Annotated in this window: 82 protein-coding genes, 2 tRNA genes and 2 pseudogenes (1 of these 86 running past the window's edge); 49 read left to right on the plus strand and 37 right to left on the minus strand. The window is 59.5% G+C overall.

The features are described 5' to 3' along the window. From IU397_RS14765 to IU397_RS14775, 3 genes are all read left to right on the plus strand, one after another. Positions 1 to 459 carry the 3' portion of a caspase family protein gene (locus IU397_RS14765; RefSeq protein ID WP_204415161.1) on the plus strand. 1449 nt of this gene lie to the left of the window's left edge, so only the last 459 of its 1908 coding nucleotides appear in the window; the start codon falls outside the window, past its left edge; its stop codon occupies positions 457 to 459. A 70-nt stretch (positions 460 to 529) separates the two neighbouring features. Next, positions 530 to 2863 (plus strand): peptidoglycan DD-metalloendopeptidase family protein, encoded by a 2334-nt coding sequence (locus tag IU397_RS14770; protein WP_204415163.1) that lies wholly within the window; start codon positions 530 to 532, stop codon positions 2861 to 2863. A 71-nt stretch (positions 2864 to 2934) separates the two neighbouring features. Then, positions 2935 to 3873, plus strand: coding sequence for a bifunctional enoyl-CoA hydratase/phosphate acetyltransferase (locus IU397_RS14775; protein ID WP_370541699.1), 939 nt, complete (start codon positions 2935 to 2937; stop codon positions 3871 to 3873). 58 nt (positions 3874 to 3931) lie between these two features. Here the strand turns inward: IU397_RS14775 and IU397_RS14780 are convergent, their stop codons facing one another. The 3 genes from IU397_RS14780 to IU397_RS14790 all read right to left on the minus strand — a co-directional run bounded on the left by IU397_RS14780 (position 3932) and on the right by IU397_RS14790 (position 5612). Continuing rightward, positions 3932 to 4216: a hypothetical protein gene (locus IU397_RS14780; RefSeq protein WP_204415167.1), complete on the minus strand. Its 285-nt coding sequence runs from the start codon at positions 4214 to 4216 to the stop codon at positions 3932 to 3934. A gap of 39 nt (positions 4217 to 4255) precedes the next feature. Then, positions 4256 to 4933 carry a PspA/IM30 family protein gene (locus IU397_RS14785; RefSeq protein ID WP_204415169.1) on the minus strand — a complete coding sequence of 226 codons (678 nt, stop codon included), beginning with the start codon at positions 4931 to 4933 and terminating at the stop codon, positions 4256 to 4258. 82 nt (positions 4934 to 5015) lie between these two features. Further along, positions 5016 to 5612, minus strand: a complete 597-nt coding sequence (locus tag IU397_RS14790; RefSeq protein ID WP_204415171.1) for a TetR/AcrR family transcriptional regulator — start codon at positions 5610 to 5612, stop codon at positions 5016 to 5018. A 162-nt stretch (positions 5613 to 5774) separates the two neighbouring features. Between IU397_RS14790 and IU397_RS14795 the strand changes: the two genes are divergently transcribed. The 3 genes from IU397_RS14795 to IU397_RS14805 are packed head-to-tail and all read left to right on the plus strand — an operon-like array spanning position 5775 to position 8686. Beyond that, a complete protein-coding gene (locus tag IU397_RS14795) occupies positions 5775 to 6872 on the plus strand; it encodes a mandelate racemase/muconate lactonizing enzyme family protein (RefSeq protein ID WP_204415173.1) in 1098 nt (365 codons plus the stop codon). A gap of 12 nt (positions 6873 to 6884) precedes the next feature. After that, entirely contained in the window at positions 6885 to 7916 is a 1032-nt protein-coding gene (locus IU397_RS14800; RefSeq protein WP_204415175.1) for a zinc-binding dehydrogenase, read from the plus strand. After that, positions 7916 to 8686, plus strand: coding sequence for an SDR family NAD(P)-dependent oxidoreductase (locus tag IU397_RS14805; protein ID WP_204415177.1), 771 nt, complete (start codon positions 7916 to 7918; stop codon positions 8684 to 8686). The genes IU397_RS14800 and IU397_RS14805 overlap by 1 nt, the downstream gene beginning before the upstream one ends. Positions 8687 to 8864: 178 nt before the next feature. Here the strand turns inward: IU397_RS14805 and IU397_RS14810 are convergent, their stop codons facing one another. Further along, entirely contained in the window at positions 8865 to 9515 is a 651-nt protein-coding gene (locus IU397_RS14810; protein WP_204415179.1) for a hypothetical protein, read from the minus strand. A gap of 212 nt (positions 9516 to 9727) precedes the next feature. On the opposite strand from IU397_RS14810, the gene IU397_RS14815 reads away from it, so the two are divergent. Next, complete coding sequence (locus IU397_RS14815; RefSeq protein WP_204415181.1) at positions 9728 to 10126, plus strand: hypothetical protein; 399 nt, start codon at positions 9728 to 9730, stop codon at positions 10124 to 10126. Positions 10127 to 10234: 108 nt separating this feature from the next. After that, positions 10235 to 10441 (plus strand): hypothetical protein, encoded by a 207-nt coding sequence (locus IU397_RS14820; RefSeq protein ID WP_204415183.1) that lies wholly within the window; start codon positions 10235 to 10237, stop codon positions 10439 to 10441. A gap of 44 nt (positions 10442 to 10485) precedes the next feature. Here IU397_RS14820 and IU397_RS14825 read toward each other — a convergent pair. Further along, positions 10486 to 10559 (minus strand) — tRNA-Gly (locus IU397_RS14825). Between the two features lie 468 nt (positions 10560 to 11027). On the opposite strand from IU397_RS14825, the gene IU397_RS14830 reads away from it, so the two are divergent. After that, positions 11028 to 11504: a hypothetical protein gene (locus IU397_RS14830; protein ID WP_204415185.1), complete on the plus strand. Its 477-nt coding sequence runs from the start codon at positions 11028 to 11030 to the stop codon at positions 11502 to 11504. A 17-nt stretch (positions 11505 to 11521) separates the two neighbouring features. Here the strand turns inward: IU397_RS14830 and IU397_RS14835 are convergent, their stop codons facing one another. The 3 genes from IU397_RS14835 to IU397_RS14845 all read right to left on the minus strand — a co-directional run bounded on the left by IU397_RS14835 (position 11522) and on the right by IU397_RS14845 (position 14032). Further along, a complete protein-coding gene (locus IU397_RS14835; RefSeq protein ID WP_204415187.1) occupies positions 11522 to 11749 on the minus strand; it encodes a hypothetical protein in 228 nt (75 codons plus the stop codon). A gap of 710 nt (positions 11750 to 12459) precedes the next feature. Continuing rightward, positions 12460 to 12546 (minus strand) — tRNA-Leu (locus IU397_RS14840). A 100-nt stretch (positions 12547 to 12646) separates the two neighbouring features. After that, complete coding sequence (locus tag IU397_RS14845; RefSeq protein WP_204415189.1) at positions 12647 to 14032, minus strand: peptidoglycan-binding domain-containing protein; 1386 nt, start codon at positions 14030 to 14032, stop codon at positions 12647 to 12649. Positions 14033 to 14148: 116 nt separating this feature from the next. Between IU397_RS14845 and lipB the strand changes: the two genes are divergently transcribed. Further along, positions 14149 to 14838 carry a lipoyl(octanoyl) transferase LipB gene (lipB, locus tag IU397_RS14850; protein WP_204415191.1) on the plus strand — a complete coding sequence of 230 codons (690 nt, stop codon included), beginning with the start codon at positions 14149 to 14151 and terminating at the stop codon, positions 14836 to 14838. A gap of 92 nt (positions 14839 to 14930) precedes the next feature. Here lipB and rpiB read toward each other — a convergent pair whose 3' ends face one another. Next, complete coding sequence (gene rpiB / locus IU397_RS14855) at positions 14931 to 15380, minus strand: ribose 5-phosphate isomerase B (RefSeq protein ID WP_204415193.1); 450 nt, start codon at positions 15378 to 15380, stop codon at positions 14931 to 14933. Between the two features lie 149 nt (positions 15381 to 15529). After that, positions 15530 to 16855, minus strand: a complete 1326-nt coding sequence (locus tag IU397_RS14860) for an esterase-like activity of phytase family protein (protein ID WP_204415195.1) — start codon at positions 16853 to 16855, stop codon at positions 15530 to 15532. A 207-nt stretch (positions 16856 to 17062) separates the two neighbouring features. On the opposite strand from IU397_RS14860, the gene IU397_RS14865 reads away from it, so the two are divergent. Genes IU397_RS14865 through IU397_RS14880 form a run of 4 tightly spaced genes read left to right on the plus strand, consistent with a single transcriptional unit; the run spans position 17063 to position 20729 of the window. Then, positions 17063 to 17932 carry a PhnD/SsuA/transferrin family substrate-binding protein gene (locus IU397_RS14865; RefSeq protein ID WP_204415196.1) on the plus strand — a complete coding sequence of 290 codons (870 nt, stop codon included), beginning with the start codon at positions 17063 to 17065 and terminating at the stop codon, positions 17930 to 17932. A gap of 19 nt (positions 17933 to 17951) precedes the next feature. Beyond that, complete coding sequence (locus IU397_RS14870) at positions 17952 to 18719, plus strand: phosphonate ABC transporter ATP-binding protein (RefSeq protein ID WP_204415204.1); 768 nt, start codon at positions 17952 to 17954, stop codon at positions 18717 to 18719. Next, positions 18712 to 19506 (plus strand): phosphonate ABC transporter, permease protein PhnE, encoded by a 795-nt coding sequence (phnE, locus tag IU397_RS14875; RefSeq protein WP_204415206.1) that lies wholly within the window; start codon positions 18712 to 18714, stop codon positions 19504 to 19506. Before IU397_RS14870 ends, phnE begins: the two co-directional genes overlap by 8 nt. Then, the gene (locus IU397_RS14880; protein WP_204415208.1) at positions 19506 to 20729 is read left to right on the plus strand and encodes an alpha-D-ribose 1-methylphosphonate 5-triphosphate diphosphatase; all 1224 of its coding nucleotides are present in this window, start codon (positions 19506 to 19508) and stop codon (positions 20727 to 20729) included. The genes phnE and IU397_RS14880 overlap by 1 nt, the downstream gene beginning before the upstream one ends. A 3-nt stretch (positions 20730 to 20732) precedes the next feature. Here the strand turns inward: IU397_RS14880 and IU397_RS23940 are convergent, their stop codons facing one another. Then, the gene (locus tag IU397_RS23940) at positions 20733 to 21365 is read right to left on the minus strand and encodes a transposase (RefSeq protein ID WP_204415210.1); all 633 of its coding nucleotides are present in this window, start codon (positions 21363 to 21365) and stop codon (positions 20733 to 20735) included. Here IU397_RS23940 and IU397_RS14890 point away from each other — a divergent pair. From IU397_RS14890 to IU397_RS23350, 5 genes are all read left to right on the plus strand, one after another. Next, positions 21364 to 21660, plus strand: coding sequence for a transposase (locus IU397_RS14890; RefSeq protein WP_204415212.1), 297 nt, complete (start codon positions 21364 to 21366; stop codon positions 21658 to 21660). The genes IU397_RS23940 and IU397_RS14890 overlap by 2 nt on opposite strands. A 284-nt stretch (positions 21661 to 21944) precedes the next feature. After that, positions 21945 to 22136: a hypothetical protein gene (locus IU397_RS23340; protein WP_239479824.1), complete on the plus strand. Its 192-nt coding sequence runs from the start codon at positions 21945 to 21947 to the stop codon at positions 22134 to 22136. Continuing rightward, positions 22133 to 22486, plus strand: a complete 354-nt coding sequence (gene tnpB / locus IU397_RS14900; protein ID WP_204415214.1) for an IS66 family insertion sequence element accessory protein TnpB — start codon at positions 22133 to 22135, stop codon at positions 22484 to 22486. The genes IU397_RS23340 and tnpB overlap by 4 nt, the downstream gene beginning before the upstream one ends. Positions 22487 to 22647: 161 nt before the next feature. Beyond that, on the plus strand, positions 22648 to 23046 hold the full coding sequence (locus IU397_RS23345) for an IS66 family transposase zinc-finger binding domain-containing protein (RefSeq protein WP_239479825.1): 399 nt from the start codon (positions 22648 to 22650) through the stop codon (positions 23044 to 23046). A 30-nt stretch (positions 23047 to 23076) separates the two neighbouring features. Next, entirely contained in the window at positions 23077 to 23607 is a 531-nt protein-coding gene (locus IU397_RS23350; RefSeq protein ID WP_239479826.1) for an IS66 family transposase, read from the plus strand. A 97-nt stretch (positions 23608 to 23704) separates the two neighbouring features. On the opposite strand, the gene ugpC is transcribed toward IU397_RS23350, so the two are convergent. The 21 genes from ugpC to IU397_RS15010 all read right to left on the minus strand — a co-directional run bounded on the left by ugpC (position 23705) and on the right by IU397_RS15010 (position 49688). Beyond that, the gene (gene ugpC, locus IU397_RS14910) at positions 23705 to 24757 is read right to left on the minus strand and encodes a sn-glycerol-3-phosphate ABC transporter ATP-binding protein UgpC (protein WP_204415216.1); all 1053 of its coding nucleotides are present in this window, start codon (positions 24755 to 24757) and stop codon (positions 23705 to 23707) included. Next, positions 24754 to 25596: a sn-glycerol-3-phosphate ABC transporter permease UgpE gene (ugpE, locus tag IU397_RS14915; protein ID WP_204415218.1), complete on the minus strand. Its 843-nt coding sequence runs from the start codon at positions 25594 to 25596 to the stop codon at positions 24754 to 24756. Before ugpE ends, ugpC begins: the two co-directional genes overlap by 4 nt. 6 nt (positions 25597 to 25602) lie before the next feature. After that, a complete protein-coding gene (locus IU397_RS14920; protein WP_204415220.1) occupies positions 25603 to 26484 on the minus strand; it encodes an ABC transporter permease subunit in 882 nt (293 codons plus the stop codon). Between the two features lie 140 nt (positions 26485 to 26624). Next, positions 26625 to 27923: an extracellular solute-binding protein gene (locus IU397_RS14925; protein ID WP_204415222.1), complete on the minus strand. Its 1299-nt coding sequence runs from the start codon at positions 27921 to 27923 to the stop codon at positions 26625 to 26627. Positions 27924 to 28139: 216 nt separating this feature from the next. Continuing rightward, positions 28140 to 29519, minus strand: coding sequence for a siroheme synthase CysG (cysG, locus tag IU397_RS14930; protein WP_204415224.1), 1380 nt, complete (start codon positions 29517 to 29519; stop codon positions 28140 to 28142). Between the two features lies 1 nt (position 29520). Then, a complete protein-coding gene (locus IU397_RS14935; protein ID WP_204415226.1) occupies positions 29521 to 30522 on the minus strand; it encodes a glycosyl transferase family protein in 1002 nt (333 codons plus the stop codon). Further along, positions 30519 to 33128: a nitrate reductase gene (locus IU397_RS14940; RefSeq protein ID WP_204415228.1), complete on the minus strand. Its 2610-nt coding sequence runs from the start codon at positions 33126 to 33128 to the stop codon at positions 30519 to 30521. The genes IU397_RS14935 and IU397_RS14940 overlap by 4 nt, the downstream gene beginning before the upstream one ends. Positions 33129 to 33143: 15 nt before the next feature. After that, positions 33144 to 33977 (minus strand): formate/nitrite transporter family protein, encoded by an 834-nt coding sequence (locus IU397_RS14945; protein WP_204415230.1) that lies wholly within the window; start codon positions 33975 to 33977, stop codon positions 33144 to 33146. A gap of 118 nt (positions 33978 to 34095) precedes the next feature. Continuing rightward, entirely contained in the window at positions 34096 to 34428 is a 333-nt protein-coding gene (nirD, locus tag IU397_RS14950; protein ID WP_204415232.1) for a nitrite reductase small subunit NirD, read from the minus strand. Beyond that, entirely contained in the window at positions 34425 to 36860 is a 2436-nt protein-coding gene (gene nirB, locus IU397_RS14955; RefSeq protein ID WP_204415234.1) for a nitrite reductase large subunit NirB, read from the minus strand. Before nirB ends, nirD begins: the two co-directional genes overlap by 4 nt. Beyond that, the gene (locus IU397_RS14960; protein ID WP_204415236.1) at positions 36857 to 37276 is read right to left on the minus strand and encodes a globin family protein; all 420 of its coding nucleotides are present in this window, start codon (positions 37274 to 37276) and stop codon (positions 36857 to 36859) included. The genes nirB and IU397_RS14960 overlap by 4 nt, the downstream gene beginning before the upstream one ends. Positions 37277 to 37279: 3 nt before the next feature. Then, positions 37280 to 38956 (minus strand): ABC transporter ATP-binding protein, encoded by a 1677-nt coding sequence (locus tag IU397_RS14965; RefSeq protein WP_204415244.1) that lies wholly within the window; start codon positions 38954 to 38956, stop codon positions 37280 to 37282. Positions 38957 to 38961: 5 nt separating this feature from the next. Next, positions 38962 to 40047, minus strand: coding sequence for an ABC transporter permease (locus tag IU397_RS14970; protein ID WP_204415246.1), 1086 nt, complete (start codon positions 40045 to 40047; stop codon positions 38962 to 38964). Positions 40048 to 40193: 146 nt separating this feature from the next. Further along, a complete protein-coding gene (locus tag IU397_RS14975; RefSeq protein ID WP_204415248.1) occupies positions 40194 to 41564 on the minus strand; it encodes a CmpA/NrtA family ABC transporter substrate-binding protein in 1371 nt (456 codons plus the stop codon). Positions 41565 to 41842: 278 nt separating this feature from the next. Then, the gene (locus tag IU397_RS14980; RefSeq protein WP_204415250.1) at positions 41843 to 43018 is read right to left on the minus strand and encodes a CmpA/NrtA family ABC transporter substrate-binding protein; all 1176 of its coding nucleotides are present in this window, start codon (positions 43016 to 43018) and stop codon (positions 41843 to 41845) included. Continuing rightward, a complete protein-coding gene (locus tag IU397_RS14985; protein WP_204415252.1) occupies positions 43015 to 43599 on the minus strand; it encodes an ANTAR domain-containing response regulator in 585 nt (194 codons plus the stop codon). The genes IU397_RS14980 and IU397_RS14985 overlap by 4 nt, the downstream gene beginning before the upstream one ends. Positions 43600 to 43752: 153 nt before the next feature. After that, positions 43753 to 44409, minus strand: a complete 657-nt coding sequence (locus IU397_RS14990) for a DUF3726 domain-containing protein (RefSeq protein ID WP_204415254.1) — start codon at positions 44407 to 44409, stop codon at positions 43753 to 43755. After that, a complete protein-coding gene (locus IU397_RS14995; protein WP_204415256.1) occupies positions 44406 to 46100 on the minus strand; it encodes a hypothetical protein in 1695 nt (564 codons plus the stop codon). Before IU397_RS14995 ends, IU397_RS14990 begins: the two co-directional genes overlap by 4 nt. Positions 46101 to 46109: 9 nt before the next feature. Continuing rightward, the gene (locus tag IU397_RS15000) at positions 46110 to 47084 is read right to left on the minus strand and encodes a membrane dipeptidase (RefSeq protein ID WP_204415258.1); all 975 of its coding nucleotides are present in this window, start codon (positions 47082 to 47084) and stop codon (positions 46110 to 46112) included. Positions 47085 to 47093: 9 nt separating this feature from the next. Further along, a complete protein-coding gene (locus IU397_RS15005) occupies positions 47094 to 47390 on the minus strand; it encodes a PAAR domain-containing protein (RefSeq protein ID WP_204415260.1) in 297 nt (98 codons plus the stop codon). 135 nt (positions 47391 to 47525) lie between these two features. Further along, complete coding sequence (locus IU397_RS15010; protein ID WP_204415262.1) at positions 47526 to 49688, minus strand: Ig-like domain-containing protein; 2163 nt, start codon at positions 49686 to 49688, stop codon at positions 47526 to 47528. A gap of 231 nt (positions 49689 to 49919) precedes the next feature. Here IU397_RS15010 and IU397_RS15015 point away from each other — a divergent pair, with 231 nt between their 5' ends. Together IU397_RS15015 and murD are read left to right on the plus strand one after the other, a co-directional pair. Beyond that, positions 49920 to 50504 (plus strand): AAA family ATPase, encoded by a 585-nt coding sequence (locus tag IU397_RS15015; RefSeq protein ID WP_255569815.1) that lies wholly within the window; start codon positions 49920 to 49922, stop codon positions 50502 to 50504. 28 nt (positions 50505 to 50532) lie between these two features. Next, positions 50533 to 51936, plus strand: coding sequence for a UDP-N-acetylmuramoyl-L-alanine--D-glutamate ligase (gene murD / locus IU397_RS15020; RefSeq protein ID WP_204415265.1), 1404 nt, complete (start codon positions 50533 to 50535; stop codon positions 51934 to 51936). A gap of 80 nt (positions 51937 to 52016) precedes the next feature. Here the strand turns inward: murD and IU397_RS15025 are convergent, their stop codons facing one another. Further along, positions 52017 to 53207, minus strand: coding sequence for an NAD(P)/FAD-dependent oxidoreductase (locus IU397_RS15025; RefSeq protein WP_204415267.1), 1191 nt, complete (start codon positions 53205 to 53207; stop codon positions 52017 to 52019). 154 nt (positions 53208 to 53361) lie between these two features. Between IU397_RS15025 and ftsW the strand changes: the two genes are divergently transcribed. From ftsW to IU397_RS15130, 21 genes are all read left to right on the plus strand, one after another. Continuing rightward, entirely contained in the window at positions 53362 to 54528 is a 1167-nt protein-coding gene (ftsW, locus tag IU397_RS15030) for a putative lipid II flippase FtsW (protein WP_204415269.1), read from the plus strand. A gap of 165 nt (positions 54529 to 54693) precedes the next feature. Then, the gene (locus tag IU397_RS15035) at positions 54694 to 55797 is read left to right on the plus strand and encodes a glycosyltransferase (protein ID WP_204415271.1); all 1104 of its coding nucleotides are present in this window, start codon (positions 54694 to 54696) and stop codon (positions 55795 to 55797) included. 22 nt (positions 55798 to 55819) lie between these two features. Beyond that, positions 55820 to 57217 carry a UDP-N-acetylmuramate--L-alanine ligase gene (gene murC / locus IU397_RS15040; RefSeq protein WP_204415330.1) on the plus strand — a complete coding sequence of 466 codons (1398 nt, stop codon included), beginning with the start codon at positions 55820 to 55822 and terminating at the stop codon, positions 57215 to 57217. Beyond that, the gene (locus IU397_RS15045) at positions 57214 to 57468 is read left to right on the plus strand and encodes a DUF2484 family protein (protein WP_370541700.1); all 255 of its coding nucleotides are present in this window, start codon (positions 57214 to 57216) and stop codon (positions 57466 to 57468) included. Before murC ends, IU397_RS15045 begins: the two co-directional genes overlap by 4 nt. A 422-nt stretch (positions 57469 to 57890) precedes the next feature. Then, positions 57891 to 58178: a DUF2484 family protein gene (locus tag IU397_RS15050; protein ID WP_204415273.1), complete on the plus strand. Its 288-nt coding sequence runs from the start codon at positions 57891 to 57893 to the stop codon at positions 58176 to 58178. A gap of 96 nt (positions 58179 to 58274) precedes the next feature. Further along, a complete protein-coding gene (locus IU397_RS15055; RefSeq protein WP_204415275.1) occupies positions 58275 to 59531 on the plus strand; it encodes a hypothetical protein in 1257 nt (418 codons plus the stop codon). A 195-nt stretch (positions 59532 to 59726) separates the two neighbouring features. After that, the gene (murB, locus tag IU397_RS15060) at positions 59727 to 60650 is read left to right on the plus strand and encodes a UDP-N-acetylmuramate dehydrogenase (protein WP_204415277.1); all 924 of its coding nucleotides are present in this window, start codon (positions 59727 to 59729) and stop codon (positions 60648 to 60650) included. A gap of 106 nt (positions 60651 to 60756) precedes the next feature. Further along, positions 60757 to 61671, plus strand: a complete 915-nt coding sequence (locus tag IU397_RS15065) for a D-alanine--D-alanine ligase (protein ID WP_204415279.1) — start codon at positions 60757 to 60759, stop codon at positions 61669 to 61671. After that, the gene (locus IU397_RS15070) at positions 61659 to 62546 is read left to right on the plus strand and encodes a cell division protein FtsQ/DivIB (RefSeq protein WP_204415281.1); all 888 of its coding nucleotides are present in this window, start codon (positions 61659 to 61661) and stop codon (positions 62544 to 62546) included. The genes IU397_RS15065 and IU397_RS15070 overlap by 13 nt, the downstream gene beginning before the upstream one ends. Next, on the plus strand, positions 62543 to 63877 hold the full coding sequence (gene ftsA / locus IU397_RS15075; RefSeq protein WP_204415283.1) for a cell division protein FtsA: 1335 nt from the start codon (positions 62543 to 62545) through the stop codon (positions 63875 to 63877). Before IU397_RS15070 ends, ftsA begins: the two co-directional genes overlap by 4 nt. A 280-nt stretch (positions 63878 to 64157) precedes the next feature. Then, positions 64158 to 65744, plus strand: coding sequence for a cell division protein FtsZ (gene ftsZ, locus IU397_RS15080; RefSeq protein ID WP_204415285.1), 1587 nt, complete (start codon positions 64158 to 64160; stop codon positions 65742 to 65744). Positions 65745 to 66107: 363 nt separating this feature from the next. Beyond that, positions 66108 to 67028, plus strand: coding sequence for a UDP-3-O-acyl-N-acetylglucosamine deacetylase (lpxC, locus tag IU397_RS15085; protein ID WP_204415287.1), 921 nt, complete (start codon positions 66108 to 66110; stop codon positions 67026 to 67028). Positions 67029 to 67155: 127 nt separating this feature from the next. Beyond that, positions 67156 to 68007: an outer membrane protein assembly factor BamD gene (locus IU397_RS15090; RefSeq protein ID WP_204415289.1), complete on the plus strand. Its 852-nt coding sequence runs from the start codon at positions 67156 to 67158 to the stop codon at positions 68005 to 68007. Positions 68008 to 68052: 45 nt separating this feature from the next. After that, positions 68053 to 69702, plus strand: coding sequence for a DNA repair protein RecN (gene recN, locus IU397_RS15095; protein WP_204415291.1), 1650 nt, complete (start codon positions 68053 to 68055; stop codon positions 69700 to 69702). Between the two features lie 178 nt (positions 69703 to 69880). Then, positions 69881 to 70087, plus strand: coding sequence for a hypothetical protein (locus IU397_RS15100; RefSeq protein WP_204415293.1), 207 nt, complete (start codon positions 69881 to 69883; stop codon positions 70085 to 70087). A gap of 2 nt (positions 70088 to 70089) precedes the next feature. After that, positions 70090 to 70374: a ribbon-helix-helix domain-containing protein gene (locus IU397_RS15105; RefSeq protein ID WP_204415295.1), complete on the plus strand. Its 285-nt coding sequence runs from the start codon at positions 70090 to 70092 to the stop codon at positions 70372 to 70374. 91 nt (positions 70375 to 70465) lie between these two features. Next, on the plus strand, positions 70466 to 70861 hold the full coding sequence (locus tag IU397_RS15110; protein ID WP_204415297.1) for a VOC family protein: 396 nt from the start codon (positions 70466 to 70468) through the stop codon (positions 70859 to 70861). Beyond that, positions 70858 to 71394, plus strand: a complete 537-nt coding sequence (locus IU397_RS15115) for a Twin-arginine translocation pathway signal (protein ID WP_370541701.1) — start codon at positions 70858 to 70860, stop codon at positions 71392 to 71394. The genes IU397_RS15110 and IU397_RS15115 overlap by 4 nt, the downstream gene beginning before the upstream one ends. A gap of 15 nt (positions 71395 to 71409) precedes the next feature. Further along, complete coding sequence (locus tag IU397_RS15120; RefSeq protein ID WP_204415299.1) at positions 71410 to 72978, plus strand: GMC family oxidoreductase; 1569 nt, start codon at positions 71410 to 71412, stop codon at positions 72976 to 72978. A 148-nt stretch (positions 72979 to 73126) separates the two neighbouring features. Next, positions 73127 to 74377 carry a sorbosone dehydrogenase family protein gene (locus IU397_RS15125; protein WP_204415301.1) on the plus strand — a complete coding sequence of 417 codons (1251 nt, stop codon included), beginning with the start codon at positions 73127 to 73129 and terminating at the stop codon, positions 74375 to 74377. A 116-nt stretch (positions 74378 to 74493) separates the two neighbouring features. After that, complete coding sequence (locus IU397_RS15130; protein ID WP_204415303.1) at positions 74494 to 75036, plus strand: c-type cytochrome; 543 nt, start codon at positions 74494 to 74496, stop codon at positions 75034 to 75036. A 706-nt stretch (positions 75037 to 75742) separates the two neighbouring features. Here IU397_RS15130 and IU397_RS15135 read toward each other — a convergent pair. Continuing rightward, positions 75743 to 76519 carry a DeoR/GlpR family DNA-binding transcription regulator gene (locus IU397_RS15135; protein ID WP_204415305.1) on the minus strand — a complete coding sequence of 259 codons (777 nt, stop codon included), beginning with the start codon at positions 76517 to 76519 and terminating at the stop codon, positions 75743 to 75745. 109 nt (positions 76520 to 76628) lie between these two features. On the opposite strand from IU397_RS15135, the gene glpD reads away from it, so the two are divergent. Next, positions 76629 to 78197, plus strand: a complete 1569-nt coding sequence (glpD, locus tag IU397_RS15140; protein ID WP_204415306.1) for a glycerol-3-phosphate dehydrogenase — start codon at positions 76629 to 76631, stop codon at positions 78195 to 78197. A gap of 358 nt (positions 78198 to 78555) precedes the next feature. On the opposite strand, the gene IU397_RS15145 is transcribed toward glpD, so the two are convergent. Both IU397_RS15145 and IU397_RS15150 read right to left on the minus strand, forming a co-directional pair. Continuing rightward, complete coding sequence (locus tag IU397_RS15145) at positions 78556 to 78954, minus strand: hypothetical protein (protein WP_204415308.1); 399 nt, start codon at positions 78952 to 78954, stop codon at positions 78556 to 78558. A 121-nt stretch (positions 78955 to 79075) separates the two neighbouring features. Next, the gene (locus tag IU397_RS15150) at positions 79076 to 79993 is read right to left on the minus strand and encodes a LysR substrate-binding domain-containing protein (RefSeq protein ID WP_204415310.1); all 918 of its coding nucleotides are present in this window, start codon (positions 79991 to 79993) and stop codon (positions 79076 to 79078) included. Positions 79994 to 80124: 131 nt separating this feature from the next. Between IU397_RS15150 and IU397_RS15155 the strand changes: the two genes are divergently transcribed. The 6 genes and pseudogenes from IU397_RS15155 to IU397_RS15180 all read left to right on the plus strand — a co-directional run. Then, on the plus strand, positions 80125 to 80502 hold the full coding sequence (locus IU397_RS15155; RefSeq protein WP_204415312.1) for a DUF2852 domain-containing protein: 378 nt from the start codon (positions 80125 to 80127) through the stop codon (positions 80500 to 80502). Between the two features lie 236 nt (positions 80503 to 80738). Then, positions 80739 to 81374, plus strand: a complete 636-nt coding sequence (locus tag IU397_RS15160; protein ID WP_204415314.1) for an isochorismatase family protein — start codon at positions 80739 to 80741, stop codon at positions 81372 to 81374. Positions 81375 to 81435: 61 nt separating this feature from the next. Continuing rightward, positions 81436 to 81963 carry a hypothetical protein gene (locus tag IU397_RS15165; RefSeq protein ID WP_204415316.1) on the plus strand — a complete coding sequence of 176 codons (528 nt, stop codon included), beginning with the start codon at positions 81436 to 81438 and terminating at the stop codon, positions 81961 to 81963. Positions 81964 to 82076: 113 nt separating this feature from the next. Continuing rightward, complete coding sequence (locus tag IU397_RS15170) at positions 82077 to 82721, plus strand: NAD(P)-dependent oxidoreductase (RefSeq protein ID WP_204415318.1); 645 nt, start codon at positions 82077 to 82079, stop codon at positions 82719 to 82721. Between the two features lie 416 nt (positions 82722 to 83137). Further along, positions 83138 to 83361, plus strand: a pseudogene (locus IU397_RS15175) (transposase); the annotation flags it as partial. Further along, positions 83343 to 83681 (plus strand): annotated as a pseudogene (locus IU397_RS15180) (transposase); the annotation flags it as partial. The pseudogenes IU397_RS15175 and IU397_RS15180, both read left to right, overlap by 19 nt. On the opposite strand, the gene IU397_RS15185 reads toward IU397_RS15180, so the two are convergent. Next, complete coding sequence (locus IU397_RS15185) at positions 83670 to 84092, minus strand: hypothetical protein (protein WP_204415320.1); 423 nt, start codon at positions 84090 to 84092, stop codon at positions 83670 to 83672. The pseudogene IU397_RS15180 and the gene IU397_RS15185 overlap by 12 nt on opposite strands. Between the last annotated feature and the right edge of the window lie 362 nt (positions 84093 to 84454).

An 84454-nucleotide genomic window follows, 5' to 3' on the forward strand; every position in this document is an offset into this window, starting at 1 on the left:
GCCGCGCAACTTGGAATTGTACTGCCGGACGGCCCTGAACTGGTCGGTCGCGACCTGTCCCGTGCCGTACAACAGCAGCTTGCCCGCCTTGGTTGCTACCGCATGCGGGTTGATGGTCAGTTTGGAAAGGGATCAAAACTCGCACTGCTGCGATACTATGGCAACAAGGGCATCGCGCCTGAGGAACTGGACGCGACCAATTCACTGCTCAGCGTGTTGAAAGCGGAACGGCAGGTGATCTGCAAAGGGGCGACGATCCAGAACCAACGCGTGGCCAAGGCGAAACGTACGATCACCAGTAAACGTAAACCTGTGGCGCAACCAGCCGCGGCCAAGCGTGTGACCGCGCCGAAAATAACCAACACGCGCAAGATCACGACAACCCGGACTGTCACCACCTCAACTGGACAGAGCACCGAGAAAAAGATCACGCGCATGAATACCGGGGTTTTTCGGTAGTCTTTGAAGACGGTTGTTGTGACAGCGTTCGCATTTGCGCTGCCGTGGGTTTTCGGACAATCATATAAGCATGATGGACGATTTCGATCCCTGGAAACCGATTGAAAAGCAACCGGCCCAGACGGCGCGGGCCAAGAAAACCCGCGGCGAGGGGAATGGCGTTCCCTGGGGGATAATCCTGGGCATCACTATCCCCGTTTTTGTCATTGCCGGTATCGGGACGTTCATCGCAGCGACCTGGGATCAGTGGTCCTTTGGCAGTGGTACCCCAGTGGTTGAGGTTTCTGAAGAAGAGCTGGATTTCGAACTGGCGGCCATTGAACGCGATGCGCAGGCAGCCAGTTCCGCCTTTGCCGCTGCTTTTGCAGATCTCGCCGGTGATCCCTTGATCATCAGTTTCGGCACCGATGGTGTTGCCACATCCGCAACCAAATTTCCGCGCCCCGCTGCATTGGTTGACCCCACACGGATTGCGCCGACCTTGGTGAAGGTCAGCGATGTCATGGTGTCCCGAGAGGAACGTTTCATCACCACGCTGCCTTCCAGTCAGGAGGATTTTGCGTTCTTCAAAGCGCAGAAAGTGGGGGTGGGGAGCGCGGAGGATGTGCTTGATACGGTTGTCGCCTCTAGCAGTGCCGATGCACAATTGATCGATGATGATGGCGGTTGGGGTGACACGGTCGAAGACAGCGATCAGGATCTGGAGTTCAACAAGACCCGGGTCGAGAACAACACATCGGTCGCCTATGTGCGCGGAGAGAGCCAGCGGACCGATCTGAGCCGCGATATCTTTGTCAAGATTTCCTCCAAGCAATCGCTAGAAATTTTGATGCTTTCAAAGGGCTTTTCCAAGGCGGCGGCCGAAGCTGCCCAGAGGCGCACCGCGGATTTGATGGGGATCGAGGAATTGGCCCTCGGCTCCGTTGTGGCACTTCGCGGCTTGCCCGAGCCAGACGGGCGCATGAACCTTGCACAATTGTCGATTTACAGCGTTGACCAGTTCCACGACAGCATTGCCATTGATCAAGCGGGGGCCCTGGGCATTAGTGCGGATCCATGGCTGGATCAGGATCTTTTCGACTATACCGAAGATCAGGTTGAGGTTGCAGCGCAGGAGCAGAAATACCGGATGCTCGACGCCTTCTATTCGACGGGGATCCGCAATCGCATGCCCGCAACTGTGGTGGGCGAGGCTATCGCGCTTCTGTCCAAGTCCCACGATCTGAATGCCTTTGCCAATCCGGGTGACCGGATGACCGTGATTTATGGAGCTGACCGGATCGAGGAAGAAACGGGTGCAGGCCAGCTGCTTTATATCGCTGTAAAAGGTCCATCAGTAGATATCGAATGCTTTGTCTTTCGGGCCAACGATGGGAATTACGGCTGTTTCGGTGCCACACCTGACAGCGGTGGTGGAGGTGGTGCAGTCAGTGGGATGGTGACCCCCGTGAAAGGTGTGCTGACCTCACGTTTTGGTCCGCGTAACCATCCGATCCTCAAGACAGTCCGCATGCATAGCGGAGTGGATTGGGCCGCGCCGACAGGTACGCCCGTCGCTGCCGCTTTCGACGGCACTGTCAGCTATGCCGGTCCCGGAGGCGGCTATGGTAACTTGATCAAGATAACACATCAGGGCGGGTTCGAAACGCGGTATGCGCATTTGCATAAATTCGTGGCCAAGCAAGGCGACCGCGTGAAGGCCGGTGACATCGTGGGCCAAGTCGGGACCACCGGACGGTCCACGGGGCCGCACCTGCATTTCGAGCTTCACGTCGCGGGCAAAGCCATCGACCCTCTGGCCTCTGCCACGGCATTGGTCGCCCCATCAACCGGTGCGTCGGGCGCCGTTGAGCAACTCGTCAATCAGATCATCAAGGTTGAAAGTGCGGGCAATACCTACGCCAAGAATCCGCTCTCCACTGCGACGGGCCTGGGCCAGTTTATCGAAAGCACCTGGATCCGGATGATGAAAACCTATCGTCCTGATCTGGTGGCCTCCCTCAACCGGGCTGATCTGCTGCGCCTGCGGACTGACCCCACGATCAGTCGCGAGATGGTCAAGAACCTGGCCCGCGAAGGGGAAAGCTATCTGCGGGCCCGTGGACACGCGATCACTGCGGGGCGCCTTTATCTATGTCATTTCCTCGGCGCACAGGGGGCCCATACCGTTTTGTCCAGTCGCGACGAGCAGACATTGCTGGAAGTTCTGGGACCTGGCGTCATACGTGCCAATCCATTCCTGCGCGGCAAGAATGTTGCCTATGTCAAAGCCTGGGCTGAACGAAAGATGGCCGGGCGCAGGGGGGGCGTCGTGGCCGCACTTCCATCCACCCCTATTGTCCGGGAACCTGCGGGCTTGCCCGAGTTTCGCAAGGAGATCCGGGCCCTGCTTACGGCTGGTTGAATGGGCTGGTCCAAGGCATTTGAATAGGGCAGGGTGCCGCCAGTTTCTGACCGGTAAAGGATCCCATGCCCGTGACCTCTTCTCACTCTGACGCGTCTGTTCATGTGCATTTCGACCGTCTTTTGAAACTGGCCAAGATATATCCGCCAATCCCTACCGCCGTCGTTGCGCCTGAAAGCGCCCATGCCCTGGGTGGAGCTTTGTTGGGTGCAGATCATACCCTGATTACTCCGATCCTGATTGGTGACACGACCAAGATCGCCGCTGCGGCAGAGGAGATTGGCCGTTCCATCGACGGCTACGAGATCCTGCACTGCACAGATCACGATGAAGCCGCGGCCTTGGGCGTAGCAACCGTCCGCGAAGGCCGGGCCAAATGCCTGATGAAGGGACAATTGCATACCAGCCAGTTGCTAAGTGCGTGCATGAAACGCGAGATCGGTCTGCGCACCGGGCGGCGCCTGAGCCATGTCTTTGTTCTAGATGTGCCGGGGCAGGATGAGTTGCTCTTGGTGTCGGACGGTGCGATCAACATCCTTCCGGACCTTGAGACCAAGACGGATATCACCCAGAACGCCATCGATCTTGCTCTCGCTGTCGGCATCGAAACACCAAAGGTCGGCATCATGTCCGCGGTCGAAACCGTAAGCGATGCGTTTCCGGCCACCCAGGATGCGGTTGCCTTGGCCCGCATGGCGGATGAGGGCGTGTTGACCGGCGGGCTGGTCGAGGGCCCGTTTGCCATGGACAACGCGGTGAATGTTGAAGCCGCACGGATCAAGGGCAAGCATGGTCCTGTTGCTGGCAATGTTAACGTCTTTATCATGCCGAATATCGAGGCCGGGAACATGGTGGTGAAGTCACTCACATTCCTCGCGGGCGCACAAACTGGCGGGTTGGTCATCGGTGCGGCTTGTCCCATCATTCTAACCAGCCGGGCAGACGACGATCAGGCGCGCCTCGCCTCCTGTATCCTTGCAGCACTGTTCCAGCAAAGCCAGTGCCGCTGATCCAAAGCGACGCGCCCCGACTGCCGGGACGCGCCACCTCTGGAGAGACCGTCGAAGGTTACGCTGCCTTCACGTCGGTCACGAACTCTTCAAGCAGTTTTTCGTTCTTGGCGGCTTCCAGTTGTTGGATGCGATCTTCGGAAATACGCTCATCAAAACGGTATTTGACAAAATTAACCAGCGAGAGCGTCAGAAGCAGGATCCCGATCGCCCAGTAGCCTTTGGTGGACAGATCAATGGGAGCCAGCCAAAGTGACAGGCCAAGCATGCCATAAGAGACGACGATGCCTGCGAAGTTAAATGTGATGATCAGGCCGTTATCGGTGTTGGCTGCGTTTTTCATGGTCTTTTCCTTTGTAATGGGTTGTTTGTGATCAAGGTATTAGGATTTTGACTTCAGGCGCTTGAGTACATCATTGGCCGTGGATCGAGTGGCGCTGCCCATGCCGGCATCGGCCATCCGGTCGGTCAGCGTATCGTGGGACAGGTCGCTGTTGATTTCAGTCAGGATTTGGCTTTTCTCGAACGGGTCGTCGCCGCCAAGCACTTGTTTGATAAGATCATCGGCCTCTTCCATGCTGCCTTGTCCGGCCAGGGTGGTGGACAGATGCATCTGTGACCGCTGTTCGCTGCGCATCGCCCGGGCGGTAATTGCGCCTTGTTTCAGGTCGATGATCCGGCGATGGGCTGCTTCAACCGTTTGGCGCAGGCGCATCACCTTGGCATCGAGGGCGTCAAGCGTGGCGCGGCGTCCGGTTTGCTCATTTTCCATGGTTGCAATCGCCGCTGCCGCCTCGGCCGCCATGTCGTCCCGGTCATCGTCCAGCGCCTGGCGGGCCCGGTCGGTCAGATCGTCGATCCGCGCGGCTAAGTTATCCGCCAGCCGTTGCTCGGATCGCTGGCGTTGGATGAGGGAGGCGAGGGTGCTTTTGGCGGCCCGCAAACCAGTTTCGGATTCACGTATCTTTTGTTCGATCAGCGTAATGGCATTGGCATCGCGCAGGCGCTCTTCGGCTACAGCGGACCGGGCGATGAACAGGGTGCGTAGGGTGGTCAACATAATCTCTCTCCATATTTGAACAGCGTTCAAAATATAGATAGGCGAATTTTGAACGCAGTTCAAGAACTAAATTGAACGACGTTCAATTTCTTGGACTGATCAATTTGAGGACCATCGCGATCATCTCGGAAATTTGTTCCTGGGGCACACCGGCTGTCGCGCGTTCCAGTCCCAAAAGGACGATTCCGTGAACGGAAGAAAATAGCGCTCTTGTGAGCAATTGCACTTGTTCGCCGGAATAGTTGGGGAACAACTCTTGAACCGGGTCTGCAATCACACCGAAAAGCTGTGCCAAGGCCGCGCTGTACCAATCGGGGGCGGTGGCTCCATCGGCGATGTCGATATCGAATAGGGCACGCCACGCATATTCGTTCTCTTGCGCAAAGCGCAGATAGGCATGTGACATCGCGATCAACCGTTCGGTCGGGGTATCACCGCACTGCGCCAACCCTACCTCGATTGTGGCGGCCAATTCCTGGAACGTGCGAATGTTGGCTGCCATGGCAAGGCCCGTCAGATCATCGAATACGTTGTATATGGCGCCAACTGAGCATCCCGCCTGTTTTGCCAGATCCCGGGCTCGCAGGCTTTCAACGCCTGCTGCGCGGATCTGCACTTCGGTCAGGGTGATTAGGGTTTGCCGCAACTCCTCGCGGCGCTCTTCGGTCTTGCGCGCCATATCCGCCTCCATGAACGTGGTTCACCTATCCGAGATGCGATGATTTGAGAAGGTGTAATCCCAATCACCATCTTGCGTATCAGTGCATTCATTGCGACGTTCGATAAAACAGGCAGAGCCAGGGGAGGGGACTGTCATGATCCAGGCCATCTTGTGCCGGCCTTGAGCCGCATCGCGCACATCGATACGTGCCTTTTCCATATACCGCTGGCCGAGGTGCTGGTGGATGCCAAACACGGCGACCACGTTTTCTTTGAATTGATCACCGCAACAGTCCACCTGGAGGATGGCAGCCAAGGAACCGGCTACACCTATACCGGCGGCAAGGGTGGTCATGCGATCAAGGCGATGATCGATCATGATCTCGCCCCGTTTCTGATCGGACAGGAAGGCGGGGCCATTGAAGCGCTCTGTGATGCGATGCAATGGCATGTCCACTACGTCGCGCGGGGTGGAATTGCGTCATTCGCAATATCTGCTGTTGATATCGCACTCTGGGATCTGCGCGGCAAACGCACCAGACAGCCACTTTGGCAGATGGCCGGTGGGGCGGGGCATACCTGCCGCGCCTATTGCGGCGGTATTGATCTGGGTTTTCCGCTGCCCAAATTGCTGGACAGCGTGCGGGGTTACCTTGATCGCGGCTTCAATGGCGTGAAGATCAAAATCGGCCAACCGACCTTGGAGGAGGATCTGGAGCGTATTGCTGCCATCCGCGACCTGATCGGGCCCGACGTCGCCTTCATGGTCGACGCCAACTATTACATGACCGTAGATCAGGCAATCATCGCAGCGCGCGCTTTCAGCCCCTACAATCTGATGTGGTTCGAGGAGCCAACTATCCCCGATGACTATAAAGGATATGGCCGTATTTCCGATGCCACCGGCATGCCGCTGGCCATGGGGGAGAACCTACACACGATCCATGAATTCGAATATGCGTTCGACCAAGCCAAGCTGAGCTTCATCCAACCTGATGCGTCCAATTGTGGGGGCATCACGGGCTTTCTGCAGGTCGCCCATTTGGCCGAACAGCACCGGATCCCGCTCTGCAGTCACGGGATGCAGGAACTGCATGTCAGCCTCGTCTCCAGCCAAACGAATGCTGGTTGGATCGAGGTGCATTCCTTCCCCATTGACACTTATACGACACGTCCGCTGGTTGTTGAAGGTCACCGCGCAGTCGCTCCGGACACGCCTGGCACCGGCGTTACATTCAATTGGCCCAAGCTTGAGGCCGCCAACCTGCTGACTTCCTAAAGGACGATATCCATGACGACCCAAGCCGCCATTTATCGAGGCGATCAGAAATTCTCGGTGGAGCCCGTCACCGTTCCTGCACCTGGCCCGGGTGAGGTGCAGGTTGACGTGGCATATTGCGGAATTTGCGGCACGGATCTGCATATCTATCTTGGCCATATGGATGGTCGTGTCGGTTTTGAGCGCACGATTGGGCATGAAATGTCGGGCCGGGTTGCGGCCTTGGGGGCTGGGGTCGACGGGCTGACGGTCGGCCAGCCTATCGTCGTGCGCCCGCTCGACCATTGTGGCAATTGCCCGGCCTGCCATGCAGGCCACAAACATATCTGCCACAACCTGAAATTCATTGGCATCGACAGCGACGGGGCGTTTCAACAGAAATGGAATGTCCCGGCCCACACGATCCATGCCTTGCCAGATGACCTTGACCTGTCCCACGCCGCTTTGATTGAACCCCTCGCCGTTGCCTGTCATGATGTGCATCGCGGTAAGGTTCGGCCGGGTGAAGATGTTCTGGTCATCGGTGGCGGCCCCATCGGAATGCTGGTTGCCATGGTCGCGCGCGATGCTGGCGCCACTGTGACTGTGGCTGAGATCAATGAGAACCGGCTCGCCTTCGCCCGCGATATTGGGTTCGCGACAATGAATCCCAAGGATACTGACGTCGCCACGGCCATCCATGACGCAACCGGCGGCAAGGGGGCGGATGTCGTCTTTGAAGTGTCGGGCAGCCAACCCGGTGTTGAGTTGATGACCGCCGCCGCGGCCACACGCGGGCGCATTGTCATGGTCGCAATCCATGCCAGCAAACCGCAGATCGACATGTTCCAGTTCTTCTGGCGCGAGCTTGATCTAATCGGTGCGCGGGTCTACGGCCCAGAAGACTACGATCAGGCCATGGCGCTGCTGGCCAAGGGTGTTGTGGATTGCACTGCCTTCATCACCGATATTCAGCCGCTGCGCGATATCCAGGCTGCCTTCAAGACACTGACCGAAAACCCCAATGCAATGAAATCTATGATCAAAATCACGGAGGTTGCATAATGGGCGTTCTCAGCAAGTTTGATCTAACCGGCAAGACGGCTCTTGTAACGGGAGCCAGCCGTGGCATCGGACGTGGCATCGCGGAGGCCTTAGCCGAAGCCGGTGCGGACATCATCGGCGTCAGCGCCACGATGGATCCAGCCTCTGCACCCGTGGGCGAGACCGTTCGCGCCAATGGTCGCTCTTTCGCGGGCTATGCTTGCAATTTTTCGGACCGGTCGGCGGTGAAATCCTTCACTGCTCAGGTCGCCAAGGACCACCCGCAAATCGACATTCTGATCAATAATGCAGGTACCATCCAAAGGACCCCGGCCGCCGATCACCCGGACGAGATGTGGGATACAGTGATCGAGGTGAACCTGAACGCCCAGTTCATTGTTACCCGCGATATCGGGCGCCCGATGGTCGAGCGTGGCTTTGGAAAGGTTATCTTCACGGCGTCCTTGCTGACCTTTCAGGGCGGAATAACCGTGCCGGGCTATGCCGCCTCGAAAGGGGGGATTGGCCAGCTCACCATGGCTTTCGCCAATGAATGGGCAGGCAAGGGCGTGAACGTGAACGCCATCGCTCCGGGTTATATCGATACCGACAATACCGAAGCCCTGCGTGCTGACCCGGTCCGGTCCAAGGCGATTCTCGACCGGATCCCCGCAGGACGTTGGGGAGATCCCGCGGATTTCGGCGGCCCTGCGGTTTTCCTTGCTTCCGAGGCTGCCAGCTACATGCATGGCCATGTCATGTTGGTCGATGGTGGCTGGATGGGCCGCTAGTTCCAGCCCACCATCGGAGACGAGGCGCAAATGCTGCGGATGAGATGACCAAGAGCTGTCTTGGCCGCGCCGACCCCGGTATGATCCTCTCGCTGTTCCATCAGATACCCGCGGAACTAGGAGAGGTCCGTTCCCGCGCTTAAGGCCGAAATCCTCTTTGATTATTCCAACAGCTCTCTTAGGAGCTGAACCGGTCTCCCGTTGATCGGATCGCCAGTAATAACGTGGGCGAGGCTGAGGGGGGGGGGTAGAACCGATTTGAGCAGCTTGAACCCGATTCTGCGGCCATCACGGAGCGGGTCAAAAGGCCAAATCGCCGAATTTCGGCCTGTGTCATTTGGTGCATCCCGTCAAACGGTGCCGCTTGAATTGTGAACCAATAGAATGCGTCACTCCCCAACACGGTTTTGACATAGACGCGGTTTTGTTCATGTTCCGGTGATCCGCGGGGATAATTGATTGCGTCGCGCTCCCCGTCAGACCACGAATGAACGCTCCGTTCCATTGTCCGCCTCGTGCCGGCAAGAAATAAATCCGCGGCACCTGACGTAATATCTGAGGTGCTGGTCAGATAGGTTTCCAGGCCCAGCCTGCGGACCTGATACGCCAAGGCGATCATCGTATCATCGTCAAGCGATCCCGGCATGTCACACTCCACCAGACGTCGGATATTTGGGTTTTGGTCGATGATCGCCCTGAACGCGCCCAATGTGTCGCTGTCGATATCGCCGTTCGTGAAAAGATTTGGACCATCGACCTCAAATTCGGTCGCTGTGTGGCCCGGTCCCTTGCCAGTTGCGCAAACCATCAATCCGGGTAGGGTCAGCAATCATAAGACCTTTCCGGCTATCGGCTGTATCAAGCTGGCATAGGGGTAGGAGTTGATCAATTGGGTTTCTGCCGATCAGCTTCTAGCAGGATGATGCCTCTAAAACGGAGTGCGTCCTTCTTTAAGCGGATCTTGCACGATGCGCGCCTGTCATGTCGTTGGCTGATCAGCAATTTTAAGCTATCCTGCCTGCAAAATAAGGAGGGCGCGGCATGACCCGCATTATTGTCTATCTGATTGTTGCCTTGTCCGTGTGCCTACCTGCCCAGGCCAAAAACCGGCTGGCGCAGAATGGTGCAATCGTCTTGTTCGAGGCGAAGTCCGATGTCGAGTTTCGCGTTTTGGGCCGGGCCGGATTTGGCCCAAGCGATTATTTTTGTGCCGCCGGCGAGTTTGCACGCTTTACTCTCAATGCTCGTCCCGCAGACCGTGTGGTACTGACCAAGCCGCCGACCCGCGATGACCGTACCGTCGGGTTTGAGTTGCGCCGTAACGCAGCGCGTGCAGATGTATTCAACCGCGACGTGTTCCTCACCCTGCGTAAGGCAGGACAAAGCCGCTCTGTCGGACATGCGGATGGTCTGTGCCAGATCAAAAAGTTCCAGTTCTGATCGGCCGAATATTTAAACTGATCCCACGGCGCCAGATGAAGGCACCATCCATGTGGTTCGTTTTTTATGGCGATTTTCGCCATGGTCGGCCCGGCCTAAGCAGACGTGTTGCAGCGCTGTGCGCAGGGTTTGAGCTTTGCGTTGGAGATCATCTCCAAAACCTGCCACGTGAATGAGGTCGAGGCTGCGTTGCGGAGCATTGATCCAAAGATGTGCAACTCAACAAAGGCTCAGTTCCGGATCATCACCGCCCAGGATGATGGGTCATTTACCGACGAAGACACTTGCACCGACCGTGTTTTCAAGAGCGAATGAAAAATGCCCAGCAAGTGGTCAATACATCCTCAAGATTGAGTGGATGGAGCGGGCGGCGGGAATCGAACCCGCGTCATTAGCTTGGAAGGCTAAGGTCTTACCACTACACAACGCCCGCGCAATATCGTGGTGTTATTTGAACAGAACAACTCGGTCAAGGCAGATGTCCGGCGTGGTCTGGCCAAGCGGTTTTCCTCATCCCGGCACACCGGTATATTGACTATTCCGACAATTGAAGTCAGGATTGTATTCAGATCCCAGCCATCCTCAAGGTCAGCCCGGACACGTTCAACGATCTGAAGGCTGACCATGGATTCGCGCAGTCCGACAAAAACATCAGAGCCCAATAGGGACATTACCCGTGACGGGTGCTGGCAAGAACTCCTGACCCATGCCTGGGAGGGATGGTTACCTGAAGATCAGCGCCTTGATGGCTTGCGTCATACGCTTGAGCGACGGTAATGCACGGCTTTGTTCCACCGGGGTACCGGGAGAGACAGGGTTATGTGTGTCATGAGTCCCGCATCTTTACGCTGATCCCCTCGATTGTCGGAAAAATCGGGTCAACATTTGGTGGTACACTTTGATGATGATGGATCCTCATCCCCGTGCCCTCAGCCTTGGGTTGCTTGATCATCTGCCGCCTTGGGAGGCGGCTCTGATCCGGCATCTGCGCCTCTGGTCTGACGGGCCGGAAGGACAACAACGGGTCAGCATGATATATGCCCATGCATTTCCACGCGCAATTGCACAGCAGGAGGTTGCAGCCTTTAATGCGTTGGTCCTGTTGGTTACTGGTCAAGCGCACCGCCCGCTCACCCGCCGCCAAGTCGGATGTTGCAGCATTGGCGCTGATGAGACCGTTTTTGCCCATCTAGTTCGGACAGCTAGCGATGGGCATCTTAACGAAGCCGTTCTGATCGCATCCCTCATGGTGATGCCAGCATGGGCGGAACATGCTGCGCTGCTGGCAGCACAAGTCGGATGCACGACGCGCGATATCGCAAACGGGCGCAAAACGCTGTCAACACACCCGGCCAGCCCGGTTGCAAGGTTGCACTGAGGCAGCTGCCTAACGCGTCAGGATATGGGGCGGAATTGATCAGCCACAGATCGTACAAGCGATGCAAGATTGCGCTGGGCATGGGCTGGGATGCGGGATCGCAGCAGGAACCTGAAGCTGTCATGGTCATCGCGTTGTGCCACTTCCGCCAGGCGGATCAGCCACGCCTCATCAAACGAGATCTGGGCCACGCCCGGACGGTATAGAATTGGTGCGGCACGGAGTATTTGAGACAGGCTCTTCATCAAGATCTCGGCATGGGCCGATTTCGCTATTTGTCTATCGGTTGACAGGGTGGCGCATGCTTCAAACAAATCCGTGCGCGCCGCAGAACGGCAACCTAACCCAACCACGCGCAAGTGATTGAGCAAGTCGCGCAGATGCGGAGCACATTCCTTATCGGGCGTCGCTGCTGGGCAAGGGGCGCTCTGTTCGGGTCTGAGAAGCTGATGTGGCGACATGTCGTGGCCCTGCTATCCGTATATCAGGGAATATCCCTTCAATCCTGAGTATAGTTATTGGGTATCTATCTTTGTCGCAAGAGAGATCACATCAATGTACGCCCAAGGTCGCAATGTCCGGTGGCTGGAGGGGAGCGATCTGTGACAATGACTGACACTCGTGGTGCTGCTCGCCCTTGCTGAAAAGAGCGATTAGAAGCAGCACGCCCGATGGCAATGTTGCGGGGCATAGCCTGTTTGGTTTCTCAGCGTCACGTGATGCGGGTTTGAAGACGGCTGCAGATTTTGCATTCTGAATGTATTTGATGCTCCCCCGAGGACAGTGCTGGGCAATGCCCTGCCGACAACTTCGGCCATCAAAGGCGTAAAAGTGTCTAAACGAACACCTGTTTCCGTCCCCGATCAGATGCTGGCCATCTTATGGCGCCACGCCTGACTATGATGGATCTGGGTCCAATGTCACTAGGTCTTCGCAGTCGGTAAGAACGAGAGTCTGGTGCGGTCGGGGGGACTCGAACCCCCACGAGTGTTACCTCACAGCGACCTCAACGCTGCGCGTCTACCAATTCCGCCACGACCGCCCGTGAAACGTTGGTCCATTTAGACGAGGGTTCCACATATGTGAAGCGCAAAAAAGGGACCGGTCCTGCGACCAGCCTCATTCTTTTCGGACGCGCCGGATCACTCCAGATTGAAGACCGGCAGAACCTGAGCTTGACCTGTAGGCTGACCCGCCGCGGCATTGCCGTTCAGCATGACCGACGCTTTGCGGATCAGCGCGCCGCGCTCTGGCATGCCGGGCAGAACAGCCGGTGTTGCACCACTATCCAGGGCGTTGAGGCCCATGTCATACCATTGAGCCGCCAGATCCACACGTTCGGTCGCGCCAAAACCCTGTGCAAGGTGATGCCCCAGGAATTCGCCATAAACCGGTTCACCCAGTGCTGTCAGCAACAGGGCGGATCCGATCGCCACATCCATATTGTCTGTGCGATAGCCGACCGACAGGCAGATCTGCGCCGTGCCCGACATTTGCGCGGGCGACATTCCAGCCTCCAGAACAAAGCTGGACACGTCGGAAATCACTTCGCTGGCGGGTTTCAGCGACAAGGCGGCCACGAAGGGCTTGAGCGTGGGACCGAATGCATCGCACTGCGCCTCGATCTGCTGAGGGGTGAAGCCCTTGATGCCGCTCGCCAGCTCTTCGCCCTTGGTGATTGCAAAGGTCCGTGCCAGACAGAACTGCTCGTTCAGCGCAAAGTTGGCATCGGTCAGGTTGGCCGCCGTGGTGAAACCCCCATTTGTATTGGTGATTAGGCTGACCTTGTTGCAGTGGGAGGCCAATGAGGCGACCGTCGCGGTCCCCAGGAAGTTTGGAACGGCGGGGGTCGCAGCCTCGACCGGGGCACTTTCGGCCTCCGGCGTTGGTGTGGCCACTTGGGTTGGTGCCACGGTCGTGGGCAGCACGGTCGGGTTCACAACCACCGTCGTGGTGGGGGCTGGGATCGGCGTTACACCAGGGGCTACCGCCAGCGTACCGGCCATTTCGGCGCGATAGGTTTTCAGCAGGCCCCGTACACCTTCGGGATTTTGTGCGATCAACTGGGTCGTCGCATAACCGCCCGCCTGGGCTCTGTTCCAGGAGGTCAGAAGCAGGTTCTGTTCAAATGGGCTTAGCTGACCGGTTACGGGATAGCCGAGATAAGCCTGATACTGCGAAATTGCATTACGTGATTTGCGGCCCAACTGGCCATCGACTGAACCTGCATTGAAGCCAAAATAGTTCAGTGACGACTGGATCTGACGCCCTTCCTGGGTGGACGGGATGGTAGATCGACGCGGGGTCGCTGCGCGACGGCGGCTGCTGGATGACCGGCGCACGGTCGAGGCCCTGCGCTGTTTGTTCTTGTTCGCGGCGTGGTTCGCAACGGCGCCAACGATGGCACCCGCGATGAAGTCACCGGCGTCAGCCTCGGCTTCATCCACGGCGCCAGTAATGGCGACAGTGGCTGAAAGGGCGACAATGCTAAGGCGGAATGGCAATTTTGAGGATAGGGTGCGAGTCATGAAACATCCTTCGCTGTAATTGAACACATTGATCCAGGGGATCGTTTACTCTTGAGAAGATGGCTAGTTTTTCATAATCACTTGACTTGGAGTCAAGAAAGAAAGGTCCCCGTTAGGTGATCGAATGGGTTCAATCGGATCGGCCCATACCGTACCCGGAGGCCGTTGCGGCAATGGACGCGCGGGCGACACAGATCGCGGCTGGAACATCGGCTGAGGCCGTGTGGTTGCTGGAGCATCCGCCGATCTACACTGCCGGAACGTCGGCAAAGGCCGAAGATTTGACGGATCCCAACCGCTTTCCCGTTTTCATGACAAACCGAGGTGGACAATTCACCTATCACGGCCCTGGCCAGCGTGTGGCCTACGTGATGCTTGATTTGTCTCGCCGTGGCAAAGACATACGCGCCTTTGTTCAAGCTTTGGAGGCATGGGTGATCCAAACGCTTGGCACATTCAACGTGGTGGGCGAGGTGAGGCCAAGCCGCGTTGGGGTCTGGGTGCCGCGTCCGGAATTGGCCCCGTTGTCCGATGGGACCCCGCGCGAAGACAAGATCGCCGCGATTGGTATTCGCCTGCGCAGATGGGTCAGCTTCCACGGCATCTCGATCAATGTGGAGCCGGATTTGAGCCATTTTGACGGGATCGTACCGTGCGGCATAACGGGACATGGCGTGACCAGTCTGGTCGATTTGGGTCTGCCGGTGACGCTTGCGGATGTGGATGTCGCCTTGAAACAGACCTTCAACCAACAACCATTGCTGGGGGATATCAGTGGTTCCATCCAGGCATTCGGAACAAACTGAACCGGGGCCGACGGTCCTGCAGCCCCTGGTTGTGAAGCGCTGTGTGGCGACCCGCCAGCCTTACATGTCTGGCGGAGGTTAAAGCCAGGCAGCTAGTCTTGAGACCCGCCGATCATGTCGACGCGGGTCGCATGACGCCCGCCTTCGAACGTGGCAGCCAAGAAAGCCTCCACGATGTCCAGGGCCAGACCGGCCCCCACGACCCGCGCACCGATGGCCAGCATGTTGGCGTCGTTGTGCGCGCGGATCATTCGGGCCGAGAATGTGTCGGAGCAAACACCGCATCGGATGCCGACGACCTTATTTGCCGCCATCATGATGCCCTGTCCGGTGCCGCAAAGGATGATGCCCAACTGACAATCGCCTGAGGCGACGCGCAACGCCGCGGCCTGACCGTGTTTCGGATAATGCGTGCTTTCTGACGTTGTGGGTCCAATGTCGACAACATCCCAGCCCAAATTCGCAACATGATCTGCAATGACCCGCCGAAGCTCAATGGCGGCGTGGTCGCTAGAGAGGACGAGGCGTTTGATCATGGTCATGCAGGTTTTATCCCATTCCTACGGCAATCTATTGATGAACAAATAACATGGGCTGGCTGGACACGTAACCATGCCAGCGCTCGGGAAAAACATGGGTAGAAGACCTTGGGTCCCGCCCGGGAGGCGCGGGACCCAAGGAATGGTCTTTGTTAGTCTGCCAGCAGTTCAGGGACATGCAGGCGGATCATCTCATTATTATCCGCTGCGCCTAGCATGCGCCCGGTGGAGAACGGCAGATTGTTGTCATTGCCGACAATGATGTGCTCTTCCCCGTCACGGATCACGCTTTCGATGGTAACGAAAGGAAAGGTGAACTTGCCCGGCACCGGCTCCGCAATCGACGTTTCGACCCGGGACAGGCCATCTGGGTCATCAATGTCCATCAGATCGATCTGCTTGAGCCGCGCGACAAAGCCATCGTCATCGATCTGGGATGTGTCGATCAGCGTGATGCGCTTGACCTGCGCGGGCTTTTCGAAGCAATTCTCGGCTCCTTCGGTTTCGCATTGAAGGCTCGGGTCGCCTTGGCCGCCATCCCGTTCAATCACCAGGGCGCGGGTGTCATCGATGAAATTGAAATCGCCGATCGCCACCGCGCCTTCGGTCAGGGCAAACTTGAAGTTGTCGCCAGTCCACGCAGCGGTCGCTGGGTCAAAGGCCAGAACGCGCAGGAAGCCCCCCTCGGCTTCTCCGCTCGCCGCCAGGATCGGTTTTTCGAGCATGGCCCAAAGCATCGATTGATCCGGGGTTAGGGCCATGCCTTCATATCCGCCCGAACGCGGGACGACCCAATCCTCGCCTGGAACCGCGGGAATGCTTAGGGCAGGGTGGTCGGGCGAGCGTAACTCGGCACCGTCCAGCAATGTCGGGTAAACGCCAGTCACCTTACCAGCCAATGTGGCGCTGATCAGGTAGGGGCCAAATTCCTCACCGATCCACAGCGTATCGCCGACTACCTGGATGCTTTCTAGGTCGAAATCAGCGCCGGTCAGATAGCGGCTGCCCGAGGCTTCATAGGCGATCCTGAACGGGACAACAAAATCGGGGTCATGCAAATAGAAGCGGTCATGGATCGTCACGGCGCCGGTTTCAAAATCTGCTGTCAGGCGGGTGTAGCTGAGCAGCGCGTCAGAGGAATTCAGCTTGGAACCAAACCCGTTATCGATCAGGGCGATGATGCTGTCATCCGCGGCACGGTTGAACGCATAGCCCGAAATCCCCTGGAACGGCTGCCCGATGAAGGGCAAGGCCAGCCCGCTGTCGCGCATGTTCTGCATCGGTTGCATTTGGCGCTGATCGGCACCGGCGGTGAACTTGCCGCTAACCCATGCATCGCGCGGCGCATCATCAGGCGGGACCGACATGGTGTTTGCTGGGACAAAAGCGTGTCCTACCAGCGTCGAAGGGACAATTTCTTGAGCGGTGAGGGGCAAGGCGGCGCACAGGGCTGCGACGGCGGTCAGTATTAAACGCATGGTAACATTCCTTGTTGATCGGTGCTGCGATTGGCAAAATCATGGCTTTGCAACATCCATGTTACCTGTGGATAACTGTTGTCTGATCCGGCTCATTCCGGCTGCAGGCACAAAGTCAGTCGATACAGGTATGTCATGAAACGGTGACCCTGCTGTCACGCGCGGGGCCTAGCTTTGCGAGGTCAAATATCGTGGGGGACCGACATCATGACACTAAAATTTGTTTTGCTGGGCTCTGCCCTAGCCGTTGCCACCGCCATGGGCGCGCAGGCCGAAACCTGGAAGATCGCCGTAACGGATGTTGAGGGACTAGAGCGCCTGCAAGTTGAATGGGGCCCGTTCAAATCTGCTTTGGAAGAAGCCACTGGCGAGACATTCGAATTCTTCGCCGTCAACTCACGGACCGCGGCGGCAGAGGCTTTGCGCGCCGAAACAGTGGATTTTGTCGTGTCCGGCCCGGCGGAATATATCGTAATCAACACATTGACCGACGCCAAGCCGGTGATCGGTCTCGGCCGGCCTGATTATCACTGTGCCATTATCGTGCGCGCCGACAGCGGCATTAACCAGCCCATCGATTTGAAGGGCAAAAAGGTGGCCTTTGGCGATATCGGATCAACCTCGAACATGCTGTGCCCGATGCAGGTGCTGGCTGACTATGGTCTGGATCCTGTCAACGATATCGAAAAGCTTCATACCAGCCGCAACATCGCCCACGAGGCCCTGAAGGCGGGCGATGTCGATGCCCTGGGCTCAAACGCGGGCAGCTGGTTGGCAGTACGGAACAAGGAAACCGACCTGCCCTATGGCTTCTTCAAGATGATCGCGCGGTCGGGCGATCTGCCCAATGACATGATAATGGTCGGCACCCATGTCCCCGAAGAGGCGATCACCAAAGTCGTTAATGGCGTCTTGCAAAACAAGGCAACTGTCATCGCTGGCATTACGGCCCATGAAGAGAACGACAAATATGTTGGTATGGATTTGGTCGCCATCGAAGACAACGCCTATGATTATGTGCGCGCCATGTACCGCAATGCCGGATATCCACAGTTCGATCAGTTCATCGGTGACTGAGGCACTGCGGGATGACCCAATGCGCACCGGGGTCAAGACGGCCCCGGTCATTGATATTTCAGTAGATCGGCTGGCCAAATCCTATGGGGACGGGCCGCCGGTCCTTGCCGATCTGTCATTCAAGGTGCGACAAGGAGAGGCCGTTGCCTTGGTTGGGGCAAACGGTACGGGCAAGTCGACCTTGCTGCGCTGTCTGATGGGGCTGACCTTACCCAGTGCTGGCTCTCTGGCGGTGCTGGGGATCGATCCCGCCTTTGCCGGACGTCGCGAACTTCGGGCATTGCGGGCGCAGACGGGCCTGGTCTCCCAAAAGCACAATCTGGTGCCGCGGCTGTCGGTGCTGACCAACGTGATCCACGGGATACTGGGCCAGCGCGGCGGTCCGACCGTTTGGAGCCAGACCTTTGCCACCGACGCCATCCGCATGCGGGCGATGGCGGCTTTGGGCAAGGTCGGGCTGGCGGATCTTGCCGATCGGCGCGCCGACCGTCTGTCTGGCGGGCAGTCCCAGCGGGTGGCCATTGCCCGCGCGCTGATGGCGGGCCCGCGATTCCTGATCGCGGATGAACCCTGCGCCTCCCTTGATCCGTCTGCCGAGGAGGATGTGATGGATCTGTTCTTTCGCCTCGTGCGGGAGGAGGGGGTAACGGTGGTCTTCACCTCGCACAACATCTCCCACGCGCTGAAATACGGCGACCGGGTGCTGGGTCTGGCGCGCGGTCGGTTGCAGTTGGATGCCGCTGCCATTGATTTAGGTACCGCTGATCTGCGAGGCCTTTATGACTGATTTGCCAGCCCGGTTGGAGCGGCCTTCGGCACTGGCCTTTGTCGTTTATGCCTTGGCTATCGCGCTGTTGGTTTGGTCCTTTGACGGGGCAGGCTGGTCGGCGGAGAAACTATTGCGCGCCCCGCCCGCCTTGGCAGATTTCTGGAGCCGCGCCTGGCCACCATCGACCCAAAACCTTCCACGGCTGGGCTGGAAGATGGTAGAAACCCTGCAGATCGCCCTGGCCGGCGCTGCTTTAGGCGCGGTTTTAGCTGTTCCGGTCGCGATCCTTGCGGCACGCGGCCTCATCGCGGGGCGGGTCGTCAATACATTGGTTCGCACAGTCTTGGGCTTCTTGCGCGCTGTGCCAGATATCGCCTGGGCGCTGGTCTTTGTTGTTGCGGTGGGGCTTGGGCCCTTTGCTGGGATGCTCGCCATCATGGTCGACACGTTGGGGTTTTGCGGACGGTTCTTTGCAGATGATATGGAGGCCGTGGATAAAGGCCCGGCCGAGGCCTTGACGGCAACCGGCGCAGGCAAGATAGACGTGGTGGCCTGCGCGACAATCCCGGGGGCAATGCCATCCTTCATCTCGACCTCGCTTTACGCGGTGGAAAAGGCGGTGCGGTCTTCGACCATCCTTGGGCTGGTTGGCGCAGGCGGTATTGGGATCGAGTTGAAGGTCGGGTTCGACCTGTTCGATTATCCAACCGCCCTGACCGTGATCCTGATGATTGCGGTGGTCGTGATCGGGGTCGAGCAACTGGGCGTCTGGGCCCGCAACCGGATTATAGGAGAGCAGCGCTGATGCTGGATAAAGGCGAGACAGGGATTGCTGTGCGGATCGAAGGTGCGCGCGTGCTGGTTGGCCATGACGTGGTCGAGACCTCGGTCACTGTGGCGAACGGCAAGATTGCCGAGATCGGTGGCGGCGTGGCGGACCGCAGCATCGACGGGCGAGGTCTGTTTCTGGCGCCTGCCTTGGTCGACATCCACGGCGATGCGTTTGAGCGTCAGGTGATGCCCCGGCCCAAGGTATTCTTCCCGATGGATGCCGCCATTCTGGACACGGACCGGCAATTGGCGGGCAACGGGATTGCCACAGCCTACCACGCGCTGACCTTGAGCTGGGAGCCGGGTCTGCGAGCCGTCGACCGAGGTGAGGCGTTTCTGAACGGGTTGGCGGCGTTGCAAGGGCGGCTGACTGTTGAAAATCGGGTGCAGCTCAGATGGGAGACCTTCGCGTTTGAGGCCTTGGACCTGATCAAACGGGCGCTTGAGGCACCCCTGCTGCCATCGATTGCATTCAATGATCATACTTCCATGACGATGCGGGACTACGATGTGCCGGTGCAAACGCGGCTTTTTGAGCATGCGCCCGATTTTGCCATACTTGATCCCAGTGATCCGCGCTTTGCCCGCAAGACCAACAATTACCAACGGGCTGGGATGTCGCCCGAGGATTATGGGACACGCTTGTTGGAGATTTGGGAACGGCGGCCGGATGTGCCCGGCGTGATGGCCGATGTCGCAGCGCGCGGACGGGTCAAGGGTGCACCGATGCTGAGCCACGATGACACGCAGGTTGAGACGCGGGACTTTTACAGAGGTCTTGGCGCGTGCATCTCGGAATTTCCGATGCAGACTCATGTGGCGCAGTCAGCGCGCGACAATGGGGACCACATCATTTTTGGAGCCCCCAATGTGGTGCGGGGTGGCAGCCATATCGGGTCGCCATCGGCCGCTGATATGGTGGAGGCAGGATTATGCGATGCGCTGGCCTCTGACTACTTCTACCCCGCCATGCTTGCCGCTGTGGCCCGCCTGAATGTGGAGAAGCGCGCACCTTTGCCCCGGTTATGGTCGCTGGTCTCGCGCGGCCCAGCGGTGGCATCGGGTCTGACCGACCGGGGCGAGATCGCGCCGGGCAAACGCGCCGATCTGGTGCTGGTGGACTGGCCAACAGATGGCACACCCGCGATCCGCATGACGATGAGCGCGGGCTGCATCGCATACGGGACCGGGTTTTGACCGTCATACGATTTGACACCTGTAATCACCCCAGAACTTCACCCCCACCCTCGATCCCTCCCCCTCGCGGGAGAGGGAGGCGCCAGTGGATAACTTTGTTAGTAAACACCATCGGTGTGAACGGTTTTTGCGCCAATCATGTTTGCAGGCATTTCCGCCTTTCCCAAACGGAGTTATGCTGGTGCTCTTTGAGGGTAGGCCAAGATTGGTATAGCGGTTGCGTATGGCGGTACGGACATGGAGTTCAGCGAGTTGTCGGTCGAAATCCTGAGCGATAACGCCTGGTCTGAGTCGTTTGAGGCAGTTCACCCCCTGCCAGACAGTGCATTGCGCAGCAATCCACCTTGAGGATATCAGCAAGTGCCGTGGTCCCGTTCCGCTGTGGTAAAAGATGGAGACCTTTGACGTCTTCTGACGGCGGCACAGCGTGCTGAAGTCTGGTAGGCTCTGATCAAGGCTCGCCAGGCGCGACGGCCTCTCAACAAATCCTGTCGCGTGGCGGAGGTGCTTACCAAACCGAACAGCACGTTCATCGCCAAGCAAACCTGGATGGTCGCTCGTTGGTGCTTTGGCCCGTTTTTTGTTTTGTGATCCGCGAATTATTGCGAGATGTCTTTTTTCACTCAGTAGTTTCATGGGTGATCGCAGGGCGTTTCTCACAAACCTGGATTTGACCTTCTGCCCCAAGTTTTATTGGCGCTGGCCGGATGAGTTGAAGACCCGGGTTGTGATGGGGGCTTTGGAAAACGGTGTGTGCGTTCGGGACGTTGCCAAGCGATATGATCTGCGTCCCAACCATTTGGCGGACCGGCGATGTTTGGCGCGGGACGGCAAGTTGGTATTGCCTGCGCAACCAATCGGTGTGGCACCCATGTTTGTACAGATGATCGTGGATCGTAAGCGCCGCATTATCGCCCTCGTATACGTTTGAAGTTTGTCATCTGAGAAGAGTTTGTCCGGAAAAGGAGGTTTCTGATGGATGATACTGGACAAAATTACGTAACTTCTCACTGTGTCGGCGCAGGATAGGCTGGGCGTATCGATGTTGTGACTGGGCCGAGTTGTCGGCGACGTTGGCCGGAAGATGTGAAGGCTCAGATTGTTTTGGAAAGCTACCGGGACGGCACATCGGTTGCATGAGTTGCGCGCAAGCACGGTGTCTCGGCGCCTCAGCTTCATTCTTGGCGTCGGGCGGCGCGGGACGGCGTTCTTGCGATGCCGGATGACGACATGCTGGGCTTGGTGCCGGTCGTTGTTGAGGCGCGTGGAGGGGATAGCGGGCGTATGCCGCCTGACGCGCCCGATGCGATCGTTTTGGAGGTTAATGGCGTTCGGGTATCGGTGCTGCCAGGTTTCGATCGTGATCATCTTGGCCATGTCATTGCAGCGCTCAAGGCGTCGTCGTGATCCTGTCAGGCGGCAAGTATCACGTTTATCTGGCGATGCGGCCGGTGGATTTTTGTAAGGGGCATACGGGTCTGTCGCTCGTGATCCAAACGGTGCTGGGGCGTGATCCATACAGCGACGCGGTGTTTGTCTTCCACTCGAAACAGGGTGATCGGATCAAGATTTTAGTCTGGGATCAGACAGGCTTGGTATTGGTCTACAAGCACCTTGAGGGCGGCCAATTCCAATGGCCCCAGCCAGCGGATGGAACGATCAAACTAACCCCGGCCCAATTCTCGTCCTTGTTCGAGGGGCTGGATTGGAAGGCCGTTCGGGCCGAATGCCGGCGGCAACCAAAGCTGGCCGGATAGCCTGCGGCAGCGTGACTCACAGCGGTGATTTTCGCAGCGTGGACGGGCATGGTGATGTATGATTGGGCATGTTCGCCACCGGCCCCATCGATCCCAAATATGTCGCCGAGTGGGAGCGGCGTCTCGCTGCCACCGAGGACATCGAGCTTGCCGAGGGGTAGTTGGCTGCGGCGGGTGAGGCTGCGGACAAGGCACTTGGCAAAACGTCAAAACGCAAGGCACCGAGCAAGCGTAACAAAGGCAATTTGCCGGACCATCTTGAACGTGTTGAAGAGCTGATCGACCCCGAGAGCACAGCCTGTTCATGTGGCTGTGGTGAGATGGTTAAGGTCGGGGAAGACCGCACCCAACGCCTCGATGTCGTGCCAGCTAAGTTCCGCGTGCTTGTGACTGTGCGCCCCAAGTACATGTGCCGCACATGTGATGGGAAATCCCACGCGCAGGCACCGGCACCGGAATTTCTTGTCCCGCGCGGTCTGGGCACCAACCGGTTCGCCGTTCACTCTGTGGTCGCCAAGCTCTGTGATCATCTTCCGTTTTACAGACAGGCCGAGATCTGACGCCGGGACGGCATTGAGATCGACCGCACCATGCTGGCCAATTGGGCCGGGCGCATCGCGTTCCACTTGGCCCCGATCATCGATGCCATGATTGGCGAGTTGAAAGCCAGCGACCGTCTCTTCGCAGATGAAACAACCGTGCCCGTCCTGGCTCCGCGCACCGGCAAGACGCGGAAGGATTGTCTCTCGGCGGCGGTCCGCGACCAGCGCGGGTGGCGCTGCGATGATCCTTCCGGAATGGCGTTTACCTATGTCCCCGGCAGATCTGGTCAGCATGCGGACAAAATTTTGGAAGGCTTCTGCGGCGCCCTGTATGTCGATGGCTCTGCGGACTACAACCGCTTGCTCAAACGTCCGGCCGAGGATGTCAGAGGAACCTCTTGCTGGACCCATATCTGCTGCAAACTGTACGAAATTTCTCAATCCGGCGACGCCTTGATTGCTCAGGGGGGCGTAAATCGAGGCGCTCTATCGCATGGAAACGGAGTTGCGCGGTCAGACAGCCAACCAACATCATGCTGCGCGGCAGGGACGCCCAGAACCCATCTTAGATGCCTCTGAACACGAGCTCGCCCACAGCCGCGCTCGCGTCTCCGACCGGAGAGGCCCTGAAATATATCCCCAAATAGCGGGGGGATGACCCTGCCCTGGAAACACATCAAACCCGTATGACCCGCGCGCCGGTTTCCGGGTTGAAGAACGACACCGAGGTTTGGGCGAAGCCGATGTGAGCGCTGTCGGCGGGCAGAGGCTTTTCGGCATCCGCGTTGACGGTCAACTGGATGCCACCGACATGGCCGTGGATCAGGCGGTTGGCGCCCAACTCCTCTACCGTGTCGATATCGAACGGGAGGCCCGCGCCATCCGCCGTGATCTCGATCTTCTCAGGGCGCAAGCCCAGGGTGATTGGGCCAGTGGTTTCGGCGTCATAGGGCATCTGTGCGTTGCCGATATGGAGCATGCCAGTATCGACCTTGGCAGGGATCAGGTTCATGGGTGGGGAACCGATGAAGCTGGCGACGAAGGTTGTCAGCGGATGGGCATAGATCTCGGACGGGCTGCCGACCTGTTCAATGTTACCGTTGTTGAGCACCACGATCTTGTCGGCGAGGGTCATCGCCTCGACCTGGTCATGGGTCACGTAGATGGCGGCGGTTTGCAGGCGGCGTTGCAGGCGCTTGATCTCCAGCCGCATCTGGTTGCGCAACTTGGCATCGAGGTTCGACAGCGGTTCGTCAAACAAGAAGATCGCGGGGTCACGGACGATGGCGCGGCCCATGGCGACGCGCTGGCGTTGGCCACCTGAAAGCTGGCTTGGCTTGCGGTCCAGGAACTCGGTGATCTGCAGGAAGGCCGCGGCCTCGTCCACCTTGGCCGCGATCTGCTCCTTGGGGGTGCCGCGGTTTTTTAGCCCATAGGCAAGGTTGCCGCGCACGGTCATGTGGGGGTAAAGCGCGTAGTTCTGAAACACCATGGCGATGTTGCGGTCTGCGGGTTCGGTGTCGTTCACGACCTTGCCCGCCAGTTCGATCTCCCCCTCTGTCACTGTCTCCAGCCCCGCTACCATGCGCAGCAATGTGGACTTGCCGCAGCCCGAGGGGCCGACAAAGACGACCAACTCGCCATCCTCAATATCGACGCTGACGCCTTTGACGGCCAGCGCTCCGTTCGGGTAGCGCTTGACGACATTCTTGATGCGAAGGGTGGTCATTTTTCGGTCTCCACGAGGCCTTTGATAAACATGCGTTGAAAGATGATGATCACCAGGGCGGGGGGCAGCATGGCCAAAACAGCCATGGCGAGCGCCTCGTTGTAATCGGGGATATTGGCGCCGACATAGACGTTCATCACCTGTCTGATGCCGCGCACGAGGGTGTATAGAGTCTCATCCGTGGTCATCAGTGTTGGCCATAGATATTGGTTCCAACCGACAACGAACATGATAATGAAAATCGCGGCCATCATGGTTTTCGACAACGGCACCAAGATGTCGATGAAAAACCGCACCGGGCCTGCACCATCGATCCGCGCGGCCTCGATCAACTCATCAGGGATGGAGCGAAAGAACTGCCGAAAGAAGAATGTTCCTGTGGCCGACGCGATCAGCGGCAGGATCAGTCCGGTATAGGTGTTGAGCATGCCCAGGCCCTGAACCACCTCGTACGAGGGCAGGATACGCACCTCCAGCGGCATCAGAAGGGTGGCGAAGATCACCCAAAAGAAGAACGACGCGAGCGGAAACCGGAAATAGACGATCGCATAGGCGGCTAGCATCGACACGACAATCTTGCCTACTGCAAAGCCCAGCCCCAGGATCAGCGAATTTTGCGTCATCAGAATGCCCGTAATGTTCTCGGAAAAGCCGCCCTTCTTGGTCAGCACGTTCCAATAGGTCTCCGCCGCATGGCCGCCCCAGCCCAGTTGCATCCCCTCCCGGTGGATGGTTTCGGGTAAAAAAGACGATGTGGTGATCGCAACCACCAGCGGGCCCATCATCAGGAACACACCAAACAGCAGCACGATATGATCGTATAGGCGGGGACGTTGCATGGGACCTCAGGAGTAATGAACGCGGCGTTCAATCAGCCGGAACTGTAAAATGGTGAGGGCGAGGACCAGGATCATCAGGATCACCGACTGTGCAGCAGACCCCCCAACGTCCAGACCGCGGAATCCGTCTTGATAGACCTTGTAGACCAGCGTCACCGGGTTGTTGCCCGGCTCACCCTTTACCATCAGGTCGACGACGCCGAAGGTTTCAAAGAATGCATAGGTGATATTCAGGATCAAAAGGAAGAAACTGGTTGGAGCCAGCAGCGGAAAAACGATGGTCCAGAAGCGGCGGAACGGGCGGCGACAATCAATGGCGGCGGCCTCGCGCACTGCCCGGGGGATCGATTGCAGGCCCGACAGAAAGAAAATGAAGTTGTAGGGGATCTGTTTCCATGTGGCGACGACGGTCATGGCAAAGGCGGTGTCGAAATAGCTGACGCCGACCTGCATCCTCCATCCCAGTAGGGCAAAAAAATCGACGATCGGGCCAATATGTTGGTCAAAAAGCATGATCCCAATAAGCCCGGCCACAGGCGGTGCGATGGCATAGACCCACATCAGGATCGTCTTGTAACTGGCCTGGCCGCGCAAAACCTGATCAGCCGAAACCGCGAAAAGCAGGCCAAACCCCAGCGACAGAAACGAAACGAACAGCGTGAACCAGAACGTGAAATTGGCCGTGCGCAGATAGTCGGACTTGCCGACTGCATCAGTATAGTTGTCGATCCCGACGAAGGTGGATTTGCCAAAGAACGGATCCTGGATGAAGAATGAGGATCTGATCGCCTCGAATGCCGGCCAGATGAAGAAAATGGCGATGATGATCATCTGCGGGGCAAGCAGCAGATAGGGCAGGGTTGGCTGTGTGAATACGGATTTTTTCATGGGACCTGTGGCCAAGCGCTGCGGGCAAGGACGCTCCTGGCCGAAAGGCGGAGGGGTGCGTGCGATGGGTAGGGTGGGTTTTTGACCCACTCTACCGGTATCAGATCGACGAGGAGGGTAGATGCCCACCCGCGCCGGTATCAGCCAGAGGTTTTGCCGAAGCGTTCCAGCAACTGGTTGGCCTCTTCCTCGATGATGCTGAACGCATCCTCGACAGAGGCCTCGCCGGACATGATGCGCCCATATTCGCGGTTCATCACGTCGCGGATCTGAACGTAAAAGCCCATGCGATAGCCCTTGGTCCACTCACCGCTGGGCAGGGTCAGCTGCTGGATGCCAACCTCAGCCTGGGGTGTGGTTTCATAGTAACCGTCGGCTTTTGCCATCTCATAAGCGGCTTCGGTGATCGGCACATAGCCGGTTTCCTGGTGCCAGAAATACTGCACCTCGGCCGATGTCAGGAAGCGGAAGAACTCGGCTGCGGCCTTGTTCTCATCATCCGCATGGCCGGACATGGCCCACAGGGCTGCCCCGCCGATGAAGGTTTGCTTGGGCTCGGTCGTCACGGCTTCCCAATAGGGCAGGAACGTGGCCGAGAACTCAAAGTCAGCCGCCTGCTTGAGACCACCGAACGAGCCGGAAGAGCCCATCCACATGGCGACCTCCTGGTTTTCGAACGGGGTCTGGTTATCAGACCACCCGGTACCGTAGTAGCCGAACAGCCCAGCATCAACCCAGTCCTTCACGGCGGTGAAGTGCGCCTTGATGGCGTCGTTGTTCACCAAAATCTTCGGGGCAGCACTACTGTAGCCGTTATTGTCGGTGGCGAACTGGATATTGTGGCGTGAGAAGAAGTTCTCGGTAAAGATCCACGGCAGATGCGATTGCGCCGCGGGGATGTAACCGGCCTCTTTCAGGGCAGGTGCCGTGGTGCTGGCAAACTCTTCCCAGGTCTTGGGCGGGGTTACACCGGCTTTTTCAAGTGCTTCGACGTTATAGTACAGAATCGGGGTCGAGCTGTTGAACGGCATACCGACCATCTTGCCCGCCTCGTCGGCGTAGAAGTACCGCACGCCCGAGATGTAGTCTTCGATGTCGAAATCCACGCCATTGGCGGTCATCAGATCCTCAACGGGGATCACAGCGCCAGGCGCGCCCATCAGCGTGGCGGCACCTGCCTCGAACACCTGAACGATGTTTGGATGCTCACCTGCGCGAAATGCAGCAATGGTGGCGGTCAGGGTTTCTTCGTATGTGCCCTTATAGACCGGCAGGATTTCATATTCATCCTGGCTTTCATTGAATTTGACGGCAAGCTCGTTGACGGTCTCGCCCAAGGCACCGCCCATGGCATGCCACCAATCGATTTTTATGGGTTCGGCTGTTGCCGAAAATGTGGCGGTGGCAAAAGCACCTGCCAGCAGGACAGTCGTTTTCATGTCGGGAACCCCCAGATATTTTGACTAGGCCCCTAAACGCGGGAAATGTGTCAGTTACGCTACGGTTTTGTAACGTTTGCCTGATGGTTCATGGCGAGGGCTGTGGTGGTAGGTGAAATTCTTTTTCAATTCATACGGCAACGTGCGCAAATACATGCCTGATTAACGAATGCTCATCTGCCAATCGTCTGGCGCTTTGCCTGATTTTCGAACCGCTCAAACCGCGATCTGGTGCATTACCGGCTCGCCGTATTTGCACCGGGTCAGGAAGATGATGGCAGGGTTCGGGATCTGACTTTCTGCAATGGTCTGTGCGAGGTCACAGGCCGCACAGGTCGTGATGCTCTCACCGGGGTGGCCCGCTTGGCTGACAATCAAGACCTCGGTTTCATCCAGCAGATCGGCATGGCGCAGATCCTGTTCCAACTGGGGAGCGGCGTTGATGCCCATGTAGACCGCCACCCGCGTACCGCGGGCCAGATGATCTATCCAGTCCGGCGTGGTATTGTCCCGCGTCGTGCCCGTGGTCAGCACGACGGTATCCGTCTTGCCCCTTTCGGTCAGAAACGTTCCCGCCGTGGCGGCCGCGGCGCTTGCTGCGGTGACGCCAGGTACGATTTCGTAACTCAGGCCCGCCAGTTTCAACGCGGCAATCTCTTCTGCCCCGCGGGAAAACACGCCCGGATCGCCGCATTTCAGCCGGACAACCCGCTTGCCCTGTTTGGCCGCAGCCACCAACACGCCATTGATCCGATCCTGGGGCCAGTTATGGCAACCGGGTTCCTTTCCGACACAGACACGTTCCGCATCGCGGCGGGCAAGCTCCAGAACGTCCGGATCCACCAGACGGTCGTAAAAGACAACATCCGCTTCTTGCAGGCGCTGTACCGCGCGAAGGGTAATCAGATCGCGACTGCCCGGACCGGCACCGACCAAGGCCACCGATGCCGGTGCTGCGGCAGTGAAATCGCCGGTCTCGATCGCGTCCTTGATCCGGCGCGCGGCGGCGCGTTCGGCGCCTCTGGCATGATCTGCGCGAGGCTCGCCACCAAACACCCACCGCCACAAATCGCGCCGCGCCTTGGGGCCCAAACGCATAGCGGCTCGGTCGCGCAGGCGCCCCGCCAATGCAGCTAAATCGCCCAACCGTGGTTCTAAGTTCTGTTCCAACTGCGTCTTGATCTGACGGGCCAGGACAGGGGCGGTGCCTTCCGTCCCGATGGCGACCACAACCGGATCCCGGTCGACAATCGATGGTGTCAACGCGTCACATAGCTCGGGCTGATCGACCACATTGGTGACAGCCCCCGCCGTCTTGGCCAGGTCATGCAGGGCTGCATCGATCCCCGGACACCCAGTGGCGACAAAAACCAAAGCCGTGTCACCAAAGATCGCTGGGGTGATACGATCTATACTCCAACTGATCCGCCCCTCGTCGACCAAGCTGCGCAACTCATCCTCCAGCGCAGGCGCAAGAATGGTTATTTTGGCCTCGGTCTTGAGTATCAGTCGACACTTTTGCGCCGCCTGCTCGCCGCCACCGGCAATCACGACACGGCGCCCGGCCATCTTGAGGAACATTGGAAAGGTTTTCATATCAAGCGTCCTCGGTCGGTCGGGCGGCGTGTTGTTGGGCGCGGTTGGTCCACAGATCGCGGGCCATGGCGTCACCTTCGGCGGGTGTCTGGCACAGGCCAGCGGCGATGAGTGCAAGGCCGGCAGTGCCGACCACAACCGCTTCGGCAAATGGATCCTGCGCTGTCCCGTGCCACAGATCTGCCAGCGGCGGTGTCGGATGATCCGGCTCATGCAAGCGGCGCGTGGCATTCAGCAGCGGTGCGGCATCCAAGGTCGCCGCCGCGCCGCCTAAAAGCCCATAGGCCTGGGTCAACTTGCCGGGATGACGCTCGAACTCGCCACCGCCGCCTTTTACCACCAGAATGGTGCTGCGCCCCAATAGCGCGCCCGCATCTTGCTGCAGGTCGCGATAGGAGGGATGGAACACACCTTGCACTGTGGCCATGGCCTCTGCCGGGTTCAGCATCCGAAGGACCGTATTAACGCAGGATCGCAGCCCCAGTATGTCGCGCAGCCTAATCAAATTGTAGCCCGGGCGCGATATGGCCTCAAGCGGGACATAAGCGATACCACAGGTTTCAAGCCGTGCGGTGGCTTCATGGGGGCTGGATACTGCAGGAATGTCCAAGGATGCCAACGCATCGTTGACAGAGGCGAGCGGCGATTGATGCGAGTTCCAGCCATGCAGCAGCACTTTCTGCCCCGCGGCCGCCAGCAGCTTGGCCGACAACAAAAACAGCGGGCGGCCGCGGGTGCGACCGGCGGCATAGCTCGGCCAGTCGAGCGTCGCAGGAACGGCTTTCCAAGACCCCAGATCGTCCAGAACGGCACGGGTGAAACCCGCGATCTCAGGCGCGCTCTCCCCGCGATAGCGCATCAGCATGAGCAGTGCGCCCACAGCCTCGGGAGCCGCATCGCCTGACAGGATAAGACGCATCGCCTTAAATGCCTCATCCTCGGTCAGGGCGCGGGCCCGACCGGGGCCACGGCCAAGAATACGAACATAAGGGGCAAGGGTCATTCGGCGGCCATCGGTTGACGGGCCGTCAGCAATGCGGCCAGTTCAGGTTTGCACGAGCCGCAATTTGTGCCGGCACAGGTGCGTTCCCCCAACTTTGCCACGGTTCGCGCGCCGCTCGCAATCTCGGCGCGCAGCGTATTGATGCCAACGCCGAAGCAGGAACAGACGATTGCACCCGGGTCCGGCGTATCCGCGCCGGGACGGCCCGCCAATGCCACCAGGGTCGATGTGTCGGTGCCGACAAGCGTCACGATATGGGCGCGGGCGGCGGCCACGGGGGTAGAGGCGGCAAAGACCAGTCCGGTGATGTGGCCATCCTGCACGATGGCGATGCGCGCCGTGCCCGTGGCGGGGTCGGCCACCACACTGGCTGTGCCGTCTGTTAGGCCCGTCAGGCATCGCGCCTCAACCTCCCAATTACCCACGGCTTTGACGCCCGCCACTTCGGCCCGCCAGCCCGTTTCAGTTCGCGCGATGGCCGCATAGGGGCGCGATATGTTAGGTCGGGTTGCGGAGGCGACAAAGGCGAACCATCTGGCCTCAAACTTCGCGATTTCGACTCGTCCGGCTTTTAGCGCTGGCTGGCCCGAAACCGGGTCGGTGATCGCATCAATCATGGGGTTCGAACGACCCGCAGGAGCGGTCTGCGCTGTCCAGTGCATCGGGGCGAAGACATGCCCTGGTTGGATCGCGGTTGAAATCAGGACCCGTAAAATCGCCTGCCCCCCCTCCGCCGTGATGCGGGCCAGATCGGCGTGGCGCAGGCCAAGGGCCACGGCGTCCTCCGGGTGGATCTCAAGATAGGGTTCGGCCATGTGTGCGTTCAGGCGCGGTGCCCGGGCGGTCCGTGTCATCGTGTGCCACTGGTCCCGCACCCGGCCCGTATTCAGATGAAAATCTGTGTTCTGTGCTACGACAGGTGCCACCACCGGCAACATCTGCGCCTTTCCATTGTTCGTGTAGAAACCGCCATCCGCAAAGAATCGCCCCCCCGGCTGTTTATCCTTGGGCACCGGCCACTGCACCGGCGGCAAGGCGTCATAGGCAGCCTGATCAAGGTCGGCAAGGCCGGTCAGGTCAAGGTCACGCCCGAATTGCACCGCGAGGGCCGAGAGGTCTGCATATTCGCGAAAGACATCGTCGGGGCCATGGTAGGTGAAGGCATCTGCCCAACCCATGCGTCCCGCCACATCGCTGATGATCCGCCAATCGGGACGTGCCTCACTGGGTGTGGGCAGAAAGGCGCGCTGGCGTGAAATGCGGCGCTCGGAATTGGTGACGGTGCCCGATTTCTCTCCCCATCCAGCGGCAGGCAGCAGAACATCCGCCAGATCGCCGGTATCCGTGCGCGCCATGATGTCGGAAACGACGGTAAAGGGCACGGCGCGGATCGCCTCGGCCACGGCGCGCGCATCGGGCATCGAAACGGCGGGATTGGTCGACAGGATCCACAGGGCTTTGATCTTACCATCGGCGCAGGCCTGAAACAGATCGACTGCCTTCAGCCCGGGTTTGGTTGCGATTGTCGGGCTTTGCCATCCTTGCTGAACCGCGTCGCGGTGGGCCGCATTTTCCAGATCCAGGTGCCAGCCCAGCATATTGGCCAACCCGCCAACCTCGCGCCCGCCCATCGCATTGGGCTGACCGGTGACGCTGAACGGCCCCATGCCGGGCCGCCCAATCCGGCCCGTGGCCAGGTGGCAATTCAGGATCGCATTGACCTTATCAGTGCCGCTGGCCGACTGGTTCACACCTTGGGAATAGACGGTCACGACCCGTTCGGTCTCGGCCCACAGGTTCAAGAAATGCTGGATATCGTGCGAAGAAAGACCTGCATTGTCGTTGGTCATCTCTGCTGTCTCAAGCGCGGCATCAATGCCATCGACATGGGCATCGATGTAATTTGGGTTGATCTTGCCTTGCTGGTTCAGATGGCAAAGCAGGTTATTGAAAAGGGCGACATCTCCATCAGGGCGGATGGCCAGGTGCAGGTCGGCCAGATCGCATGTGGCGGTGCGACGCGGATCGATCACGACGACTTTCATCGCAGGCCGGGTTTGCTTTGCGGCGGCGATACGTTGGTAAAGAACCGGGTGGCACCATGCCAGGTTCGATCCGACCAGCACGACCAGATCGGCCTGCTCCAGATCCTCATAGGTTCCAGGTACCGTGTCGGTGCCAAACGCGCGCTTGTGGCCCGCCACGGACGAGGCCATGCAAAGCCTTGAATTCGTGTCGATATTGGCCGATCCGATGAAGCCTTTCATCAGCTTGTTGGCGACATAATAGTCTTCGGTCAGCAATTGGCCCGAGCCGTAGAAGGCCACACTATCGGGGCCATGTTCGGCGATGGCCGCTTTGAACTTTGACGCGACCAGATCCAGTGCCGTGTCCCAATCGGCCCGTGCGCCGTCGATCTGAGGGTGCAGAAGCCGCCCTTCCAGATCCAAGGTTTCGCCCAAGGCAGCCCCTTTCGAGCAAAGACGACCGAGGTTTGCGGGGTGGTCGGGATCTCCGGCGATGGACCCATCGGCCCCCGCCAGAACTCCGCAGCCCACCCCGCAATAGGGGCATGTCGTCCGAACCTGTGTCTTGGTCTGGGTCATGCCCCGTGGTCCTTCTTATTCAGCCGGGTGCCCGAAAGGGGCGGGCTGTTCGGTTGGTGTCGGCTTGTAGTGGGTGGCGTAGATCATGGCGCCTACAAAGGTCAGACCGCCCACGAGGTTACCGATGACGGTCGGGATCTCGTTATAAAGGAAGTAGTCGGACCAGGTGAATTCTCCGCCCAGCATGATGCCGGAGGGGAAGAGGAACATGTTCACGATCGAATGCTCGAAACCCAGGTAGAAGAAGACGAGGATAGGCATCCACATCGCAATAACCTTGCCCGACACACTGGTGGACATCATGGCTGCCACAACACCGGTGGAGACCATCCAGTTACACATCACGGCCCGGACGAAGAGGGTCAACATACCTCCGGCACCTGCCTCTGCATAACCAACGGTGCGGCTTTCACCGATCACGCTCAGCTTTTGGCCCACCGCGTTGGGTTCATGGGTGAAGCCGGTGGTAAAAATAATCGCCATGAACAACGCCGTGGTCATGGCACCGGCAAAATTACCGACAAAAACCAGACCCCAGTTGCGCAGCACGCCCTTGACGGTAACGCCGGGCCGTTTGGCGATTAGCGCCAGTGGGCAAAGGGTAAAGACACCCGTTAGCAGGTCGAAACCCAGCAGATAGAGCATGCAAAACCCGACCGGGAACAATAACGCACCGATCAGGAAATTGCCGGTATTGACGGCGACGGTGATGGCAAAAGCGGCGGCCAGGGCCAGGATCGCGCCCGCCATGTAGGACCGGATGAGCGTGTCTTTCGTAGACATTTTGACCTTCGCCTCACCGGCGTCGATCATTTTTTCGGCAAAGTCGCCGGGTGTTACATATGACATGGTTTAGTGTCCCTGTTGTGGTTGCGATGATCCGCGCGTTGACGGCATTTACGCTGTTGGACCAGCGTCTTGCTCCTCCACATGGAACCGAACTCTCCCCGGTCCGAACCTCGGTCGCTTAGGCCGCGCGGCGCATCAGGCAGGCCGCGTCCAGCAAAATGCGGCCCTCCTCGATACGGGCGGGGTAGGTGTTGACAACGCCTTCATCTGCCCCCTGGGCCTGTCCCGTCTCAAGCGAGATCACCCAGTTATGCAGCGGACAAGTGACCTTGGTGCCGTGCACGATCCCTTCGGCCAGTGGTCCGGCCTTGTGCGGGCAGGCATTGTCCAGGGCAAAGACCTGGTCATCGCCGGTCCGAAATACAGCCACACAGCCGAACGCCGTCTTGATCATGCGCGCGCCCCGGGCAGGTACATCCTCCAACGCGCCGATATCGATCCAATTGGTCATTCCGCGGCCTCCAAAGTCAGATTGGCAAGGGGTTGATAGGTTTCGGCCTTGTCGCGTGCATGCTCTGCCCAAGGATCTTTGCGATAGATGCTTTGGGACAGCTCGAACCGGTCGGCCAATGCGCGGCGCGTGTCTGGATCGTCGATCTGATCTTTGATCCAGTCGAGCCCGACCTTGTTCATCCACTTGTAGATCCGGTCGAGGTATTTGGCATTCTCGCGGTAAAGCTGTGTGACGGCCGCGACGACTTCCATCGTCTCGTCTTCGGTGGCCACCTGGCACAGAAGCTCGGTTTCCTTGACATCCATGCCCGCCGCGCCGCCGATGCTGACCTGGTAGCCGCTATCGACGCAGACCACGCCGATATCCTTGCATGTGGCTTCCGCACAGTTGCGCGGGCAACCCGACACGGCCAGCTTCAGCTTATGGGGCGTCCACGACCCCCACAGCATCTTTTCCAGTCGAATCCCAAGGCCGGTGCTGTCTTGTGTGCCAAACCGGCAATGATCGGTGCCCACGCAGGTTTTCACCGTACGCAGCCCCTTGGAATAGGCGTGACCCGAGACCAGACCGGCCTTGTTCAGATCGGCCCAGATATGCGGCAGATCCTCGCCCTTCACGCCCAGCAGGTCGATCCGCTGACCGCCGGTGAATTTGACCGTTGGTACGTGGTATTTGTCAGCGGCATCGGCGATGGCGCGCAACTCATCAGGGTTCGTGATCCCGCCCCAGATCCGGGGAACGACGCTGAACGTGCCGTCTTTCTGGATATTCGCGTGTTTCCGTTCGTTGATGAACCGGCTTTGCGGATCGTCCTGATACTCCACCGGCCAGTCGGCCAGCAGATAGAAATTCAAGGCCGGGCGGCAGACATGGCAGCCGCAGGTCGTCTTCCACCCAAGCTCTTGCCAGACGGCGGGCATGCTTTTGAGGCCCTTGCTTTTGATCAACCGCCGCACTTCTTCATGGGCCAGATCGGTGCAACCACACATGCTCTGCGCGGCGGGGATGACGAAATCATCACCCAATGTTGCACCCAGAACCTGTTCGACCAGCCCGGTGCAGGTTCCACAGGACCCGCTGGCCTTGGTCACCGTCCGAACGGCGGCCAGATCGGTGGCGCCATCCTGAATAGCGGCCACAATGGTGCCCTTGGAAATGCCGTTGCAGCCGCAAATCTCTGCGTCATCCGGTAAGGCTGCAACGGCCGCCATAGGGTCCAGGGGGGTCCCTCCCTGGAAGGCGGGGCCAAAGATCAGCGTCTCGCGCATCTCGGCCACGTCGGTGCCGTCCTTGATCAGGCCAAAGAACCAGTTGCTGTCGGCGGTGTCGCCGTAGAACACCGCGCCCTTGACGCGGTTCTCTTCCAGAACCAGCCGTTTGTAGACGCCACGCGCCGGGTCGCGAAACACGATATCCTCGCGCCCCGGGCCATCGGCAAAATCGCCTGCGCTGAACAGATCACAGCCCGTGACCTTCAGCTTGGTTGAGACCTCCTTTTGGACAAAGGCCGCCTCCTGCCCCAGCAGAGTCTGCGCCACGACCTTGGCCTGTTCATAAAGGGGCGCCACCAGGCCGAATAGCGCGCCGTTATGCTCCACACATTCACCGACGGCCAGGATATCCGCGTCGGAGGTGACCATCTGGTCATCCACATGAATGCCCTTGCCCACCGCCAGCCCGGCCTCTGCTGCCAGCGCGGTATTAGGGCGAATGCCCACGGCCATGACCAGCAGATCGCAGGGCAATTCGGTCCCGTCTTCCAGAAGCAGACCGGTGACATGGCCGTCCTTGCCCAGGATCTCCTTGGAGTTGGCCGAGCATTTGACGGTAATGCCCTTGTCAATCAGGGCCTTGCGCAGCAGATAGCCCGCGGCCTCGTCCAACTGGCGTTCCATCAGATGGCCCATCAGATGGACCACGGTCACATCAACACCGCGGGCGGCCATGCCAGCGGCGGCTTCCAGGCCCAGCAGACCGCCGCCGATCACGACGACCTTTTGGCCCTCGACCATGGTCATCATGCGTTCGGTATCTTCCAGATCGCGATACGCGATGACCCCTTCCAGGTCATGGCCGGGCAGGGGGATCATGAACGGGTTCGAACCGGTCCCAAGCAGCAGTTTGTCATAAGGCACGACATCGCCATTGGCCGCGGTTACGGTCTTGGCAGTCCGGTCGATCCCGGCGACCTTTTCGCCAAACCGGCAGGTCACGCCATTCTCGTCATACCATTCTGCGGTATGGGTGACGATCTCGTCATAGGCCTTGTCGCCCGACAAAACGGGCGAGAGCATGATCCGGTTGTAGTTCCCGCGCGGCTCGGCATTGAACAGCGTCACGTTGTAAGCATCCGGTTCCGCATCCAGCAGATGTTCCAGTGCGCGGCCGGTAGCCATGCCCGCGCCGATGATAACAAGGTTCTGGGTCATTGAACGGTCTCCCCATAGGCGGCTGTGATCATGACCGAGGACAGTGTGCCATAGGCTGTTTCCCAGGCCGCGCGTGTCTCATCGGTAAAGTCGTCGCCCAAACCGCTGCTGAGCGTATCCAGCAATGCCGCACCGACGGGCGCGTAATGCTCTGCCTTCACACCGTAATCCACGTGGGCGACGGCCAGTTTCTGGGCAACGGGCACCACCGTTTCCAACGTTGTTAACCCACGCACAACAAAGCCCAAGGTGGTCATCAGTTTATGGGCCTGCTCCGTCATGTCGCCGGTGAAAAACGGGCGAACTTCAGGCGCGATCTCGAACAGGCGGCTATAGAACATCTGGCCAGCGTCGCCTGCGATGGGCTCTACCTTGGCAAAGCTCGATTGCACCAGATCAATATCATTCGGTGTCATGGCTCACTCCGCAGCGATGGCTTGGGGTTTCGGCTTGGGCTTGGCGCCGTGCTCGTATTCCTCAAGGAAATCAAGCACCTCCTGCCGATACGTATAGTAATCGGGGTGCTCCAGCAGCGCCTTGCGGGTGCGGGGCCGGGGCAGATCGACGTTGACGATCTTGCCGATAGTGGCTTGGGGGCCGTTGGTCATCATCACCACGCGGTCGGCCAGCAGGATCGCCTCGTCCACATCATGGGTCACGCAGATCGCGGTTACCTTGGTGCGCGACCAGACCTCCATCAGGACCTCTTGCAACTCCCACCTTGTCAAGCTGTCGAGCATCCCGAACGGTTCATCCAGCAGCAGCAGTTTCGGAGACAGCGCAAAGGCCCGCGCGATGCCGACCCGCTGCTTCATCCCGTTCGACAGTGCATGGGCGGGCTTGTCCATCGCCTCGGCCAGGCCCACCCGTTCCAGGTAGTAATCGACAACATCCTGTCGCTCGGCCTGGTTGGCACGGGGATAGACCCGGTCGACGCCGAGGCTGACATTCTCCCGCGCGGTCAGCCAAGGAAAGAGGGAGGGCGCCTGAAACACAACAGCACGCTCAGGGTCGGCGCCCTCCACATGGCGACCATCAAGCTTGATGGCGCCTTTCGAGATCTCGTTCAGGCCCGCGGCCATGGTCAGGACCGTGGATTTGCCACAGCCGGAATGCCCGATCAGGCTAATGAACTCGCCGCGATCAAGCTTGAGGTTAAAATCCTCAACCACGGTCAGCGGGCCCTTGGGCGTGGGATAGACCTTATGCAACTGGCTGAAATCCAGGAACCTTTGGTCGATCAGCCCTTCCTGCGCCTTGGCAATGGCTGTCGGTAGGCCATGGATCGGGGTGACATTGGGCAGCTCGGTCGACCCTTCGGCCTTTGCGTCGATCCCCAAATCCATCAGGTATTTGGTGATTTCGGCCCGCAGGGTTTTAAAACCGTCATGGTGGTTCATCTCAATCCGGTCCCGGGGGCGGGGGATGGTGACCGTAAAGGCCTCACCCAGTGTTCCGTCCGGGTTCAGGGGAATGATGCGGTCGGCCATGATGATGGCTTCATCCACGTCATTGGTTATCATCAGGACGGTCTTTTTGTCCCGCTCCCAGATCTCAAGGATCTCATCGGCGAGGTTGGCGCGGGTCAAGGCATCGAGCGCCGAAAGCGGTTCATCCAGCAGCAGCAGATCGGGCGACATGGCCAGCGCGCGGGCCACGGCAACACGCTGACGCATCCCGCCGGACAGCTCTGCCGGGCGGCGCTCGGCCGCGTGGCCCAGGCCCACCATCTTGATGTAATGCAACGCTTGTTCGCTGCGTTCGGCTTTGCTGAGCTTTGGGAAAACAGTATCGACCGCCAGCCCGACATTGCCCTGCACCGTCAGCCACGGCATCAGCGAATACGACTGGAAGACCAGACCGCGCTCAGGGCCAGGCCCGGTAACGGCCGCGCCTTTGAACTCGACGGAGCCTGTATCGGGCATCTCCAGCCCAGCGACCAGGTTCATCAGGGTCGTTTTTCCGGTGCCGGAGAAGCCGAGGATGGCGACGAACTCGCCGTCCTCGATATCCAGATTGATATTCTGCAAGACCTTGGTGTGGGCCGTGCCCTCACCGAAGCCTTTGTTGACGTTGGAAAGTTCCAGGATACCCATCATGCTCACCGTGTCGCTGAGTAGGTGAAGGCGGATTGGATCGCGTACATCATCCGGTCCAGCAGGAAGCCGATGATACCGATGGTAAAGACCGCGACCATGATCTTGGCCAGCGACTGGCTGGAACCGTTCTGGAACTCGTCCCAGACAAATTTGCCAAGGCCGGGGTTCTGGGCCAGCATCTCGGCCGCGATCAGGACCATCCAGCCGACACCCAGGGACAGGCGCAGACCGGTAAAGATCAGCGGCAGGGCCGAGGGCAGGACCAATTTGGTGATCTTCGTCCAGGTGCCCATCTTCAAGACCTTCGAAACGTTGACCAAATCCTTGTCGATTGAGCTGACACCAAGTGCTGTGTTGATCAACGTCGGCCAGAGTGAGCAGAGCGTGACGGTGATCGCCGAGGTCAGGAAGGATTTTGAGACCATACCATCGCCGCCGCTGTAGGAGGCTGAGACGACCATCGTGACGATGGGCAACCAAGCGAGCGGCGAGACTGGTTTAAATATTTGTATCAAGGGATTAAGGGCCGCGTTGGCAGTTTTTGACAGGCCTGCCGCGATACCCATGGGAACAGCCACGATGGTGGCGATCAGGAAGCCGAAAAACACCGTCTGGATCGAGGTCCAGATCTGGTCGTAATAGGTTGGCTTTCCTGTATAAATCCGCTCTTTGACGCGGTCGGTGCGGCCATCGGCGATGAGCTTGGCGTTGCGTTCTTCCTGGCGTTCATAAAAGGCCACTGCTTTTTCGCGTTCGCGCACGTGATCGGCGTGGAGATTGCCGACCTGTTCCCACACTTGTGCGGGGCCGGGGATGGCACCCAACGACGTCTGCACCGTGGGCGCCAGCGTGCCCCAAAGAACCAGGAAGCCCGCTATGGCGAGTAGGGGCACGGCCAAAAGCTGCCAGATTTCGCGAACCTGTGCTTTGGGGTTATCCCCTGCAATCGCCTTGAGGACCGGTGTCATCCAGGCCAAACCGATCACCTGAAACCAAGCATCGGCTTTGTTGATACGGGTAAAGACCTTGGCTTTGCGCGCCTCTTTCGCGGCGTCTGGACCAAGGCTTTCGGGATCGATGGCTGTCATGATGCACCTTTGGAAAGAAGCGGTATTCGGAGCGTATGGAAACCATGCAGAAAGCATACATATCCCATACATACGGTTTGTTCGGTGGGGTCAGAGGGTGTTAACCCCTCCGACCGGGGTAAGACGGGGTCAACCCCGCCCCCGACCTAGCCTTGGACTTCGTTGCCCACGACCTTTTGCTCGCCCTTCAAGCCGATGGGCAGGCTTTCGAGATAGGCATTGGGCGTGCGACCGTCATAGCCGATCCCATCGATGATATCGCCGGCGGGTGTCGCCTCCTTGTAGCCGTCACTGTCCCACGGGAAGTCGGCCTCGTTCGCCAGGCCTTCATCGACCAGCATGCGGGCGGCTTCGAGGTAGATCGCGGGCTTGTAGACCTTTTGCGCCATCTCGTCATACCAACTGTCCGGCTTGGCTTCGGCGATCTGGCCCCACCGACGCATTTGGGTCAGGTACCAGACAGCATCCGAATAATAGGGATAGGTCGCGTTGTAGCGGAAGAAGACGTTGAAATCCGGGATTTCGCGCTTGTCGCCTTTTTCAAACTCAAAGAAGCCGGTCATGGAGTTCGCGATCACCTCAGCATCGGCGCCGACATATTCGGAGCGCGCCAGGATCTCCACCGCCTCCTGGCGGTTGGCGTTATCGTTCTCATCCAGCCAGATGGCCGCACGGATCAGCGCCTTGGTCAGGGCCAGCGTGGTCTGTGGATTTTCCTCCTGGAATTTAGCGCTAAGGCCAAAGACCTTTTCTGGATTGTTCTTCCACATCTGGTAATCGGTGATCACCGGCACACCGATCCCTTTGAACACGGCCTGCTGGTTCCACGGCTCACCCACGGCGTAGCCATAGATTGTGCCAGCCTCCATCGTGGCGGGCATCTGGGGCGGCGGTGTTACAGAGAGCAAGACATCAGCGCCGATCTGGCCCGAGACGTTCTGGGGCGAATAATAACCGGGTTCGATCCCGCCGGCGGCCAACCAATAGCGGATTTCGTAATTGTGGGTCGAGACGGGGAAGACCATGCCCATGTTAAACGGCTTGCCCTGGTCCTTGTAATCCTCGACCACAGGTTTCAGGGCGGCAGCGCTGATCGGGTGGACAGGCAGGCCGTCTTCGCGGCTTTCGATATTGGGGCGCATCTGCTCCCAGATTTCATTCGATACGGTGATGCTGTTGCCGTTCAGGTCCATGGAGAAAGGCGTTATGATATGCGCCTCTGTCCCGTAACCGATGGTGGCAGCAAGCGGCTGTCCCGCCAGCATGTGGGCACCGTCCAATTCGCCGTCGATCACACGGTCCAGCAAGACCTTCCAGTTGGCCTGGGGTTCGAGCGTGACGAAGAGACCTTCATCTTCAAAATAGCCGTTCTCATAGGCGATGGCGAGCGGGGCCATATCGGTCAGTTTAATAAAGCCAAAGGTCAGCTCATCTTTTTCAACATCCAAAAGCTCTGCCATTGCGCCGGTCGAAACCAAGGCGGTGGTGGCAAGGGCTGCGGTGAAGATGGATTTCATGTGTCTTCCTTTCGGGCCAAAGAGAGGTGGCAGGATGGGTGGGACAGAAAAAAGCGCCGCACGATCATGTCGTTGCCCGGGAGGAGGAGAGGGCGTTGACAGATCGAGCGGCGCTGCTCTGGCGCGTCCTGCGACGGTGCAGGGCGGAGCGAAGCGACATCAATGTTGCCTCGCGTTAACAATGTGGTAACCGGGTGCTGCATTGCAGAACAACCGGTTTTCGCGCGCAGCATCAGGTTGCTCGAGATTACACCCAACGATGCCTGATTTTTGAGCGGTCAACTGGATGCAGGGTCAAAAATCGCGCCATCGAAAAAGGCATCCGGTCCCAGAATCATATCCCCTTTGACTGACGCGACCGCTGTGCGGTGGATCATGCTGCCTTCCAGTTTCTCGGACGCGCCGGGCATATCAACGCCCAATGGCGCGAGATTGGCGCGGTACAGATCGGGGCGGAAACAGGCCTTGGCGGTGGCGATGGAGGCCGCGCGGTCCAACCCGTGGCGGGGGGCCAGGCGGTGGGCAATCCAGGCGGCCTGGCTGCGCCAGGGGAAGGTCGCACCCGAGCGGGCGAAGTGGAGAAAGCCCGTGACATCCTCTCCGATACTGCCGGGGCTGGGCACGATCCGGCCCATCAGGGCGCGGTCGATCACGGCGTCGGGCAGGTCCAGATGTTCGGACCGGGCGAGGATTTCGCTCGCGAGTGTGCGATTATCCTTTTGATCCAGCCAGCGGCAGGCGCGAAAGACCGCGCGCATCAAGGCGGCGGTGGTTTGGGGCGCCTCGTCGGTCCAGCGGTGGCGCACGGCGAGCACCTTTTCTGGCGCAAACTGCCAGATGGCGCTGCCGGGAAGTATGAGTTCGCCCACCTGCGCCTCAACCGTCTGGCTGCCCCAGGGTTCGCCCACGCAAAACGCGTCGATCTGGTTGTCAGCCACGGCTTCGGCCATGCGCGGCGGCGGGATGGTGATGATCTGCAGCATGCCAGGGTCCGGCAGGTCGCAGCCCTGGAGCCAGATATGCAGAAGCTCGGTATGCATCGAGAACGGGAAGGGCACGCCGATGCGGAGCGGGTTCCGGGCGCTGCCCAGCAGGGCATGGCCGGTTTCCATTGGCGTTTGGAAGCCACCATGCCAGCCTTCGGCGCGCATCATTTGGGCCAGGGCCGTGCTGACGCCGATTGTGTTGCCGTTGACCGACAAGACCATCAGCGCGTCGATCCGGCAGGGGATACCGCCAAGACCGAGGGACATGGCGATCGGGAGCGGCGACAGCATCTGCGCGCAGTCGAGGTGACCCAATGCCAGCAGATCGCGCAGGGCCGACCAGGAAGGTTGGCGCAACAGGTTGAGGCGGATGCCCTCTTCGATGTCAAAGTTAAGGGCGCGGGCGATGATCAGGGGGGCGCTGTCCACCAGCGGGACATAGCCGCAATCAAGCTGTTGGGGTGTCATAGGAGCAGGTCCGAGGCGGTGACGAGCGCTTCGGCCACGTCGATGACCTTGCGGCCTTGGTCCATCGCGGTTTTGCGCAGCAGGCTATAAGCCTCGTCCTCTGAGATGGATTTGGCGCGCATCAGCAGGCCCTTGGCGCGGTCAATGGTTTTGCGTTCGGCAAGGGCCTGTTTGGCCGCTTCGAGCTCTGTCCGCATCTGGCTGACCATCTGGAATCGGGCGATTGCGGTTTCCAGGACGGGCTTGATGCGGTCCTTGCGCAGGCCATCAACGACATAGGCGCTGAGCCCGGCGGCAAGGGCGGAGCGGGTCATCTCGTCATCGGAGCGGTCCACAAACATGGCGACCGGGCGTTCGGTCGCGCCAGAGGCGGCGGACAGGTTTTCGAGCAGGTCACGGTTGGGATTGGCCAGATCGATCAGGACGAGGTCGGGGTTGAGATCAGACAGTTTGCGCGCAAGGCCCACCGTATCACCCAGGACGGTGACATCGGTCCAGCCGCCCTTGGACAGCCCCTCGATGATATCGCGGGCGCGGTCCCGGTCGGGTTCGACAACGACGATATTCAGGCTGCGATCCATCCAAGCGTTGATCGAAGCGCGCGTTCGGAGGGTAAAGCGAAAGCCGTTGATCAGGCGACAAAAGTCGAACCGTGTGGGTTGATCCGGTTGCGGATTAGGCGGGTCTGCCGGTTTATTGTGCAGGTGCAGAAAGAGGGCGATTGGACCGCCGTGTCAATCCTGTTCGGCCTGGCTGCTATCTGCGTTGGGCGGGCCCTGCTCTGCGCTGGAGGGGGCGTGGGTCTGGGCGGCCAAATCTGTCAGGCGCCGCCAAGTTGCCAACCGGATGGGCACGCGGGTATTTTTCGCAAGCAACGTATCGTCGGCCAGGACGCCGCCGATGCTGCATTTGGCATCGAAGATATCCCCAGCCGCGATCATATCTGCATTTCCCAGCAGGGCCATGCGATCCCCATCCGTCTCAATGGCGATATCGGGCCACTCCAACGTCACTGGCGTATCCAACTGCCGAGACGCAGCAGCGGCGAATGGTGCCAGGATCAGCGGATTGCGGACCGCGCTGGTCGAGATCGGTTCTGCCCGCAACAGGATGGCCGAATCTGCCAGGCTGGCGCCGGTGCAGATGGGACAAAGCCATTCTCCGCGGGAGGTCCATTCTCCATCGCCTTGCTTGGTCTGGGGCAAGACTTTGGACAGCGGGGCATTTGCCAAGGCGTCCAAGGCGTTGGTCATGATGATGAGCCCCTGAACATCGAACTGACTGAGCCACGAGGCTGCCCAGGCCGCTTCATCGGCAAGCCCCCAGGGCAAGCCAACGGACCTTGATGCCTTGCGAACCAAAGCATCGACTTCATTCAGGGACGGCTTCACTTTACCATCCGTGGAAAAGGCCAATCCTCGGCAGTATCCGGGGTCAGGGTTTCGGGAAATGGGGCGCCCGCATACATGCAGATGCGCAACCAGCGGTCGGATTTCGGATCGAACCGGGTTGCCCCAAAAAAAGCCAGCACACAGCGCAACAGATCGACCGGATGCATGTCCGCCGAGATCGTGTTGTCTCTAATTTCACTGTAAGGTGCTTGGAGGGCGGTTTGAATACGGCGCACGGTACTTCGATAGACAGGATCATTCATTAACAACGTCGCGATGCGCGCATCCTCGGGCCAATCTGTCAAGGCCTGATAAAGTCGCGAGACATCCCGACCGGGGGCGACAGGCTGTGCATAAGGGGCCAGCGCGTCGGTCATTCTGTCGCTCAGGCGGGGCTCCAGTTTGTCGGCAGAGACATACCAGATCCGCGCCGAATTCCGGGGGTCATCCCAGTCGATAGACAGTGCCCAATCGTAGCGGCGCCGAATGTGATCCTTCAACGTGCCAACGGTCATTGTGCCGTCAATGGGCATGTATCTGGGATTGGGAACAGCCATGGTTTGAGCGAGGTCATCGACCAGATCGCCATGGGGTTCAAGCATCAGCGAGGTAAGGCATTCCTGCCCTTCCAGCGACAATGCCCCTTCTGACCAAAGATAGAGTTCATTCCATGGATAGTTTGTGACAAATTCATCACTATCCATGTGGCTTGAGAGAAGGGTCAGATCCTGCTGAAGGCCGACCAACTTGCGTCCCTGCATCGGATCCCCGGTCTCCCACGAGGCGACGTGCTGTCGGACTTGCGCGAGGCGGGACCGAAAGGTGGCCATAGCATCGTCTGTGGCCATCGACAGCGCGCGCACCCGGGCAACCGCGGTTTCACGGGCGGCAATCCAGTTATGGATGAGCCGGGGGTGGTGCATGACGAACGGAGCAAGGCCGAGCCCGGTCGCATTGCCCACGCCCAATTCCTGCGCCAGATCCGCATCAAGCGTGGCGGCACGCTCGCCGCCTTTGGCCAGTGCCATGTGGTTTGCCAGATCACGGACAAACAATCGGATGAGGTAAACAGTCAACATTTCGGCCTGGAAGGGTGCAGAAAATTCCGGTCTATCTTTAATGTAGGCGAAATCTGCCGCGCCGAATTTTCCTGAGCCATAAACCGCCGTGGTGCGCATCAGATAGCCGGTGTCGCGCAAGCGCTCGATATCGGGTTGATGCCCGGCGGCCAGGGCATCGACGACATGGGCCCAAAGGCGGCCGGAACGGTTTGCGCGGGACAGAACAAGCTCCTTCTCGCTGATCCGACCCGCCTCCTGGTGGGGGACATTTCGCGAAAGACGGTTAATGTCATCCGCGCTCGGTTCCCCGTCAACTAGTGCAAAAGTGGCATCCCACGCCGTGGCGATCACGCGGTCCGACCGTTGTGTCGGGGGCAGATCGTGGGAAAAGGCCACCAGGGCGTACCGGCGCTGTGGGGTTGTCACAGTATAGACGGCATGCCCAACCCCATTGGTATCAATATCAAAGGTCGTTTTTGCAAAGGTCCATGCGTCCCGGGCCATGCGCCGCATCAGAATGCGCATGAAGGACAGCCTGCATTGGTGCGATGCTCCCAGACGGGCAAGGCGCATCACGGTTTCGGGGGGGCGCTTGGGCCGGGTTTCGCTGTGATCTTGCGTCTGGCTCATTACCGCAGCTTAACCCAACGGCGCGAAATTGTCCTCAAAGAACACGTACCAGTTGCGACCCATGATCCCGTGGATGTCGTCTTCGGCCATGCCGGTGTCTCGCAAGCCCCGTTCAATGGCACCGAAATCCCGGTTGTCCTGAAACCAGCCGGGCATGCGCGGAAAGCCGGGTTGCGTAGCGGAGCCTTCGCCGTAATCCGTTTGCTTTGTCCACCGTCCGACCCGCATCCAATCGACCACGCTATGGGGCTGATCCTGGCACAGATCCGTGCCCAATCCCAGATGGCGGGGGCCGACAAGATCCGCGGTGCGGGCGATCATCTCGCAAAACGATTGCAGGCTGCAGGCGCTGCCATCCTTCAGGTGATGCGGGTAAAGGGAAAAGCCCAGCATCCCGCCCCGTTCTGTCACGGCACGGATCACGTCGGCGCGTTTGTTGCGCCGCGCCGGGTGCCAGTCATGGGGGTTGGCGTGGCTGATGACAATGGGCCGGGTTGAAGCCTCGGCGGCCTCCAATGTGGAGCGGTCGGCGGAATGGCTCATGTCGATGACAAGGCCGACGCGGTTCATTTCGGCGATCACCGCGCGGCCCATGCGGGTGAGGCCGGGATCCTCGGCTTCGTAACAGCCGGTCGCCAGAAGGGATTGATTGTTATAGGTCAACTGCATGAAGCGAATGCCAAGGGTATGCGCAATCTCCACCAGGCCGATATCATCCTCGATCGGACTTGGGTTTTGGAAACCAAAGAAAATGGCCGTTCGTCCCGTCCGGCGCGCGATGTCGATGTCGCTGGCCCAGCGACCGGGCAGGATCAGATCGGGATGGCACCGGAACCGATCATTCCAAGCCTCAAGGTTTAGCACCATTTCCCGAAAGGTTTCGTGGTAGGCAATCGTGACATGGACCGCGTCTACGCCGCCCTCGCGCATTTGCCGAAAAACCTTTTCCGACCAGTTTGCGTATTGTAGGCCATCGATCCGCAAGCGCGCGGATCAGCAGACAGTGATGGGTGGGTAGCAGCCCACCATCTTACCACCATGGGATGTGGTGTCTCCCAGACGCATGATGCCTTTGCTGTTGATCTTGACCCGGCTGGATCCCTTTTGGGCATTGGCCTTGGTCGGGACACCGGTGCACAGGCACACGCCCCCTTCGACCAGCACCGGGATGCCGTTTATCTTGACATGGCTTTGGCCTGGGGAAATTGCGGGGCCGCCGATATGGGGCCGCGGCACCAGTGACGGGCAGGCATGAACGTGACCCAAATGGCAAATCGGTTTGCTGACCATGATATGCGTCCTGAAATGACTTCCATGTGTAATATGGTGATGTTTGCAGGTCAGGTCAAAGGGGCTGCGCCGGTGTTTGACACGAAAAAGGGGCAGGCCATCGGCCCACCCCATTTCAATCCGGTCAATGACAGATCAGGCGATGAGGAAGGCATCATCCGTGATCGGGTTGGCTGGCGCCGGCCCGAACTGGTCATTGGGGTCGAACGGGTTGTTGAGGAAGGTATCGTAGCCCAGATCCTCAAGCGTCGCGACCGACATGTTCGACAGGTAGGTGCGCCCGAAGTTCAGCGATGGCGTGTTCAACTCCGCGCCAAAGGTGCTTTCATCGAAATGGCCGCCCCCCCGTTGCATGGGGATGCCCAGATTGGATCCGCCGTCGCGCGCGGCGATCTCGCTGAATTCCTGGTTGTAGACCCGGGTGGCGAATTCACCGGTGAAGCGGTCGTTTTCTAGCAAGTTGTTTCGATTGAAGAGCGTGCCAAAGCCAAGCGCGTGGAAAAACTCGTGCACCACCACATCGTCGAGCCGGTCCACGTCGGCCAATCGACTTGCATCGGCGCGGTCAAAGGTTGACGCGCCGAGCGATGGTAGACCTTCGGGGCCAAGGGCGCGCGGCCCGGCAAAGGCCAGCGTTCCGTTCACGCCGTCGATATCGTTCAGGTTGACGTCGATCCGGATGTCATCGATGGCCGGTTGGCCAAAGCGGGCCGGACTGTCCTGCGTATCACTTATGATCACGTCGCTCAGGAACTCCGCGGCATCGACAAAGGCGCGCTGTATATCGACGGTCCAGCCGCCGCCCTGAAAGTTGAGGTCGATGTTGAAGCTCGTCGCCGCAGGGCCTCCGCTCGTGTAGCTGGAGATCACGCCGTTCTCGAACGGGTCCCCGCCCGGATTTGGGTCAGGCGTCGGGTCGGGATCAGGTGTCGGATCGGGGTCGGGCGTTGGATCTGGATCAGGGGTTTGATCAACGACCGTGAACGCGATCGTATCGTTGGCCAGCTGCTCTCCTTGTGCGCGGTCTTGGCTGAACGCGTCGTAACGCAAGGTGTAGCTGCCTTCGCCAAAGTTGTTGATCCCGCGGGTAAAGTCGCCCGCATTGTCACCAAACAGCGTGTAGGGGTCGAAATTCTCAACCCGGTTGATGCTGCGAATATTGCCGTCTTCGCTCTCACCGGAAAAGCGCAGGCGGATGCTTTCCAACTGATCCGAGTCGCTGGTGCCGTAAATGGTGACCGGCCGCCCCGCGATCAGATTGGCATCGATGACGGCGCCATCGGTCAATTCGGCCAGGATCTGTTGCTGGCCTACGCCGCCGCGGATGTCGACGAGGAAGAAGCTGACCTCGGTCTCTGCCGGTTCGGGGTCAGGCTGAGGGGCCGGTGCGACCACTGACACGGACACTTCAGCCTCGCTCGTGCCGCCATTGCCGTCGGTGACTTCATAGCGGATCGCGGTGGTGCCTTCGAACCCGTCGGTGGGGGTCACGGCGATCCGGCCATCGCGAATTTCGGCAGTGACACCATCGCCCACATCCAGCAGACGCGACAGGGTCAGCGTGTCACCATCGGGGTCACGATCATTGATCAGCGCATCGACCAGGGCAGGCGCACCGTCATCAATGGTGACTTGGTCGTCCTGGGCAACGGGCGCACGGTTTGTCTGCTCTGACGGTTCGGCCACCGTGAAATTGAGTGTTGTTCGTTCCAACAACTCACCGCGGGCATTGTCCCCGCTGAATGCGTCGTAGAATAACGCATAGGTGCCGCCGTCCAGTGTCAGGCCCGAAAGGAAGTCACCGTCATCATCGCCAAACAGGGCAAAGGGCTCAAAATTCTCGACCTTGAAGCGGCTGTCGATGCGGCGGCCATCTTCCAGCTCCTGAAAGAACAGGCGTACGCTGTCCACGTCGTTGCGACCTTCGGTAGTGGCGTAGATTGTAACCTGGCGGTCTTTCAGCAGATCGGGGTCGATGGCAGTGCCATCCGTCAACGCGGTCAGGATCTCCTGCTCGTCCACGCCGCCGGAGATATCGGCGAGAAAGAAACGCAGCTTGGAATCTTCGGCTGGCTGTTCGGGCGCTGGCTCCGGGCCGACATCATCATAGGGGTCATGTTGGTGGCTGTGGTCACGTCCACAGTCGCATCCCTCGCCGCAGATATGGCCTTCGTAATAGGAGCTATCCAATATCGCAGATTTGTCTTCATCGGGGTCTTCAGAGGTGCCAGCCGTTTGGAAGATATCTGCGCCGCGCTCGCGTCCCCACCAGGTCTTGTTGAATTGCCCCGGCCACATATGACACCTCATTTTGGTTGATATTGGATCGTCCGATAAGTTGGCGTGACGGTAGTTTCAGGCGCGTCGCTGTGTCTAGCTACCCCACGGGGCGCTTAGGGGACCGGCAAGAAACCACCCATATTGAGGGAGCAAAAATGAGAATTTGGTGGCTTTCGCTGGCCTCAGTTTATTAGATTGAAGTAATGCAGGGAAGATGCTGGGATTGTTTCTGTTTTTGCGAGTGATCTCATGAATCACTTGAGCGAATCACATAGGCACAGACTTCAACCAAGGCGTGATTTCACGTCGAATTTCATCATCTTATCGGGTTGTTCTGGCGGCGGAAAGTCCACCTTGGTTGCGGCACTGGCTGCGGAAGGGATCTCAACGGTATCAGAGCCCGGGCGGCGGGTTTTGCGCGCTGGCGGTCCTGACCCGCAGACCGCGCCCGAGGCATTCGCGCAGGCGTGTTTGTCCATGGCGCTGACCGATTTACGTGATGCGGCGGATCAGCCTGGCCCGGCCGTTTTCGACCGGTCGGTCATTGATGCGCTGTGCCATCTGGAGCGGCTGGGATGCGAGGTGCCTGATCTGGGGCCCTTGCCGTATCATCGCACGGTTCTGTTCGCGCCGCCTTGGGCTGAGATCTTTGTGGGCGATGCCGAGCGGCGACATGGGTTTGAGGCCGCTGTTGCCGAATATGACGCCTTGTCCATCGCCTATCCCGCCCGCGGATATGATATTTTGGTTCTGCCAAAAGTGCCGTTGGCCGAGCGTGTGGCATGCATGCGCCAACATCTGGCGGGTCTGGCCGATACCTCGGACGCAGGATAAGCAGGTCCGAAATTGGGGGAGGGCAGATATGATCCCGGTACGAGGATATCGCGGTGCGCGGGTTGGGGTTTTGGGGCTCGGGCGGTCTGGTCTGTCGGCGGCGCGGGCGTTGGAGGCCGGTGGGGCGACGGCCCTGTGCTGGGATGACGGGGCGGAGGCGCGTGGGCGCGCCGAAGGTGCCGGGCTGACCCTGCTGGATCTGTCCCGGGAGGGCGCGGTGTCTGATCTGACGGTTCTGATCACCTCGCCTGGCATTCCCCATCTGTACCCCGCACCGCATCCTGTGGTCGCGGGGGCCTTGGCGGCGGGGGTGCCGGTGGACAATGATATCGGTCTGTTCTTTCGCTCCTACGCGACCGAGGATTGGGACCGGTTCGACACCATGCCCAAGGTCGTGGCGGTGACCGGGTCGAACGGGAAATCCACGACCTCCGCCTTGATCCACCACGTGTTGGAGCATGCCCACCGGCCTACGGATTTGGCGGGCAATATCGGGCTGGGCGTGTTGGAGATTGACCCGGCAGCCGATGGCGCGGTGGTGGTGTTGGAGCTGTCATCCTATCAGACCGAGTTGGCGCGGGCGCTGACCCCGGACATTGCCGTTTTCACAAATCTGTCGCCGGATCATCTGGACCGGCATGGGGGATTGGGTGGGTATTTTGCGGCCAAGCGGCGGCTCTTTTCCGAAGGCGGACCGGATCGGGCGGTGATTGGCGTGGACGAGGCCGAGGGGCAGTTCATGGCCGGGCAGATGGCGGAAAGCCCGGTGGATGACCGGGTGATCCGGGTGTCATCGGCGTCAAGGCTCAGCGGGCCGGGCTGGCAGGTCTTTGCGCGCAAGGGGTTCCTGGCGGAATGGCGCAAAGGGCGGCAGGTGGCATCGTTGGATCTGCGGGCGGTATCCGGGTTGCCGGGCGCGCATAACCATCAGAATGCCTGCGCTGCCTATGCCGTGGCGCGGTCATTGGGGCTGGCTCCGCGGGTGATTGAGGCTGCGTTTCACAGTTTTGCCGGGTTGCCCCATCGCAGTCAGACCGTGGCCGAGCGGGATGGGGTACGGTTTGTCAACGACAGCAAGGCCACAAATGTTGATGCGGCGCTGCAGGCCTTGCTGGCCTTTCCAAAGATCCGCTGGATTTGCGGTGGGCTGCAGAAAGAAGGGGGTCTGGACGGATTGGCACCCGGGCTGGACCATGTGGCCAAAGCCTATGTGATCGGGCGGGAGGCGGAGGCCTTTGCCCGAAAGCTGGGCGGGGTCGAGGCAGAGGTTTGCGGCACGATGGAGGCCGCCGTGGCCCGCGCCGTGGCCGAGGCTGAGGCAGGCGAGGTGGTGCTGCTGGCGCCTGCGGCTGCGAGTTTTGATCAGTATGATAATTTTGAGAAGCGGGGCGATGATTTCGTGGCCGAGGTCCAGCGCGTTTTGTCTGGGTGAGGTGCTAGGTGTTTTACCGCCCCCTCCCTTGATCCCTCCCCCGGTTCCGGGGGAGGGAGACGCCCTTTGCGCGGGTCGCGCTATAGCGATCTGGCGGCGATGGCTTGGCCTGCGGCCCAGCCGCTGGACCAAGCCCATTGGAAATTGTACCCGCCGAGCCAACCTGTGACATCGACGCATTCGCCGATGAAGTAGAGGCCTGGCACCGGGCTTTCCATCGAGCGGGAGGACAGGGCCGTGGTGGCAACGCCCCCTGCCGTCACCTCGGCCGTGCGGTACCCTTCGGTGCCTTTCGGGGTGATCTGCCAATCGGTCAGGCTGTCGGCGATCCGGTCCAGCGTCGCGTCGGATTGGTCGGCCATGTTGCCGGTGATCCCTGCCTCCTGCGCCTTCAGCTCGGCCAGGCTTTTGGGCAGCAGATTGGCCAGGGCCGTGGCGAGGGTTTTGCGCGGCTCGGATCGGCGCAGGGTCTTGAGCGCACCAGACAGGTCGAGGTCGGGGCAAAGGCGGATGGTGATCGGACTCCGTTCCTCCCAGTAGGAGGAAGCTTGCAGGATCGCGGGGCCCGACAGGCCGCGATGGGTGAACAGCAGTGCTTCGTCAAAGCTGCTGCCCCCCGCGCTGACCCGGGCGGGGGTCGAAACACCGGAGAGTGGTTTGAGCCGGTCCATCACATCCTCCCCGAAGGTCAGGGGCACAAGGGCGGGCCGGGTTTCGACCATCGGCAGCCCGAACTGATCGGCGATTTGGTAGGCTAGCCCCGTCGCGCCCATTTTTGGGATCGATTTGCCACCTGTCGCCACGACCAGATGACGGGCAACCGCAGTGATGTCCTGTCCGTCACGCTGCAGGGCCACGTGGAAGCGACCATCATGATGGGCAATCGACACAAACTGAGTTCCGGTCCACAGATCAGCCCCCGCGGCGCGCAGCTCTGTGATCAGCATGGCGGTGATTTGGGTTGCCTTCTCATCGCAGAAAAGCTGACCCAGCGTCTTTTCGTGCCACGCGATGCCGGACCGATCCACCAGATCGATGAAATCCCATTGCGTGTAACGGCTGAGCGCCGATTTGGCGAAATGCGGGTTTTCGGACAGAAAGTTCTCGGGCGCGGTGTGCAGGTTGGTGAAATTGCAGCGCCCGCCCCCCGAAATGCGGATCTTTTCGCCAGCGGCACGCGCATGGTCCACCACCAGCGTACCGGGCCCGGCATGGGCCGCACACATCAATCCGGCCGCACCGGCACCAACGATCATGGTATCGATTTGCATAGCTCGCCTTTGCCCCGAAAGGCGCAGGTGAGGCAAGTCCGCATACTTTCCCGCGGCCTTTCGTCAAATTTCTGGAAAATGCCCGTCATCCCGGCTATGGAGAAGTCAGACCCGGACAAACGGGCGGAGCAGAGGCATGAGTGGGCGGTAACCCATGACAGAAATGGTGTATGGTGCCGCGCCTGGGCGCGTCGGTGATCCAGTGCTGCCGCGCTGGTGGCGAACGATCGACAAATGGTCGATGTCCTGTATTTTAATGCTGTTCGGGATCGGGCTTTTGCTTGGCCTGGCCTCGTCCCCGCCCTTGGCGGCCAAGAACGGGTTGGAGCCGTTTTACTACGTCCAGCGGCAGGCCTTCTTTGGGTCGGTTTCGATCCTGGTGATGCTGGTCGTGTCGATGATGGCACCCAATCTGGTGAGGCGTCTTGCCATCATCGGCTTCTTCGCGGCCCTGTTGGCCCTAATGCTATTACCAGTTTTCGGCACCGATTTCGGGAAGGGGGCCGTGCGGTGGTATTCGCTGGGGTTTGCCAGCATCCAGCCATCCGAGTTTCTCAAACCCGGTTTCGTGGTCTTTGCCGCCTGGATGATGGCCGCTGCCCAAGAAACGGCAGGGCCGCCGGGCCGGTCACTGTCGTTTTTCATGGCGATGATCATCGTGGCGTTTCTGGCCGTGCAGCCTGATTTCGGGCAGGCGGCCCTGATCCTGTTCGCCTGGGGTGTCATGTATTTCGTCGGCGGCGCGTCGATCGTGCTTTTGATCTCCATCGCGGCCTTGGTCGTGGTCGGGGGGATTACGGCCTATAACATGTCAGAACATTTTGCCCGCCGCATCGACGGCTTTCTGACGCCGGATGTCGATCCCACGACCCAGCTCGGCTATGCCACCAACGCAATCCGCGAAGGTGGCTTTCTGGGGGTTGGCGTGGGCGAGGGGCAGGTGAAATGGTCACTTCCCGATGCTCATACGGATTTTATCATCGCGGTCGCGGCTGAGGAATACGGCCTGATCCTCGTACTCGTCATCATCCTGCTTTATGCGACCATCGTGGTGCGCGGGCTGACCCGCCTGATGCGGGAGCGGGATCCGTTTATCCGGCTCGCGGGGACGGGGCTGGCCTGCACATTCGGGGTGCAGGCGATGATCAATATGGGCGTGGCGGTGCGTTTGCTGCCAGCAAAGGGGATGACCTTGCCGTTTGTCAGTTATGGTGGATCGTCGCTGATTGCGGGTGGGCTGGCTTTGGGTATGCTGCTGGCGTTTACACGCAGCAGACCCCAGGGCGAGATCGGTGACATGTTCCAGCGGCGAGATGGGTAGCGTGCGACGCTCACGGATATCAATTGGCATGGCCCGACCCCGCATGGCAGAGCGCTGGGCCCCGTCGCATATATCGGCGGCAGTCAATTTTCAGACCCCGTTTGGGCCATGTGAAACGCCCATTGGTCCATCTGGCTCCCGCGACAGTACCGGAACCCGCGCAATATGACCCCTCTGGTCATCATCGCCGCAGGCGGCACGGGGGGGCACATGTTCCCGGCCCAGGCCTTGGCCGAGGCGATGTTGGCGCGCGGATGGCGGGTCAAACTGTCAACCGATTCGCGCGGCGCGCGCTATACTGGTGGCTTCCCGGATGCGGTGCAGATTGAACAGGTCGATAGCGGCACATTCGCCCGCGGTGGGATCCTCGCCAAGGCCATCGTGCCTGTCCGCATTGCCGCTGGTACGCTTGCGGCGATCAAGGCCATGCGCGGTGATCCTCCTGCCATCGTCGTGGGTTTTGGTGGCTACCCCACGATCCCGGCCATGTCTGCCGCGACGTTTCTCAAGCTGCCCCGGATGATCCATGAACAAAACGGTGTTCTGGGGCGGGTCAATGACCTTTTTGCCAAACGGGTCCATGCAGTGGCCTGCGGCACCTGGCCCACCAAGTTGCCTGATGGGGTGCAGGGTGTAGAGGTCGGTAATCCGGTCCGCCCTGCCATCCTTGAACGCCATGGCGCGCCTTACATTCCCCCAGGTGACTACCCCATGAGCCTTTTGTTGATGGGCGGCAGTCAGGGCGCGCGGATCTTGTCGCACATCGTCCCGGCCGGTCTGGCACTGTTGCCGGAGGATCTGCGCCGCAACATCCGCATCGCGCATCAGGCTCGGCCCGAAGACGCAGCCGAGGTCGAACAGACCTATGCTGATGCTGGCATCACCGCCGAGATTGCGCCCTTCATCCAGGATGTACCGTCCAAGATGAGTGAGGCGCAATTGGTGATTTCCCGCGCTGGGGCCTCGTCGGTGGCCGATATCAGCATCATCGGGCGCCCGTCGATCCTGGTGCCGCTGGCCGCTGCCATTCGCGATGAACAAACCGCCAATGCCCGCGGGTTGGTGGACGCCGAGGCCGCGATCCTGATCCCGGAAAGCCGACTGACGCCGGAAAGCGTGGCCCAACAGGTCGCCGCCGTGTTGACCCAGCCGGATGCAGCGGTCCACATGGCCCATGCCGCACTCGCCCAGGCCCGGCCCGACGCGACAGAGCGTTTGGTGACACTCGCACTCGACCTATCGACACAGAACAACAAGAACGAGGGATAGACCAATGGATGGAAGCAATATCATGCAAGGCGTCACGAAACTCCCAACCCAACTGGGTGCCATACATTTTGTGGGAATTGGTGGGATCGGCATGTCGGGCATCGCCGAAGTGTTGCTGGAATTCGGGTACAAGGTGCAGGGGAGCGATCTGAAGCCCTCGAAAATCACAGAGCGGCTTGAGGCGCTGGGCGCTACCGTGTTCGAGGGGCAGCGGGCCGAAAATTTGGACCAGGCAGAGGTCATCGTGATCTCGTCCGCCATCAAGCCAGGCAATGCGGAACTGGACGAGGCACGCCTGCGCGGCCTGCCCGTCGTCCGCCGGGCAGAGATGCTGGCCGAACTGATGCGCCTGAAATCCAACATCGCCGTCGCGGGCACCCATGGCAAAACCACCACCACGACGATGGTCGCCACGTTGCTGGATGCCGGCGGGATCGACCCCACGGTCATCAATGGCGGCATCATCCACGCCTATGGCTCCAACGCGCGGATGGGGCAGGGCGAATGGATGGTGGTCGAGGCCGATGAAAGCGATGGCACCTTCAACCGCCTGCCCGCCACTATCGCCATCGTTACCAATATCGACCCGGAACACATGGAGCATTGGGGCAGTATCGAAAACCTGCGCCGGGGCTTCGATGATTTCGTTTCGAACATCCCGTTTTATGGCCTCGCCGTTTGCTGCACCGACCATCCTGAGGTTCAGGCCCTGGTCGGGCGCATCTCCGACCGCCGTGTCGTGACATTCGGCTTCAACGCCCAGGCCGATATCCGCGCCCAGAACCTGCATTACAAGAACGGTGTCGCCCATTTCGACGTCGCCTTGCAGAACGAAGACACGGTGATCAAGGACCTCAGTCTGCCGATGCCCGGCGACCACAACGTGTCCAATGCGCTCTCTGCAATCGCCATCTCACGCCATCTGGGCATGACGGGTGATCAGATCCGCGACGCCCTGGCCGCTTTCAAGGGCGTCAACCGCCGCTTCACCAAGGTGGGCGAGGTGGGTGGCGTCACCATCATCGACGATTACGGCCACCATCCGGTCGAAATCGCCGCTGTCCTCAAGGCCGCCCGCCAATCGACCGATGGCCGCGTCATCGCCGTCCACCAGCCGCACCGCTATTCCCGCCTGTCCAGCCTCTTCGATGATTTCTGCGCCTGCTTCAACGAAGCCGATGTCGTCGCCATTGCCGAGGTTTTTGGCGCGGGCGAAGCCCCCATCCCAGGCGCGTCCCGCGATGATCTGGTGCGTGGCCTCATCCAGCACGGTCACCGCCATGCCCGCGCCATCCTGGGCGAAGACGACCTCGAACGCCTCGTCCGCGAACAGGCCAGCGACGGCGACATGGTCGTCTGCCTTGGCGCCGGTACGATCAGCGCCTGGGCCAACGGTTTGCCTGCCCGCCTCCAGGGGTGATCTGGCTCGCCTGGGCCTGCATTGGCTGGGTCCTGGCGGGGGCGACCGTCGCGATGCTTCCGATGCGCTACCAATATGGACCCGGCTTGGCGCTGCTGCTCGTTGCGCCGATCCTGATCGGATTGATCGGCTGGCAGGTCGGGATCTGGGCCGCCGCCGCAGCCCTCTTGGCTTTTCTGTCCATGTTCCGAAACCCGCTCCGCTATCTTTGGGCGCGGCTGCGGGGACAAAACCCAAAACCACCCAGATAACCCGGCAACGGCCGCGAGCGGAAAGTTGCTACCACAACCGGTTTGTTTCCTGGATCTGAACAATCGGTCAGATGTTTCGGCAGATGTGCTGAAAAATCGGGCAAGTCATCTGCCACATCTTTGCCTTTCATTAACCAACATCTCACAACATTGCTGCCATAAAGGTAGCGTCTCAGGGGCTTGGTTTTGCGGTATTTTCTCCAATATCCTCCGTATTTTCCAGCTGTCTGATTTAGTTGCGAGGTCTACATATGCGCATAAACTTGCTATCTATATCAGTATTTATGGCGATTATCCGCTGGCCAACGGGAATCCCAGTCATTAACTATTGGGTAGAACAACACCGTTGACGAATCGGCCGGGTCCAATGCGCGACGGCAACACGAGAAACCGCAGTTGAAACTGTTGTCGGGAGGGGCGCCATGCCCATATCGTTGATCCTGGTCTGTATGTGGGCCCTCGGTGCGACCGTCACCGCAATGTTCCCGTCTCGGCGCAATCACTGGCCTGCGGCCTATGTGCTGATCGCGCTGGGCATCCCGCTGCTGGGCTATGTCACGTATGAGAACGGACCCCTCGCCGGGTTACTGTGCTTCGCCGCCGGAGCCTCTGTCCTGCGCTGGCCCCTCATCTACCTTGGTCGCTTCCTGCGCCGCCACCTGATGGGCGAACGCCCCGACGAAGACACCCCCACCCCCGCCGACAACTAAGCCGCAAACGCACGCCTGGCTGGACGGCCGGGCGCTCCGCTCCCCACGCAGCGGTAACCCCTTGCCCCCACTGTCAAGGCAAGGCACGCTCTCCCAATGGTAGAAACCGCCGACATCAAAGATGCGGACAGCTTCCTCCAGTGGCTGGAAGAGACCGGCCAGCCCCAACAGGTCTGCGTCTGGCTCGCCCACCGTGGATTATTGAGATCTCTGCCGGCTTACTGGCGTAAGTTCTTTGATCGTAATCCTTATGGAACCGGCACCGAATACTATACTGGGACACGTAGCAAGGAAGCATCTCGTGAGGTCTTTTTGCGTCCACTTCTCCGTTCATTCCGAGCATTGACGGCTTTACAGGTATGGTGTGGAGGTGCTTCAAACACGGTGCTTTCGCTATTGTCGAACATTTCGGACGCTTCGGTAAAGCAATTGGACGTGGACCGATTGTACTCGGTGGCGGTTTCGGTATGCGCCGACGCAGCGACCGATCCTGTCGTCGCTTTATCAGCTTCAAGTACCGCCATCTTTGATGTGACCAGTGAAAGTCCCGAAATGCTCAATCCGCTTTGGACAATTGCCATTCAAACGGATGCAATCAAGGTGCTTGATCAAGAGACCCCCAATGGTACTCCACTCTGGCCTCCAAACCGGATACCTTCAGAATTTGAGCGTCTTTGGACTTCGCTTTTGGCTCGCCAAACAGAGAGTGAGCACGATCATATCGTTTCACCACTGGACGTTGCTCCTCATCTGCCGTCCAAAGAGGCCAGCTACGGTGAAGACTGGTCTTTCTGGATCGATTGGTATCAACGCGCCCTCGATGGAACCGAAGACCGCTGGGACATGCTCCGCGACATCGCCCTCCTCCCCGACGACATCTGGGAAGCCGACTTCGCCACCCTCACCCAAAATATCGACTTGATCCAAGAAAAGCATGAGCTTCTCGCGCAAACCCGAATGTTGAAGGCCGAGTTGGAACAGGCAAAGTCCCAAGCAGCGTCGTTGGTTCAGCGGTCTCACAACCATCCGCCGGAGTTGGTCGAGACCGAAGTGGGTGTCGCCCGTGAACTGGTGGTGGTTTGGAGTGAATTGGAGAAGGTGGAAAAAGAGCTTCAGAAGGACGACCCCAATCCAACTGTGCTGGCGGCCATTGGTCGAACCCTCCTCGCCGCCCTGCAATACTGCGGAAAGATCGCTGACAAGGTGATTGTCAAAACCGCGGAGGCGGTCGGGTCTACCGCTGGAAAGGCCATCGCATATGGCCTCGCGGCGGTCGTCGCTGCAAAACAACCGGCTGTCCAAACATTCGCCAAGGCTCTTATCGACTACGCGTCAAAGCTTCCCTTGCCATGAAAGACAGGATCGCCGCTGTCTCTTCTCGCGCTCGCGCTTTCATTATGTGTTCAAAAATATCCCCGCCGGAGGCTCCTGAACAATAATCTGACACAGACCGTAGTGGTGTTAGATCGGGGCTTATGCATATCGCGTATGTATGGGATATGTATGGTTTGTGCATAGGATGTGCGTCGTGATTTCGGGGGTTTTGGGATGCTGGATCTGCCGACCGTGCGGGGGGTGCTGACGCCGGAAAGGCCGCTCCATGATCTGACTTGGTTGCGGGTGGGGGGGGCTGCTGATTGGCTTTTTCAGCCTGCGGATTTGGCCGATCTCCGGGGCTTTCTGGCGGGGCTCGCGCCAGAGGTTCCGGTTTTTCCCATGGGTGTCGGTTCCAACCTGATCGTACGCGATGGGGGCTTGCGCGCCGTTGTCATTCGCCTGGGGCGCGGGTTTAATTCCGTTGAGATTCAAGAGGATAGGGTCGTGGCGGGGGCCGCAGCCCTTGACGCCCATGTCGCTCGCAAGGTGGCGGAGGCGGGGCTTGATCTGACCTTTCTGCGCACCATTCCGGGCTCGATCGGCGGGGCGGTGCGGATGAATGCGGGGTGTTATGGCTCCTATGTCGCTGATCATCTTGTCGAGGTGCAGGCCGTGACCCGGGAGGGTACCGTGAAGACCCTGCAACCCGCTGATCTCAAAATGAAATACCGTTCAACCGATCTGCCTGAGGGATGGATTCTCACCCAAGCCATCTTCCGCGCGGACCGTGCCCAACCCGCTGACCTGAAACAGAAGATGGCGGATCAGCTGGCAAAACGCGACGCAACGCAGCCGACCAAAGATCGCAGCGCTGGCTCCACCTTTCGTAACCCCGCTGGGCATTCCTCAACCGGAGACCCCAACGATTCCAACGACTTGAAGGCCTGGAAGCTGATTGATGATGCGGGTCTGCGCGGTGCCACCAAAGGCGGCGCACAGATGAGCCCAAAACATCCCAACTTTCTGGTCAACGCAGACAACGCCACTGCGCAAGATCTTGAATCTTTGGGCGAAGAGGTGCGGAAAAAGGTTTACCAGGCCTGTGGAATAACCCTAGAATGGGAGATCATGAGGGTTGGTGAACCAGCCCCTTGAGCGGACAATAAGTCTACAGGCGGTCTGGCGGAAAAAGACGCCCGGACCAGACATATAACAAGGTCGAAGGCCAGAATGGCACTATCGACCGGAAATATGAGGCGGGATGTCGAGCAGGGCAGACCCAAAAGTAGCCGTCCTGATGGGCGGACCGTCGGCTGAGCGTGACGTATCGCTCTCGACCGGAACTGGCTGCGCGGATGCGTTGGAGGCCGAGGGCTTTGACGTGACCCGCATTGATGCCGGTGCCAATCTGGTTGCGGACCTCAACACTCATCAGCCTGACGTTATCTTCAATGCGCTCCATGGCCGGTGGGGAGAGGATGGTTGTGTCCAGGGCCTGCTGGAATGGCTGCGGATCCCTTACACGCATTCGGGCGTTCTGGCCTCGGCCTTGGCCATGGACAAGGCGCGCAGCAAAGCGGCGTTTCGAGCGGCAGGTCTGCCAGTGACCCAGAGCGTGATTGCCCCCAAGACCAAGGTTATGACGAGCCATGTGATGGCCCCACCTTACGTGGTGAAGCCGAACAATGAAGGATCCTCCGTCGGGGTGTATTTGGTCCATGAGGGGGCGAACGGTCCCCCGAAACTCGCTGACATCATGCCGGATCAGGTCATGGTGGAGACCTTTGTGCCGGGGCGCGAATTGACCGCCACCGTGATGGGTGACCGCACGCTGGGCGTGACCGACATCATTACCGATGCTTGGTATGACTATGATGCCAAATATAAACCCGGCGGATCGCGCCATGTCCTGCCCGCTGACATCCCGGACCAGATCACGCGCGCCTGCGAAGACTACGCCCTGCGCGCCCATGATGCCTTGGGCTGTCGCGGCGTCACTCGCACTGATTTCCGTTGGGATGACACAAAGGGTTTGGACGGGCTGATCTTGCTGGAAATCAATACCCAGCCAGGGATGACGCCAACCTCGCTCAGCCCGGAACAGGCAGCACATGACGGGATCAGTTTTGGCCAACTGTGCCGATGGATGGTGGAGGATGCCTCATGCGACAGGTGACACCACCACCAGTCCGCCCCCGTGATCCGGCCCCCTCGCGGGTGGCATATCGGATGCATCGGCTGTGGCTCACACCGATGTTCCGCAAGATGCTGCGCGTCGGGCTGCCTTTCCTGATCTGTTTTGCCGCAACACTTTGGTTTCTGCAAAGTGAACAGCGGCGGGCGGCAATCGTGGCCACGTACGAGGACACCCGCCGCGCCATCGAGCAACGCCCGGAATTCATGGTGAACCTGATGTCGGTCGAGGGCGCCTCCCCCGATCTGGCCGGTGACATCCATACTCTGGTGCCGGTGGATTTCCCGATCAGTTCGTTCGACATGGACCTACCGGCGATCCGTGCCCTTATCGAAACGCTTGATCCTGTGGCAGCGGCGCATTTGCATATCCGGCCCGGCGGTGTGTTGCAGGTCCGGATCGAGGAGCGGCAGGCGATTGTTGTCTGGCGTTCGCCTACCGGTTTGCTGAGCCTGGATGAGACCGGCCACCCAATCCATACACTGACCCTGCGCACGGACCGCGCCGATTTGCCCCTGATCGCAGGGGATGGGGCGGATGATGCGGTGCCCGAGGCGCTGGCCCTGATTGCGGCTGCTGAACCGCTTGCGGACCGGATGCGCGGCCTGCGTCGCAAAGGTGCGCGACGGTGGGACATTGCCCTGGATCGGGGCCAGTTGATCCAGTTGCCGGAGACCGATCCGGTGCCCGTACTGGAACGCCTGATCGCGCTGGACAAGGCCCAGGACATGCTGGCCCGCGACATCACCCATATCGATCTGCGCAATCCGCGCCGACCAACCCTGCGTTTGGCGGGCACGGCGGTTGAGGCAATGCGCCGGATCAAAAGCATAGAGGCAGGAGAGCCCCAGGAATGACCGACCTTTATCTCGCACAGCGGACCATGCGCCGGATGCGCAAGCAGGCCATGGATCGGGGTGTGATTGCCATTTTGGATGTGGGCAGCTCGAAAATCGCGTGTCTTGTGCTTCGGTTCGACGGTCCGTCGCGGTTTGCGGAAAGTGACGGGATCGGCAGCTTGGCAGGGCAGTCCAGGTTCCGGGTCATTGGAGCCGCGACCACACGGTCGCGCGGTGTGGCCTTTGGCGAGATCGAGACGATGCAGGAGACAGAGCGCGCGATACGCACCGCAGTGCAGGCTGCGCAAAAGATGGCCAATGTGCGCGTTGACCATGTGATTGCCAGTTTTGCCGGGGCGCGCCCGCGATCCTATGGGTTGGATGGTCGGGTGCCTTTGGACGATACGGTTGTGTCCGAACAGGAAGTGGCGCGCGTTCTGGCGGCCTGTGACGTGCCGGATTACGGGGTGGAGCGGGAAGTGCTGCATGCTCAGCCCGTCAACTTTGCCATCGACCATCGCTCAGGCCTGGGCGATCCACGCGGGCAGATGGGCAATGAATTGGCTGCCGATATGCATATGCTGACCATCGACCGCGATGCGGTTCAGAACCTGGCCTATTGTATCAAGCGGTGTGATCTGGAACTCGCCGGATTGGCCAGCAGCGCTTACGTTTCGGGCATGTCTGCCTTGGTCGAGGATGAGCAGGAACTGGGCGGGGCGTGCATTGACCTGGGCGGCGGGGCCAGCGGCCTGTCCATCTTTATCAAAAAGCACATGATCTATGCCGACAGTGTGCGGATCGGCGGGGATCATGTGACGCAGGATATCTCAAAAGGTCTCCAGGTGCCCCTGGCCTTGGCCGAGCGGATCAAGACGTTTTACGGCGGGGTGGTCGCGACTGGCATGGATGACCGCGAGATGATCGAGATCGGCGGTGATACCGGCGATTGGCACCATGACCGCCGCACCGTCAGCCGGGCGGAGTTGATCGGCATCATGCGCCCCCGGGTCGAGGAAATTTTCGAGGAGGTGCGGCTACGTCTGGACGCGGCGGGCTTTGACCATTTGCCAGCCCAACAGATCGTGCTGACCGGTGGCGCAAGCCAGATCCCCGGATTGGACGGTTTGGCCTCCAAGATCCTGGGCCAGCAAGTGCGCTTGGGTCGTCCGCTGCGGGTGCAAGGTCTGCCCCAGGCGGCGACTGGCCCGGCCTTTGCCGGTGCTGTGGGTTTGTGTCTGTTCGCCGCCCATCCGCAGGACGAATGGTGGGATTTCGATATTCCGGCGGACCGCTATCCGGCCCGCAGCCTGAAACGCGTTCTGTCCTGGGTGCGGGAAAACTGGTGATCGCGATGCGTTGTTAACGCATTGATTCGGTATCTGGACACCGCCAATCCATCTGAAGCCAAGCTCTTGGGTGGGTTGAGTGGTCGTGAAACCGCTAGATACGGGGTTGCACCCCTGCCACTGGCAAGAGACCGCTTAGAACACTCCATATTTTGTGGCATTTTTGCCTTTTTTTAGTGACTTGGCTGCCGAAGTTGCTTAAGGTGTCTGTCAATTACCGGGGACAGGCAAATCAACCTCGGCCAGAACGACCAAAAAACGAGTGACAGGCGGAGCAGACATGACACTGAATCTATTGATTCCCGAGCAGGATGACCTGAAGCCGCGGATTACCGTGTTTGGTGTGGGTGGCGCGGGCGGCAACGCCGTCAACAACATGATCGAAAAGCAGTTGGAAGGGGTCGAGTTCGTCGTTGCGAATACTGACGCTCAGGCGCTGCAACAAAGTCGGTCTGTCGCCAAGGTTCAGATGGGTCTGAAAGTGACCGAAGGATTGGGGGCCGGGGCGCGGCCATCGGTTGGTGCGGCTGCGGCGGAAGAGACGATCGAAGAAATCGTCGACCACCTGGCGGGGGCGCATATGTGCTTTATCACGGCCGGTATGGGCGGTGGGACAGGCACGGGGGCCGCGCCTATCATCGCCCAGGCGGCGCGTGAGCTTGGTGTTCTGACTGTCGGTGTCGTGACCAAGCCGTTCCAGTTCGAAGGTGGCAAGCGGATGCGCCAGGCCGAGGAGGGCGTCGATAGCCTTCAAAAGGTCGTCGATACGCTGATCATCATTCCCAACCAGAACCTGTTCCGGCTGGCCAATGAGAAAACGACCTTTACCGAGGCGTTCTCCATGGCCGATGATGTTCTGTATCAGGGTGTCAAGGGCGTCACCGACCTGATGGTTCGGCCTGGTCTGATCAACCTCGATTTTGCCGACGTCCGCGCCGTGATGGATGAGATGGGCAAGGCGATGATGGGCACTGGCGAGGCAGAGGGTGAAGATCGCGCCATCCAGGCCGCCGAGAAGGCCATCGCCAACCCGCTGCTCGACGAAATCAGCTTGCGCGGTGCGAAGGGTGTGTTGATCAATATCACCGGCAGCCATGACCTGACCCTGTTTGAGTTGGACGAGGCAGCGAACCGCATCCGCGAAGAGGTTGACCACGACGCAAACATCATCGTCGGCTCCACGCTGGAGACCGAGATGGAAGGCAAGATGCGCGTAAGTGTCGTTGCCACCGGGATCGACGCCGCGGAAAAGACCAGCGATGTGCCTGTGCCGCGCCGCTCCATGGCCAAGCCCCTGGAAACCGTACTGGGAGAGGCAGAGGATGTTCCTGCCGCTGCATTGGCACCGGTTCCCGATGTTGCCGTCGCCGAGGCCGCAGTAGCGATGGTGCAGCAACCTGTGCCCCAGGCAGAAGAGCCGACATTGTTCGAGGGGATGCCACCCGCACGTCCGGCAGTTGTGGCAACGGTTCCGCAGGCAGATGATGACTTGCCGCCCCCAGCCTATCAGCCCCAGCCTGAGCCGGAGACACTCGAAGCTCCTGCCGAGATGCCGATGGAGGCCATGGCCGAGCGCCCTGCGCCCGGAACCCCGTCGCCCGAGGCATTGGCTCGCCTTCAGGCCGCTGTGGGCCGTACCAATGGCGGTGTGTCCCAGACGGCAGATGATGGCGGCGAGAGAGCAGCGCGGTTTGGTATCGGCTCCCTCATTACGCGGATGTCGGGGCAGGGGAACGAAGTTGTTCACACCATGCGTCAGCAGCCTCCGGTACAGTCCCAGCGACCGGCGCAGTATGACGAAAATGACACCGATCCGGATCAGGACCGGATCGAGATCCCAGCATTCCTGCGGCGCCAGGCCAACTGACCCAAGACAGTAGTCTAGCCCATCAGGTTTCATCGAGCCCGGCTTAACAGGGCAACCTCCAGTCTACCTCACCGCCCCTTCTGGGGCGGTTTTTTTGTTGCAAAACGGACTCTGAAATTGTGACGCGACGACAATTCATACACGCTGTGCGAGGGTATTTTTGAAGTGATTCACGATGCCAAAACCCAGCATATACAGAGCTTTGGCGGATATTCTTAAACGATTAAGCGAATCTTTGCCGACCTGAAAAAGGCGATGTTTCAGTGTGTCATAATGATTGAGTTGAGGTGCAGCAGGCCCCTCCATAGTTGTGAAGTTGTCGCGCGCTGCCATTTGTCCGCGACGTAAGTATGCGAGGGTCCGGTGCAGTCTACGTTGAAAACATCCTTCACCTTAAAAGGTGTTGGTCTCCACACAGGACGCCCGGTGACATTGAAGGTGTCTCCGGCGGCTGCCGAAATGGGTATCTGGTTCAAGCGCACGGATCGCGTTGCCGGTGATCCATATGTTCCCGCACGCTGGGACAGTGTGAAACAATCCAAGCTCTGTACATTGCTGCAGAACGCCGACGACGTTTCGATCTCTACCGTTGAGCATCTAATGGCGGCCTTTGCTGGTTGTGGAGTGCAGAACGCGTTGGTCGAAGTGTCGGGCCCCGAAATTCCGATTCTCGACGGAAGTTCCGCGCCGTTTGTCTCGGCCATTCTTAAGGCGGGCCTCCAGCGCCTTGATGAGCCACTGCGCGCGATTTCTGTCCTGCGCCCTGTCGAGGTACGTGAGGGGGTGGCCGTGGCACGGTTGACGCCAGCGGACCGCCTGACGATCCGTTTTGATATCGAATTTGAGGACAGTGCCATCGGGACCCAATCCAAGGCGTTGGACATGGCCAACGGTGCCTTTGTCCGCACCCTCTGTGACAGCCGGACTTTCTGTCGTCAGGCTGATGTTGATGCGATGCGAGAGCAGGGTCTGGCATTGGGCGGGACGATGAAGAACGCCGTCGTCGTGGATGGCGACAAGATTTTGACCCCGGGAGGGTTACGCCACGCAGATGAGCCGGTGCGCCACAAGATGCTTGATGCGCTTGGTGACTTGGCTTTGGCCGGTGGCCCGATCCTAGGCACCTACGAAGGCGTGCGCGCCGGACACGCCATGACCAACCGGTTGTTGCATGCCCTTTTTGCCGATCCGCGCAACTATGAGTGGATGTCCTGCGGGCCGGAAACCATTGCGCGTCTGCCGGGTGTCGGTGTTCGGGTGGCGGACCTGCCCGCCGTTGCGTGAGGCACCAGCAACACGCTGAAAAGGCGCGCTATCTTTTGCCGTTTTGCCCCCCAATTTTCTATGCTAACACCCGAAAGGCGGCTGGGTCATGTGGTGGTCCGGCATCACGGTTATGAGGTTGGCACGCATGGTATCGGGCAGATCACGGTCGAAACTGGTCGGACTTCTGCTGGCAACGGCTGTGGCGGCCGGATGCGGCGGGGCTCGGGACGGTGTCAGCCGCGGCAAGCCCAACCTCGAAGCTTTCACTGCCGAACAAATCTTTGAACGCGGTGAATTTGAACTGGCCACGAATTCGCCTGATCGAGCGGCAGAGTTCTTTGGTGAGGTAGAACGGCTCTATCCATACTCAGAATGGGCCAAACGCGCGCTGATCATGCAGGCCTTCGCGTTTCATAAAGACACCGATTATGAAAACAGCCGCGCGGCAGCACAACGTTACATTGATTTCTATCCGGCTGATGAAGATGCGGCCTACGCGCAATATCTGCTCGCGCTCAGCTACTATGATCAGATTGATGAGGTGGGTCGCGATCAAGGCCTGACCTTCCAGGCGCTACAGTCGTTGCGGACCGTGATCGAGCGGTATCCCGATAGCGAATATGCCCGATCGTCGATTCTCAAGTTTGACCTCGCCTTCAGCCATCTGGCCGCCAAGGAGATGGAGATTGGGCGATATTATCTGCGCCGTGATCACTTCCCCGCCGCCATCAATCGGTTCCGCGTCGTGATCGAAGAGTTTCAGACCACCGAACACACGGCCGAGGCGCTGCACCGTCTGGTTGAGGCTTACCTGTCCTTAGGTTTGGAACCCGAAGCACAGACTGCCGCAGCGATCCTGGCTTACAATTTCCAAAGCACGGATTGGTATCAGGACAGCTATCGCCTTTTGGTCCAGCGCGGCCTCACAGCCGAAGCCAAAGGTGACGGCTGGTTGCGCCAGGTTTATCGCCAGATGATTCAGGGTAAGTGGATCTGATCCTCTGGGGTTTCGTTCGAACAGCAGGGTGGGTGAGGGTGTGCCATGCTGCGCGGTCTTGAAATCCGCGATCTTCTGATTATTGACCGGCTGGATCTGCAGTTTCAGCCGGGCCTGAACGTGTTGACTGGTGAGACGGGGGCGGGCAAATCCATCCTATTGGACGCTTTGGGGTTCGTGCTCGGCTGGCGTGGTCGGGCTGAATTGGTCCGCAGCGGCGCTAACCAGGGGGAGGTGACCGCGTGGTTTGACCTGCCCTCCGGCCATCCGGCCCATCATGTTTTGGAAGAGGCGGGTCTGTCTGCCGACGGTGACCTCATCCTGCGCCGCGTAAACACAGCCGATGGCCGCAAAACGGCCTGGATCAATGACCGTCGCTGTTCAGGCGAGGTTCTGCGCGCGCTTTCCGCTGTTCTGGTGGAATTGCACGGACAACATGACGATCGCGGCTTGCTGAACATCAACGGACACCGCGCGCTGCTTGACGCTTTTGCCGGTTCGGGGGCCGCGCAGACGGCCACCCGCGCGGCATGGCGTGCTTTATCCGCGGCCCAGGCCGCTTTGGGGGCCGCTCGGGCAGAGGCAGAAAGCCTGCGCGCCGAAGAAGAATTCCTGCGCCACGCCGTGGTTGAGTTGGGCAAGCTGGACCCGCAACAGGGTGAAGAGGCCGAATTGGATGCCCGCCGCCGCGCCATGCAGGCGGGCAATCGGGTCCGCGAAGATATTGCCAAAGCCTATAACGCGCTGTCATTAGACGGGGCCGAGGGGCAGTTGGGCGATGCCATCCGTTGGCTCGAAGCAGCATCAGACGCTGTTGAGGGGCGGCTCGACGCCCCGCTCGATGCCTTGGCGCGTGCGCTGGATGCCCTCGGGGAGGCGGAACATGGCGTTGCAGGGTGCCTGGACGCGCTTTCCTTTGACCCCCATGAATTGGAGCGGGTCGAGGAGCGTCTGTTCGCGATCCGCGCCCTGGCGCGCAAACATGATGTCGCGCCAGATGATCTTGGCACGTTCGCGACTGATCTGCGCACGCGGCTGGAGGCGCTGGACAACAGCACCAATCGCGAGGCGGGATTACAGCAGGCCCTGGATGCCGCTCAGATCACTTATGACCATGCTGCCGGGGCTCTGACCAAAGTCCGCCAGACTGCCGCCGCAAGACTGGATAAAGCCATGGCCACCGAACTCGCCCCGCTCAAGATGGAGCGGGCAATCTTTGCCACCAAAATGTCGAGAGCAACACCCGGACCGGACGGCGTCGATGAAGTGGCTTTCACTGTCGCGACCAATCCGGGCGCCCCTGCCGGCCCGCTCAACAAGATCGCCTCTGGAGGGGAGTTGTCGCGCTTTCTTCTGGCTTTGAAGGTCTGTCTCACGGCTCAAACCGACGGTCTTACGCTAATCTTCGACGAAATTGACCGGGGCGTTGGCGGCGCCACGGCAGATGCTGTCGGGCGCCGCCTAAAGTCCCTGGCATCCGATGCTCAGATCCTGGTGGTCACGCACTCCCCACAGGTTGCCGCACTGGGTAACCACCATTGGCGCGTCGAAAAGCAGGTCCAGAACGATCAGACAACCTCGACCGTAGTGCCGCTGGCCCCTGATGACCGGATCACGGAACTGGCGCGCATGCTGGCCGGTGACACTATAACGGATGCCGCAAGGGCAGCCGCAAAAGCTCTTCTCTCGGGTTGAGCAAAAAGCGCATCCGATCCCTCATCATGTGTCTGAAAATATCCCCGCCGGAGGCGCAAAATCTATCCCTTGCGCCATTTGATTTTAGTGCCTCCGGCGGGGATATTTTCAGACACATGATGACAGTGGTTTAGACATCGATCAGGCGCCGAAGATCTGCCTTGAAATGGGGGCTGGTGTGGAACCCTGGCTAAAAATCGCCATTACCGGTGTGACAGGCACTTTCGAAGAAAATCACGCCATCAGAGATCACCCGGAGTTTAATCGTATCTCCGAGTACTGGCACGATACGGGTCTGCTGCGCGGAGCGTCCGACCATAGTTTTGTTGAAATGCGCCCCCGCTTGCCGCAAGCTGAGCCTCCATCTAAAATCTGGGAGGAATGACGATGTGTCAGATCTTCGCTGGCCAGGACCCATCCAATTATGAACCGACCACCCGTCGATTGCGGCTCAACGGCCAATCGACCAGCATCCGGTTGGAACAATCCTATTGGGATATCCTCGATACCATTGCCGCCGCCGAAGGCATCACGACGCCGGCCTTTGTGTCAAAACTCCATGCCGAGGTGCTGGAACTGCGGGGCGAGGCGCCGAATTTCACTTCGCTTTTGCGCTGTGCCTGCTTGATCCACCAGGGTCAGGCCGTGCCCCAGCCCCTGGCGGCTGAATAAAAGCGCGATGTAGTACCCGGTTACTACCACGGGGCATATACCGGCCACACAATCATGAGGCGACGTCACAAAGGCGCGCTGGGAGGAGATTGTGGCCAAAGCGATCCACGCGATGCTGCGCGTGCTCGAAGAAGCGCGTTCTGTTGCGTTTTACAAAACGGCATTTGATCTGGATGTGGCCGATCGGCTGGATTTTGACGATTTCACGCTGCTGTATCTTAGTAATGTCGAAACAAGGTTCGAGCTGGAACTGACAGTCAACAAAGGCCAGACTGAACCTTACGATCTGGGCGATGGCTACGGGCATATGGCCTTTAGCGTCAGCGATCTCGATGTCGAACATCAACGCTTTAGCCAGGCGGGATTGAACCCCCGCAAAATTGTCGAATTCAACCGCGACGGCACTTTGCTGGCGCGGTTTTTCTTTGTGGCCGATCCGGATGGTTACCAGATCGAGGTGCTGCAGCGGCATGGCCGCTACCAATGAAACGGGAGGATAACATGCTGGAGGAACGGCAAAAACTGACACGGCGGACCTTGCTGTCGCGCGGTGTCGCGGCAGGTGCTGCGTTCATCGTGGGCACGGGGTTTGTGACGGGACGCGATGCGGCCTGGGCGATGGAACTGGAGCATCTTCAACCAACTACCATGGCCACGCTTATCCAGATGGCGCGCGATATCTATCCCCATGACCATGTGGCGGATGCGTTCTACGCTGCCGCCGTCAAAGGCTATGACGATGCTGAAAGGGCACCTATCATCGAGACCGGGATTGCCGGTCTGGACGCCGCTGCCCAAGGCGCAGGCTTTGCCAGCTACCTTGCCACCGGGTGGGAGCGGGACCGCGTCGACCTGCTGCGCGCGATGGAAGACAGCGCGTTTTTCCAGACCGTGCGCGGCGGGCTCGTCACCGGGCTTTATAACCAAAAGGCGGTCTGGCCGCTCTTTGGATATGAGGGCGAGAGCTACTCCAAAGGTGGCTATATCGACCGCGGTTTTGACGACATCACTTGGGTTTAAGAGGAGGACGGCACCATGACGGCACCATTTGACCTCAACGACGACCAGGTTGTCGTGATCATCGGAACCGGCGCAGGCGGCGGTGTTCTGGCCAATGAACTGGCCCAGAAAGGCGTACATGTCGTGGCTCTGGAGGCTGGCGGACGCCACCTGCCACAAGACTACATCAACGACGAATGGGACAGTTTCGGGCAACTGGCCTGGCTTGATGCGCGCACAACATCGGGCGACTGGCGCGTGGCCAAAGACTTCAGCGGTCTGCCCGCCTGGATCGTTAAGGCTGTGGGCGGCACCACGACCCATTGGGCGGGGGCCAGCTTGCGCTTTCAGGATCATGAATGGAAGGCAGCCACGACATACGGCCCTGTCCAAGGCGCCAATCTGCTCGACTGGCCTATCGATCCGGCGGAAATGGCCCCGTATTATGACAAGGCGGAAGACAAGCTGGGCGTTACCCGGACCGGCGGCCGCGACGGATTGCCTGGCAACAACAATTACAAGGTCTTCGAGGCTGGCGCCAAGGCATTGGGTTATAAACAGGTTCATACGGGCCGCATGGCCATCAACTCTGCCGATGGCGACCGTGTGGCCTGCAAGCAGACTGGGTTTTGCTTTCAGGGCTGCAAATGGGGGGCCAAATGGTCGTCGGCTTATACTGACATCCCCCAAGGTGAGGCGACTGGCAACCTGGAAGTGCGCGACCGCGCCCATGTGCTGAAGATCGAACATGATGACAGTGGCAGAGTCACAGGCGTGCTTTACGCGGATGCCGATGGCAATCAGCATCTGCAAAAGGCACGGGTGGTCTGCGTGGCGGGCAACTCGATTGAAAGCCCGCGGTTGCTGCTGAACTCTGCCTCAAACATGTTCCCCGACGGGCTCGCCAATTCTTCGGGTCAGGTCGGGCGCAACTACATGCGGCACATGACAGGCTCGGTCTATGCGATGTTCGACAAACCGGTGAAGATGTGGCGCGGTACCACCATGGCTGGCATCATTCAGGATGAAAGCCGCCATGACCCCAGCCGTGGCTTTGTCGGTGGGTACGAGTTGGAAACGCTGGCCTTGGGCTTGCCGTTCATGGCGGCCTTCCTTGATCCCGGCGGATGGGGGCGCGAGTTCACCACCGCCTTGGAGGGATATGAAAACATGGCAGGCATGTGGATCGTGGGAGAGGATATGCCCCAGGAAACCAACCGCATCACCCTAAACCACGATGTGAAAGACCAATACGGATTGCCCGCCCCGAATGTGCATTTCGACGATCACCCAAACGATGTCGCAATGCGCAACCATGCCTATGGGCAGGGTATGGCAGTTTATGAGGCGGTTGGGGCGACGCGTGTCTTTCCGACGCCGCCTTATCCGTCAACGCATAATCTGGGCACCAACCGAATGTCGGAAAACCCGCGGGACGGCGTGGTCAACAAGTGGGGCCAAACCCACGATATCGCGAACCTCTTCGTCTCAGACGGGTCGCAATTCACAACCGGGGCGGCAGAGAACCCCACCCTCACCATCGTGGCGCTGGCCATTCGCCAGGCGGACCATATCGCCGCAGAACTGGGGCGTGGCACCCTATAAGAGCAGACTTGCGGAGCGTCACCTGACCGCCTCGCAGGGATCTATCTGTGACTGAATGCGCGATTTTTCCGAGTATGTGGCGGCGCCACGGGTTTCGGGGGCTGCGAGCCAGCCTGCCAACAGACCAACGCAAACTGGGAGGATCACCATGAACAGACTTCTTTCATCCATCGCGGCCCTGGCCCTGATGGCGGGCCTTGGCCTGGCGCAAGGGGCCGGGGTGCCAGATAACCTCGAAAAGCTCTCGAATTTCCAACAGACCGGCGTGACGGAGTTCACGTTTATTGAACAAGGCGGCGATTATGCTGCCGGGATCAAGGCGACCCTTGAGAAAATCACGATGCCGGATGGCTTCAAGATCGAGCTTTACGCGGTCGTCCCCGATGCCCGCCACATGGCCGTCGGCCCCCAGGGGATCGTCACCTTCGTCGGCACGCGCAAGGATAAGGTCTGGGCCGTGACCGACCGCAACAAGGATCGCATCGCCGATGAGGTCAAAGATTTCGCCCCCTCGTTGACCTTTAGCATCCCCAACGGTCCGTGTTTCTCAAAGGATGGGTTTCTCTATATCGCCGAGCAGAACCGCGTGCTGCTCTTCCCGGCAGCGGAGTTCTTTTATGAAAGCCCTGATGTCGCGGCCTTCAATCTGGTTGAAAAAGGCAAGCTGATCCCGGTGGAGGAAGAAAGCTTCAACCACACTGCGCGCGTTTGCAAGATCGGGCCTGACGGCAAGATCTACATCTCGCTGGGTCAGCCCTTCAATGTCGCGCCAGCGGAGAAGTTGGACCTTTACAATGAGGTCGGCATTGGCGGCATCATCCGCATGAATGTCGATGGCAGCGCGCGTGAGGTTTATACGTATGGCGTGCGCAACTCCGTCGGCCATGACTTCCACCCGGAGACGGGGGAGTTATGGTGGACAGACAACCAGGTAGACGGGATGGGTGACGATATCCCACCCGGCGAGATCAACCGACAGACCGAAGCGGGCCAGCATTTCGGCGCACCCTGGTATGGGGGTGGCTCGGTCCGCACGGCAGAATATGAGGGGGAGGAAGTCCCGGTCGAAGTCGTGATGCCCGCATCAGAGACCGTGGCCCATGCCGCCGATCTGGGCATGTCATTCTACACTGGCAACATGTTCCCGGAGAAGTACCGTAATGCCATTTTCTCGGCCCAGCACGGTTCCTGGAATCGGACAACGCCTGTTGGCGCAAGGGTGATGGTCACCTTCATCGATGATGAGGGGACAGCCACGACAGAGCCATTCGCCGAAGGTTGGATCGACGAGAATGGCGAATATCTGGGCCGCCCCGTGGATGTTGTGAACCTGCGCGATGGCTCGATCCTGGTATCGGATGACCTGGCCGGGGCGCTTTACCGGATCAGTTACGAATGACCGTGCGCCCGATCCTATGCTGCCACCTTTTTTCAGGCTGTCGAGGGTCGGGGCCGAGTAAATCGTCTGTGACGCCAATAATCTTCCTTCTGGCGTCATTTACGCTCGGCGGGCTCATGCTCGCCGGGAGTGTCGCGCATGCCGAGTTGGTGGGCGATGCCGAGGCGGGTCGAAAGCTTGCCGGGCAATGTCGCACGTGCCACGGGGCGGATGGATATGCCCAGATCCCCGTCGCCCCGCATATCGGCGGTGAACCCGTCGCCTATCTGGCCGCACAGCTCACCGCCTTTCGCGAGGGCACCCGCCAGCATGAGATGATGAGTGTTGTCGCCAAATCCCTTACCGACATGCAAATCGCGGATCTTGCGGCTTGGTATGGTGGTGTGACGGCGATATCGGATCTGCCGGATGGAATTTCCGCCGATGCTGCGCCGTCGGCCTGCATCACCTGCCACGGTGCCGATGGTCTGTCGCTCATGCAAGACGCACCCAACCTGGCCGGTGAGAACGTCATCTATATCGAAACACAGCTCAAAGCCTTCCGCACCGGCAAACGCAGGCATGCGGCCATGACCGACATCGCAAAGTCCCTGACCGAGGCCGAAATGCGCGCCGCCGCTGAATGGTACGCCGCCACCCAGCTCACGCTGACCAGGTGAGGACGGCTCCCGCCCGGAGCGGAGACGCGCGACACGCGCGATCCGCTCCCGTTGGGCGTGGCGCGCAAGAAACGTCGCTAGGTTTGTAAGCGAGCACTTTCGCGCGCCGTGACGGGTAAGCGCGTCTTGGAACGTCGTCTCGGTCGACGCTTGAAATTTGCTGCCTGGCGGATGATGCCACCGATCCGAACCTTGGTTGCGTCATGTGTTCGCGTCTTGACGCGGGAATATGGCGCATGCCGAGGTCGGCACCCTGGCGAACAGTTCTACTTACTCCGGCGGATCTGGAAAACCCTATAGCGGGTCCCATTTTCGAAGTGCTTTTTGCCACCATAAGGTATTGCAATTGATGAAGATCATCCTGCTTGGGACGCGCCGACATTCCTCTCGGAATGGTGCTCAGCAATAGCCTACTGGGGTTAATACGCAGCTGGTCGCACGCCTTCGAAAACACAGTCTAAGTCGTGCAATCTGCCAGTCCGTCAGCCAGAAAATACCAGACAGGGACATCGCTTATTTTCAAACCATGAACCACCTAACCTCACGGAATTGGATGGCTGTGGGACCCAGCCAAATTATGTGTTCGAAAATATCCCCGCCTGAGGCACGGGATCCCGTTGCACGGCAGTGCGGCGGCCTGGCCCAACACCTGATGAGGCCGCAAGGCCGAGGGAAGGGGGCGGGAGCACCAGCGGTCGGGACGGGGTTAGCCGCTTGTCTCGGGACCCGCGATCTCGACCGTGGTTCGCCAGCGCCCGCAATCAAAACCCAAACGCGCAGGTAGCGGCGCATCGGTGACGATCCGATCAATCTGCTCCAGAGTTCCGATCCGAATGGGCGCCGGGCGGGATAGCTTCGTTTGATCCGCAACCAGGATCCGGGTGCGGGAGCGGTCCAATATCGTCTTGCTGACCGCCACCTCCTCAGGGTCGAAATCCAGAAGATCACCTCCCGTATCGATCGCAGAGCACCCGATGACCGCGTGATCCAGCTTGAACCGCTCGATGCAATCGATTGCCAGTGCGCCGACCAGCCCACCATCGGCCCCGCGCGCCTTACCACCCGTGACGATCACCTGTGCCTCTGGATTGGCCGCCAGGATCATCGCGACATTCAAATTGTTGGTGACAACCATTAGGTTGCGATGGTGCAGCAATGCGCCAGCCACAGCCTCGGTCGTGGTGCCGATATTCAAAAACAATGAGCTGTCATCGGGGATCAGCGCTGCGCAAGCCTCTCCGATCCGCGTCTTGGCGGCGGCATTCAGGGCGCGTCGCTCCTGATAGGCGATATTGCGGGTGGCCGATGGCATGACGGCACCCCCATGCACCCGCTCCAGCTTGCCGGCGCGCTCCAGGGCGGTCAGATCGCGCCGGATCGTCTGCGGGGTCACCTGGAACCGCGCCACCAGATCCTCCACCCGCACACCACCGTCGCGCCGGGCCAGTGCCAGGATCTCTGGTACGCGTAAGCTTTCAGTCATTAGCCCGTCCCCATGTTCGTTTCAGAGCAAACCGAACATAAACGGTCATCGTTCTTGATCGAAAGTCCTTTGCGCGTATGACGCGAGGTGAATTAAAGGACCCAGAACTATGGATTACGATTTGTTCATCATCGGCGGCGGTATCAATGGCTGTGGTATCGCGCGGGATGCTGCGGGGCGGGGCCTAACCGTCGGGTTGGCAGAGATGAACGATCTGGCCTCTGCGACCTCGTCTTCCTCCACCAAGCTCTTCCATGGAGGATTGCGGTATCTGGAATATTTCGAATTTCGGCTCGTCCGCGAAAGCCTGATCGAGCGCGAAACGCTTTTGCGTGCCATGCCACATATCAGTTGGCCTATGCGGTTCGTCCTGCCATACCACCGCGACATGCGGTTCGACAGTGACACGCCGACCTCTCGGCTGCTTACCCGCATCATGCCATGGATGAAAGGGCGCCGTCCGGCCTGGCTTGTCCGCCTGGGCCTGTTCCTTTATGACAGCCTGGCTCACCGCGCCATTTTGCCGGGTACGGGCACTCTAAACCTGCGGTTTCACAAGGCGGGCAAGCCGCTGCAGGACCGGTTCCAACTGGCCTACGAATATTCCGATTGCTGGATCGAGGATTCGCGCCTCGTCATCCTCAACGCTCGCGACGCGGAAACCCGTGGGGCGCAGATCATGACCCGCACAAAGGTGACCGCCACCGAACGCCACGCAGACCACTGGGCTATCACCCTCGAAGACACCACCGGCGCCCGTACGGTCACTGCTAAGATGCTGGTCAATGCGGGCGGCCCATGGGTTGAGGAGGTGCTGCGCAACCGTGCCCGCATCAATGCGACCGAAGGTGTCCGCCTCGTGCGCGGCAGCCATATCGTGACCCGCAAACTCTATGACCATGACAAATGCTACTTCTTCCAGGGTGAAGACGGGCGCATCATCTTTGCCATTCCCTACGAGACAGATTTTACCCTGATCGGTACCACCGATGCCGAACATATGGATCCGTCGCAAAAACCCGAATGCTCGCCCGAGGAGCGCGACTACCTGCTGACTTTCGCCTCGAACTATTTCAAACAGCCCGTGACCCAGGACGACATCGTCTGGACTTATTCGGGCGTTCGCCCGCTTTACGATGACGGGGCCAGCAGTGCGACGGCGGCAACCCGTGACTATGTGCTAAAAGTCGATCAAGCAGGCGGCGCGCCCATCCTCAATGTCTTTGGCGGCAAGATCACCACCTACCGGAAGCTGGCCGAACATGCGTTGGATCGGATCGTGCCCTTCTTCCCCGGCACCCCTGCGGAATGGACAGCCGGGATCGCTTTGCCCGGTGGGGACTTCCCCGTTCGCGGCGCTCCCAAGCTGGTTGCGCAGTTACAGGCTGATTATCCATTCCTGACTGACCGATGGGCTCTGCGTTTGATCCGCGCCTACGGGACTGAAGCTGCAGACATGCTGGCCAATGCAACCACTGCCGCCGATCTGGGCGTGGATTTCGGTGCCACCCTGACGGCACGAGAGGTCAAATGGCTGATGCAAAAAGAATATGCCCGCACCGCCGAAGACGTCGCTTGGCGCCGTTCCAAACTCGGCCTCCGCCTTGCGCCCGAGCAGCTTAAAACCCTGGACGACTGGATGCAAAAACACGCAAAAGGGGTCGCATCAGCAGCCTGACGATCAAATAGCAACCTGTGGGCTGGTGATCTTCTGGGACCGACCCCCGGTGAAACGCGGTACAATTTGCGTCTGCGCATCGGTTTTTCGGGGTCCGATCAAGGTGCCGCGCCATACAAAACAGCGTAAACGCCAAGCATTTCTGACCCAAACCGGATGTTCAAAACATCGTCATCAATTGACATGATGCGAAGACATACCAGCCTGCTTTTGCGGTACTGATGCTGCTGGCGAGGGATTTGCCTAGGCTGGAGCGGTAGATTGGCTGAGTGGTATGGTTTGCCTGTTTGGCGATTGGGACCTTCTCCATCTGACGACCGGAAGGTCTGATGACCGATCAATACGTGCCACCATTGCGTCAGCGCATTCTCGAAGCGACACCCGTGCCGGATCCCTTTACGGGATCGCTTATGGTCGGCGGGTTCAGAGCGAGGTCACCCACCTTGAGGGCAGCGATGTTAACAGCGACCGAATGCTGGTCCGTATCAATCGGGGCAATGTCCGCCAGATCTAAAAGGCTGTGGCGCAAATCTGATATACCGGAAAAGATATGTTGAATGCGGGCGTCAACCGAGCCTGTCGCATCCGACAAGGTGGCGAGGTCGCGGGTGGTGTCATGCAGGATGCCGTCCCAGCTCCAAAGGCGCTGACGACGCTCGGTTTGATCCATGGCGACAAGCCGGAAATAAAGCGACGACGAAAGAACCAACGCGCAGTTCAGTCGTTCATCGAATTCAGTTGAGCCTTGGTCGGGCATCGCAACGAGCCTCGATAGAAACATTTCGGAAGGATAGGCGTCATGGCGCGGCTGCGTCTTTCACAATTCTCCGATCCTTAGCGCAGCAATCTGGCAACGACGCCGGTCTTGGGGGCATCACTTAGGGATCAGGGAACTCATACCGCTCGAGTTTGTCCGGCAGCTCAGAGGCCACATGGTCGATGAAGGCTCGCACGGCGGGCCGCATCAATCGCCGCGAGGGAAAAACCGCGGACACATCGGAACGTTGCACCGAATACTCGGGCAATTCGCAACGCAACCGGCCAGCAATGACATGCGGGTAGGCCACCATGCGCGGCAGCGCTACAACAAGATCGTTGACCAGCGCCACATCGCAAAGAACAAGCGGATCGAGCGTGATCAAACGCGGCGCCACATGGAGATCGTGCATCGTGCCTGCTGCATCCGTCAAACGTATGACGCGTCCATCGCGATCCGCACGACGCAGTAAGCCCACCGGCAATCCCTTGAGATCGTCGAGACCTGCCAAGGGCGTCTGACGCGAGGCCGTACCGCGATAAAGTGCGGCACTGGCCGTGCCGAGCTTGCGCGCGATAAGGTCGCCAGCGCCCACCGGCCCGAAACGGATCGCAAGGTCGAAACCGTCCGATATCAGATCGGTCCGCTCATTCGACAGATCGAGGAAGACATCGCAGTCGGGGTTCTGCGCCAGAAAGCCGCCGATGACATCTCCAAGTAGGCTCTGCCCCAGGATCACCGGCGCTGTGACCCTGATCCAGCCGCGCGGTGTGTCGCGCAAAGTCTCGATCGACATCGCGGCGCTCTCGGCTTCGTCGATCAGGCGCCTTGCATGGGCGATGAGTGTCTCGCCGACCTCGGTGGGTCGCACGGCGCGGGTCGACCGTTCGAACAGCTTTAATCCGGCGGCCGCCTCCATCGCGGCGATCCGGCGCGTCACCGTCGCCGGCGGCATGGCCAGACGACGCCCGGCCTCGGCAAAGCTTGGGCTTTCGCCGGCGACGACCAGTAACCGCGCATCGGACAAGGTTTCGAACATCACCATTCCATTTTGATCAATAAGCAATGTCATTTCTACCTAATGCGAAACGCGACCTAAGCACCACATCCAAGGGCAATCGCAAGTCATGCCGGCCATTGGATTGCCGGCTGCTAGAAAGGATCCAAACGATGCACGACTTTTCACACATATCCGCGTTTCCCGTCATCTTGATGTTCACCGTCTTCGCCTTTGCCGCATTCCTACCGATGCTCGCTTGCGCGTCCGTCCTGTTCGCGCGCAAGGCCTGGTCAGCCGACGGGGCCATGCCTCTGCCATGGATACACCGGGCGCGCATGTTTGACGCCATGGGGTCGTCTGCGCGGGAGCAGACGGGTGCACCCAGGACCGACAGCACCGCCTTTGACACCTACCGGGCCGAGACATTGGCACGTCTGGAGGAAGAGGCGAAAGCCTTTGCTGCCTACCGCGATCGGTTGCGGGTTGCGAAGGATCGTGCTGCCTTCGAACGCTTCATGGATGAGATGAAGAACACTCCAACCAGCTGAGCAATGTTGCTCCCTTCGCTGTCGCTGTCGCTGTCGCTGTCGCTGTCGCTGTCGCTGCCCGTGGCAAGGGGCCGTCCGAACCGAGTAATCTGAAAGGTTATCGTGGTTCGCTGAAAGATCCGGGACGGCCAGAATATCACCATAGCCCTGTCATTCGCACTTGTTCCAACCCAACCAGGAGACCCCCAATGACTCTACCCAGTTCAGAACTCACCCCCGATAACTGCGCCTTTCTGATGATCGACCATCAGGTCGGCCTGATGCAGTTCCTTAACTCGGCAGATCCGATGCTGATGAAGAACAACATCTTGGGCCACGCAAAAACGGCCAAGGCTTTCGATATTCCTGTGATTATGGGGACCAGCTGGCCACAAGGTCCAAACGGCCCAACGATGCCGGAACTCAAGGCGATCTTTCCTGACGTTGAGGTCATCGACCGGCCCTTCGTCAACTTCTGGAACGACGACGCTTCGCGCAAGGCAGTCGAAGCGACGGGGCGCGAAAAGCTTGTGATTTCAGGCCTGGCGACCGAGGTTTGCGCTGCCTTCCCGGCGATCTCGGCGTTGCGCGACGGCTACGAGGTCTACGTCGTCATCGACGCCTCCGCCGATTTCAACCCGCTCATCACGCAGGTGACCGCCACCCGGCTTGCCGCTGCCGGCGCTATTGTTACCACATGGGTCGCCGTACTGGCAGAGCTCGCTGGGAACACCCAGGTCAATGGCCACCACATCGGCAAATTGTTGAGCGAGCATATGGGGCAATATCAAGCGGCGATGAACAACTTCCTCGGAACCGCCACCCATGCCGATGAGGTCCGTCAGGCTGTGGGGCTGAATGGCCACCCGCCGATCCCGATGGCGGGTGAGTAACCCTATCTTCCACCGCCGCCCTCAGATGAAAGGGCGGCGGCCTTTCCCGGAGTGTTTGACCATGACCGAAACCACTTCCAATGCCTCGTGGCCGCAGGATCGCCTGAGCCGCAACTGGACCATCATCGGTGGTATCCTTTTGGCGGCACCGGTCGCACAACCGATTGTGGCGCGCTACCTATCGACGATCTCTCCAGCTAATCTTCTCGCGCCTATGACGACGATGACCGGTGGCGAACCGTTGCCGCAAGAGGTTGAAGCGCTTTTTGCCGGTGTCTTTGCAAATATCCGTTTCTCGCTGGCCTTCGCCGCTGTGGAGCTGATGGCTGGTGGTCTGATCCTTGCGGCCGACTTGTGGCTGAGTGCCGCGGCGGATTGGCGCCGCGCCGTCCTGATCGGGGCGAGCAATGTGGGTATTGCCGCGTTTGTCGGCATTGGCCTTTACTTCGCCTATTCCTCGGTCGTTATCGGCAGTGCCACGAATACGCCTCTTACCCTTTCGCTGATAATGGCCATGTTCGGTTGCGTTGTGGCATTCTTTCCAGCGCGTTGGCTGTGGCGAAACAGTCGTATCCTCCGGCAGGTATGACCGCGAAACAGGCGTTCTTACGCGGCGACGGGAGCGCGGTGGCAAATGTGGCAGCTACTCCGGCCAATCCGCAGTGCACGCCGCAATAAAGATGAAGAAATGGAGGCGGATAGATGAAAGTTCTAGTGGTCGGCGCAACCGGCAATATTGGGCGGAAGACTGTGGCGGAAGCCCTGCAACTGGGCCATGAGGTCACCGCATTCTCCCGATCCTCGCGCGGGTTTGGGCCGGCAACCGGGCTCAATCTTGCATCAGGAGATGTTCGTAGCTCCGAAGATCTGAAGGCGGCGGTACCTGGCCACGACGCGGTGATCCTGACCTTCGGCGCGCCCCTGAACCGCGATACGATTTTGCGGCCAACGGATATCTGCGAAGTCGGCACGCGCAACGTGGTGGCGGCCATGCAGGCCCATGACGTACCACGCTTGATCGCGATGACCAGCATCGGCGCAGGGTTCTCCAAGGGTCGGGGCCGGTGGCCGTTCCGCAACATCATTGCGCCGTTTCTGCTGCGCAACATCCTGGCCGACCGAGTAGTCCAAGAGGAGGTGGTTATGGCCTCCGGTCTACCGGAATGGGTCATCGTGCAGCCAGCGGAACTGACAGACGGCAAACGCAGAAGCGATCTGCGGCACATGACGGACTTCGAGGGGCAGCCACAGCCCACGACCGTCGCCCGCGCCAGCGTTGCAGCTTTCCTCGCATCCATGGTGTCTGACAAAAGATTTGATGGCGGCGGTGTCCTGATCTCCGACTAAAGCCAGACCGACTGTGCTGCCGGGATATGAGAGCAAAGTGCTGATGAAGGACTGACCTGACAGCAAAGACTGGCGCCTGGTCATTCTGAAACGTAAAGATCAGACCTTTCGGATCGCTGGGTTCAACTGGATGGTCTATCTGGGCCGAACGTGCGTAGTTGGGCATCTTTAGGAACAAATTGTGAACATCTTGGCTTCGCGGATCTAGCGCCATTTCGCTGCGGTTGCGCCGATGTCTGAGCAGGTCAGTTAGAGCAGTCGTCTCTTGCAAGCTTTAAGAGCAATTCTTTATCATTCTATTTTCAAGCCGAGGACGCCAAAGATCGCTTTCAGAGGTGGCCTGAGAAACCTGAACAGTTGAGTTAGGTGGATTTTTCGCTCGTGATCCGGCAGCCTGCCGGGACGAAGGAGCGAAGATGGCAAGACGGAACCACAGCCCTGCATTCAAGGCGAAAGTCGCGTTGGCGGCTTTGAAGGGCGACAAGGGTGTGAGGGATCAGAAAAGCGTCCAGTGGACGGTTTTCCATGAAGCACGGGCGAACCTGCGACGCAGTTCGATGTGCATCCCAACCAGATCAAGCAGTGGAAAGACCAGCTCCTCGATGGCGTGACGGATGTCTTCGACGACAAGCCAAAAGCGTCATTCACCATAGCGACCAGGGATCGCAATATACATCGGTGGCTTTTGGCCTGCGTTGCAAAGAGATGGGCGTGCGACCGTCGATGGGATCGGTCGGTGATTGCTACGACAACGCGATGTGCGAGAGCTTCTTCGCCACGCTTGAATGCGAGTTGCTCGACCGGCGCAAGTTCAAGACCAAGGCTGAGGCCCGAGTGGCCTGCTTCGAGTTCGTCGAGGGCTGGTACAACCCCTCGCGCCGCCATTCAGCTTTGGGGTATAAGTCACCAATCAACTACGAAAGGACCGCCGCTGAAGGGCTGGAATCTCTAAGCCCATAACCGTCCACGAAACCGGGGGAACTCCAACTCCAGATCTACATCAGCGGGCGGCTCCCGATCTGGTCCGAAGCCAACCGCATACGCAGCCTTCAACCTGTCCAAGCGCAGATCGGTGTAGATCGGCATCAACGGAGTATCGCGTATCTCGACCTTCGCAGCCGCAACCAACTCGGGGTCGAGAGTATCAACGTATTCTTTCAGCCCCGGCAACCCCGGAAGGGACTTCTTGCCAACGATAGCGTCACCACGTTTCACCTCTTCAATTCGATAGTTGATCTCCCAGATCGGCACGTCCAATGAAGGCTTTCCCGCATAGTCGGCCTCGGCCAGCATCTTCGCCGCTGCCTGCCAGGGGCGGGGCAGGGATTCTCGGGTGAAGTATTGTTTCTCACCCTCAAGCTGTTCTGTCATCTCGTAGAAGCTAGGGAGGCCCAGAGGATCAGGTTCAGCAGAACGTTTGGCCTTAGCCTCCCGCACAGCAGCCACCCCAGCCTGTCAGGGTTGCGAAGTTTGGCGATGAGTTCGTCGTGTTCTTCAGCCCAAGTCACCACCATCTGAACAGCCTTGGAGTATCTGACATCGCCACATGGCAATTGCCATCTACGAATACCTAGGTGAGCCTGCAACTTCTGCGGAACACGACGTTGGTAGTGACCTGCTCCCCTTAGAGTCCGCTAATTTAGGTTAGCTCTGTTCAGGTTTTGGTCTTCCTTTGACCGGTTAGCATATTCGGCTGGCGTCATACCAGCGAGGCTTGTGTGCGGACGGTGGTT

Source organism: Actibacterium sp. 188UL27-1 (assembly GCF_016901225.1).
GTDB lineage: Bacteria > Pseudomonadota > Alphaproteobacteria > Rhodobacterales > Rhodobacteraceae > 188UL27-1.

What these genes read in the sequence shown, in the direction of transcription:
- IU397_RS14770 (WP_204415163.1), top strand. Translation starts at nt 530, where the DNA reads ATGATGGACGATTTCGATCCCTGGAAACCGATTGAAAAGCAACCGGCC.
- IU397_RS14780 (WP_204415167.1), bottom strand. Translation starts at nt 4,216, where the DNA reads ATGAAAAACGCAGCCAACACCGATAACGGCCTGATCATCACATTTAAC.
- IU397_RS14785 (WP_204415169.1), bottom strand. Translation starts at nt 4,933, where the DNA reads ATGTTGACCACCCTACGCACCCTGTTCATCGCCCGGTCCGCTGTAGCC.
- IU397_RS14790 (WP_204415171.1), bottom strand. Translation starts at nt 5,612, where the DNA reads ATGGCGCGCAAGACCGAAGAGCGCCGCGAGGAGTTGCGGCAAACCCTA.
- IU397_RS14800 (WP_204415175.1), top strand. Translation starts at nt 6,885, where the DNA reads ATGACGACCCAAGCCGCCATTTATCGAGGCGATCAGAAATTCTCGGTG.
- IU397_RS14805 (WP_204415177.1), top strand. Translation starts at nt 7,916, where the DNA reads ATGGGCGTTCTCAGCAAGTTTGATCTAACCGGCAAGACGGCTCTTGTA.
- IU397_RS14815 (WP_204415181.1), top strand. Translation starts at nt 9,728, where the DNA reads ATGACCCGCATTATTGTCTATCTGATTGTTGCCTTGTCCGTGTGCCTA.
- IU397_RS14830 (WP_204415185.1), top strand. Translation starts at nt 11,028, where the DNA reads ATGATGATGGATCCTCATCCCCGTGCCCTCAGCCTTGGGTTGCTTGAT.
- IU397_RS14835 (WP_204415187.1), bottom strand. Translation starts at nt 11,749, where the DNA reads ATGAAGAGCCTGTCTCAAATACTCCGTGCCGCACCAATTCTATACCGT.
- IU397_RS14845 (WP_204415189.1), bottom strand. Translation starts at nt 14,032, where the DNA reads ATGACTCGCACCCTATCCTCAAAATTGCCATTCCGCCTTAGCATTGTC.
- rpiB (WP_204415193.1), bottom strand. Translation starts at nt 15,380, where the DNA reads ATGACCATGATCAAACGCCTCGTCCTCTCTAGCGACCACGCCGCCATT.
- IU397_RS14860 (WP_204415195.1), bottom strand. Translation starts at nt 16,855, where the DNA reads ATGCGTTTAATACTGACCGCCGTCGCAGCCCTGTGCGCCGCCTTGCCC.
- IU397_RS14865 (WP_204415196.1), top strand. Translation starts at nt 17,063, where the DNA reads ATGACACTAAAATTTGTTTTGCTGGGCTCTGCCCTAGCCGTTGCCACC.
- IU397_RS14870 (WP_204415204.1), top strand. Translation starts at nt 17,952, where the DNA reads ATGCGCACCGGGGTCAAGACGGCCCCGGTCATTGATATTTCAGTAGAT.
- phnE (WP_204415206.1), top strand. Translation starts at nt 18,712, where the DNA reads ATGACTGATTTGCCAGCCCGGTTGGAGCGGCCTTCGGCACTGGCCTTT.
- IU397_RS14880 (WP_204415208.1), top strand. Translation starts at nt 19,506, where the DNA reads ATGCTGGATAAAGGCGAGACAGGGATTGCTGTGCGGATCGAAGGTGCG.
- IU397_RS14890 (WP_204415212.1), top strand. Translation starts at nt 21,364, where the DNA reads ATGGGTGATCGCAGGGCGTTTCTCACAAACCTGGATTTGACCTTCTGC.
- IU397_RS23940 (WP_204415210.1), bottom strand. Translation starts at nt 21,365, where the DNA reads ATGAAACTACTGAGTGAAAAAAGACATCTCGCAATAATTCGCGGATCA.
- IU397_RS23340 (WP_239479824.1), top strand. Translation starts at nt 21,945, where the DNA reads ATGCCGGATGACGACATGCTGGGCTTGGTGCCGGTCGTTGTTGAGGCG.
- IU397_RS23350 (WP_239479826.1), top strand. Translation starts at nt 23,077, where the DNA reads ATGCTGGCCAATTGGGCCGGGCGCATCGCGTTCCACTTGGCCCCGATC.
- ugpC (WP_204415216.1), bottom strand. Translation starts at nt 24,757, where the DNA reads ATGACCACCCTTCGCATCAAGAATGTCGTCAAGCGCTACCCGAACGGA.
- ugpE (WP_204415218.1), bottom strand. Translation starts at nt 25,596, where the DNA reads ATGCAACGTCCCCGCCTATACGATCATATCGTGCTGCTGTTTGGTGTG.
- IU397_RS14920 (WP_204415220.1), bottom strand. Translation starts at nt 26,484, where the DNA reads ATGAAAAAATCCGTATTCACACAGCCAACCCTGCCCTATCTGCTGCTT.
- IU397_RS14925 (WP_204415222.1), bottom strand. Translation starts at nt 27,923, where the DNA reads ATGAAAACGACTGTCCTGCTGGCAGGTGCTTTTGCCACCGCCACATTT.
- cysG (WP_204415224.1), bottom strand. Translation starts at nt 29,519, where the DNA reads ATGAAAACCTTTCCAATGTTCCTCAAGATGGCCGGGCGCCGTGTCGTG.
- IU397_RS14935 (WP_204415226.1), bottom strand. Translation starts at nt 30,522, where the DNA reads ATGACCCTTGCCCCTTATGTTCGTATTCTTGGCCGTGGCCCCGGTCGG.
- IU397_RS14940 (WP_204415228.1), bottom strand. Translation starts at nt 33,128, where the DNA reads ATGACCCAGACCAAGACACAGGTTCGGACGACATGCCCCTATTGCGGG.
- IU397_RS14945 (WP_204415230.1), bottom strand. Translation starts at nt 33,977, where the DNA reads ATGTCATATGTAACACCCGGCGACTTTGCCGAAAAAATGATCGACGCC.
- nirD (WP_204415232.1), bottom strand. Translation starts at nt 34,428, where the DNA reads ATGACCAATTGGATCGATATCGGCGCGTTGGAGGATGTACCTGCCCGG.
- nirB (WP_204415234.1), bottom strand. Translation starts at nt 36,860, where the DNA reads ATGACCCAGAACCTTGTTATCATCGGCGCGGGCATGGCTACCGGCCGC.
- IU397_RS14960 (WP_204415236.1), bottom strand. Translation starts at nt 37,276, where the DNA reads ATGACACCGAATGATATTGATCTGGTGCAATCGAGCTTTGCCAAGGTA.
- IU397_RS14965 (WP_204415244.1), bottom strand. Translation starts at nt 38,956, where the DNA reads ATGGGTATCCTGGAACTTTCCAACGTCAACAAAGGCTTCGGTGAGGGC.
- IU397_RS14970 (WP_204415246.1), bottom strand. Translation starts at nt 40,047, where the DNA reads ATGACAGCCATCGATCCCGAAAGCCTTGGTCCAGACGCCGCGAAAGAG.
- IU397_RS14975 (WP_204415248.1), bottom strand. Translation starts at nt 41,564, where the DNA reads ATGAAATCCATCTTCACCGCAGCCCTTGCCACCACCGCCTTGGTTTCG.
- IU397_RS14980 (WP_204415250.1), bottom strand. Translation starts at nt 43,018, where the DNA reads ATGACACCCCAACAGCTTGATTGCGGCTATGTCCCGCTGGTGGACAGC.
- IU397_RS14985 (WP_204415252.1), bottom strand. Translation starts at nt 43,599, where the DNA reads ATGGATCGCAGCCTGAATATCGTCGTTGTCGAACCCGACCGGGACCGC.
- IU397_RS14995 (WP_204415256.1), bottom strand. Translation starts at nt 46,100, where the DNA reads ATGAGCCAGACGCAAGATCACAGCGAAACCCGGCCCAAGCGCCCCCCC.
- IU397_RS15005 (WP_204415260.1), bottom strand. Translation starts at nt 47,390, where the DNA reads ATGGTCAGCAAACCGATTTGCCATTTGGGTCACGTTCATGCCTGCCCG.
- IU397_RS15010 (WP_204415262.1), bottom strand. Translation starts at nt 49,688, where the DNA reads ATGTGGCCGGGGCAATTCAACAAGACCTGGTGGGGACGCGAGCGCGGC.
- IU397_RS15015 (WP_255569815.1), top strand. Translation starts at nt 49,920, where the DNA reads ATGAATCACTTGAGCGAATCACATAGGCACAGACTTCAACCAAGGCGT.
- murD (WP_204415265.1), top strand. Translation starts at nt 50,533, where the DNA reads ATGATCCCGGTACGAGGATATCGCGGTGCGCGGGTTGGGGTTTTGGGG.
- IU397_RS15025 (WP_204415267.1), bottom strand. Translation starts at nt 53,207, where the DNA reads ATGCAAATCGATACCATGATCGTTGGTGCCGGTGCGGCCGGATTGATG.
- ftsW (WP_204415269.1), top strand. Translation starts at nt 53,362, where the DNA reads ATGACAGAAATGGTGTATGGTGCCGCGCCTGGGCGCGTCGGTGATCCA.
- IU397_RS15035 (WP_204415271.1), top strand. Translation starts at nt 54,694, where the DNA reads ATGACCCCTCTGGTCATCATCGCCGCAGGCGGCACGGGGGGGCACATG.
- murC (WP_204415330.1), top strand. Translation starts at nt 55,820, where the DNA reads ATGCAAGGCGTCACGAAACTCCCAACCCAACTGGGTGCCATACATTTT.
- IU397_RS15050 (WP_204415273.1), top strand. Translation starts at nt 57,891, where the DNA reads ATGCCCATATCGTTGATCCTGGTCTGTATGTGGGCCCTCGGTGCGACC.
- IU397_RS15055 (WP_204415275.1), top strand. Translation starts at nt 58,275, where the DNA reads ATGGTAGAAACCGCCGACATCAAAGATGCGGACAGCTTCCTCCAGTGG.
- murB (WP_204415277.1), top strand. Translation starts at nt 59,727, where the DNA reads ATGCTGGATCTGCCGACCGTGCGGGGGGTGCTGACGCCGGAAAGGCCG.
- IU397_RS15065 (WP_204415279.1), top strand. Translation starts at nt 60,757, where the DNA reads ATGTCGAGCAGGGCAGACCCAAAAGTAGCCGTCCTGATGGGCGGACCG.
- IU397_RS15070 (WP_204415281.1), top strand. Translation starts at nt 61,659, where the DNA reads ATGCGACAGGTGACACCACCACCAGTCCGCCCCCGTGATCCGGCCCCC.
- ftsA (WP_204415283.1), top strand. Translation starts at nt 62,543, where the DNA reads ATGACCGACCTTTATCTCGCACAGCGGACCATGCGCCGGATGCGCAAG.
- ftsZ (WP_204415285.1), top strand. Translation starts at nt 64,158, where the DNA reads ATGACACTGAATCTATTGATTCCCGAGCAGGATGACCTGAAGCCGCGG.
- IU397_RS15090 (WP_204415289.1), top strand. Translation starts at nt 67,156, where the DNA reads ATGGTATCGGGCAGATCACGGTCGAAACTGGTCGGACTTCTGCTGGCA.
- recN (WP_204415291.1), top strand. Translation starts at nt 68,053, where the DNA reads ATGCTGCGCGGTCTTGAAATCCGCGATCTTCTGATTATTGACCGGCTG.
- IU397_RS15105 (WP_204415295.1), top strand. Translation starts at nt 70,090, where the DNA reads ATGTGTCAGATCTTCGCTGGCCAGGACCCATCCAATTATGAACCGACC.
- IU397_RS15115 (WP_370541701.1), top strand. Translation starts at nt 70,858, where the DNA reads ATGAAACGGGAGGATAACATGCTGGAGGAACGGCAAAAACTGACACGG.
- IU397_RS15120 (WP_204415299.1), top strand. Translation starts at nt 71,410, where the DNA reads ATGACGGCACCATTTGACCTCAACGACGACCAGGTTGTCGTGATCATC.
- IU397_RS15125 (WP_204415301.1), top strand. Translation starts at nt 73,127, where the DNA reads ATGAACAGACTTCTTTCATCCATCGCGGCCCTGGCCCTGATGGCGGGC.
- IU397_RS15130 (WP_204415303.1), top strand. Translation starts at nt 74,494, where the DNA reads ATGCTCGCCGGGAGTGTCGCGCATGCCGAGTTGGTGGGCGATGCCGAG.
- IU397_RS15135 (WP_204415305.1), bottom strand. Translation starts at nt 76,519, where the DNA reads ATGACTGAAAGCTTACGCGTACCAGAGATCCTGGCACTGGCCCGGCGC.
- glpD (WP_204415306.1), top strand. Translation starts at nt 76,629, where the DNA reads ATGGATTACGATTTGTTCATCATCGGCGGCGGTATCAATGGCTGTGGT.
- IU397_RS15145 (WP_204415308.1), bottom strand. Translation starts at nt 78,954, where the DNA reads ATGCCCGACCAAGGCTCAACTGAATTCGATGAACGACTGAACTGCGCG.
- IU397_RS15150 (WP_204415310.1), bottom strand. Translation starts at nt 79,993, where the DNA reads ATGTTCGAAACCTTGTCCGATGCGCGGTTACTGGTCGTCGCCGGCGAA.
- IU397_RS15155 (WP_204415312.1), top strand. Translation starts at nt 80,125, where the DNA reads ATGCACGACTTTTCACACATATCCGCGTTTCCCGTCATCTTGATGTTC.
- IU397_RS15160 (WP_204415314.1), top strand. Translation starts at nt 80,739, where the DNA reads ATGATCGACCATCAGGTCGGCCTGATGCAGTTCCTTAACTCGGCAGAT.
- IU397_RS15165 (WP_204415316.1), top strand. Translation starts at nt 81,436, where the DNA reads ATGACCGAAACCACTTCCAATGCCTCGTGGCCGCAGGATCGCCTGAGC.
- IU397_RS15170 (WP_204415318.1), top strand. Translation starts at nt 82,077, where the DNA reads ATGAAAGTTCTAGTGGTCGGCGCAACCGGCAATATTGGGCGGAAGACT.
- IU397_RS15185 (WP_204415320.1), bottom strand. Translation starts at nt 84,092, where the DNA reads ATGACAGAACAGCTTGAGGGTGAGAAACAATACTTCACCCGAGAATCC.